Genomic DNA, 115343 nt, shown 5'->3' with positions numbered 1-115343 from the left:
GCGTATTGCTGTTAGCTTGCAAAAACTCCCAAGCGTTAGGTTTAGGTAATGCAGTGCCATCTACAATGTGCAATGCACCATTTTTCAAAGATAGTTCGGTTTTTACCAAGTTAGCGTCTTCAAAACTGGTAGCCGTGAAAATGACATTTTTACCGCTCAGCGCGCGCAGGGTCAAGGGCTTATTAGCCTGTTGCGTAAAGTAAGCTTGGTTAGCGATGTGGTTGCTAACAAAAGCTTTTAGCTTTTCCTCATCATTCACAACGCTTGCATCTAAGTTAGCTAAGGCAGTATTGGTTGGCGCCCATACGGTGTATGTTTTGCTACCGGCCAATATTTTGTCATAGCCTGTTTTTACCAAGTAACTGTTAAAAACACTCAAATCTGCATCCTCGCTTATTTGTGTCGCAATGGTTTTATCTAAGGTTTGTAGTTTAAGTTCATTATGGTCTTGCCAAGCATCTTTACAGGAACTAAACATTCCGGCAAGTATCAAAGTCGCGATGGCGAAGTTTCTTTTTATACAATTCATTCGCTTAAGTATATGGTTTTTAGCTCAACCGGGGATTATACCGGTTGAGCAATGCTATTTTATGGTCTTGGAATTAAAGTGCCGTCTGTTTTGAATTTCGGATACTGTTGATCATCATCAACCGGGATAAACTGGATTAAATCAATGTTGTTGGTAGTTTGCGAGCCGTTAATAGCCGTTAAACGCAACCAATATCTTCCGGTTTGGTCAATGGTAGCAATGCCCATTTGGCGTGAAACTACTGAACCCGAAGTGTTTTCCATATAAGTTTTATAACCAATGGCTTCCTCAACATCTGACGGTTGGCCCGGCCTTTTAGTAATAAAGCTTAGTACACGGGCATTTGCCAGCACTGTTCTTTCGGCTTCAGCACCTTCCTCTCTGCCAATGGAAGCTTGAACCTCTGTGGTTGTACCGCCGTTGCTTGATGATTGTTTTTGGGTGTAGTAGCCAATCCACACCTTGTATTTTCCTTTAATCAAAAGCGGCGTTTTAAATTCTACCCATGCAGCTCTTGATGATGTGCCACCTGTTGCAAGAGGGACGGTTAGACAATCTTGATTGTAACCGTATTTTGATACAGATTTCCCACTTCCGTAGTAGTAGATTAGTTGTTTTTCAGTTCCAGAAAACTTGATTTCGGTAAATTCGGCAGCTTCTTCAGGAGTAAACTCATAGTTCTTCTGGCCGTAATATTCTTTGTTTTTTACCAACTCCGGGAAAGTACAAACATCAAAATCAACACGGTATGGCGAGCGTTTTTTGATGTTGAAATTTTGCGCCGCATTATGTATCACGCCATTGGTAGCAGAAACGTCGCTGGTGTTGCGCACAAGTTCAATTCCAGGCTCATACACGCCGTTGAACATATCGTCGTTTATCAACACCGTTTCGCCTTTAAGCTTAGAAGTTACAACTTCTAAAGGTGCCAGGGTGTTGTGTGCGGTACTGGTAACAATATCTGCCAGATATTTAGCATCGTTTAAAATATGATATTCTAAATATAGATGAAGACTGTCTGTGGCTAAAGTTGGATCATTGGTGTTAGAGTATTTTGCCAATAGATCTGCATAGCTGTTAATTCCGGCTGCCGCCAAAACATCATTAGTCTGCGCAATAACGGTTAAAAATTGCTCGTTGTCATTGGTATTATCTGCCGGTGCTTTGTTTAACCTTTCAAAAAGGTTAGCCTCTTTGAGCGCTTCGGTAAAAATACTGTAAGCAGGGTTTGCTTCTAAGGTTTGCGCTAAGGTTAAACTTGCCGGAATTAGCACATGGTCTATACTGTGGATTAAACCGTTACCTACCGAAATATTTGCCGTAATAATGTTGGCTTGCCTGTTTACGCTAATTTTAGTTGTACCGTTATTGGTTTCGGAACCAGTGATAAGGTATTGGCCGTACATGGTGAGCTTAGGGAGTTTGCCATCGGTAAACTGCTCGGTAGAAACAGAATCTTCCAATAGATGAAAACGGATAAACTGTTTCCAATCATCGCCAGAAATATCTTCTACTGCAGCCTTGTTTTGGCTTGTTAGATAATCTTTAATGGCCGCATTGTTTGGCGCAAAAAAGGTATAACTGCCGTAGGCATTCAAGAAAGAAGCCGTACCCGAGAGTTGCAAAACCTTAGACAGCTCTGAAAACTGGTCCGGGTGTTCTTCCAAATATTTGGTAATGTTGGGCCGGTTTACTACGGTGGTTACCAAGGTTGATTTCCGGCAGGCGGAAATGATGGCCAATATACCCAGGACGAGTATGAAGCCGGTCGGAATTTTTGATAAATATCTCATAACTTTGCTATTAATTAACTGTTATTGATAAAAAGGATTTTGAACAAGCGCTTTGTTTGTTTGCAATTCATTAAAATAAATTGGTAAATAATGGCTTCGGTGGTCTTTGTATTTATTGATCACGGTTTGCTGTTTACTTGGGATTGCCTTGGCTGCCACAATGTTTAATAGCAGTTGCTCGTTTTCATAATTGTTGCGTTTAGCGTTGCGCAATATATCGTACCATCTTTTGCCTTCAAAAGCAAACTCTCTGGCGCGCTCGTTAAACACAAACCTTGAAATTTCTGAAGTGCTTGCCGTTGGCAGTGGGATTTCGACAGTTCCGCTGTTTAAAGCAGGCAACGCATTCCGTACCATACGCAGGTTATTAACAATATCAATAGCGGTTGCGTTATTGGTTTCATCGCCGGGGTTTAACCACACCAATGCTTCGGCTTTCATCAAAAGTACATCGCTGTATCTGTAAACAAACCAGTGCGAAAAAGAGGTGCTACTGGTACGGTCTCCGGTATACTTCACAATGGCGCTGGTAGCTTCAGACATAGAAGTGTTATTTCCGCGAATGTCCCGATTATTCGGGTCAAGAACATCAACCCCAAACAAATCGCCTTCTGCTATTGCATCTACAGCTTTAAATTCTTTGGATGCAGAGCCAAACATATCCCAAAAAGGATTAGATACTTGTTTATCAAACTGGAATTCAAAAATTCCTTCTACCGAGTTACCGTTATAAAAAACCGAATTGTACCAATCTTCTTGCTGTGTGCCTATCGGGAATAGCTGGTAACGCTTAGAAGCAATTACCTTGTCACAAGCGTCGATGCAGTTTTGGTAGTCTTCCATCCATAAATAAGCATCGGCTAGAATGGTATAGGCTGTATATTTAGTGATACGGCCCCGGTCGCTGGCCATGGTTCCGTAGGTTTCTAAAGCATTATCTGCAGCATATTTTACATCGGCTATAATTTGCTTGTAAATGTCTTCCTCTTTACTTTTCGGTAACTGTTCAATATCCGTATCGCTCTCTGTAACGTTCAGTTTTAAAGGTACTTCTTTAAAGTTTCTGAGCAGGTAGAAATACATTAAACCGCGTAAAGCATAAGCTTCGGACAGATAAGCTTTAAACTGCGTTTCGGTAAGCGTTTTATCGCTTTCTAAAACTTTGGGGCCGTTTTGTATAACATCGTTACAGTAGTTGATGGTTTTATACACGGCCTCCCAGTTTACCAATTGGTTGGTAGATGAAAGCTCGGTACGTAACATGTAAAGCTCATCACGTTTTAAGTTGTTCAAGCTAGATATGTCTTCATCTCCGCCAGTATCGCTACCTGTTGTTACTTGGTCGCCGCGTAACTCGCCCCAAATAAATAAATATTTGGCTAAAGGCATTGATGAGCCTTTGAGTAAAGAAGCATAGCAGCCCATTACCGCGGCTTTTAGCTGTTCTTTAGTTTGCCAATATTCTTGGTCTATCAAGCCGTCTTCGGGCTTTAATTCCAGCCATTTTTTACAAGAACTGGCCGTTGTGCAAAGCAGCACCAAGCAAAGCAAAAGTATTTTGGTGTTTAATAAATATATTTTTTTCATGTTGCTGTTTCTTTAAAATCCTACCGTTAAACCAAGGGTGTATGTTCGTGATGGTGGCGTTAACGCATTGTCTACCGGATAGGCAAACGGCGTATTTTTTCCTCTGATATCCACATCGGGGTTTTGGCCGGTGTATTTGGTCCAGGTGTACAGGTTTTGTCCGGTTAAATAAACCCTTGCACTTTTTAAGTTGAGCGTTTGCAAAAACTGCTTGCCTAAATTATAAGTAAAAGTTACGGTTGAAAGTCGGATGAAGGATCCGTCTTGGATGTAACGGTCAGAACCTAACCAATTGTAGCCATCGTTATACAGTGCTCTTGGCATATCAGTATCGTCGCCCGGGTTTCTCCATCTGCGCAAAACAGCGGTACTTTGGTTATTAAATCCGTAAAGATTGGTAGTGGTAATTTGAGCTCCGTTTACCACATCAAAGCCATAACGGTAGCTAAAGAAAGCAGAGAGCTTAAATTGGCCTTTGTAACCTACGGCAGCACCAAAACCTCCGTTAAATTTAGGGATACCGTTTCCGAGATACATCATGTCGGCTTCATCAATGTTGCCGTCTTTGTTCACGTCTTCGTATATAGCATCACCGGCTTGGAAAACGTAGTCAACGGTAGGGTAGTTGTAACGCATGTACTTATCTTGCCCGTTTGGACCAACTATTACATTTCCATCGGCGTCTTTTGCTTTGGTGTCTTCGGCGGTTTTGTAAACGCCCAAATATTTAAAGCCGTAGAACGAGCCAAAAGGATTACCTTCTACTAAATAAGATTTGTATTTGCCCAACCCCGGTAAACCAACTACGCTTTCGCGAGGGTAAAACTCGGAGATAGATTGGATGCTGTTGGCGTTTCTGGAGATATTGAAATCTAAATCTACCTGCCAGGTTTTGTTTTTAAGCGGCGTAGTGTTTAAGCCAATTTCCCAGCCGTCGTTGTTCATGGTGCCAATGTTCATATCCACACTGGTGTATCCGGTGATGTTTGGTATGCTTAAATCATTAAAATAAAGATCTTTTGTGGTGTTTTGATAAATCTCGGCATCTAACCTTACACGGTTGTTAAACATCCATAAGTTAAAACCTAAGTTTTTACCCACAATAGTTTCCCATTTTAGTTGGGTTAAGGCCATGTTGTTACGGCCAACCGCGCTATTGTCTAGGTAAGTATAAGAGAAGGGCGAATAACGGCTATAATAGGCATAATTGCTACCCGGAGCGTTTGGTGTTGAACCGTAGCTGGCTCTGATACTGAAATCGTCTAAGAAATGCTCAAATTTTTTCATGAATGGTTCGCCAGAAACGCGCCATCTGGCAGAAATTCCGGGGAAAATTCCGAAACGGTTATCGGGGCCATATTTCGAGTTTCCATCAATACGGGCGTTTAAGCTAAGGATATACCGATCTAACCACTGGTATTGTGATTGAAACACCAAACCCATTGAACGTGATTGCGACTGACCGGAATTTAAGCTTAAGCCTGATCCGTTAGTTACCGACGGGATGGATGGATCTTGCAAATAGGAAGAAGCCGTATTGGATGTAGTTGCGCTGTACGACGATGAACGCGAATCGCTGGTTTGGAACGATATCAAGTTTTGCCAAGAGTTTTTCTCTGTAGAGAAAGGGGTGTACACCAGGTTCAGTTTTGTTTGGATGCTATACGAATCTCCGTCAGAATCGGAAGCTCTATTTACTGAGGTTTCATTGCTTGGGCGTCCGGTTGCAATTTGAGGCAAAAATGTTTTCGACTTATTGTTGTTAATGTCAAAAACAACGTCGCCGGTAAAATAAAGCTTGTTTTGTGGTAAAATATTATAGCTTAAATTGAAGCGCGGTGTAATACGCTCCCCGTAAAGCTTGCTAGAACCTTCATTGGCCATTGCCAAGGGATTGTAAGTGCCGCTGTATTTTCCTTGGATGTTTTCTTCGGGTGAAAAATAAACACCTGTGATATTGCCGTACTCGTCATACTCGAAAGGCGACATATTGGGCATTTTATTATAGGCTACATTTCTTAAGCTACTGGTATAGTTTAGATTATTATTTACATGCGTATAAGTTAAATCGGTACGGAATTTCATCTTATCTGACACCTCGTAATCCAAATTGATTTTGGTAGTTATACGCGTTAAATCTGTACCTACGGTTGTGCCTGTTTGGTTTAAATAACCCACAGAACCGTAATAACGGGTTTTATCACCACCGCCACTAATAGATATGTTATGGTCTTGTGTTACGCCGGTACGGGTAATTAAATCAATCCAATTGGTGTTGTTGCTGTAATTGTAGTAGTAATAAGCATCCAGCGGATCGTATTGGAAAGCTTTGTTTTGTCCGTTCTGTCCTAAAAAATCTAGAGGAACACCGGTAGCGTTCATCACTTCTTCGGGTATTAAGGTAGCGTATTGATTTCCGGTTAAAAACGGCAAGGCGTCTGGCTGGTTCGAGAGCGCACCTTTAAAATTGTAATTTACAGATGGTTTGCCCATTTTCCCGCGTTTGGTGTTAATGAGCAAAACCCCGTTTGCCGCACGGCCACCCCATAAAGCTGTTGATGCCGCATCTTTTAAAACGGTAATATCTAAAATATCCGAAGGCGCGATGTTTAACAGTTGGGCGTAGCCTTGGTCATCGGCAGTGCCAAAATTAAAATCATCTGGTATTTCTGTTTCATAGGGCATACCGTCTAATACGATTAAAGGTTGCGATGAACCGTTGATAGATGATGTACCACGGATACGGATAGACATCCCTGCGCCGGGATCACCAGAGGTGGTTCCAAAATCTACCCCGGTTAATCTGCCTTGTAGGGCTTGGTCAATAGAACCTACAGACATCTGATCTATTTTCTCTGCATTGATGGTTGACGTAGCTCTGGTAGAGTTACGTGCAGAGATAGGCAAATCACTAACCGTTGCTTCGTGCCGGCCAACAACGCTAACCTCTTGCAACTGGTTTGATGCGATATCTAAAGCAACATTTATTTCTTTACGATCTTTAACTGCGCCCGATAAGAAGGTTTTGTATCCCAAAAATGAAATAGATATTTGGTTGTTAGGATTTGATAGCCTTAAAGAATAGTTGCCGTTAATGTCTGTTGTGGTTGCGGTTACGGTACGTTTGTCTTTATCCAGCTCGGCCACGTTTGCACCCGGCACCGGTTGTTTGTCAAGTTTATCGGTTACTTTTCCTTTGACAACTGTTGCAGGTGTTTGTGCAAATAAGTTTGAGGTACTTAATGCGCAAAAAACAAAAGTTAAAAGTAAAAGCTTGTTTATAAGAATTCTTTTCATACTTAAAATTCGGCTTAGGCTTAATTTTTATTATAGTCTAGGTAATTGTTGATAGAGTGGATTACCGATCTATTTCCGAGCTGGTTACTGGCGGCCTCAATTACCTTTGCGTTGGAGTTGTGGTAACCAATAACAGTTAAATCGCCGGGATCATTAGATACGCTTAATAGGGTAGGGCTGCCGTCATCAGCTTGTAGCAAGGTAAGGTAGCTGTCGGTTTTTTTACCGTCTGATGCGATAGATTCTCCATTTACAATATGGTATAAAACAAATTTTCTTATCAGTTCGAAATCTGGTGCTCTTAAATCTTTGGTTTTTTTAAGTACGCCGGTGCTTGTATTGCCAGATAATACCCCGTCTTTTACAGCTTGCGTAATTGCTGCGTTGCTAGGGATAAAAAAGGTGTACTTATAATCTGTTCCGGTTTTTACTCCGGTAACAGCTTTTGTCGTTTCGTTATACACATCGGTTCCTCCGTCTTTAAGCAACTGTAAGAATAAGCTATAATTAGCAGGGTACAAAGTGGCCAATTTTTCAATCTGATCTCCCACGTTTTTTTCAGTGAAGGAAAGCAAGCCATCTACATAGTAAACAGAACCATTGATAGAGCTGTTGTCAGAACTGGTGATGTTTAAGTCTACGCCAGTGTCTAAAGTTCCAGAAGTCTGGATTTTACCGTTTTTATATTTGATGTAAGCACCATTTTTGGTTTCCACAATTCCTTCGCCGGCAAAACTTGTTAATTCTGCGGTTGGTGTTAACAAAACCCCGGTAGATATCATGGCCATGATATTTTCTTTATGGATTGGGCTATGCGAGTAGCTAGAGGAACTTGCTGATTTATAACCCCAAGCGGTGTTAGATCCGCTCGCGCTCGATTCATTATACCTCCAGCCTGCTGCGGCTAAAACATTATCAGGCATTACTAAAATGGTTTGCCTAACTCCCGGCTGTAAAGTATAAGCTTTTATTCCGGTACCTAAATCTTTAAACGCATTATATGTCATGCTAGCTTTAGGATCCAAATACGGCACGCCATAAACCGTGCGGAAAACGTTTGCTTTATTGGCCTCATTAACACCATAAAAAATGCCGTTGCTTAATACCTTTTTATCAACAACGTTGTTGATGCTTATTGAAGCGTTCTCTTCCAAATAATTAGGATTAGTGGAGAACTGGCTTGGCCAAAGTGCGTCTGGCCACATATGAGAATTTAAAAAGTCTATTAAAATGCTTGCCGGTGTGCTGCCAAAAAAGGTGTTGTTGTATTTTCCTAATATTTTAGCACGGTAAGCCGCTAAAGCTGCGTTGGTTGGCGCCATCATGCTCCAGCTTTCCTTTTGTGCCAGCGTATTAATAAATGAGCTAACGCCAGGCGTTTGATAGTTTTCGTTGTTTGCAGAAAAAGCTAAACGTCCGTCATAGCCTTTTACGTAAACAGAATCAGAACTTCCTGTTGCTACCTGGTTTTGGTGCGTAACGTAAGCATTTACACTATAATAGCGTAAGGAATCTAAGAGTTTTGCAAAATCGCTGTACTGGCTATTTCTGTTAATGTATTGGTCTAAACTATTTAAAGGAGTGATTACACGGTCAACCGCATGGATAATTCCGTTTTCGGCTTCCACGTTCTTGTAAGTGGGATCCACCTGTGCATTTGCAACACTAAAGCCGTTAAAGGCAGAGGCGTTTGGATAAAAAGAAGTGTAATCTGCTGCGGTCAGATTTTTTGTTGCCAAAAATTTATCTGTAAAGTATGGGATATACTTATTGTTATTGTCGCCTTCTTTATAGTTAGAATTGTTGGTGAAAACATTTCCGCTTGCGCGCGATAAAACATTTCTGTTAGTGGCTATTGTTTTGCTGTGCACATCGTCGCCTTGCTGGTTTACGCCATCATAATACGCTGTTTTGCGCTTAAAAGCCATGCCCTCGGCAATAACAGTATTATCGGTTGTCTGGTAATTGCTAAGCTGATCTTCGCGGTAAGCGTTATAAACAAGCGCATATTTTACAATGGCTGTTGCCAGAGAATCGGAAAGCGCATCGTCGCCGTTAATGTTGTTTTCTTGGTAAAAGCGTTCAAAAGCAGCGTCTGTTGGGGCAAATAAGGTCCACCAGCCTGTTTCAGATAAAATAGGTTTATAACCCGCCTTATCTACCGCAGATAATAAATGCTTGAAGTTTCCTTTTTGCTCTAATTGTTGGTAAATGGGCGGGCCCAAACTTTCGGGTCTTTCATAAAATTTACTGAACTCTTTTTTGCAACCCATCAATACACTGGTAGCAAATAAGAGCAAGTAGTAGCTTCGCGAAAATCTAATCATCGTTTTTGAGTAGTTTATTTAATAATCGGTTTTTTGCTGGTTTAAAGATTGGATGTTATACAATCTAAATCATGGCAAAACTTTAGGATAATTAAGCGCACGTGCGCCCCATTGGTGTTTAGTTAATAAGTTTATACTTGGTTTATTCTCTTACAAACTTCGCTTTATGTTGAGCTTTTTTGTTTAAATTTTTGACAAATTATCTTTAAAAATTGACACTTTGCCGTCTTTAGATACCCTGAAAGCACGATTTGAGACTTTTGTTTTAAGGTTGCCAAAGTTAGAGGCTAAGTTTTTAATAAAACAAAAACACCGCTCCTTTAGAGCGGTGTTTTATAGGGAAAATAGCTTTTTACAGCTTAATGAATTTTTGTATGGTATCACCGTTGGTGGATGATACTTTAAGAACATAAGTTGCTGGTATGAGTTTGTTAATGTTGTGCCAAGCATTGTCAGCGCAAAAAATCCAATTTTACTAGTTTCATATTTGTTTTTATTGATTTTTTAACTGATAAAAGGCATATCTTCCTAAATAGTGAGGATATGCCGTATTCATTATTACCTCACCACCACCTTCACTGTTCTATTAAAATCCGTTCCGCTTAGGCTCAATACATATACACCTGGCGCAGGTTTATTTTCTAATTCCACCTTCAACAATCCGTTTTCCGAAAGCACTTGTTTGGAAAACACTGCTTGGCCATAACTGTCAAATAGGCTCACCTTCGCTTGTTGCAATTTTGCCGGAACCTTAATGTGCAAGCTGTTTACAATGGGGTTAGGGAATACCAAGAATTCGCCAGCAGTGAAACCGAATTTTATGGCTTGTGTACCTAAAATTTTGCCGTTACCGTCAAAATCTACTTGGCTTAAGCGGTAGTAATTGATGCCGGCAACCGGACTGCCATCTTCCATCATATAGTTGGAAACAGCTTGCGTTGTACCGTGGCCGGTAATGGTTTTAAGCTGCTCAAAATTTTGTCCGTCTGTAGATCTTTCGATGATGAAGTAGCTGTTGTTTTGTTCTGATTGTGTAGTCCATTTTAGTAACACGCCCCTCTCTTGGGCTTTTGCAGTGAAAGAAGTTAAGTTTACAGGCAGTGATTGGGCGGCCGCCAACTTGGTTATTTCTTCTTGCGATAGCGCGTAGTTGAAGATTTTGATTTCATCAAAAAAACCAGTGTAAGGAGCGCTTAAACCATACGCATTTCCGAAGTAAAGCGGATCATTGTTCCCAATACCGTTAGCAAGGCTAGTGGCATTTTCGGTGCCAGATACAGCTAAAATTCCGTTTTGATAAATTGAAAGCTTTTTGTCGCCCACGTTTCTAACAACTACAACATGTACCCAGTCATTGGTAAAGAAACTCGCATTATCAATACTGATGCTCGTTTTGTTTTTATCATCGTCTACCGAAAAATAAAGCAAATCGTTTTTGGCTTCTATGCCGTACCATCTGCCGTTTGTACCAATCGCATCATTTTTTGAAAAAGAACCTTTGTTCATTAAATAAACTGAAACTGTTCTTACCGGCCGAGTTGCTTTCATCCAGAAAGAAACGCTAAACGATGTTTTATCAAACTTGATTTTTGCGTTATCAGCTAGGGTAATTGCGCCACTGGTACTGGTTTTAATATTTAATCCATTGTTTAAACGTCCGGCTTCCCAAGTGTAGCTGCTTACGTTATCAAGGCTTCCGTTTAGCGCATTCGGGCTACTGTCTGTAATTGTAGTCCCGCTGCTTGCATCTAAATGCCAATCGGCAACTATCTCGTTGTCAAATGCGCCGGTGGTAAAGTTCCATTCTACACCGGTAGTGGTGCCTTTTTGTCCAAGGGCGTCTATCCTCCAAAAATATTTGGTATTAAAGCTTAAGCCCGTAAATTGGTAAGAGGCGGTGCCCACCGGCAGGTCGGCCACTAAATTTAGCGCGCCGCTGCTGGTTCCAAAATAAACCTTGTAAGTGTCGGTGTTTATACCGCCCACCCAGCTGGCTTTTACCTTAGTGCCGCCATTGGCTATGCCGTTATTTGCCGGTGTAGGAGCCAGGGCTTGCAAAGGCATCGGCCCTGCTGCTAATTGTTCTAATACCTGTTGCCCGCTTAAAGGGTAATTGAAAATTTTCAATTCGTCTAACAAACCTTTATATGGCGCTGGTGCATTTGTGTTGCTCAAAAATTCCAGTTCTCCAATATTTCCGATAATCAGCGAACTTACTTCACCTATGCCCCCTGTAGCGCCTGTGCTTTGGCTTTTAATATACCTGCCGTTAATAAATAATCTCAAACTATCCACAGATACATCGCGCATGACCACTACGTGCGCCCAATTGTTATCAAACAAAGAAGTCGCGTCTGCAGCTAGTTCAGATTTTGTAACATCGTCATCAATCGCAAAGCGGATTTGCTTATTTTTAAATTCAATGTCAAAACGTTTTCCGGTAGCGCCGGTGGTGGTATTTTTAGTGATAGAACCTTTGCAAAGCAGATAGGCGCTGCTGTTATTATCTGGCGGCAGCAAAGAGGCATCGGCTTTCATCCAAAAAGAAATGGAAAAAGAGCTTTTGTTCAAAAACAGCTGGTCCTGGTTGGGCACGCTTACCACAAACATATCCGTGCGCGCGGTGGCAAAGTTTAAAGCATTTTTTGCTTTTCCGCTTGCGCGGATGCTGGCATCGTCATCATCCAAACCTAAAACACCGTGGTTTTGGTAGGTGGTAGAGTCGGTGATTTGCGTACCGTCTGATAGGGTTTCGTCAAAAGCGTAATAGCCTACTATACCTTGCGGGATGTTGTTGATGGTTTTAAAACTCCAAACATCGCCCGTAGCCGTTCCTTTGTTATTGGTAGCATCTACGCGCCAAAAATAAGTGGTCCCGGCGCTAATACTGCTGGCGATAAAGCTTGGGTTGGCGTTGTAAGCTACATCGCCCAGTTTGTTTAAAGCACCGGCATCTGTACCAAAATAAATGCTATAAGTTGTGGTGTTTGTGCTTCCGCTCCATTTTAGTTCAAGGTTGTTTGCGCCGTTTAGCTCTGCAAATTGGTAGCCGTCGCTAGGGCTCAAGGCCGAAGTTTTAGTTGGTGCAGCCGGGATAGGATTGGTTTTAACGGTTAAAACGGCGCTGTACACAGAAGATTCTGTGGCATTCAGCGCTTTTATGCGGTAATAATAAGTGCTGTTGGGCGTTAATCCGCCATCGGTATAAGTTTTTATGTCTGTGGCTACTTGTGCAATTTCAGTGAAATTTATATTGTCTGAGGATCTTTCTATCGAGAATCCCGTTTCGTTGTTCGAGTTATCTTTCCAGGTTAATACAACCTCGCTGGCCGGTGGCACTTCGGTAGAGCTGGTGCTATAGCCTAAGTTGCTGGGCGGGATGGTGAATGCCGGAGGTGCAGTATTCATCAGGCCGTTTATATACACCTCAATGTTTAAATATTCGGGGTCCAAAGTTTTTGTCACCGCGTCAGAAGCATCATTTTTATTTAAACTATGCGCGTCTTCCCAATCGTCGGGCATACCGTCTTGGTCGGTATCTAAAGGTGCCGGCGCGTTAAACACATTGCCCACGCCGCCGTTGCTAAAAGGCAAATCGGTTTCGCGGTATAAATAAATACCTTCCACGCCTTTACTGTTTAGCTGTGCCACAATTAAGCTGTCCACTTGGTCGCGTTTTGGGTACGATGCGCCCACACTTGCTACCACCTTGTCAAATGCTTGTTGTGCCGTTAACGCGGGGTTCTTCATCGGATAATCATACGGGGCAGATAAAATGGTGCTGGCATCGCCGGTAGGGTAGCCGGTTAAGTTTTCTGGCACTAAATTCCCGTTTAACGCACCGTCGCGGTTGTTATCGTAATAGTTTCCAGATCCGTACAAATAAAAGTTAGCGTTTCCGCGATTAAATGGCGTACTGGTGGAAGTGCTGGTTAAAGGTCCGCCGATGAAGTAGTTGTTGATGATGTTTACGTCAGAACGGCCTTCAGAATCGCCACCCATAATGTAAGCTTCGCCAGATTGCGTGTGCCCATAGGTGTTGCCGAAGTTTCCCCAGTTGTAAACCACGTTGTTTACAAACTCGTTAATACCTTTTACTTTAGGGTTGCGGGTTTTATTGCTGGAGTATAAGTTTCCGATTAGGCTAATTTTACCTCCCGAAGGTTGCATTAAACCGCCTGCCGAGTGATTGTTGCGGTGCAAACCTTGCGCAATAATGGAGTTTTGTATGGTGATGTTATCCGGGCTGGTGCCTTTGTTATCCCAGTTGATAGAGAAAACTTCATCCATACCCCAGGTAAATGTCATGTGGTCAAAAATCATGTTTGCGCCGTTAGAAATTCCCGAAGCATCTTTCCCCGCATTATCAGTAGCACCTAAGCGGATGCGGATGTAACGGGCAATGGTATTGCTGGACGAAGAGAAAGTCACACGTTTCCCAAAAAGCACAAAACCTTCTCCGGGCGCAGTTTGCCCAGCGATAGTGGTGTTTGGAGAAACCACAATGTCTGATTTCAAGTTTACGATACCGCTAATAGCAAAAACAACCACCCGCCCCGGCTGGCTTACGGCATCGCGGAAAGAACCCGCACCACTATCGTTAAGGTTTTTAACAATATAGACCTGCGGACTGGCTGCCGCCCTTGCGCCCTTAGCAAAGCGGCCAAAACCCTGCGCTTCGGGGAAAGCCAATGTTTGCGCCTGGCTTTGGGCACAGGTAACCGAGAATAAAAAGAATGCAAAATGCCCTAGGGCAGTACGTAAAAATTTCTGCTTCATATAAGTTTATAATATTGGTTTTCGTTCAGACAATCCTTTTCGGCGGTGTGGCTTTTAGGAATTTCAAAGCCTGAAGTTTTTGGGTAAACCCAGACTTTGAAAATTTCCAGAACCAATTAATAACCGAAATACTAAAGATTATCTGAAGCAAATGTAGAGGAGCAGAACCTAAAGGATGTTCAATAATTGGTGAAAAGATTCTAAATTTTGGTAATAAAGCTTTTTTAAAATAATGAAGTCATACTGCGCACGAAAATTTGCGTGCTACCATGACGGGGCATGACGCGTAAGCCAATCGCCTTTCCTATCTTCATAGCTCCAAAAATCCAATAGCCAATTTAACGTCACATGCGATTTTGCGCCTTTAAAATTCTTTTTATTTGCTTGTGCTTTGCAAATCAGCTTTTTGCGCAAAGACAAATGGAGTTTTTGGACCGGGGTTTAATTGCCATACCAGCACAAAATTCGGGCGTATATCTAAGCTGGCGTTTATTAGCCACAGATGCCAATGACATCTCTTTTAATATTTACCGTGTAAATTTGAAGGGTGCCGCAACAAAATTAAATAAGCTACCCATCAAGCTTACCACAGATTTTGTTGACAGCGAAGGAACCGCGGAAAGCGATTATAAACTCACTGCCTTTATCGATAAAAAAGAAGTAGAACTTGCCACCGCGCACGCGCAAAAAGAAGCGTATCTTAAAATACCGCTTCAAGTACCAGCCGGTGGCACAATTGAAGGCTCCACTTATTCTTACAGCCCCAATGATGCTTCCGTTGGCGATTTAGATGGCGATGGCAAATACGAAATTATCTTAAAATGGGAACCTTCAAACGCTAAAAACCCGCCTCAGAAAGGTTTTACCGCTAACCAGCTTTTAGATGCTTATACCTTAGACGGGCAATTTTTATGGCGGATAGATTTGGGCAAAAACATCCGTTCGGGCGCGGCCTATACCCAGTTTTTGGTGTACGATTTTGATGGCGATGGCAAAGCGGAGCTGATCTGCAAAACCGCAGACGGCACAAAAGACGGCCTTGGAAACGTCATAGGGGACGCCAAAAAAGACTGGCGCAATTACGATAAAAGCAGTCCGTTCTACGGGAAAATTAGCGAGGGCCCAGAGTATATCAGCGTGTTCAGCGGCTTAACAGGTGAGGTTTTGGCAACCGAAACTTATACACCTTCGCGTTATCCTTTAAACGGTTGGGGCGGTATAGGCGGCAATGGCGGTAATGATAGCAATGCGAGCCGGGCAGATCGTTTTACCGCTTGCGTAGCTTATTTAGACGGCCTAAAGCCCAGCGCAGTAATGGTGCGTGGCTGGTACGGGCGGTCGGTGCTTTCTGCTTGGGATTTTGACGGTAAAAATTTGAAACAGCGCTGGATTTTCGACTCCGAAAATGCAGAAAATTCCTACTCGGGAATGGGGAACCACAGCCTTTCTGTAGCAGATGTTGACGGCGACGGCAAAGATGAAATTTGTATAGGCGCCATGACGGTGGATGATAACGGAAAAGGCTTATACACCACCGGATTGCGCCACGGCGACGCCATGCACTTGACAGATTTAGACCCGAGCAGACCCGGTTTAGAGGTCTACGGCATCCACGAAAGTGAAGGGAAAACTTTAGCATTAAATACGCCTGGCGTAGCTATGTTTGATGCCAAAAGCGGTGAAATTATATGGTCCAAATTCCCTGCAACAGATGTTGGGCGTGGCGTGGCCGCGGATATTGATCCGCGTTATACGGGATTTGAGAATTGGGGCGGTCCGGGTGGTTTGCGCGACGTTAAAGGAAACAGCATCAGCGAAAAAGCACCCCGGTCTACCAATTTTTTAGTTTGGTGGGATGCCGATTTAACTCGCGAACTGCTCGATAAAAATTACATCGAAAAATGGGATTGGCAGAAAGAGGAAACAAAGCGTTTGCTAACCGCCGAAGGCTGTTTAGCTAACAATGGCACAAAAGCTACACCTTGCTTAAGCGCCGATATTTTTGGCGATTGGCGCGAGGAAGTCATCTGGCGCAGCGCCGATAATAAAGAGCTGCGCATTTACAGCAGCAACATTCCGGCAAATAACCGCATCACCACGCTCATGCACAATCCGCAATACCGCCTGGCCATCGCTTGGCAAAACGTTGCTTATAACCAACCGCCACATACGGGCTTCTACCTAGGTGCCGAAACCAAAACATATCCAAAACCACAAATTAAACTTGTTAAAAGATGAAAAGAGTAACTATTGTTTTCATTTTAGTGGCTTTTAGCACGCTTGCATTTGCGCAAAGGCAAATGGAGAACTTAGATAGAGGTATTGTTGCTGTGCGGCAGGCGGCAGATTCGGTGTTTGTCAGCTGGCGCATTTTGGGCACAGAAGATCCAAACATTGCTTTTAACATCTACCGCAACACAGGTGCTATCAAAAATAAACTTAACGCAAAGCCCTTAACGGGACCAACCTTTTTTGTTGATACCCAAGCCGATAGTACAAAAGACCATGTTTATGAAGTTAAGGCAATCGTATCCGGAAAAGAAGTAGCTAGTAAAGGCAGTTTTTTGCTGAAGGCCAACACGCCGGTACAGCAATATTTAAATATTCCTTTAAAAACACCGCAAGGTTACCGCCCCGGTGATGCTTCTGTTGGCGATTTGGACGGAGATGGGCAATATGATATTGTGCTGCACCAAACCGGTCGCGGTCGCGATAACAGTTTTACGGGCTTAACCGATCCGCCAATTTTTCAGGCTTATAAAATGGATGGCACCATGCTTTGGGAAATTAACCTGGGCAAAAACATCCGCGAAGGCGCACACTATACACAGTTTATGGTGTATGATTTGGATGGCGATGGCATTGCCGAGTTTGCTTGTAAAACTGCCGATGGAACCGTGGATGGCAAAGGTAAAGTGATTGGCGACCCCAATGCGGATTGGCGCGATACCGTCCCAACATCCAGAACTTTCGGGAAAATTATGACCGGTCCAGAGTACTTCACCATTTTTAACGGAAAAACCGGCGAAGCAATGGCAACTGCAGATTATATCCCTTCGCGCGGGAATACGGCCGGCTGGGGTGGCCATGGCGGAAACGGCGGTACCGATAATTCTGGCAACCGCGTTGATCGCTTTTTGGCTTGTATTGCTTATTTAGACGGCGAACGGCCGAGCGTGGTGATGTGCCGTGGCTATTACGGACGTACGGTTTTGGCCGCGTGGGATTGGCGCGGTGGCAAGCTTAGCTCCCGCTGGGTTTTTGACACCAAAGATGGCGAAAATCCATTCTCGGGCATGGGCAACCACAACTTAAGCGTGGCCGATGTAGACGGCGACGGTAAGGATGAAATTATTTACGGTTCTATGTGTGTGGACGATGATGGTACGGGCTTGTACAGCACAGGCTTTCGTCACGGTGACGCTTTGCATGTTGGCGATTTAGATCCGGATAGGCCAGGTTTGGAGGTTTTCGGCATCCATGAAATTGAAGACAATACAAAAGGCCCTGGCGTGGTAGTTTATGATGCTAAAACCGGAAAAACTTTGGTACGCATGGAAGAAGACAATGATATTGGCAGAGGCGTAGCAGAAAATATCGACCCTAATTATAAAGGCGCTTATATGTGGTGGGGGCGCAATTTATACAATATGAAAGGCGAATTGGTGGGGCCAGCACCACGCTCGGGCAATTTTTTAATTTGGTGGGACGGTGATTTAAGTCGCGAATTGCTGAACGCAAACTACATTGAGAAATACCAGAAAGGGCGCATATTTACCGCAACAGGCGCTTCATTTGCAGTAGGTTCAAAGGCAACGCCAGTGGTTAGTGCAGATTTATTTGGCGATTGGCGCGAGGAATTGGTGTTGCGCTCCGAGGATAACCAAAGCCTGCGCATTTACACCACCACTATACCAACAGAACATCGCAACTATACCTTAATGCACGATCCGCAATATCGCTTAAGTATTGCATGGCAAAACGTAGGCTATAACATGCCACCGCATACCGGGTTTTATTTTGGTACGGGTATGCAGAAAGCACCTAAACCGAATATTAAATTAATTTCAGCTCCTTAAATATGCTTGGTAAAATTTGGTTATTATGTTTGTTTTCAGCGTTTTATTGTTGTATACAAGCGCAAGTTTTATTAGCTCCGCAAAATTTGCTAGCTCCAGAGGCCGGCATTAGTGCCACATCCGTTGCCCTGTTGTGGGATAAACCCGAACAGTATGACGGTGTAAATGGTTACGAAATATATTTAAATGGTAAATGGCTGGCTTCTTCAACTAAAACTAATTTTACAGCCAAAGGCTTAAAGCCGAACAAGCGCTACGCTTTTTCTGTAAAAGCTAAAGGGGCGGCGCAACAAGTATCGGCCTTTAGCAATACTGTCCGCTGTAAAACAAAACCTCTTGGCAAAATATATAACGTTGTTGATTTTGGCGCCATAGGCGACGGCAAAACACTAAACACCAAAGCCATACAAAAAGCTATTGACGCTTGCGGTAAAAATGGAGTTGTACTTATACCTAAAGGCAAATTTTTGAGTGCTGCGCTTTACCTAAAGAGTAATATGACACTACGTGTTGAAAAAGGCGGCGTTTTAAAAGGAACTAACGATGCTGTAGATTATTTACCATTTTACCTAAACCGTTTTGAAGGTTGGGAGTTAGAAACTTACGCAAGTCTTATTAACGCTGGAAAATTGGACCGGCGAGAGGTGTATCATGTAGAAAATTTGACGATTGATGGCGAAGGAATCATATCCGGTGGCGGAAGTGAGCTAGGGAAAGCGATGATAGCGGCACACGGTATGCGTAGCCGTGGCCGTTTAATTTGTATCATGAACGGGAAGAACATCAACATCAGCGGTTTACGGATTGAAAACTCCCCTTGCTGGACGATACATTATATCTACAGTAAAAATGTGGTTTTAAATGGTTTGGATATCAATAGTACTGCGCGTAATGGTGATGGCATTGATCCCGACTCATCAATAGATTCCTATATCCTAAATTCAAAATTTTCTACGGGTGATGACTGCATTGCCATTAAATCGGGTAAAAATCCGGAAGGGAACGTGGTGAACAGGCCAACTCAGAATATTAGGATAACGGATTGCGAATTTAATAAAGGACATTCTTTAGCCATAGGCAGTGAAATGTCTGGCGGCGTAAGCGGCGTATTTATTCAGGATTGTAACATTGGGAATTTGCTGCACGGCTTACAAATTAAAGCAACAAAAGATAGAGGTGCTTATGTGAAAGATGTTGTTGTACGTGATTGCAACCTGCAACAGCTTACTTTGTACACGCAACTGAATTACAACAACGATGGCGACCCTGCGCCAACTTTACCTCAGTTTTCTGATATGGAGTTCACAAACTTGGATTTTACCCAAGCAAAAAACAATAGCGTTGTAATAGATATAAATGGCTTTGCAGATCCTAAACATTACACCAGAAATATTTTATTAGAAAATTTTAAGCTTCCCGAAAACAGCGTCGTGAAAGTCAAAAACGCAGAAAATGTTTTTTTCAAGAATGTTATGTGCACAGACGGGAACGCGCCAAAATATGAAATTGTCGAATCTTCAAATATCAATTACTAGCAATTAATTATGGACAAGAAAAACTATCTCTTTATCCTCACCTTCCTCATCGCAGCTTGCGTTGCGCTAAAGCCTGCGGATAAACCTAGCATTTACATTATCGGCGACTCTACCGTGCGCAATTCTAACAAAGAAATGTGGGGCTGGGGAACGTTGCTTCCCGAGTTTTTTGATACCACAAAAGTGAACATCAACAACCAGGCAATGGCCGGCCGCAGCACGCGAACTTTTGTGAAAGAACAGCGCTGGGCCAAGGTTTTAGAAATGCTAAAGCCGGGCGATTACGTGCTGATGCAGTTTGGCCATAACGAAGGTAGCAAGCCAGATACCACCAAAAAAGGTTACCGCGGCGTATTGCGTGGCATAGGTCAAGATTCTGTTAACCTGGTTTGGCCAGATGGTAAACCCGAAACGGTTTATACCTATGGCCATTACCTCCGCAAATTTATTGATGAAGCAAGAGCCAAAGGCGCTACGCCAATTGTGCTTTCTATGATTCCGCGTAACGATTGGAAAGACGGAAAAGTTATTTTGGCCGACAAAGATTTTGGCCTTTGGGCACAGCAGGTGGCGGCAGAAAAAAATGTGACCTTCATTAACCTTAATAAGCGAACGGCAGATAAATACAATGCCATGGGGCCCGATGCCGTAGCAAAACTATTTCCGTTTGAACATACCCATACCAGCAAAGAAGGCGCAAGAATTAACGCCGAATCGGTAGTGCAAGGAATCAAAGCCTCCAATGAAAAAAGACTAAAGACATTTTTGTCCAAATAATAAATCCATCACAACAAATTAAAATCGGCCACCGGCAAGTTCTTCTTTTTCTGTAAAGAAGCTCTTTTAGAAGGAAAACTTACTGGAGGCTCAATAAAAATCCAATGAAATATTTACTTAAAACCAGCGCATTCGTTTTAATTGCAGCATTAGTGGCCTGCGCCGCTAAAAAGCCACTTCAAAAACCCACTTTATTTTTAATTGGCGATTCTACCGTGAAAAACGGACGGGATAACGGCGCCAACGGCCAATGGGGCTGGGGGCATTTTTTACCAGAGTTTTTCGACCTGGGCAAAATCAACGTAGAAAACCACGCTTTAGGCGGCACCAGCACACGCACTTTCCGAAGCAAAGGATTGTGGGATAGTGTTTTAGTAAAACTGAAAGCCGGAGATTATGTGATGATGCAGTTTGGCCATAATGATAGCAGCCCTTTGGATGATACCGCCCGTGCCCGCGGAACCATCAAAGGCAATGCGGATGATAGCAAAGAAATTTACAACCCCATCTTAAAAAAGCAAGAGCGGGTTTATAGCTACGGCTGGTACATCCGCCAGTTTATTCGCGAGGCTAAAGCCAAGGGCGCAACGGTAATTGTTTGTTCTTTAATTCCGCGCAGCTCCTGGAATTATGCCAACAAAGTAAACCGCTCCGAGTATGTAGAGTGGGCACGCGCGGCCGCCATCCAAGAGAATGCTTTTTACATTAACCTTAACAAGCTAATTGCCGATGAATACGATAAGCTAGGTCAACAAAAAGTGGATGCGCTTTATTTGGTAAAAGACCACACCCATACTACCGAAGCCGGTGCTAAGTTTAATGCACAAAAAGTAGCAGAAGGTATCAAATCCACAAAAGGCTTATCTTTAGCTAAATACCTTAAATAAGTATGAAGTTCTTTTGTCTCTTTTTGTTTTGCATAGCTAGCATCGCAAGTTTTGCGCAACAGAAAATTGCCGTCTTTATTTTGGCAGGCCAATCAAATGCAACGGGCCAAGGCTATATGGCCAATTTAAATGCAGGGCAAAAAGTGGAAGATAGCGTGCTGATTTACCACAGCGGCAAACCACATTTAGAAGGCAAAGGTCCGGCTAATCAGTGGCATCCCTTAGCGCAGGCTTCAGAGTCGCCGGACCGTTTTGGTCCCGAGCTGGGTTTGGCTCACAGACTTCAGCAGCTCATCGGCAAAAGCCAAAAAATTGCCTTTATCAAACACGCGCACAGCGGAACAGATTTGGCCAGGCAGTGGAACGCCGGCACAAAAGGAGATACCGCAAGCCACGGTGAGCAATACCAAGTGTTTTTACAAACTGTTTTGCCGGCTTTGGCCGATTTAAAGCGCCAAGGATACCAGCCGGACATTAAAGCTATGTTTTGGCAACAGGGCGAAAACGATGCGAACAACATAGCCGATGCCGAAGCTTATGAACAAAATTTAAAACATTTTATTTTGCGAGTGCGCGACGATTTGAACGCCCGCGATATGCCTTTTGTGCTGGGTTTGGTGATGCCACCTCCTTTAAGCGGTGCAGGCAGAGATTTGGTGCGCAAAGCCCAAATACAGGCAGGCACTTGGCCAAATGTAGGCTTGGTGCAAACAGACGATTTAAGTCGGCGTGCCGATGATAAAAACAGCCCGCACCCCACAGATCATTTACATTTTGGCACCGCTGGCACTTGGGATTTAGGCGTACGGATGGCTAACACTTGGTTTTACCTTAACTGCAAATAATGGCATAACATCATTTATGTGTGTTACCATCTTTTTTTTAAACTAACCTAATTGGAGTAATTAGCCTTAAAACGCAATATCAAATCAACCTTAAAATTAAATAGCCATGTCCAAACCAGCTTTACTAGCCTTTATCATCTGTTTTTTTGTTTCCAACAATTTTGCTCAGGCGCAAAAGAAGCAACCCAATATCGTAATCATTTTGGCAGATGATATGGGCTATTCAGATATTGGAGCTTTTGGGTCCGATGTGCAAACGCCAAACTTAGACGAGATGGCAAAAAACGGCCTTACCTTAACCAATTTTTACAATGCTTCTAGGTGTTGTCCATCGCGCGCAGCTTTGTTAACAGGTCTTTACCCACACCAAGCAGGCGTTGGCGATATGATGAATACACGTCCGCAACCGGCCTATCAAGGTTATTTGAACAGCAACTGCGTTACCATTGCCGAGGCGCTAAAAGAAAACGGTTATCAAACTTTTATGGGAGGCAAGTGGCATGTAGGGCAAGCGAAAGAACATTGGCCTTTGCAGCGTGGTTTTGATAGGTATTTTGGCTTAATTGATGGTGCCAACAGCTATTTCGAAAACAGGCCTTACCGCCCCAACCAAAAACTGACCATTGCTTTAGGAAACGAAGCTTACACACCCGGCGAGAACTATTACTCTACCGATGCTTATACCGATTTTGCCATTGATTTCATCAAACAAAAAGATAAAAGCAAACCATTTTTCTTGTATTTGGCGTATCAAGCGCCGCATTGGCCTTTACATGCGCTACCACAAGATATTGCGAAATACAAAGGTAAGTTTATGAAAGGTTGGGAAGCGATGCGCCAACAGCGTTACCAAAAACAGCTAGCAAGGGGAATTATCGATAAAAGCACTAAGCTTTCTCCTTTAGATGAGGCTTGCCGTAAATGGGAATCGCTTTCTGAAGATGAAAAACAAAAATGGGACGAGAAAATGGCGGTTTATTATGCGATGATTGACAGGCTCGACCAAAACATCGGGAAGTTGCGCAGCACCCTAAAAAGCATGGGCGAAGAACAAAACACCGTGATTATGTTTTTGTCTGATAACGGCGGAAGCAATGAAACCATTACCAACACAGGCTTTACGCCAGAAATTTTGGAAGCTAATTTTATGTCGCCCAGCAACCCAAAATCTTTTACGGCCATCGGCATAGAAGGGGCAAATGTGAGCAATACGCCTTTCCGTTTATTTAAACACTGGGAGTATGAGGGTGGCACGGCTACTCCTTTTATCGCCTACGGTCCCGGTGTGGTTAAAGCGGGGAATAAATCGGCGGAACCGGCACATATTATTGATTTAATGCAAACCTGTTTAGATTTAGCCGGTGCAAAATATCCCGCTCAATATCGCGGAAATGCCATTACGAAAACTGAGGGTTTAAGTTTGGTGCCGCTGTTTAAAGCTCAAAAATGGACCGGCCACCAAGTGTTAGGTTTTGAGCATGAAGGCAATCGGGCTTTAATTAAAGGCGATTGGAAACTGGTTTCCGAATATCCGCAAAATAAATGGGAACTGTATAACCTAAAAACCGACCGCTCTGAGCTGAACAACGTGGCCAGCAAATATCCCGATAAGGTGAAAGAATTAGCAAAAGACTACCGGCATTGGGCAGATGGTGCAGGGGTAATCCCTTTTGAACAGTTAGATAAAAAAAGACAACAAGATAAATACTAAACAATTGCGTCTTTTATGAAAATGAAAAACTACCTAAGCGCAATGGCGCTTTCCGTGCTAGCAACGGGTTTGTTTGCACAAGATTTAAAAGTTGACACCACTTTTAAAAATACCGGAAACCCCTTAATTAAATACAAGTTTACGGCAGATCCGGGCGCACTGGTTTATAAGGGCCGTGTGTACATTTATGCCGGGCACGACCAGGCTAAGCCCGGCGAAAACCGTTACGTGATGAACGAATGGCTGTGTTTTTCATCTGCCGATATGCAAACCTGGTACGAGCATCCGGTACCTTTGACCTACAAAGATTTTGCGTGGTCAAAAGGTGATTGTTGGGCATCGCAAGTGGTAGAGCGCGACGGTAAATTTTACTGGTACGTTTCTACATCGCACAAAGATATTCATGGGAAAGCCATTGGTGTAGCGGTTTCCGACAGCCCCGTTGGCCCTTTTAAAGATGCTAGAGGAACAGCTTTAGTGACTAACGATATGACCACCGTTACCAAGCACTCTTGGGAGGATATTGACCCAACCGTTTTTGTAGATGACGACGGCCAAGCTTATATGTTTTGGGGCAATACCACCTGTTATTATGTAAAGCTAAAAGCGAATATGGTTGAGCTTGACGGGCCAATTAAACAAGTACACATCCCAAGCTTTACAGAAGCGCCTTGGGTACATAAACGTAAAGGCTGGTATTACCTTTCCTATGCTTCGGAGTTTCCAGAGAAGATTGTGTATGCCATGAGCAAAAACATTAATGGACCTTGGGAATATAAGGGTATTATTAACGAAATTGCAGGTAATTCCAATACTAACCATCAAGCTATTATCAATTTTAAGGGTAAAGATTATTTTATTTACCATAACGGTGCGCTGGTGCCAGATGCGGGCAGTTTCCACCGTTCCGTTTGTGTAGATTATTTGTATTACAACAAAGACGGCAGTATAAAAAGGGTAATGATGACGAGTGAGGGCGTAAGCAACGAGGGGAGGAAGTAGAGACCAAAAGCTTTAAATGTTACAGCAATGAAGAAAGTCTGTTTTATTTTGATAGTGTTGCTTGCGCAATTTAGATTGTTCGCTCAAGACAGTTTAGATTATCAGGTTGTCCATTATTTTGATTTAAAATGCGGACCTGATACTAAAAAAATATTGTTTAAGGTTTTGGTCCCTGCCGATATGCCACACCGGCAACGGGTTTTAGAAATGACTTGCTCTGCACAGCCTTTGCGCATATTTAATGATGGCGCTAACAGTTACGCAGAATTTGAGCTGCTAAACCCGGCAGAAAAAACAAGTCTGACCATATCTTATAAAACCCGTATCTGGAAAAATGATTACGCAAGCGTCGCCAAAAAAGGAACGCGGTTTACACAAATGTATGCGCCCGAAGATTTGCTTCCCGAGAAATACATCGAAGCAGATAATCCGGCTATAATGCAAAAGGCAAAAAGCTTAGCCAGCAGAGATACCACAAAAATGTTGAAGAATATTTATGAATATGTTGCAAAATGGATAAGCTACAAAGAAACACCATTTACTTACGGTGCGTTAAAAGCATTTGAAAACCGCTGGGGCGACTGTACCGAGTTCGCGAGCCTATTTGTGGCTTTGTGCAGGGCTAACGGGATACCGGCGCGGGTAATATCCGGACTGACAACAGACTTCGGGAATACGCCTTTCCACAATTGGGCCGAAGTTTATATGCACAAATACGGCTGGGTAGCCTTTGATCCTACCGTTGGAAACGAGGCTACTTTTAAAGAAATGAAGAACAAATATATTTACCTCTCTAACCAACAGAATGATAAAAACTTAAATCACCATTACTTTTATGCGTATAAAACTTGGGGAGACCATGTGCAGGCTAAAAGCTCGGTTAAAATGTATTTGATTAAATATCCTTATAAACTAAGTGCAAAACAACCCTAAACCTAACACCTCAAACCTAACACCCTACACCTCATACCTCAAATCATGAAATCAACCAACCTGCTAACCACTGTTACACTTTCTGTCATCATTATTATTTTAATTGCTTTCCGTCCCGAAGAAAAACCGCAAATTGTTTGCTTTGGCGATTCTATCACTTACGGAGCGCGTGCCGAAGGAAAAAGCTGGGTTTATTTCCTTAACAAAAACCATCCGGACGTAGAATTTATTAATGCCGGAAGAAGCGGACGCAGGACCGCCGATAAAAAAGAACTGTTACCCGTTTTAGAAAAATACCCCAATGCCGATCAATACCTGATTTTTTTAGGTGTTAATGACCTTAAAAACGGGAACGATAGTTTGGTACAAGGTAATGTCGAGAACATGCGCTGGATGATTGCCGAGATCAGAAAAATCAATACTTCTGCTAAAATTGTTTTGCTTGCGCCAACGGACATCAACCTAAAAACGATGGACAGTGTTAACATAAAAAAGCAATACAACCAAAACACCAAAACGTCTTTGTACCACCTCAAAAAAGCTTATCGTAAATTGGCTAAAGCAGAAAATGTGCAATTTATTTCTTTATTGCACGCGGTAGGCGAAGCCAATTTTGCCGATGGTTTGCACCCAAACGTGGCCGGCCAGCAACAAATTGCCCATGCCGTTTGGAAGGGTTTACGTTTTTGAAACAAGATTTTGACGTTCTAAAACGCGTTTAAAGCACGCTTGCAGGATGCCACAGGTTGCCCATTAAAATATAAAGCGCTATCATAGTAGCCGTAAACCAAATACGTCTATAACTCCAGATTATGCGCCTAAAGAAGCACCTTGTATTTTTATGCCTTTTCAGCATCTTTAATTGTGTTTTTAAAGCTTTCGCCGATGAACCTCAGCGTATTCCATTGGCAGGCACGTGGCGTTTTAAAATGGATGCGGCCGACCGTGGCATTAACGAAAAGTGGTTTGCTAAAACTTTAGATGAGCAGGTAAAATTGCCGGGCTCTATGGCAGAAAACAACAAAGGAGAAAACATTACCCTTAAAACCCAGTGGACGGGCAGTATTTACGATAGCTCATTTTTCTTTAACCCGCGTTTAGAAAAGTATCGCAAAGAAGGAAACATCAAAATTCCGTTTTGGCTAACGCCAAACAAGCATTATGTGGGCGCGGCTTGGTACCAAAAAGATGTGGAAATACCAGCAGGATGGGCAAAAAAGCATCTTATTTTATTTTTAGAGCAACCGCATACCGAAACCATCGTGTGGATTGATGATCAGCAGGTAGGTATGCAAAATAGCATGGTGGCGCCCCACCAATATAACATCAGTAAATTGCTGTCGCCGGGCAAGCATACCATTACCATCCGGGTAGATAACCGGATAAAAGAAATTAACGTAGGACCCGATTCGCATAGCTTAACAGACCATACACAGGGCAACTGGAACGGCATCAACGGCCGCATGGAAATTATTGCCGATAACCCGCTTTATGTTGAGGATCTGCAGGTTTACCCTAACCTTAAAGAGGCAACTGCTCAACTGAAAATAGTGCTGAACAATGAAATTGGGAAAGCCCAAAAAGGCGAAATACACATCAGCGCGCAAAGTTTCAACAGCAGCAAAAAACACCAGGTAAGACCAATCATTATTAAGTTCAACAGCAAAGGCGCCAGTGATTCTTTGGTTGCAGATTTGCCCATGGGCGATTTTTTAACTTGGGATGAATTTTCGCCTGCGCTATACCGCCTAACTGCAGCATTAATGGTGAAAGGCAAAAAAGTAAGCGAAAAACAAGTGACCTTCGGTATGCGCAGTTTTAAAGCCGATGGCCACTATTTTACCATCAATGGGCGTAAAACTTTTTTACGGGGCACGGTAGATAATGCGGTTTTTCCGCTTACGGGCTACCCCGCAACAGATTTAGACTCGTGGTTGCGCATTATGCGTAAATGCAAGGCTTACGGTTTAAACCATGTGCGCTACCACTCTTGGTGTCCGCCAGAAGCGGCTTTTGAAGCGGCAGATTTAGTAGGCATTTATTTACAGCCCGAAGGGCCAAGTTGGGCAAACCACGGCTCGTCTTTAGGCTACGGCGCACCTATAGATCAGTTTATTTACGATGAAACCACCCGAATGGCCAAGCAATACGGCAACTATGCCTCTTTTTGCATGATGGCTTACGGCAACGAACCTCGCGGCAGGCAAGTGGAATATTTAACCGAATTTAATAATTATTGGAAAGCTAAGGACAGTCGCCGTTTATACACCGGCGCTTCTGTTGGTGGCAGTTGGCCGGTAATCCCAAATAACGAGTTTATGGTGCGTGCCGGCGCGCGCGGTTTAGATTGGAACCGCCAGCCCGAAAGCTACTCGACCTACGCCGATAAAATCAGGCAATTTGCAGTTCCTTTTGTGGCGCACGAGATGGGGCAATATTGCGTATTCCCTAATTTTGATGAGATAAAAAAATATACCGGCGTTTATCGGGCAAAAAACTTCGAGCTTTTTCAAGAAGATTTGGCAGACCACCACATGGCAGATCAGGCACATCTTTTTATGATGGCCTCTGGCAAATTGCAGGCCCTGTGTTATAAGTACGAAATTGAAAAAGCGTTGCGCACGCCAAACTATTCGGGCTTTCAATTGCTTTCACTTAACGATTATCCTGGGCAAGGCACCGCTTTAGTAGGAGTTTTGGATGCATTTTGGGACGATAAAGGTTACATTGATTCCACAGCCTTTACCCGCTTTTGCGATGATGTAGTGCCTTTAGCCAGCCTAAAAAAGTTTACCTTCAATAATTCGGAAACCTTTGAGGCCGAGATACAGGTAGCCAATTACAGCCAAAACCCTTTTGATAAGGCAACAGTGATTTGCTACCTCAAAGATGAGCTGGGTAAAACTTTATTCACTTACACCTACAAATCTAAACTGGCCATCGGGCTAAATACTTTAGGGAACATAAGCTATAGCCTATCAGCGATAAGCAAAGCCGCCAAACTTAATTTAGAAGTGGAAATTGCCGGCACAAAATACAGCAACAACTGGAATGTTTGGGTTTATCCGGCCAAACTGCCACAGCTACAAACCGATGTTTACTATACCACCGCCTTAGATGCTAAGGCAAAAGCGGTTTTAGCCAAAGGCGGAAAAGTGTTTTTAAACGCCGCCGGCCAAGTGGTTAAAGGAAAAGAAGTGGTGCAAACCTTTTTGCCTGTTTTCTGGAATACCTCGTGGTTTAAAATGCGGCCGCCGCACACGCTGGGTTTTCTGGTAAATCCTAAGCATCCGGCTTTCGCCGATTTCCCGACCGCATACCACAGCGAATTGCAATGGTGGGAGATTGTGAACAAGCAACAAGTGATGGTGCTGGAAGATTTTCCGGCAGATTTTCGTCCCATCATCCAACCTATTGACACCTGGTTTATGAACCGCCGTTTAGCTTCTGTTTTTGAGGCTAAGGTAGGCGGAGGCAAATTGGTGGTTTCCAGTTCAGATTTATCGCCACAGAAAGCCGACGGAACACCCGCCAAACAACTTTATTACAGCATTGTAAAGTATATGGCTTCCGCCGATTTTAATCCGAAAAATGATATTAAAATAGAGTTGGTAGAAGATATCTTTAAAACTCCTACCAAACAACAGTTTGATACTTTTACCAAAAGCAGTCCGGACGAGCTACGTCCGAAATCCAGTTTACAAAACAAAAATTAAATATATCTAACAATGAACTTTATCAGACCAGCATCCGTGCTTCTTTTGTCAGCAAGCTTGTTAGCAAGTTGCGCATCCAAAAAAGAAATTAAAAAAGACAAGGTTTTAGATGCCATGCGCAAAACCAACCAGTATTTTATGGACAAATGGCCTGATACAGGGAAGCCCATTTTCACCAATATTGAGCGCCCCAGCAACATTTGGACGCGCGGCGTTTACTACGAAGGGCTGATGGCTTTATATACGGTAGATAAAAACCCAAATTACTACAATTACGCGGTTGATTGGGGCCGTAGCCATAACTGGGGCTTGCGCGGGGGCATAAAAACCCGCAATGCCGATAACCAGGATTGCGGCCAAACCTATTTGGACTTGTACGAGATAGACCCGCAACCCGAGCGTAAAAAAGATATCAAAGCTTCTATTGATTTGATGAAAGCATCGGGCAAGGTGGACGATTGGACTTGGATAGACGCTATACAAATGGCGATGCCTGTTTTTGCCAAATTGGGTGTAATGGAAAAAGACACCTCGTATTTTGAGTATATGTACAAAATGTACCACCACAGTAAATTTGTTGAAGGTGGCGGTTTGTACAACAAAGCCGACGGTTTGTGGTGGAGAGATAAAGATTTTGTGCCACCATACAAAGAGCCGAACGGTGAAGATTGCTACTGGAGCCGTGGCAACGGTTGGGTGGTAGCCGCTTTAGTACGCGTAATGGATTTAATACCTACAAACGAACCGCACTATGCCGAATACTTGCAAGATTATAAAGAAATGATGACCGCATTAGTGCCTTTACAACGTCCGGATGGTTTTTGGAATGTGAGCTTGCACGATCCTAACCACTACGGCGGTAAAGAAACTACCGGAACAGCTCTGTTTGTTTACGGAATGGCTTGGGGGGTTAACAAAGGCATTTTGGACGCTGCAACCTATAAACCGGTAATTGCCAAAGCTTGGAACGCCATGCAAAAAGACGCGGTACACCCTAATGGGTTTTTAGGCTATGTACAAGGCACCGGTAAAGAGCCAAAAGACGGTCAGCCGGTAAGCTATACCAGCATGCCCGATTTTGAAGATTACGGCTTAGGCTGTTTCTTACTAGCCGGAACCGAAGTATATAAAATGAAATAGATTTGAAAGTTTTAATCCCCATAGTTGCCATTTTTTTTGCTTTTGCGCAACCCGTAAGGGCGCAAGATGTTTTGCGCGTGGCCCAAAAGTATAACCGCAAACATTTTCCGTTGTTGCATCAGCAAAAAATGGCAACTATTTGTTATGATCAAAATGATGCAGCCGTGGTGGCCATTGCTGCCAAAGCTTTTGCCGGAGATTTAAACCTGCTAAGCGGTTTAACGCCCTTGATAGATAGTACGCGGTCCAGCAAAGCAAAATACCAGATCATCATTGGTACGGCCGGTAAATCTAAACAGATAGACCAGCTATTGGCAAAGAAAGCAATTGTGGCATTCCCGAATGGGGCTTGGGAAAATTTCCAGATTGCGCTGGTTGACGAGCCTTTTGCCGGGGTAAAACAAGCTTTGGTTATTGCCGGTAGCGATAGGCGCGGTACCGCATTTGGCGTATTTACGCTTTCGCGGATGTTGGGCGTTTCGCCTTGGGTTTGGTGGGCTGATGTTACGCCACAGCGCCAAAAACAACTTTACATCGCCAAAGGCAAAGCCATCCAAGAGGCGCCTTCGGTACAGTACCGTGGCATCTTCTTAAATGATGAAGATTGGGGCTTACAACCTTGGGCAGCTAAACATTTGGATACCGATGTAAAAGACATAGGCCCAAAAACTTACACTAAAATATTCGAGCTGTTGCTGCGCCTAAAAGCAAATTACATTTGGCCGGCCATGCACCCATCAACAAAAGCATTTTATTACTACCCCATGGACCCAGTAATGGCCGATAAATATGCGATTGTAGTAGGATCTAGCCATTGCGAACCCATGCTGCGCAATAATGTTTTTGAGTGGAGCGAGAACTTTGAAGCTGAATACGGTAAAAAGCCCGGCGAGTGGCGCTACGATTTAAATAAAAATGAGATAGACCAATACTGGACCGATCGTTTAAAACAAAGCAAAAACTACGAATCTGTTTATACCGTTGGTATGCGCGGTATTCATGATGGTAGTATGCCAGGGCCAAAAGATCCTAAAGAGAAACTTAAACTGCTGGACGAGGTAATCCAAAACCAACGGCAGCTGTTTAAAAACAATTTTGCCACACAGGTAGATCGCATTCCGCAGATATTTTGTCCTTATAAAGAAGTGCTCACGCTGTACCGCATGGGGCTAAACCTGCCCGATGATGTCACCATTGTTTGGGCAGATGACAACCACGGTTATGTACGTCAGCTTTCCAATCCGCAAGAGCAAAAAAGAGTTGGTGGCGCAGGCGTGTACTATCACTTATCTTATTGGGGCAAGCCAGAAGATTATCTTTGGCTTTCTAGCACTTCACCCAGCTTAATTTCTTACGAGCTGTCCAAAGCATACGCTTATCAGGCGCGTAGGCTTTGGGTAATCAATGTGGGCGATATCAAACCCGCCGAGCTGGAAACTACTTTTGCTATGGATTTAGCTTGGAACGTTGAGCGCTGGAAGCCAGAAAACGCGCACAATTATACTTTGGCTTGGGCTAAAGAAACTTTTGGCGAGGCTTACGCCCAACAAATCGCAAATATAAAAAATGAATATTACCACTTAGCCGCATCGGGCAAACCCGAACATATCAACCGCATTAACTTTAGCGACGCCGAGAAAGAGGCGCGTTTACAAGCCTACCAAAAATTAGCACAGCAGGCAGATAAGTTAAAAAGAGAGATTCCAGCCCGTTTGCAAGATGCTTATTACCAGTTGGTTTATTATCCGGTAATGGGCGCCAATTACATGAACCAAAAGATTTTTTATGCGCAAAAAAGCATTAAGCTGGCACGGGCGGGCAAAGAGGAAGCCTTAACCTATGCCGATTATGCCACCCAAGCTTTTGAGCATATTAAAGAAATCACAAAAACTTATAACCAAGAAATTGCTGGAGGCAAATGGGACGGTATCATGGATTATCGCCCTCGTAAACGCCCAATTTTTGATATGCCAGAGATAGCCACAGAAGCTATGGTAAGCGCAGGAAAAGAGAATCCGGTTTTAGAAAAGCCAGCTCCGCAACCGCGTGTAATACCGGCAGGGAGTTTTACGCGTTCGCAAAACGCTTCGGCCACAAAAGTGAATAAAGTAAGCGGTTTGGGCGTTTCTGATAGCACTGTTACCTTATTGCCTTTTTATTTTGAGGCTTTTAGCACAGATAATTTAAATGAAGCGCCTTTTGTAGAATATGAGCTGGAAGGCCTTACAAGTAAACACTTAATTGAAGTAAAATGTTTGCCTACACAAGGCGTTTATGATGGGCGCGGGGTGCGTTATGCCATCTCTGTTAACAATACGCCGGCAGAAGTTGTAAACATTACGCCAAAATCCGAAAACGCAGTCTGGGCGCAAAACGTATTACAAGGCTACGCATCGGGTAAAACTCAAGCCCAGTTTAAAACGGGCAAAAACACCATCCGGATTTATCTTTTGGACCCGGGAATAGCCATCAACCAATTAGAAATTTATTAAGTTTATTAAAATGAAAATCGCGTTTAAAATGAAACTGAAACCGGGTTTCAAAGAAGAGTATCAAAAAAGACATGCTGCGCTTTGGCCCGAATTGCGCGACTTGCTGAAGGCAAATGGAATTAGCGATTATTCTATTTTTTTGGATGAAGAAACCCATATCCTTTTCGCCGTGCAACAACAAAGCGGCGCTTCTTCGCAAGATTTAGGCAATACCGAGATTGTACAAAAATGGTGGGCCTACATGGCAGATATTATGGAAACCAACGCAGATTTATCGCCGGTTAGCATTCCCTTGCCCCAGGTTTTTCATATGGATTAGCTTTAAAAACATAAACTATGCTAAAAAAAACAACAATTTTTGCTTTCGCTATCGCCTTTGGTTTAAACGCAATTTACGCGCAAACAAACCCTTGGCCACAACCAGAAAAGCAAATGCACCCTTGGACGCGCTGGTGGTGGCCAGGCAGCGCGGTAGATAATAAAGACATTGATATTTTGCTAAAGAAATATCAGGAAGCCGGTTTTGGCGGCGTAGAAATTACGCCGATTTACGGCGCTAAAGGTTTTGAAAACCGCTATATCGACTTTCTTTCGCCAAAATGGATGGATGTTTTAAATAACACCGTACAAACCGGTAACAAATTAGGCTTGGGTGTGGATATGAACACGGGAACCGGTTGGCCATTTGGTGGCCCGCAGATTACACCAGCAGATGCCGCATCGAAGCTGATTGTACAGGTGTATCCGCTAAAAGCGGAGAAATTGCTCGGCGAAAAAATTACGGTTAAAGAACCCAAACAAGAGGCGGCGGTTTTACAGCGCGTAATTGCCGTAGGGCCAAAAGAGCAAAAAATAGATGTTACAGCACATGTGGACGCCAATGGAAATTTAGGTTGGCGCCCGCAAAGTGGCGATTGGCAAGTTTACGCCATATTTAACGGCAAAACCCGCCAGCTGGTTAAACGCGCGGCGCCAGGCGGCGAGGGTTTTACTTTGGACCATCTGAACAAAACTGCGGTTGATGATTATCTAAAACGCTTTGACAATTCTTTTAAAGGCAAATCGCCAGGTGTACGTGCTTTTTTTAACGATAGTTACGAGGTTTATGGCGCAACTTGGTCGGCTGGTTTTTTAGATGAATTTAAGCGCATAAAAGGTTATGATTTGGCCGCGCAGGTGGATAAACTGATAGCTAAAGACGGTGGAGATGACGTAGCGCGCGTTAAGTCGGACTATCGCGAGGTGATGAGCGAAATGTTGCTGAACAATTTTACCAAAGAGTGGACAAATTGGGCGCACCAGTACCAGGCAGTTTCTAAAAATCAATCGCACGGCTCGCCGGGTAATTTGTTGGATTTGTACGGCGCCGTGGATATTCCAGAATGTGAAACTTTCGGTTCCAGTTATTTCCCAATCCCGGGTTTACGTCGCGATAGCGGGGATATACGTAACGTAGATCCGGATCCAATGATGTTTAAATTTGCCACTTCGGCAGCGCATGTAAACGGTAAAAAGTATGTTTCATCAGAAACTTTTACTTGGCTTACCGAGCATTTTAAAACCTCGCTTTCGCAGATGAAGCCCGAGGCCGAGCAGTTGTTGCTTACCGGTGTAAACCATTTGTTTTACCATGGCACTACCTACTCTCCGCAAGATGTTCCTTTTCCGGGATGGCTGTTTTATGCTTCAACAAACGTAGTTCCTGCAAACCCTTTCTGGAACCATTTAAGAGGATTAAACGATTACATCACCCGCGTACAATCTGTTACCCAAAGTGCCAAAGCAGATAATGAAATTTTACTGTACTGGCCGGTTTATGATGTTTGGAATGATGCAAACGGTTTGATGATGCCTTTGGGCGTGCATGATGTTGACCGATGGTTGCATCCTACCGATTTTTATAAAGATGCCGTTAGTCTTAACAAAAAAGGCTACAGTTTTGATTTTGTATCTGATAAGGTAATAGGACAAACCGTAGTAAACGGCAATAAATTGGTAACGCATGTTAATGCGCGCCCTTATCAAACATTGGTAGTGCCAAGTTTAAAATTGATGAGCAATGTAACGTTGCAAAAACTGATTGATTTGGCTGGCCAGGGCGCTAATATTATCTTCCAAGCTTTGCCAACAGACGTACCCGGTTATCACAATCTAGAGCAAGAACGCAAAACTTTGCAAACAACTTTGGCTAGCTTAAAATTTGCTGATAATGGCAAGCTGAAAGTGATGAATACCGGTGCCGGTAAAGTTATTTTGGCAACGCAGATTGATGATGCTTTAAACTTTCTAAACATCCACCGCGAGCAACTTACGGACTGCGGCCTGCAATTTTTACGCAGAGCGGATGGCGACAAAACTTATTACTATTTGGTGAACCACACCGCCAATACGATATCAGAAAATGTTTTGCTTAATAAAGCGAGCGATACAGTTTTATGGATGGATCCGCAAAACGGCGCTTACGGCTTAGCCGATGCACATACACAAAACGGGCACACCAGTGTGAAGGTTTCTTTAAAACCTGGCGAGGCATGTATTTTACAGATGGGTGGCAACTTTGCAGCTAACACGGCCAAATGGGTTTATCAAGATACTTTACAACGTAACATCCCTATAGAAACAAAATGGGATTTAAGCTTTGGCGAGGGCGGGCCAGAGAAGCCAGAAAACCGCAGCAAAATTGATTTGCAGCCGTGGACAAGCCTCGACGATAGCAAAGCAGAGGCGTTTGCGGGCTTAGCAACTTATAGCACAACCTTCAAATTTAAACCGAAAGCTAATGAAACTTACGTGTTAGATTTGGGTAAGGTAGCTGAAAGTGCCAGGGTTTGGTTAAACGGAAAAGACCTTGGTTTGGTGTGGAGCTTTCCTTTTGAAATCCGCTTGAATGAGACGCTTAAAAAAGGCAAGAATGAGCTGAAGATAGAAGTAGCCAACCTAATGGCCAACCGTATCCGTTATATGGACCAAAAAGGAATCCAGTGGAGAAACTATCACGAAATCAACTTTGTTAATATCAATTACAAACCTTTCGATGCTTCTAGCTGGCCAGTTATGTCCTCCGGTTTAAGCGGGCCAATCAGTATTAAAGCTTACAAAAAATAAGATAAATTATAGAGAGTTTCAAAAGCGCCGGACATAATTTCCGGCGTTTTTTGTTTTATGGGCTTTGGTATAATATTGGATGCGTTTAAAGCGATTAACAAATCGATTTTAAATATATTTTTATGGAATACATAGATTACTACAAAGTACTAGGTGTTGATAAAAATGCAAGCGAAGCCGATATTAAAAAGGCGTACCGTAAGCTAGCCCGTAAATACCATCCGGATATAAACCCAAATAATAAAGAAGCTGAGAAAAAATTTAAAGAGGTAAATGAAGCTAATGAGGTGCTGAGCAAGCCCGAAAACCGTAAAAAATACGATAAGTACGGTAAAGATTGGAAACATGCCGAGCAGTTTGAGCAAGCCGAGAAGCAACAACGAGCATACGGCGGCGGCAGGCAACAGCAAGGGGGCTATCAACAAAGTTACCAAGGCGGTTTTAACGAATCTGATTTTTCGGATTTCTTCGGCTCTATGTTTGGCGGTGGTGCAGGTGGCGGCTTTGGCGGCGCAAGGCAAAGCAGGTTTAGAGGGCAAGACTTTAATGCCGAGTTGCAATTGAGCTTACGCGATGTTTACGAAACGCACAAGCGCACTTTAACGGTAAACGGAAAAAACATACGGCTTACTATACCGGCCGGTGTTGCAGATGGGCAGGTGATAAAAATAAAAGGTTACGGAGGTGCCGGTGCAAATGGTGGCGCCAATGGCGATTTGCATATCAAATTCAATATTGTTAACGACACGTCTTTTAAGCGGGATGGCGACAACTTACTGGCAGATGTAGATTTGGATATTTACACCGCAATTTTGGGCGGAGAACTATTGGTAGATACCTTCACCGGAAAAGTGAAGCTTAAAGTAGCGCCAGAAACAGAAAATGGAACCAAGGTAAAACTCAAAGGAAAAGGCTTTCCGATATATAAAAAAGAAGGTTCTTTCGGCGATCTTATTATTACCTATCGATTAAGCTTGCCAAAAAATTTGAGCACCGAAGAGAAAGAACTTTTTGAGAAACTAGCAAAACTCAGAAGCCATGACAAATAACGAATACATCACCTTAGCATCGCTTTGCGATCATTATCAAATTGAGATGACCTTCATTGAAGATTTGAAGAATAACGACTTACTGGAGATCACTTATCTAGAGAATGCGCCTTGCATACACCAGGAAGCCTTGCGCCATTTAGAGAAAATGTTTCGCTTGCACCAAGATTTGCAAATTAACGTAGCAGGGATTGATGCCGTTTTCCATCTGCTAAATCAGGTGGAGGACTTGCAACACCAAATCCAAAACCTGCAACACCGGTTGCAGATTTATGAGTGACGGGTTTTAGAAAGGTTCTAAAAAAAGAATAATTCACAAAAGAAAAAATTAAGGACTTTACTTTGTGTTATCTTTTAAACCAAATTTTTAAGAACCATGAAAAAAATACAAGTTTTAAGCGTTGCCATTGCAATGCTAGCAGGAAGTGCTTTTTTTTCGTCTTGTGGCGGAAACAGCAACAACACTGACTCATCAAACACAGAAGCCAACAGCAGTGCTACAACAGACGAGGCAGATGCAAATGACGATGCCGTTTTAGATCCAGACGCAAAGAGCGACAGTAAGGGTGTAGGCCGTTTTACCTCGGTAGATGTTGGTGCAACCATAGATGAAGCGATGGCTACAAAAGGTCAGGCTATCTTTGATACTAAATGCACGGCCTGTCATAAAACTACCGACGAAAAACTGGTAGGCCCAGGACTAAAAAACATCACCAATTTACGTACGCCAGAGTGGATCATGAACATGATTACCAACCCGGAAGAAATGACAAAAAAAGATCCGGTTGCCAAAGCTTTATTTGAAAAGCACCTGGTGCAAATGACGTTCCAGAACGTATCTGACGATGAGGCCCGCCAGATTTTGGAATTTTTAAGGAAAAACGATAAAGGCTAGTTCCAATGGTCTCCAAAAAAAAACCTGACTTTCAACCAGTCAGGTTTTTCTGTTTTATGCAATTCTGTTAAATTACTCACTACTCAACCACCACTCCGCCTACGCCCCAAACCAGGCCATCACCTCTTCTTTTTGAGGCATGGCTACATCAAGCTTCATTTTTTTGCGCATACCGCCCAAATCGTTAAAAACTTTGTTTGGGTTTGCTGCCTTCAAATCTTCCGGACTGTTGATGTTCATTTTACGCAACACCGGAACCCAAACCGCCGGAATACCTAAAGCCACAAAATCGTCATCGCTAAATACTTTCGCTTTTTTCTCTGGGCGCATCTGCGGGAAAAACAGCACTTCTTGGATGCTCTGTTGGTTGGTCATCATCATCACCAAACGGTCAATGCCGATACCTAAACCCGCGGTAGGAGGCATGCCGTACTCTAAAGCACGCACAAAATCATCATCCATAGCCATAGCCTCGTCATCGCCACGCGCCGCCAATTTTAGCTGATCTTCAAAGCGCTCTTTTTGGTCAATCGCATCATTAAGTTCAGAGTAAGCGTTGGCTATTTCTTTTCCGTTTACAAAAAGCTCAAAGCGTTCTACCAAACCTTCTTTACTGCGGTGTTTTTTCGCCAAAGGCGTCATTTCAATAGGATAGTCGGTAATAAATGTAGGCTGAATCAGGTGATGCTCTACCTTTTCGCCAAAAATGGCATCTACCAATTTACCGCGACCCATACTGGCATCAACGGCAATGTTAAGGCTGGCGCAAGTGGCGCGTAAGGCATCTTCATCCATCGCGGAAACATCAATTCCTGTGTATTTTTCAATAGAATCATACATGGATAGTTTGGTGTAAGGCCCTGCAAATTCAATCAGGTTTTCACCAACTTGGGCGGTAGATTTTCCGTTTACCGCAACAGCCACTTTTTCTAAACACTCTTCTACCATGGCCATCATCCAGATATAATCTTTGTAGGCCACATAAATTTCCATTGCGGTAAATTCAGGATTGTGCGTACGATCCATCCCCTCGTTCCTAAACATTTTTCCAAACTCGTACACCCCTTCAAACCCTGCAACAATTAACCTTTTTAGATAAAGCTCATTAGCTATGCGCAAAAACAAAGGCATATCTAAAGTGTTGTGGTGCGTGTTAAACGGGCGCGCTGCCGCACCGCCGTGTACCGCCTGTAAAATTGGAGTTTCTACCTCCATCCATCCATGCTCATCAAAATAATTACGCATGGTGCTAATTACTTTTGAGCGGGTTTTAAAAATTTCTTTATACTCTGGGTTTACGGTTAAATCCACATAACGCATACGGTAGCGTAGCTCTGGGTCGGTAAAACCATCGTAAACATTGCCTTCCTCATCGCGTTTCACAATAGGCAAAGGTTTTAACGATTTTGATAGCAAAGTCATTTCTGTGGCGTGCAAAGAAATTTCGCCGGTTTGGGTGGTAAAAACGTAACCCTTAACACCAATAAAATCGCCAATATCCAACAGTTTTTTAAACACGGTATTGTAAAGCGTTTTATCTTCATCGGGGCAAATATCATCACGGCGGATGTACACCTGTAAACGGCCCGTGGCATCTTGTATCTCAACAAAAGAAGCATTTCCCATGATACGGCGCGTCATGATACGGCCGGCAATGCTAATGTTCTTATAAGCGGTCTTTTCTCTTTCGTAGTTAGCCAAAATATCCTTCGCATTGGCGTTAACTGGGTATGCCTCTGCGGGGTAGGGGTTTATCCCTAACCTCCTTAATTCGTTTAAAGACTCGCGTCTTTGGATCTCTTGTTCTGAAAGTGCGCTCATAAATTAAAATTTGCGCAAATTTAAAATTTAATCTTGATTTAAGCAGGTAAGCGCTTTATCTTTAAGTCAATTAGCGCTATTTGGGCGTTTAAACACGCTATCCGCTCATACTGCACAGGCCTTAGCCACAAGGCCGGTACCGCTACTATCGTTAACGCAGCAGCCTACACAGTTTCATCAGAAAATTTTAGATCCGCCTAGGTTAACAATCAAGCCGATGGTGAACACAGAGCTTCCGGCGGTTAAAAAATCCCGGTTTTTTAAGCCTATATTGCTTCCTGTGGTATATTGTAGCTGAAAATTTTTGTTCAGCTTCATCCGCGTAAAAAAAACAGGTTCAATAAAAATATTGTCTTCTAATGGTTGATTGATACCGTTTCGGTCAAACTTTGTCATGCTAACATGGCTCAGCCTGAAAATAGTGCCGTAGTTAAGCGGGAATTTTTTGGAGAATAGCGTGACCGAGTTTCTTTCTTTGGTACTGTAATTTACCTGCAAGAAGCTTTTGTTAAAGCGTACATTTTGCAAGTCAGTACTTATGATATCGTCTTTTTCAAAGCTGCGGTAAAGTCTTTTGGTAGTGCCGGCGCCTAAGCCACCGTAAATTTCTAAAATCCGTTGGTTGTCTTTGCCAAAGGTGGTAAAATAGCCCACGCCCCCCTCTACCAAGTCCTGACTAAAATCTTTTTTCCGCCGGTTTTGATCAATAAAAGCACCGTTGAACAATACCCCTATGTGGTCTGATACCGCGTATGCCGTATTAAAACTCAGATTCCCTTTTAGGGAAACATGTCCCGAAGCATGGATCTCATTTTTTGCGCTCAGCATGGGGCTATTGGGTACATTGGGCATGTAAACGGAAGAGCAGGAAACAAACAACGCGCTGGCTATAAAAATAAAACATGCAAGATACAAGGGCTTAAAAGGCATAGAAGCTAAACGTAATAAAAGGATTTTATTGCCACAATTGAAAGTTAATTGCCGAAGCTGGGAGCAATTTGAGTGCCTAAATACCGGTCTTAGCATCCCTTTAGGCTCAGTGTGATACACGAAGACCTTTCTGTAACCTTCTCTTATTTGGCTAAAAGATTTTTTAAGGCTATGTGCACCGAAGCCGCATCATTGCGATACCGCCTAAATACGTAGAAGCAGGATACTGGTTACAATCAATTTAGATTGAGAAAAGTACTTTTCGAACTATCAAACGCGTTTAAGCTTCGGTGTAGATAGTTAACAACCATACCGAGCAACTGAAAAATCCGCACAAGCTTATTTTAAGAGGTTCTTTATAATATTTTAATATAATTGTGCAATTATATAATTTGTTAAATATGTTGTGTTTTAAAATGATGCCGTATATGGCTTTGGCGGCTTTTTCTGTTGTAACGGTAGCTTGCAGTCAAAATAAAAAGCCACAAAGTGCAACGGAAAACGCTAGCGCGGATAAAGCCCTTGTTGGTATCAACGATATAAAATTTAGTGGGGATACCTCAACCGCTGGGATGGTTAAAATCCCCGGCGGAGAGTTTATGATGGGCGGAGACAATGCACAGGCAGACCCTGATGAATACCCCAAACATTTGGTGATTTTGGATGGCTTTTATATGGATGAACACGAGGTAACTAATGCTCAGTTTGCAGAATTTGTTAATGCAACCGGTTATGTTACCACGGCAGAGCGCAAGCCAGATTGGGAAGAGCTGAAGAAACAATTACCGCCCAACACCCCCAAACCAGACGAGAGTCAGCTGGTTGCTGCGTCCTTAGTTTTTACGCCGCCTAACCACCCCGTAGATTTAAATGATTACAGGCAGTGGTGGAGCTGGATTCCCGGTGCAGATTGGAAACATCCGGAAGGGCCGAAGTCTGATTTAACAGGTAAAGAAAATTATCCTGTGGTACATATAAGCTGGGACGATGCCATGGCCTATTGCAAATGGGCCGGTAAGCGCTTACCAACCGAGGCAGAATGGGAATATGCCGCCCGCGGAGGACAAACTAATAAGGTTTATCCCTGGGGAAATGAAGGCATAGGCCTTGGTGCTAGCAAAGCAAACTCTTGGGACGGAAATTTCCCCTACGAAAACACCGGGAAAGACGGCTTTGAAGGTTTGGCGCCCGTGAAGCAGTATAAACCCAACGGATACGGGCTATACGATATGGGCGGCAACGTTTGGGAGTGGTGTTCCGATTGGTACAGAAATGATTATTATGCGAAAGTGGCCAATCCCATGGGCGTCAAAAATCCGAAAGGCCCAGCTGATAGTTATGACCCCGACGAGCCATATACCCCAAAGAAAGTTACAAGAGGCGGTTCTTATCTGTGTAACGATAGCTACTGTTCGGGTTACCGCGTAGCAAGACGGATGAAAAGTTCAAGTGATTCTGGACTTAGCAACACCGGATTTAGATGTGTAAGGTAGATTTGTGAATTCTGCCAAAATATTGTGGCTTCAAATTGGTCCTTATTTCAAAAATAGAAACTACATAAAAAGACCGAATACATTTTATTATTGACGGACTATACTGGTTGTGGCGTCCCGCTACGACCTTCTTATAATCTTATGTGAGTCGCGTCATGTTGAACGATAGTGAAACATCTCACAAATAGGTTTTTCACGCCATATACATCCCATTGATACTAGTCGTAGCGTTTAGTTTGGTTGTAGCGTCCCCGCTACGACCAGCTGGGCTTCTTCGCTAATAAAGTTCATGAGATAAGAGGATAAATAGATGCTTTTGGGCAATTATTAATTCCATTTTGTACCTACTTAAAATTCCTCCCCTTATGAAAAACCTCCCTCTGTCTGGAAGTACCATCCAAACTACTTTTCCCTTTTAGCTGACGCAGAAGTCCCGAAAGATCAAAACAGCGTTTGGCCACGATATGTACCACTTCGCCCTCTCTCTGCAACTTGCCCTCCACCATCAGCAGGCGGGCACTAAGTATTTCCTTCCGGTATCTATCGAACAGGTTCTCCCAGACTACTATGTTGGAATATCCCGTTTCGTCCTCTATGGTAATGAAGCAGACTCCTTTAGCCGTACCCGGTCGCTGCCGGACAAGTACTATACCGGCAACCTTGACCCATGAACCATCGGAAACCGCATCCAAACCTTTGGTACTAGTGACATGCAACAGGTCCAGTTGCCCGCGAATAAAACTGAGGGGATGCGCCTTTAAGGACAGTGAAGTAAAGGCATAGTCTTGCACCACATGTTCGCCATCCGATAGGAGAGGTAGAGCAATCTGCGGTTCCACCACACTTTCCGAAGGCTGTCCTTCAAATAGGGCATGGGGGCTATCTGCCAAAGCTGCAACCTCCCACAGTGCCTGCCTCCGGTCAAGCCCGATAGAACGGAAGGCGTCCGCATCCGCCAATTTCTCCAAACAGGATATAGAAAGGCCAATATCCAACAGTTCAGTAATATTTCTGTAAGGCCTGCTGCGCCGAGCAACCAGCAAATCCATATCCTCTCGTTTCATCCCGTTCACCTGTCTGAAACCTAAACGCAAAGCCTTGTATTTTCCAGCTTGTTGCTCCAGTATATAGTCCCAAAAAGAATGGTTAATATCAACCGCCCGTACTTCCACACCATGCTTGCGGGCATCAATCACCAATTGTGCAGGCTGATAAAAACCCATAGGCAGGCTATTGAGGATAGCGGCCGCAAAAACATCAGGATAATGACACTTGATCCAGGAAGATACATAAACCAGTAGTGCAAAACTGGCCGCATGGCTCTCGGGGAAGCCATAGCTCCCAAAGCCCTCAATCTGCTTGAACACCTTTTCCGCAAATTCCTTTTCGTAACCCTTGCCTACCATACCGTCCACCAGTTTCTGCCTAAAGAGAGTCACCTTGCCATGCGATTTGAAAGTAGCCATGCTGCGCCTCAGCTCATCCGCCTCGGCAGGCGTAAACCCCGCGGCAACAATGGCAATCTCCATGGCCTGCTCCTGGAAGAGTGGGACACCCATTGTCCTTTCCAGTATTTTCTCCAGTTCCTTTGAAGGATAATCTACCGGATCTTCCCCGTTGCGCCTGCGCAGATACGGATGCACCATATCCCCCTGTATAGGCCCCGGGCGGACAATAGCAACCTCCACTACCAAATCATAAAACTTTTTGGGCTTTAAGCGGGGCAGCATAGACATCTGTGCCCGGCTTTCAATCTGGAATACCCCAATGGTATCGGCATGGCTGATCATTTCATAAACCTTCGGATCGTCTGGAGGGATATTGGCCAGCGTAAGATCCACACCATAATGCTCTTTAGCCAGATCAAAAGCTTTGCGGATACAGGTGAGCATGCCCAAAGCCAGTACATCTACCTTGATGAACCCCAGAGCCTCGATATCGTCTTTGTTCCATTCAATGCAGGTACGTCCTTCCATACGGGCGTTCATAATAGGGCACAAATCAGAAAGTTTGCCCTGTGTAATCACAAAGCCGCCCGTATGCTGCCCCAGCTGACGCGGGAAACCCATCAGTTGCCGAGTAAGCTCCAGCGTTTTGCGCAGATGGGGATCCTTGCTGTTCAAACCCTGTTCAATCAGGTCTACATTTTCCAGCCATTCCGAGGAATAACGCCACACCCGCGAAGACAGGTTGCTGATGGTATCCGCCGAAAGCCCCATAGCCTTGCCCACATCGCGGACAGCTCCTTTATAACGCTCCTGTGTAACGGTTGCCACTACGGCAGCCCGGTGGCGCCCATACTTTTCATAGATATACTGGATAACCTCCTCTCTGCGCTCATGCTCAAAATCCACATCAATATCTGGCGGTTCATCCCGGGCATCCGACATGAAGCGGGCAAATAGCAGCTTGATACGGGTAGGGTCAACAGAAGTAATCCCCAGACAATAGCAGACTACCGAATTGGCCGCCGAACCACGGCCCTGGCACAGGATATTCCTGCTGCGGGCATAACACACCAGATCATGTACTGTCAAAAAATAACTGGCCAGGTTCTTTTTCTCCATAAAGGACAGCTCTTCACCAATCTGTTGGACAACATCTTCAGGAACAGTCTCGCCAAAGCGTTCCCGGGCTCCAGCCCAGGTAAGGTAAACAAGCTCCTCCTGTGGCGTACGTCCATCACTGGTCAGCTCATCAGGGTAGATATATTTCAGCTCATCCAATGAAAAGTTACAGGTATCGGCAATTTTTTGGGCATTGGCAAGGGCATCGGGATACTGTCTGAATAGGCGCTCCATCTCCTCCACTGGTTTCAGGTAACGCTCGGCATTGGCATGTAGTTTAAAGCCAGCCTGATAGATAGTGCACTTCTCGCGGATACAGGTCAGGATATCCTGTAATTCCCTGCGTTCAGGAATATGATAATGCACATCATTGGTAGCAGCCAAAGGAATACCCAGCTTATCGGACAGCTGGCGCAGGCGGTACAGCCTCTTTTGGTCGTTTCCCTGATAGCTGCGCACAGTAGCCAGAAAGAGGTGAGGGGAGAGATGCTTTTGGTAATCCTTTAGATCATCCACAAAAGCAGCAGAAAAATTAAAGCTGGTATCCAGCTCCGCGGGAGGAACGGCAATGAAAAGGATGCCCTTGGCATATTCGAAAACATCCCGACGGTACAAAAAACATTTCCCCTTTTCTGCCCGGAGATTGCCTACGGACAATAAAGAAGATAGCGTGCTGTAAGCAGGTAGGTTAGTAGGATAGGCCAGCAAGCTGGGGCCATCCAATAAATCCAGCCGACAGGCCGGGACAAACTGGATATCATGCTTGCGGGCGGCCACATGCCCACGTACAATACCTGCCAGTGTGTTGCGGTCGGTAATGGCAATCTTGCGGTAGCCCAGCATCGCGGCGGTCTCTACCAACTCCTCAGGATGCGAAGCCCCCCTTAAAAAACTGAAATTGCTGGTTACCTGTAATTCCGAATAGTCCATATCCACCTCCCTCAAGCAAAAAATCCATGCAAAAACCATTGGTCCTGCTGCCCCTGATAATGCCCTAACCGGAACAGCCAATAACGTCTGCCGGCATCATCCTCAACCGTATAATAATCCCTATGCTCTCCGGTATCCAGCCACCATTCTCTTTCAATACGTTCGGGGCCATCCGCTTTTTTAATCGCATGTTTCTGTCCCTTATGGATAAACAGAATAGGCGGATAATCGGGAACAGGGGCAGTCACACGGATAGGCTCCGGACAGGCAAGTAGGTGCGTAGGTCGTGGCCTGTCCGCAGACCATGGAATAGAGGCTTGTTCATCTAGATTGCTGACAGCCTTCACCGAACGTTCGGGCCAGTAATGCTCCTGTGGAAGATAGCGCTGTATGGCATTCTTTCCAACTCGCAAGGCAATCCGGTCCATCAGCTCAGTAACCATTACTTCATCCTTTTCGGAGCTGTTTGCCCAAATAGCCTGTTGCGATACTTCCACCGCTTCAATTCCAGAAGCTTCCAATACAAAAAGCTCAATTCCCAAAGCAGGCTCTATACGGGCAATGCGCATTTCTAGTAGTTTGCGCAAGTGTCCTGTATGATGAGAAGGTTTGTGAGTACCAATACTCACCTTTACCACTTGTCCGTCTACCCGGTAACATTTCAATACGGCCTGTCGCAAGCCCATTCCTTCGCCGTATAGGCGGATACATAAGCTTTCCAGCAATTGGCTAATGGCAAGTTCAATCCCTTTTGCAGTGCGTATCGGCTCCAGGCAGGGCAGGCGTTCGGTATAAGGTTCGGGAGCAGAAATAGGCTCAATGAATTCATTGGCATTGCCCAGTGCCTGAGCAATGCGCAACAGCAGAGCCTCTCCGAAACGGCGGCGCAGTACCGAGCAGGGAAGGTCTATGAAATTTTCAATACGGTGCATGCCCAGTTTGTGCAGGCGCTGTACTATAAGAATGTCCAAACGGAGTGCAGCAGGAGGCAGGGATAGCAGGAAACGGTACTGTTCTCGTATTGGAATGATGGCTTTTTCTTTGCCAAAACGGGCAATAGCCCAGGCAGAGCCTATCGTATCGGTAATAGCTCCACGAACCTGATAGCCTTTAGCTTTTAGCCTGTCTAGCAGGTCACGCAGATAGGGAATTTCTCCCTTCCACAGATGGCTGCAGCCCGTCAGATCGATGAGGAGGCCATCAGTGCCATCAACGGCCACAATAGGCGAAAAGCGGATGCACCATTCCCCCAGTTCCTTCAAAACCAGCTGTTCACTGCCTTCCCGGTAACCTTCCAATATAATAGCAGGGATTAAAGCTTTGGCATCTGCAACCGTCATGCCGAGCCTGATACCCTGCAGTAGGGCAGGTGCATTGCAGTACTTCACCAGTTGCCTTCCCCTTTCCTGTACCGTTATGACCAAAGGGGATTCCTTTAGCTCCGGCCTAGAAACAGCCAGATGGTTGGGCAGCAGGAATTTGAACCATACGGATAGATAACGTTTCTGCATCAGCTTCCGGTTTGTATACTTTCCCTGTTTTTCCAGGGGAATTCCCCTGTTTTCTCCTGTCTGTCAAATACAAATCCTTCCGGTGTCCATGCCATGTTCCAGCTGTCGGGCTGTCCGTTCTTGACTTTCAGCAAATCTACCTGCCACTGCGGAAAGCCCACACCCGGCAGACCGTCTTCCAGCAGACTGGGCTGCGGGCTGATACGCCAGCGGGCCACGCAGGCAGTAGTATTGATTTTTTTGACATCACGGCGCAGTACAAAGCCGGTTACCCTGCTATGCTCCACAGCCAGCTGCAGACGCCTGGACTGGGAAAAACTGAGCTCACGGAGCTCGGCGACCACAGCAGCAAGGCCGTTACACTTCAGGGCTTCCTCCATAGCCCACAGAATATCACGGTCGCGGTGCAGCCGGACAAAGATGATACGGTCCGGACGGATTCCGAAAATTTTAAGGGCAGGAGGGAAGACCATTGGAAAAGAACTTATCCAGATACAGGGTTTCTGGTTCTGCATCAAAAGGCCTAACAAAATGGAAAGAAAACCACTGCATGCGGCAGCGTCTTCATCCTGTTCGCACAGAAACTCATGTAAGGCGGCCGTAGGGAATACCCCATACGGAAAAGCATCTTCCAGAACACCCAGACCAAGGCGAAGGGACTTGCTTTCACTTTCGGGCCTGAACCCTTCCAGATGGAAGATGTCTCTGCGAAGCTGCGAAATGATTTTCTTTTGCTTTTCTCTTACGCACATGCTGTCTTTTTTATAATAGTCTTGATTACATCACAAAGTTAATACTAAAAATTTTAGCAAAATAATTTTATTTAAGAGCAGCTGTTCCGTGGCCGTCCGGATTAATTTGCGAGGTAACTTAACCCTGAATGGCAACCACGATTACGTTAGAGAATTTTATTAGAAAGCATAAGAAGAAGGTCAAATATCTGATTGTTTTGGTCCACAAGAGATTTAGCAGAAATCTGCCGAAAGTTCTACAGAAGATAAAATCTCTGGAAAAGAAGCATGTTTAAAAGTAATAGAGGCTAGTGAATACCGGAACCCATTTGTATTTCTTTAAATACTTAATATCTATTAACGGGCTTGCTGTTTTGAAGAAGTTTTATTGAACCAGCGATACGCTATTTAGATGAGGTGTTCAAAACATGAAGAACCCATTTTCAGAGATGGGATGTTTAGAATACATCGTGTAAATCCTAATTTTAGTCATAACCTATTGAGGTTCAAAAGAAAAGGGTTGTTTTATGTAGAACAACCCTTTGAGGAAATTTACTCAATTCCATCTTGCGGAGAGAGTGGGATTCGAACGCTACATTTAACAGCTTGTGTTTCAAATCAGTGCGATTTAAAAAAAATCGGACTCTCGTGTTACTCTACATTATCTTGATTTTAATTGACTGCGTTTATATTATCCAAAGATAAAAATTGCAAAGGTAATAACAAATCCTAAAGATAAAGTGGTAATAATCGCCATTTCAAATTCTGAGCTAACTGTGCTCATATGAAAAACTTGACGCTTGTTCTTCAAACTCGCTCAAAACTGATAGTTTTACGGTGATAATTGATTAGTCCATCTAAAGGGTTGCGTACGATGTTACCAATTTTCATCCCATATTGTGCAGCAACCTCTTTTAATTGGGGCAAAAAGCTGTGTGCTATAGATCCAACACAATTGAATTCATAATCCCTATAGTTTGCATAATTACTAACTATTCCTTCAAAAAAATCTGCAAAAGCCGATCTAACTAAATTTGATATAAATGGATGCGAAATGTTGTCCCCTACAAATATGCAAAAATTTGCACAATAGGTGTTTGGGAGTTCGCAATTATAAACTCTATCCACAACATTTTCGGGTGCTAGTCTGTAAGTTTCATAAAACTTCTCTTTTAGATCGTCGGGTAAAAAGCCACGAGCATACCCAACTAACAATTGTTTCCCTATATATGCACCGCTACCTTCATCGCCCAACATGAATCCTAAAGAGTCTACAACGTGTTCAATATCCTTCCCATCGTACATGCAACTATTAGTTCCTGTTCCTAAAATGCCTACAAAGCCTGCTTTGTTCCCCAATACAGATTTAGCTGCTGCCAATAAATCGATTTTTACTGAGATTGTGGCATTAGGAAAAACACTAGTGAGCGCTTTTTCCACGATAAAGGCTTTTTCTTGAGAGCACCCTGCCCCATAAAAATGTACAACTCGAATCCGTTCGGTGAACACTTCTAAAGGTAAAGATTGCATTATAGATGCTATGATGGTGCCCGCATCCATATAATAAGGATTATAGCCTTGAGTGCTAAAGTGAAAATCCTTTCCTGGCGGATTTAGCAAACACCAACTGGTTTTAGTTGAGCCACTATCGGCTATTAAGATCATAAAGTTAGATTTTTAATTGGATGAATCTGATTAAATATACCTCACAAAGTTATTAAAAAAAATTATTAATTGAGCTGTGTTTTTAAAATAAAAAGTATAAGTTTGAAGTTTAACATAAACCTTATTCATGTCTCGTTTAAATCTATTAGAAGAAACACGTTTTGAGAGACTTTCAGTTAAAGTGTATGACAACCAGCAGCTGGCCTCAAAAAAAATCGCGCAAAGAATCGCAGCTTTAATCAAAAAAAATGATGAATCTGGCAAAAAAACAGTACTAGGATTGGCAACCGGTGCTAGTCCCATAAAAGTTTACGCCGAGTTGATAAGGATGCATAAAGAAGAAGCTTTGAGCTTTAAAAATGTAGTCACATTTAATCTGGATGAATATTTTCCGATGAAGCCAGACGCAGAGCAAAGCTATGTAACGTTTATGAACCGGCAGCTATTTGACCACATCGACATCGTGCGTGAGAATGTACATATTCCAGATGGTACCTTAGAAGAAAAGTCTGTTGCAGAATATTGCCTCAACTACGAGAAAAAAATCACTTTTTATGGCGGGCTTGATTTTCAGCTCCTTGGGATTGGCCGAACCGGTCATATCGGCTTTAACGAACCTGGTTCGGCTCCAAATTCTGGTACTCGTTTGGTTACCTTAGACGACCTTACCCGTAGAGATGCGTCAAGAGATTTTGGTGGAAAAGAAAATGTGCCCACCAAAGCAATAACGATGGGGGTAGGTACAATTTTTAAAGCTCGCGAGATTATATTGATGGCTTGGGGCAAGAAAAAAGCCAGTATAATTAAGAAGGCTGTTGAGGGCGAGATATCCTCAGATGTGCCGGCAACCTATCTGCAACTTTCTCCTAACGTAGAGTTTGTGTTAGATAAAGAAGCGGCTTCTGACTTAACAAGATTTGATACACCGTGGCTGGTAAGAGATTGCATGTGGGATAGCAATACCATAAAGAAAGCAGTAATTTGGCTGGCAGACATCACACAAAAGCCGGTATTAAAACTTACCGAAGACGATTATAACAACAACGGAATGGCACAGCTGGCAACGGAAATGGGGCCGGTGTACAATCTAAACATAGACATTTTTAATCAGCTACAACATACCATTACAGGTTGGCCGGGTGGCAAACCAAACGCGGACGATAGTCAGCGCCCAGAGCGTGCAAAACCAGCGCGCAAAACCGCTATCATCTTTTCTCCCCATCCGGATGATGATGTGATATCTATGGGCGGTACATTTATTAGACTTGCGGACCAGGGCCATAATGTACATGTAGCTTACCAAACTTCTGGAAATACGGCGGTATGGGACGAAGATGCCCTGCGCTTTGTTGAGTTTAACATAGATTTTGCGAAAGCACGTCAGGAAAGCTGCACTGATTTAGAAGCCACCTATCAGCGTATGAAGGATTTTTTGGCGTCAAAAACCCCAAACCAGCCAGATATTCCCGAACTTTTGATGGTTAAAGGGCTTATCAGAAAAGGCGAAGCTATTGCCGGAGCCCGGTTTGCCGGTTTGCCCGATGAAAATATCCATTTTATGGATTTACCTTTTTACGACCGTGGCAAAACCGCTAAAGATCTAGTTTTTGAAGACGACATAAAGCAAACCATGGATTTATTGCAAAAAGTAAAGCCACATCAGGTTTTTGCAGCCGGTGATTTTGCCGACCCACATGGCACCCACAAAGTTTGTTTCAATATTATTTTAGAAGCGCTAAAGCGTTTAAAGCAAACAGAAGAATGGGTGAAAGATTGCTGGTTGTGGCTTTACAGAGGTGCATGGCACGAGTTTGAGATTCATGAAATTCAGATGGCCGTACCGCTATCGCCACAGGAGGTGCTTAAAAAAAGACAGGCGATTTTCAAGCACCAATCACAGAAAGATATGCCGGTTTTTCCGGGAGAGGATGCACGCGAATTTTGGGTACGTGCCGAAGAGCGCACCAGTGAAACAGCTAAAGCGTATGACCGGTTAGGTTTGGCCGAGTATGAAGCTATGGAAGCATTCGTGAAGTGGGAATTTTAAATATTAAAACATTTTTATGAACAGTTCTACATCATCTGCTGCTAAAGGACTTGGGCCGGTAGCCATTATTGGAATACTTTTTTTCGTGTTTGGCTTTGTTACATGGCTAAACGGTACGCTTATACCTTTTTTACAGCTCGCCTGTGAACTAAGCACCGCACAAGCATTGTTAGTCACTTTTGCTTTCTACATGGCCTATTTTTTTCTGGCTATTCCGTCTTCTTACATTTTGAAAATGACCGGTTTTAAGAAAGGAATGGCAGTCGGTCTAATGGTTATGGCGGTTGGTGCGCTCGTTTTTGTGCCAGCCGCATACATGCGCAGCTTCCCCTTGTTTTTAAGCGGCCTTTTTGTGCAAGGAATGGGACTTGCGTTGCTACAGACCGCATCTAATCCTTATATTACCATCGTGGGCCCAATAGAAAGTGCTGCGAAAAGAATCAGCATAATGGGAATCTGCAATAAAGCGGCAGGAGCACTTAGTCCCATCGTTTTAGGTGCTTTGGTATTGAATGGCGCTCAAGAAATTGAAGATAAAGCCAAAACAATTACAGATCCTTTGCGACATAGTTTATTATTGTCTGAGCTGGCTCAGCGTGTGATACTGCCCTATGTCGTTATTGCAGCGGTGTTGCTTATTCTGGCGTTGCTCATCATCTTCTCTACACTGCCCGAAATAGACACGGATAGTGATGAGATTGGCGACGATGGCGTAACCGTAGCGCCGAAAAAGAATGTTTTTAGCTACAGAAATCTTAATTTAGGAATCCTCTGCTTATTTTTATACGTAGGTGTTGAGGTTATGGCCGGCGACGTAATTGGACCTTATGGGCAGTCGTTGGGCTTAAGCTTAAATCAGACTAAAATTTTCACCTCCTACACCCTTATTGCTATGGTAGTAGGCTATATTATAGGTATTGTTTGTATCCCAAAATATATCAGTCAGCAGCGAGCATTAATGGTTTCTGCAGTTACAGGCGTTGTTTTTACTTTAGGAGCTTATCTAAGCGTAGGTTTTACCAGCATTTTTTTTATTGCCTTGTTGGGTTTGTCTAACTCATTGATGTGGCCAGCCATATTTCCGCTGGCCATTAAAGGACTTGGACGTTTTACCAAAATTGGTTCTGCACTCTTGGTTATGGGAATTTCCGGAGGGGCCATTATTCCCCAAATTTATGCCGCCTTTGAGCGTTCCGCGGGGCCACACTCAGCCTTTCTGTGGTGTATGCTTCCGTGTTATTTATATATTCTTTATTACGGTGCGCAAGGGCACATAACAAAAATTACAAAATAAGAATTCCAAGCGCTTTTTACTCAGTAAAATTGTAATTTATGACAATAGCATATCGGAAACAGCTTTTTGTAACCAGTTGTTTCGCCTTATTGGTGACCTCCTTATCCTTTGGAATACGGGCAGGCATCTTGAATCATTTAGGTGCAGATTTTTTATTAAACACGTCTCAGCTTGGGTTGATTACCGCAACAGCTTTTTGGGGCTTCCCATTGGCAGTAATTTTTGCGGGCATGTTGGTAGATGTGATAGGGATTAAGCGCCTACTCATCTTAGCCTTCGTTTTTCATCTTGTAGGTGTTTTGGCAACTATTTTTGCCCAAGGTTACCTCACCTTATTCTTTTCAACGCTACTTATCGGCATTGCCAACGGAACAGTTGAGGCTGCTTGTAATCCACTTGTAGCAACCATTTATCCTGACAAGAAAACAACGAAACTCAACCATTTCCATCTTTGGTTCCCCGGCGGAATCTTTTTGGGTACTGTGCTAGTTTTTGTAGCAAACCATTTTAATATACATTGGCAGTTTCAGATAGCAGTCATGTTAATCCCTACGTTAGTTTACGGAATATTGGTGTTAAAATATCGTTTTCCGGTAACCGAACGTGTCTCTGCAGGAATTTCAACAGCAACCATGTACAAATCTGTTACATCTCCTCTATTTATCTTTATGTTTATATGCATGTTTGGGACATCTATCACAGAGCTTTTTACAAGCCAGTGGATAGATGTATTATTGGCAAATGTTACGGACAACGCAATTCTGATATTAACTTTAACTACCGGAGTAATGGTGGTTGGACGTGCACTTGCGGGACCAATATTAAATAAATTCTCTGCAGAAGGAGTGTTGATTGCTTCAGCGGCGCTTTCTGCAACCGGGTTATATTTATTAAGTGTTTTAAAAGGTGAACCCATTTTTTTTGCGGCACTGGTTTTCGGTTTGGGCGTATGTTATTTTTGGCCAACTATGATTGGGTTTGTAGCAGAGCGCATACCCAAATCGGGCGCACTTGGTTTAAACTTAATGGGGGGGCGGGTATGTTTGCAGTATCTATTTATACCATATTTATAGGCGGGTTTTATAATGAGCTTATTATGAGCAAACTTCCGCCCCAAGCAGATTTACAAAGTTATTTGGAAGCGCCTAACGGTTCTGATATGGCAAATGTTTTGGCCAGCGCAAAAAATTTAGCCGGCCCCGAGGTGTTAAGGTCCACGCTTATTATTCCGATAGTGTTGTTCGTAGCTTTTTTGGGGCTGTATATTTTTATACGGAGGTCCAATCTCTTACAACTAAGAATAGTACTTTGCAGGTTTAATTGCTTTTTGCGATGAAGAAAATTAAAATAGGAATGGTAGGAGGTGGACAAGGTGCATTTATAGGTGCAGTTCACCGAAATGCTTTGCTAATGGACGGTCTTTATGATTTTTGTTGCGGTGCGTTCAGTAGTGATGCCACTAAATCAAAAGAAAGCGGAAAAAGTTTTGGATTAAATGAATCTAGAATTTATAGCAATTATCAGGAGTTGTTTGAAAAGGAAAGTTTGCTACCCGCTCAAGAACGCATGGAGGCAGTTGCACTTGTGACACCCAATCATTTGCATTATCATCCCGCGAAATTAGCTTTAGAGTATGGATTCCACGTGGTTTTAGATAAACCTATTACCTTATCGTTAAAGGAAGCTAAACAGTTGCAAAAAGTGTATGAACGTAGCGGAAAAAAGTTAATGCTTACGCATACATATACCGGTTATCCAATGGTAAAGGAAGCTAAGCAACAGGTAAAAAAGGGAGCCATTGGTACCGTCAGAAAAATTTATGTCGAGTATCCGCAAGGTTGGCTTAGCACCCAATTAGAGAAAAAAGGAAGTAAGCAGGCGCAGTGGCGCACTAATCCGGAAACCAGTGGCCTAGCCGGGGCAATGGGCGATATTGGAACACACGCCTTTAATTTGGCAGAATATATTAGCGGTTTGCAGCTAACCCAGGTTTGTGCAGATATTAACAAAGTAGTGGAAGGCAGGGTTTTAGATGATGACGGAGCTGTTTTGTTAAAGTTTAATAATGGAGCAAGTGGGGCGCTTATAGCCACGCAAGTAGCTGCAGGCGAAGAGAATAATTTGAACATAAGAATTTATGGGGATAAAGGTGGCCTAGTATGGGAGCACAATAATCCAAATACATTGCGCATAAAACTGCTTGACAAAGCCGAACAAATTTACCGCACCGGAGGCGCAATGCTTCATCCACAAACAAATTTTAACACACGTACGCCTGCGGGCCACCCAGAAGGTTACATCGAAGCTTTTGCAAATCTGTACAGGAATTTTGCATTCAGTATAAACCAACAGCACGATTTGGTAGAATATCCGGGCATGGAAGAGGGTATCCGTGGTATGGCATTTATAGAAAGTGTAATACAATCAGGAGAATCTAATTTGAAATGGACAGATTTTAAAGTTTACGATGGCAACAACAATTAAAGGCCCGGGAATTTTTATTGCGCAGTTTATAAGCAACGAGCCTCCTTTTAACAGTTTAGATCAAATTTGTAGTTGGGCAGCTGCACTAGGTTATAAAGCATTGCAACTACCTACAAATGACTCGCGATTTTTAGATTTAGAAAAACTTGCAACGAGTAAAGACTATGCTGATGAAATAAAAGGTGTAATTTGTGGATATGGCTTAGAGATTTCTGAGCTCTCAACCCATTTACAAGGCCAATTGGTGGCGGTTAACCCTGTTTATGATGACTTTTTTAAAAATTTTGCACCAGAAAAATATTCGCACAGCAAAGATGCCCGCACTCAATGGGCCAAAGAACAACTATTGTTAGCTGCTAAAGCTTCTGCAAATTTAGGTTTAAAAAACGTTGCTACATTTAGCGGATCGCTACTATGGCATACAGTCTACCCTTGGCCACAACGCCCGGCAGGTCTGGTAGAAGAAGGGTTTAAAGAATTGGCGGACCGTTGGGAGCCTATATTAAATGTTTACGAAGATTTTGGGGTAAATTTATGCTACGAGCTTCATCCAGGGGAAGATTTATACGATGGCGCAACTTACGATCTGTTCCTCGACAACCTAAACCATCATCCTCGTGCCTGCTTGTTATACGATCCCTCACATTTTTTATTGCAGTGCCTAAATTATCTGGACTTTATCGATATCTACCATGAACGCATTAAAATGTTCCATGTTAAAGATGCAGAATTTAGGCCAACCGGCAAGCAAGGCGTTTATGGAGGCTATCAGTCTTGGGTCAGTAGGGCAGGCCGGTTTCGATCCTTAGGTGATGGCCAGATTGATTTTAAGGGCATATTTAGCAAATTGGCGCAATATGATTTTAAAGGATGGGCAGTATTGGAGTGGGAATGCGCACTTAAAAACGCTTGGGATGGTGCAAGAGAGGGAGCCCATTTTATCAATAGCCACATCATCCGTGTAACGGATAAAGCTTTCGATGATTTTGCGAGTACCAAAACTAACGTTGGCCTGAACGAGAAGATTCTCGGTATTTAAGCGTTATTTTAGACAAAATCAAATCGCTAAAAATTCTATTTTAAATATCTTGTACAATTTTGGCAACATCCGTTAAAATATCTAGCTTATATATATTCTTGTTAACCCTTTTTTCTGGGTGCTTTATAAAATCAGATTTGAGTTCTAAAAATATGCAGGCTACTAATCCGGTGATTGCGCACCGCGGGGCGTGGAAAGGCAAGGCGCTTCCGCAAAATTCCATAGCTTCCTTACAAGAAGCCATCCGTTTAAACTGCGCAGGTTCAGAGTTTGACATACATCTTACAGCAGATGATGTGCTGGTTGTAAACCATGATGACAAATTTTACGGAATGGAGATCGAAAAATCAAGCTATGCACAGTTGCTAACTAAAAAACATAACAACGGAGAGTCTATCCCAACTGTGGAAGAATATTTTAAAGCAGGTTTAAACCAAAAACAGACTAAATTAATTTGCGAAATTAAACCGTCTGTTATCAGCAAAGAAAGAACCCTTAGAGCAACAAGGATGGTAGTTGATTTGGCCAAGAAGATGGGTGGGCCGGATAGGATTGAATTTATATCTTTCGACTACGATGCCTTAAAGTACATCCAGAAAGTTGCACCAAAATTTAAAACAGCTTACTTAAACGGCAATACCATGCCCCAGCAAATAAAATCGGACGGGTTGACCGGATTAGATTTTCATATGTCCTTTTACAAAAAGTTTACAACCTGGATTGCTGATGCGCATAAGATGGGTTTAACAGTAAACGTTTGGACAGTGAATAAAGAGGAAGATATGTCGTTTTTTTTAAACCGAGGTGCAGATTATATTACCACAGATTATCCCGAGCTTTTACTTAAAGTCTGGAGCCGGCACGCCCGAGTTCAGAGGCCTCATTAAATGCCCTTGTCAAAGAGCAACCGTATCAATCTTTATTTTTCTTGAACAATAAATAACGCATTAGCTACAGCGCGCTCGCTACCATCCGAAACTTTATTTTTAATTCGGTACTTATCCGTATTTTTGTCTTTGCTAACTAAAACGCTAGATCCGCCCCCATCTAAATTTACCGCATCTTTTACACCAACTGCTCTCAATATATTAGCGCATTCTTCAAGCGTCAGCCCCACAGAGTGGTCGTTTTGTCGACCATCGGCCACCATAATTACCGCTTTTTTAAAATCTCTAAGGCCTATAGTTGTCCGGGGAGCAACACTCACATCTGTTTGTGTAATCACGTTTCCTTTAGTAAGCAAATGATGCCGACCGCCAATCACTTCTAGCAACCGGTCTTTGTAGGTGATATAGTCGTCATAACCTCCAATCATATAATTGCCGTTATCTAAAAGGCCGAAATATTTATAGCCACTGCTTATGCTTGTGCGCAACTGAACCCCGTTTTTATGTACCGGTCCCAAAGGAATACCTGTAGAGAAGTCGAAATAGTCGCCATTTATTCCAGCAAGAACGGTGTTGCTTGCTTCATCGGCGTTTCTTGCGGTTATCATAGACGATACGCGCTGTGTGCTTCCCAAGCTGTTTACATTGTTGGGCGTGCCAACTGCTATAGATAGTTTCGGGTTATTTAAATCTACCGTTAACAAATATAATGCAATTGGTTTGTCAGCCTTGTTAAGATAGTCAATGTAATGTTCTTTAAATCCCGAAAAGTTTTCTACTGAACTATCTTTTAATATTTTTTTAACAGCTCCGGTATTTTTGGCAATTAAAACAGAAAGAGAATCGCTCTGTGATGGAAGCGTGGTAATCGGAATAGAACTGTCATTTCTTTTCGAGCAAGCTATAAATGTAAGTACCAACACTAAATGTGTAAAAAAAATTATTGACCTCATTGGAAAATTATAATTATTGGAGTACCGTAAACGTATAAAAATTTTTAATAAGTTTTAAGTTACTAAAAAAAATTAATATCTTTAGCTATGTTTCTTGGAAAAAGAAGAAACGACTAACCAATTTTTTTATTTAAATCTTATTTTATGAAAAGATCTCTCCTCTCTGTAGCACTGTTCGCGCTAAGTAGCGTATTTGTTTATGCGCAACCTGCCCCATCCGTGGGCGAAGTTCCGTTTACGCCTGGAAATTTGGCTATTTACCGTTTTACAAAAAGTGCTGTAAACAATGGCATTGCGCCAGGTTTTATTGATGAAATTACACCTGAAGGGGTTTTGGTTCGTTCTATCCCTTTGCCAACAGCGACCGATGGAGCAAACCGAAGAATGATGGCCGGCTTGTTTGGCCAAGCGCGTGAAGGTTTAATGGATTTATCGGCTGACGGACGTTTTTTAACCGTTTTCGGACTTGATGGGCCTGCAGATGGTCTCGATTATGCAAACTATCCAAAAGTGATAGGTACCGTCTCTGGAAACGGAAAGGTAAACACCACAACGGCAATTAAGACCGACGATGTAGGAAACGTTGGGCGCCAAGTTACTTCTGCAGATGGCAGCGGATTTTACACTGTTGGCACCCAAGGCGGGGTAAGATACGTGCCTCTAGGCTTTAATAGCGGTGTGAGCGCGATCGCAGATTTTGAATCATCACCAGGTTTGGGTGGAAACGGAGCCAACTTTGCCCTCAAAATTTTCAATAGTAAATTGTACATCTCTGCTGGTACCGGTAGCTCTTCAAGTTTAGCTGGTGTAATAGGTAAAAAATCTGATAATTTGCCTACGCCAACTACTGACGCTTCTACGGGCTATACTGATTTTCAGCTGCCAGATTTGGTACAACCCAATGACTTTGTTCTATTTGACACTAACAGCGACGGTACGCCAGATTTAATATACGTGCTAGACGTAGCTACTGGTGCTAACACCATTATTAGAAAGTATTCATACGGAGAAATAGTTCCTGGTGTAGGCAACTGGAGCGCATTAGGTAATTACACCCATGCAAAACTTAAAGACGCTAAAGCCATTACGGGCAGGATATCAGGCACGGATGCACAGCTGTTTATAACAACAGCTCCATCAGGTGGCGCGCCAACTGTTGCACGCTTGAATGATCCTGTATCGGCTAACATGAGCGGTACCACGTATACCTCAGCCCAGCCGGCGACTGACTTTAATGCATCAAAACAGATAACAACTATTCTATATGCAAGTACAAGTTACACCCCTGTTTCTGCTTCTGTAAACTTTAGAGGCATCGCTTTTGCGCCAAAGCCTTTCACAGTTACACCTGTTAAAATGACTTCTTTTAGTGGTAAAGCTAACAACAACTCGGTAGAACTTAGCTGGGTTACCGCTTCGGAAAACAACAACTCGCATTTTGATATTCTGCGTTCTGTTAATGGCAAAGAGTTTTCCAAGTTGGGGACAGTTTCGGGCAACGGAAACTCGGCTCAGGTGCGCAACTACAATTACGTGGATAAATTCCCTGCCGACGGTGTAAATTACTACCAGTTAAATCAGGTAGATTTTGATGGTAGCTCAGAAAAATCTGCGCCAATTGCCGTAAACTTTGGTTTAAATGGCAAAAGCATTAACGCTTATTTTGTTTCTGATAGTGAGATACAGCTGGGGGTATTTTCTGAGGTAAACACCCTTGGCCAAGTAAAACTTGTTGGTTTAAACGGCCAAATTGTTTGGAGCGACGAAGTAACGCTGCACGATAGCAACAATAGCATTACGCTACGCCCAGGAAATATAGCGCCTGGTATGTATGTGCTTACGTTAACAGCAGATAATGAGGTTAAAACAGTTAAAATAGTGAAATAGGTTTTTGCAATAATGTGTGGATCCTCCGGCAAACGCCGGAGGATTTTTTGTTTAGTTGTATCTCTTTATTTATAATCTCATTTTATGATGATTAAGCAATTGTATCAATCCTTAACTAGGACTATTGTCCTTTCTTTGCTCTTGTTTTCTGCTGTTGCCGTTACGGGCAAAACGTTGGGAGTTAAGCATTCATTACAACATCAAGCTGATAGTGTAGTGCGTATTTTGGCAATTGGCAACAGTTTCTCTGAAGATGCCATAGAGCATTTTTTGTCCGGTTTGGCTATAGCGGGGGGGCATAAAATAATCGTCGGAAATTTGTTTATTGGCGCCGCAGACCTTGATTTGCACTGTAAAAATGCGTTGGATGATAAGCCTGCATATAATTATCGGAAAATAGATGTGCTGGGGAATAAAAAGAAAAGAGCAAAAACTTCCATCTCGTATGCATTGGCCGATGAAAAGTGGGATTACATCAGCTTACAACAGGTCAGCAACAAATCCGGACTGGCAAAAACATATGAAGAGCCTCTTCCCCAGGTGTTGCGATATTTGAAGAGCTATGTTTCTAATCCGCATACGCAATACATTCTGCACCAAACTTGGGCATATAAACAATCTGCAACAATTCCGGTGTTTGCTGTTTACGATTTTAGTCAGATTAAAATGTATAAATCTATTACAAAGACATCTAAAAAAATTTACTATAAATATCATTTTGATCTGCTTATACCTTCGGGCACGGCGATACAAAATGCCAGAAATTGGTTTTCTGACGATGAAATAAACAGGGATGATATTCACTTGAGTTATTTAGTGGGGCGATATATAGCTTCGTGTACATGGTATCAAAAGATATTTAAGGAGCCTGCGTTGGGCAACGGTTTTTATCCGCAGGGGCTAACCTTAAAAGAAACAGAGCTAGCTCAGAAAGCCGCAGATAGCGCATGTAAGAAACCTTTCAGAATTAGCTCGGTTAAATAATTCCTGCCCTAACAGAAACAAAATCTCTATAGTTGTCCTGCTCGAGATAGCCTTACTGATATTAAAAAATATTTAAATTGAGGTCTTATAAACCGATTTCTTAAAATATCTTTTAATGTGTTAACTACAGATGGCAGGGCATGTTGAACATTCTGATGCTGAGCTTTTTCTTTTATTGAAAGAAGGCGACCAGGCCGCTTATGCTGAAATCTATACCAGGATAAAGGGCCTTTATATATTTTTGCATATAAAAGGCTAAAAAATAGGGAAGAATGTAGAGACGTAGTGCACGAATTATTTGCAAAACTATGGGCCGACAGGGAATCCTTAGTACCAAATTATATTCTAGCTGCATATCTTTATTCGGCTCTTCGCAACCGGATTCTCAACTCGCCTTTTTCCCAGTTGGTTGTAAAAGACTGTGCGTTTGCGTTTAGATACGTAAACGCCAAGAATAAAATTAGTAAAGATTTCAGCTTCATAATTAAGTTTTTAGTAATACAATAATTGATTTAAAATTGGCAAAGTGATTTTCCAGCACAGTTTTGCGTATGTCAGCGTTTTGGAAAGCCGGATAAATCATTTAATCACTACAACAACTAGGGAGCTTTAAAGGGTGACTGCAATTGAAAAAAAATCTCCTGAAGGCCAGGCATTTCTAATGGTCATCTTTTAAGATTTATTTAAAATATGGCTGGTTATTGGGGATTAATATATAATTTACTGCATTGCAATAAAAGGTTTTTTCTTTTGCAATCCTCAAAAATCATTATCATTAAGTGTTCAGGAACCAACGCTTTCAATCGACGGAGCACACTAAGCCAATATTCGCTATAATATGTATCTCTTAGTTTAGCCTCTATTTGGTCCAGCGTTGGAGTGGATTTAATACGTATTAAGCCAAAATAATTATAGACCGACAAGTGGGCGTCAACTCTAACTAAACAAAAAAGCAAGAAAGATTAATCTTCCTGCTTTTTCGTTATAAATCTATTTCTTTACCTACGCGGAAATGCTAGTCTGTTTTCCGCATCAAAAATAAAGCGTTGGAGACCTTTCGCGGACTTCCATCAGACGGAGCGTTCTTTATAACAGAATTTCCATTGCTTTCCCTAATCACAAAGGTGCTAGAACCGCCCCCGTCAAGATTAACGGCATCTTTTGCGCCCAACGCCTTCATTGCCTCTGCCAATTGTGGCAAACTGTAACCTACAGAATGTGCCTGACGTCCGTCGGCTACCATCATGATAGCTCTTTTTTCGTTAATAAGGCCAATAGCGGTACGCGGAGCTATTGCACCGTCCGTAGAATTGATTATGGTGCCGTTTAATATCAAAGGATATCTGCCTCCAATTAGCTCTTGAAATTTATGCTTCAGTTTAATGTATTCCGGCTGTTCGCCAATTTTATAGGTTTTATTATCCAGTTGCCCAAAAAACTTATAGCCCGCGCTCATGTAATCTCTTACGATGGTTCCATCTTTAATAATAGATGCATTTGCAATGCCAGTAGAAAAATCAAAATAATCGCCGTTTATACCTGCTATTACGTGTTTTTCAAAAACATTTGCATTTTTTGCCGACACCATATCCAATACGGTTTGTGTGCCGTTAGCTACAAACTTGTCATTTTGTGTTCCCACTTCTATACTTAATTTAGGGTCGGTTAAGTCTATATCCAAAATGTAAAGCGTCATATTTGCGTCTGACGCAGTTTTATAAGTGATATAAACCTCTTTCACTCCTGGGTAATTGTATCTTATATTTTCATTAATTATAGTTTTAACCAATGTGGAATTATTTTTAAGCTTTTGCGCCAAAGACTCGTTGTTGTTAGCTGGCGGGGTATAGATTGGTGGCTTAGGATTGGCGCTGGTGCCGGCAATTGTAGCATAGTCAGTTATGTTTTTGTTTGCCAATTTTGCATAAGCATAGCCGCCCGCAACTGGGCCCGAAGTGTGGTGCAATTTTGGGGATGCAATGCCGGCAAAGTGAGCAGAAGATGACAGGTCTCCGTAAGCAAAAGCATGAACAGCATTGGCAGAGCCCATTCCCTCACCAAATCCGTCATCCCAACGTAGAAGCACTAGTTCCGTGCCACCCAGGATTAAATCTTTGTGCGAATAAGTAGGCGGGTTTGCAACGTTAGGGCTGGCCAGTGGCCTAAGCAAGGTCTTATTGTGTGCGCTAATATCAATTGTAAAATCAGAAGCATTCGTGTCTTCTTGATATAAGGGGTCTGGTGACGGGTTCTGCCCGTTTGCGTCGCCTTTTCTGATAACAATTGTAGTTCCAGATCTAAGATTTTTCCAAAGTGCTTTATCTTTAAACCTTAATTTTGCTCCCCAGTCTCCATCTACTCCGGTACGTGCATTGTTTGCGTAATCTTTTAAAATCCAGTTGCGCATATCAATATGATCTTCTACAACCAGCAGTTCTATCGCGTCATATTGTCCGTCGCTTCCCGCTCCTTTAAACACTCTGTTTATAACTACGCTCTGCGCAAATGCCGAAAAAGAGATAGATGATAGAATAAAGAAGGTAAGTGCGTTGTTCATAAGCGATATTAATTTATATAAAAATTTGTAATAGCACCAAGTTATTAAAAAAATTTATAAATTGGCTTTGTAATTAATGAACCTCTATTTAAAATCCTTTATGAAGCTAATTGTATGTTTTATGGCGGCCGCGTTTTTAGCCGCCCCTTCGGATGACAAGGTTGGGTTAAGTGGTATAATTAGTAATGAATCTGAACGGAACTTTGGTTACGGGCACGCCGGAAGCAATGCGGATTATATTTTGAAGCTAAGAAATGCTACTCTTCCGGTAACCCTGCTTGATTTTTCTTTGAAAACCTTGTCGCAATCCGTAAAGTTATACTGGGCCACTGCGGCAGAAAAAAACACTTCGCATTTTGTTTTATGGCGCTCTGCAGATGGGAAAAGCTTTGAACAAATTGCACAAATCGCCGCCAAAGGCAATACATCTGCTGTAACAAACTATCAATACACAGATAATGTTCCGTTTGGTGGCCGTAATTATTATGCTTTAGAACTGTTGGATGTGGACGGCACAAAAAGCAGGTTGAAGGTAATAACCGCCAATTTCAGTTTAGCGCAAGAAAAATTATATGCTTCTTTCTCTTCAGGAAAAAGTCTTGGAGTGGCCATTGTTGCGTCTTGTGCTCAAGCTAATGCAAGCGTAAGAGTTTATAATGCGAATGGTAGCTTGGTTAGAAAAGCTAATATTCCTATAATTATTGGGCGTAATAATCTGGAATTTGATACTTTTGATTTTTCTCCGGGGGTGTACGTGGTTTGTGTTCGTCTGTCTGATGAGGTGCTCACTCAAAAAATCAGTTTTTATTAATCTAAACAGCTGCGTAATAATCTTTATGCTTTTTTAAGTTACGGGTTAAACAGTTTGCAGGTAAAAGTTCGCGTTAATAAGCACATAGGCTAACTCCATAAAATTATTATTATTTGACAAGTTCATCTTTATTTTCCTCAAGAATCTCATCTTTTCCTTTTAACTATAATCCTAAATAATGATTAAAAAAGCACTTCTCGCATTTTACATATGTTTAATTGTAAATACAGTTTGCGCACAAACAACTACGAGCCAAGTTATTATTTGTTCAGACGGTAAAAACGATATTGTGAATATTTTGCGTTCCAATAACTACAGCTTTCAAAATATAGAACGGCAGATAGATGCCGTAAATGCAGCTAAAATTGGTGGAGCAGTTATCTTTGTTGCTAACCAATACCCTCAAAAGCGTTTTTCTTATACTCCGGGAGTAGCAAAAATTATAAAAGAAAAGCAACTAAAGGTATTTGTAGAATATCCGGATGTGCAAACAGGTTTAGCGGTAAGTAAAGATACTGTGCAAACGCAATTAGAACGTGGCGTTGTGATTACAAATATCATCCCAGGCGTAGATTCGCTTGATTTGTTTGCAGTTCATAATGCCTATTTTGTAAAATCCAAAGCAAAGAACCCTCTAATTATTGTTGCTAAGGTTGCCGGGTTTGATGACGCGCAGTACGGAGTCAGCGACGTTAGACACGATCCACTGTTATTTAAAGAAGGAAATGCGTTGGTAGCAACTACACGCTTATCTAACCTGCTAACGTCCCGATTTGGGCCGGTGGATCATCTTAAGCCAGTTTGGGAATACATATTCAGTTATTTACATCCAAAAACGCAATGGAGTTTTAAGGTTTGGCCTTTGCCGGTTTCGCCTGTATTTGCTAAAAACTATACTGTTACCGCTAAAGACCACCAAGAAGCCATTAAACGTGGCAATGAATGGTTTTATAAAGGGAGATTTTTTGTTCACCCATCTTGGGAAGCGCAGTTTTTGAAAAGGCAGGGGGATGGCCTTAACCCGGCGGGGCCGCCTTTGAGCCAATCTGTTCCTGTTGGAGATGGGTCTTTAGGTGTACTTGAAGGGCATTTGTCCCGTATCCAGATAGACGGCTCACAGATATATAGATATTGGATGCGTGCGGATTGTAATGCTGAAGTAGCTTATTCGCTTACATCTGCAAAAAATGCATCCGAAAGAGATAAAACCGTGGCAAAAAACCTACTCAACTACGTCTTTAAAACTTCTATTTTGAGAGGCGACAATCGGAACAACCCACAATCGCCGGCTTATGGTTTGGTAGGTTGGAGTATGACGCACCCCTACATTTACTACGGAGACGATAATGCGCGAGTGATCTTGGGTGCGCTTGGTGCATCTGCCAGACTTAATGATAGCCAATGGGATAAATATATTGCTGAAGCCATTATTGCCAACTTTAGAACTACAGGCAAAAACGGTTTCCGGGGAGAGCGGTTAGAAGATGTTGATATAGTGAAGAAGGGGCTTAAAGCGCTTCAAAATAGAGATTTAATTTATCCGCACCCTCATTTTGAGTCTTGGATGTGGGCCTGTTATCTGTGGTTATATGACAAGACTGGCTACAAACCATTTCTAGAGCAGGCCAAAAAGGCTATAGCTATAACCATGGGAAAGTACCCGGACTGGAAATGGACAAACGGTATACAGCAGGAACGCGCCAGAATGATATTGCCGTTGGCTTGGCTAGTACGGGTAGAAGATACGCCAAAGCATAGAGAATGGCTAAGTTTAATAGCCGATAAGGTTTTAGAAAACATGGATGAGTCGGGCGCTATTAGAGAAGAGCTCGGATCTTCATCGGAAGGTATGTTTGGTGCAACCAAAACCAACGCCGATTATGGAAAGACAGAGGCTCCTTTAATTGCCGTAAACGGAGATCCCGTTGCAGATATGTTGTACACCACCAATTTCGGTTTTTTTGCGCTTAATGAGGCTGCAAGGGCAACCGGCGAAGATAAATATAAAGTTGCGGTAGATAAAATAGCCGATTTTTTAGTGAAAATTCAGGTGAAAAGTAAAACGCATAAAGATTTAGACGGAGCGTGGTTCCGCGCATTTGATTATAACAGATGGGAGTATTGGGCCTCAAATGCCGATGCAGGTTGGGGCGCCTGGGGCACACTTACCGGCTGGACTCAAAGTTGGATAGTAAGCACTTTAGCTTTGCATCAGGAAAATAGTAGTTTGTGGGATATTAGCAAAACCTCGAATATTAAAAATGAGGCACAGCAGGTTATTGCATTGATGATTGCAGATTAATTGGTGCCTTAAGTATTAATGACTGCATATTTTAAATAAAATTAAAAAGTATTTTAGTTTTTTAAAAAAATTACTAATTTTAGCATTGGAATCTAAACGTATTGCTTAACTCCTTAGCGCGGAGGTTTAGCATCCAATTATTATTTTTATTTAACTAATCATCATCAATGTCAAAAACTCTCGCTGCATATAGGGATATGTATCGCACAAATCTTCTAGACGATGTTGTGCCTTTTTGGGCCGATCATTCAATTGACCGTGAATTTGGAGGTTATTTTACTTGCTTAGACCGCACGGGTAAAGTGTATGATACCGATAAATTTATTTGGCTACAGTGCAGGCAGGTTTGGTGTTTTGCAATGCTTTATAACCAAGTAGAGCAAAAACAAGAATGGTTGGATATTGCACTGAACGGCGCCGATTTTTTAATGAAGAACGGACGCGATGAAGCCGGCAATTGGTATTTTTCTTTAAACCGCGAGGGTAAAGCTTTGGTACAGCCCTACAATATTTTTTCTGACTGTTTTGCAACTATGGCTTTTGGGCAACTGTACAAAGCTACAGGACGTAAAGATTTTGGCGATATAGCCACCCAAACATTCTTCAATATCTTAAAACGGAAAGATAACCCTAAAGGCATTTATAACAAGGGAGTAGATGGCACGCGTCCCATCCAAGGCTTCTCATTACCAATGATACTGTCTAACCTGGTATTAGAGGTAGAGCATCTTTTAGATGAAAAACTAGTTGATGACACCATTAAAGACGCTATAGGTTCTGTAATGGATGTCTTTTATCATCCAGACCTAGGTTTAATTCTAGAAAACGTAGCTCCAAATGGAGCTTTCGTCAACTCTTTTGAAGGCCGTTTAATAAATCCGGGCCACGGTTTAGAAGCGATGTGGTTTATTATGGATTTGGCAGAGAAAACTTCCGATACAGCATTAACAAAAAAAGCAGTAGATATTTCCCTAAATATTCTGGAGTACGGGTGGGACAAAGAACACGGTGGCATATTATATTTTAAAGATGTGAAAGGTGCGCCGCCACAACAGCTAGAGTGGGACCAAAAGTTGTGGTGGGTTCATATAGAAGCAACGGTTTGCATGCTTAAAGGATATCTGTACACTGGCGATGAGAGATGCTGGCAGTGGTTTGAAAAAATACATGAATATACTTGGAGCCACTTCCCTGATCCAGAATATGGCGAGTGGTTTGGCTATTTAAACCGAGAAGGCAAAGTTTTGCTACCTTTAAAAGGAGGCAAGTGGAAAGGGTGCTTTCACGTACCGCGCGGCCTTTATCAATGCTATCAAACACTAGAATTCATCGCGTCAAAAAAAGCGGCCACAACTTTACAAGATTAAAATGGCAAATATCCCATCAACAGCAACACAAGCGCAAGTTTCTTCAGAGCCGATAAAAGTTAATTATACACCGGCTTTAATATCGCTTGCTGTACTTTATTTTATGATGGGCTTTATTACCTGTTTAAATGATACGTTGGTGCCTTTCTTTAAAAAAGGTTTTAACCTAAACTATTCGCAATCATCCTTAGTTCAATTTTACTTCTTTTTAACCTACGGCATTATGTCTATCCCGGCCGGAAAATTAGTAGGACGAATCGGCTACAAAAAAGGAATGGTTACCGGTTTTGGTATAGCGGCAATTGGGGCGGCACTGTTTTATCCGGCTGCGGTGGTACACCAATATTATCTGTTTTTGGCGGCGCTTTTTGTTTTGGCTATAGGTATTGTGCTTTTACAAGTTGCGGCAAATCCATACATTACAGTACTGGGGCCGGCGCGTACTGCTTCTTCTAGGTTAACGCTTATACAGGGCATTGGTTCTGTGGGTACAACAGTAGCGCCAATTTTTGGTGCTTACTTTATATTGGGGCAAATACAAGAATCAGCTTCGTCGGATGCGGTAAAATCTCCCTATTTAGGTATATCGCTGTTGCTGATATTGATTGCTCTTGCGGTGCTGATGCTAAAGCTGCCTGTTGTATCTACTTCATCAGATGAACAGGAGAAACCGGCAGATGAGCCAGGAAGCCAGCAATCGGCACTTAGTTTTAGGAATTTGCGGTTTGGCATTGCCGGTATTTTTTTCTATGTAGGCGCAGAAGTTTCTATTGGTACTTTTTTAACTAATTACATCGCAGATTTACTCAAGATTTCCGAAGAGGCAGCAAACGCATACGTAGCATTTTATTGGGGCGGTATGATTGTTGGGCGGTTTATGGGCTCATTGTTATTGAATTATATCAAGGCGTCAAAAGTTTTGGTGTTCTGTGCGTTATCAGCCATAGCCGTTATTGTACTTTCCCTATTAACAAATGGTTTGGTAGCTTCTTGGGCAATGATTAGTGTGGGTTTGTTTAACTCCATCATGTTCGCGGTAATATTTTCGCTGTCCGTAAACGGTCTCGGGAAACACACCACGCAAGCATCCGGTTTGCTATCTACCGCCATTGCCGGCGGAGCCGTTATTTCTTATTCGCAAGGTTTATTGATTGATCATTTTAGCTGGAAGGTGGCTTTTGCTTTGCCGATCATGTGTTATTTATATATAATGTTTTACGGTCTAAGCGGCTATAAAATAGACAAATAAAAAAAACAGGGGCTTGCTTTAAGGTTTTATTTGGAGTAGGTTCCCTGTTTATTAGATGTGCAATCTGATATGAAACGCAGAAATTTTATTGAATTACTTGCTGTGGGCGGTGGCGGTGTAGCTACAGCATCGTTTATAGGTTTACCCGCAAATGCCACCGAGAAAGCGCATAACCAAGTGTTTTGGGGTCCAAACCAAGCATTGCATGCTGATGTTGTGATTATCGGTGCTGGTTTAGGTGGTTTCGCGGCCGCTATGGCCTCACTAAGAAATCATAAAACCGTTGTCTTAACAGAAGAAACAGATTGGATTGGCGGTCAATTAACTCAGCAGGGAGTACCGCCAGATGAGCATCAATGGATAGAAACCCACGGCTCTACAAAATTATATCGAGATTTTAGAACGAAGGTACGTCAATATTATCAAGACAATTATCCGGTAACAGAAACCGCAAAGGCCAATCCTATATTTAATCCGGGCAACGGCGTAGTTTCCAGACTTTGTCATGAACCTCGGGTTGCTTTAGAAGCAATGCGAAGTCTAATTGCTCCTTATATTTCTAACGGTAAACTGATATTGCTGCTACAACACAAAGCTGTTGGTGCAGATACAGTTAATGACGAGGTTAAATCTGTGACGGTAAAGAGCTTAAAATCTGGAGAAAAGATGGTGTTAAGCGCGCCATATTATGTAGATGCCACCGAAATGGGCGATTTGCTGCCTATGACCGGGACTGAGTTTGTTACAGGTACAGAGTCAAGAAAAGATACCGGAGAACTGCATGCGCCTAAGCAAGCCAACCCGAAAAGCAATCAGGCTTTTACGGCTTGTTTTGCCATAGATTACGTCCCTGGCGAAGACCATACTATTCCTAAGCCGGCTGACTATGATTTTTGGGCTAATCATGTGCCTGATTTAGAGCCCGCTTGGGCTGGAAAATTGCTCGATCTCCATTACTCTGATCCACGAACCCTGAAGCCCAAAAAATTGGGATTTCATCCCGAAGGATTGCCGACAGGGGATATGTTGAACTTATGGAACTACCGTAAAATCATTGACAAAACAAACTTTAACGATGGATTTTACAAAGGCGATGTTACCATTGTGAACTGGCCACAGAATGACTATATGCTGGGTAACCTAATTGGCGCATCTGAAGAAGAGTTTAGCAAACATTTTAACAGTGCCAAACAGCTTAGCCTTTCTTTACTTTATTGGCTGCAAACCGAAGCACCACGACCAGATGGTGGAAAAGGCTGGAGAGGCTTAAGATTACGAAAGGACATTATGGGCACCGAGGATGGGCTGGCAAAATATCCATATATCCGCGAGGCAAGAAGAATCAAGCCTGTGTTTAGGGTACAAGAGCAACACGTAGGAAGAGAGAACAGACGCAAAACGGCTGAAGCTTGGGAAGATAAAAACAAAGCCTCTGTTTTTTACGACAGTGTGGGCGTCGGATATTACCATATTGATTTACATCCCACATCTGATAGAGTAAATTATGTTGACTTTGATTCTCTCCGTTTTCAAATCCCTTTAGGTGCATTATTGCCACAACGCATGAAAAATATCTTACCAGCAAATAAAAACATAGGCACAACGCATATTTCTAACGGGTGTTTCCGGCTTCATCCGGTAGAGTGGAGTATTGGCGAAGCAGTGGGTATGTTGGTTACGTTTGCTGAAGAAAAAAATGTTATCCCACGCCAAGTGCGTAGTGATAAAGCTTTGCTAAAAGAGTTTCAGGCGTTTATACGCAGCCAGGGTTTGGAAACAGAGTGGCCAAACGATGAAGTTATTTATGAAGATTAAAACCTTACTGGGCTTTTGCCTTTTATTTTTTATTTCCTGCGGCAGCTTTCAACAGAAGGCTGATTTTCCTGTTGTAGCAAATGTACAACTAAACAAAACCTTACTTGCGGTAAGTATAGTTGCAGATAGCTTGAACGTGCCTTGGGATATACAGCTGATAGACGATCATCAGATCATGTTTACAGAAATAGCTGGCAATATTAGTAAGTTAGATTTAAATACCGGCAGTGTAAAACATTTGTACAGCGTGGCCGATGTTTACCATAAGCGCACTTTAGGGCTTTTGGGAATGTGCCTTTCGCCAGATTTTAAAGAAAATCCGTACGTGTATATCAGCTACACTACAAAAAACAGCGCGGGTATTTTCTCAAAGCTGGTAAGACTAACTTACAACGGCGACACGCTAGGTAATCCGGTTACACTGCATACCATCCCGGGCAGTACCGGCCACAATGGTTCGAGGGTAACATTTTCTAAGGACGGGAAATTGCTGTGGGCCACAGGCGACGCAGCCAGCGATACTTTTGCGCAAGATAGTACATCCTTGAACGGTAAAATACTGAGGATGAATCCAGATGGCTCTGTGCCGAACGATAATCCTATACGGGGTAGCTTGGTGTATGCTTGGGGTTTCCGTAATATGCAAGGCCTTACCGTATCAAACAAAGGGAAAATTTATACATCAGAGCATGGCGATGCCATAGAGGATGAAGTAAATTTAATAAAGCCTCTCCATAACTACGGTTGGCCACAGATTGAGGGCATACACGATTTGCCAAGTGAAATAGCAATAGCTGAAAAATCTCCTCGTACAGAACCTATTAGATCTTGGACTCCAGTGATTGCGCCGGCTGGCTTGCAGTATTATAATTCATCCGCTATACCTGAATGGCAAAACTCTTTGTTACTGGTAACTTTAAAAAGCCAAAGCTTTAGAGTTTTAAAGCTAAATGCATATGAAGAAAAAATTGAACAAGAACAGGTTTTTTTCTCAAAGCATTTCGGCAGGCTAAGAGCTGTTGCTGTAGCTGCCAATGGCGACGTCTTTTTAGCTACCAGCAATCAAGATTGGAATCCGCAACCGGGTTTTCCTAAAAATGATGACGATAAAATCTTAAAGTTGAGTCCAGCAAAAAATGCTGTTCACAAACCTTTGCGTGCAGAAGACCAAGAAACCATAGGCGCAAATACAAGCGGCGCAGCGTTATACAAAGCTTATTGCGAATCGTGCCATAAAGAAAACGGCCAAGGTGTATCCAATACATTTCCCCCACTATCAGGCGCAGAACAAACCTTAGGTTCTCCAGAACAACTTTTGCGTATAGTTTTAGATGGTTTATCAGGACAAATTACAGTCAAAGGCAAAACGTATGACCAGCACATGCCCGCTTTCAATTTTTTAAAGGATGAAGAAATCGCTAAAATTTTGACTTATATAAGAAGCAGTTTTGGCAACAAAGCCGGCGCAATTTCAGTCACTGATGTGACAAAAGCACGTAGATAAATGACAAAAAAACACTTTTCTGATGTACTTAATCGCTTTCAGGTATGGCTATTTTCACTGGGGCCTGGTATTATTACTGCAGCACTGGTCTTTGGCCCTAGTAAAATGACCATTACCTCTAAAATGGGTGCAGATTATAGGTACTCGTTACTTTGGGTGGTGGTTCTTGCCATTTTCTTCATGATTGTCTTTACCCGCATGAGCACCAGGATAGGGATGGTAAGCCCAATCTCTCTGTTGAGTTTGATTCGGAAAAAATTTGGAAACAAGATAGCTGTGTCCATAGGATTAGGTATATTTCTGGTTACGGCGTCGTTTCAAGCGGGTAATTCTATCGGTGTAGGTATCGCAATCGGCGAGGCCACAGAAACTAATCCTTTAAATTGGGTTGTGATATTTAACCTGCTAGGCATCGTTCTGCTTTTCTTCCGCTCTTTTTATAAGCTGATGGAAAAACTTATGATCGCATTAGTGGCAATCATGCTTTTTTCTTTTCTGGCAACTTTTTTCTTAATAGAGCCTAATGTCGTAGATGTTGCAGAAGGTTTTGTGCCTTCTGTCCCGAGCGAATCAATGGGTTTAATTATAGCATTTATTGCATCGTGTTTTTCGTTAGTTGGCGCTTTTTATCAATCTTATTTAGTTCAAGAACGAAAAAAATCCAGAAAATCGGACGCTCCGGAAGAGAACCCACAATCCAGCAGCACCACTGGTATCGTGATTTTAGGACTCATGGCTACAGTTGTCCTTATCTGTGCAGGAAGTGTGTTAAATCCGCAAGGATTAAAGGTTAATAGTGCCTCAGAAATGGCATTAGCTTTAGAGCCTCTTTTTGGTAGCAGTGCTGCTGCATTGTTTTTTGTCGGGTTGTTTGGAGCTTCATTTTCGTCACTTGTTGGCAACGCAACGGTAGGAGGCACTCTTTTAGGGGATGCTTTAGGCTACGGAAGCAATTTAAATATTAAGGCTGTAAAAGGTTTTATTGCTTTAGTAATGATAGTTGGAGCAGGCGTAGCGCTAAAATTCGGAAAGTTGCCACTAGAACTTATTGTTCTGGCTCAAAGTGTCACCATATTTTTGGTGCCTTTTATTGGAGTAGCGCTTTATCTTATTGCTAACGATCCGAAGATTATGGGTAACAAAAGCAACAATACCTTTGCGAAAATTACGGGTGCAATTGGTTTACTAATTGTGGCTGGCCTGGCCATTAGCAGCCTCATCAATATTTTAATTTAAAATAAAACAGACTAAAAGCTGATATGACAGATTTAACATTATTAGAGAACGAGTTTACGAAGCCTTCGGCTGCCTTAATTGCAGACTTAGCAAAGATTGAAGGAGATATTATTATTTTAGGTATTGGCGGAAAGATGGGACCAGGCATTGGAAAACTGGCCGTAGAGGCTACCAAAGCCGCTGGAGTCGATAAGAAAATCATTGGGGTGTCTCGGTTTTCCGACAGTAGGTCAAGAGCTGAGCTTGATGCTTTGGGCGTAAAAACGATTGCTTGTGATTTGCTTGACGAAAACACTTTGCAAGCATTGCCGTTGGTTAGAAATGTAGTCTATTTAGCCGGGCATAAATTTGGAACTACTGGTAATGAGGGTTTTACATGGGCTATGAATGCGTATTTGCCTGGGCGTGTAGCCGAGAAATACAAATCGTCTAATATTGTTGCGTTTTCTTCCGGTAATGTTTTACCGTTTGTAAAAGTCACTTCTGGAGGCGTATCAGAAGAGACAGCGCCAGAGCCAATAGGTGAGTATGCTCAATCTTGTTTGGGTAGAGAGCGTATATTCGAATATTTTTCGCGAAAAAACCAAACACCTACACTTATTTATCGTTTAAATTATGCCGTAGACTTTAGGTACGGTGTGCTTATGGAAATTGCAAAGTCTGTATTAAGCGGTAAAGAAATAGATTTACGGACAGAAAATGTAAATGTCATATGGCAGGGCGACGCGAATGAGATTGCGATCCGTTCGTTGCTTCACTGTCAATCACCTGCAAAAATATTAAACGTAACGGGGCCGGAGACGCTTTCGGTGCGGTGGGTTGCAGAACAATTTGGAAAAAAATTCGCAAAGGAACCAAAGTTTATTTACGAAGCCGAAGGATCGGCGTTATTGAACAATGCTTCCGAATGCCATCGCATGTTCGGTTATCCACGTGTTACCATTAGAGAGATTATTGACATTACCGCCAATTGGGTAAAACAAGGCGGTGAAGAATTAGGTAAAGCCACTCATTTTCAAGAGAGAGGAGGAAAATTCTAATGAAAAAGTTATCAAAAGAACTGGTTGGCCACTTACATAATGGGACGGTAATTCCGGCGCACCCCTTAGCGTTAGACGCCAACCGTATATTAGACGAATTTAAGCAAAGACAATTAACTAGGTATTATATGGCCAGCGGTGCAGGCGGTATTGCGGTGGCTGTCCATTCTACCCAGTTTGAAATAAGAGATCCAAAAATAAACCTTTATGAAAAGGTTTTGGCTTTGGCAGCTGAAGAGGTTGATAAAGCCAATTTACAACGCCCTTTTATTAAGGTTGCTGGAATTTGCGGGCCCACAGCCCAAGCGGTAAAAGAGGCCGAAATTGCTTTAGCGCACGGATACAATATAGGGTTATTAAGCATGGGGGGCCTCAATGATTGGTTAGAAGAAGAAATACTGGATCGGGTAAAAGCGGTTGCTTCTGTAATTCCAGTATTCGGTTTTTACCTGCAGCCCTCTGTCGGCGGCAGGATATTCAGTTATGATTTTTGGTTGAGGTTTGCCGAGATTGAAAACGTTGAAGCAATTAAATGCGCTTCGTTTAATCGTTATCAAACCCTAGATGTAATGCGCGCCGTTGTTAACTCAAGCCGTAATAATAAAATCGCAATGTATACCGGCAATGATGATAACATTGTGGGCGATCTACTTACGACTTATAGGTTTGATGTAAATACCCATACCGTTGAAAAGAAATTTGTTGGTGGACTGTTAGGGCATTGGGCAGTATGGACTAAAAAAGCCGTTGAGCTATTAGAAGAGTTAAAACTTTACCGTTTAAGCCCTAATGCTAGTAGTGCAAATGCCTTATTAAGTTTGGGCGTTGAGATTACTGATGTAAATGCGGCTATGTTTGATCCCTCGCACCAGTTCCACGGATGCATTCCCGGAATACATGAGGTATTGCATAGGCAGGGCTTGTTAAACGGCCTTTGGTGTTTAAATCCCAACGAGAAATTATCACAAGGGCAGTTTGAAGAGATAGACAGAGTTTATAAAGCATATCCTCATTTAAATGATGACGATTTCGTAAAAGATTTTTTGGAGAATGATAATGGATAATCTGTTTGGACTAAAACGTTGGATGTGGTTTCTAGCGTTTTTACCCTTCATCACTTTCGGGCAAGAAAAGCAATCCAAGTTTAAAAACTTAGGACCCCAAATTTTTACCTCGCTTATCCAAGGAAGTGTCTTTGCTGATGATCAAAATGGGAAAAGCTATGTTTATACTGTAGTAAGAGGCAGACCGGCCCACCTGGTAGGTTTTGAAATAGCATCGTACAAAAAAATTGTGGACGTGGAATTGGAAGGTACAGATGGTTCTTGGGACTTAATTACCGGAAATGACGGTATTGTTTATATTGCAGGAGCTAACGGTCATCTATTTAAACATACTCCCGGCACTTTTACTGTGGAGGATCTGGGTATCGCATTACCAGGAGAAAAAGTAATTTGGGATTTAACGGCGGGCGCGGGCAATACCATTTATGGAGGTACATATCCTGGATGTCGGGTTTTTAGCTACAATCCCGACAAAGGGTTTTCTGACGTTGCCAACAAACCACTAGTAGATACTGAAAATTATACCCGTAGTTTAGTATATGATAAACGCGAAAAAAAACTGTATGCCGGCATTGCCACCAAAGCCGCTTTAATAAAGTTAGACCCGGTTACGGGTCAAACTCAACAGCTTTTACCCGATACAAGTCGGCAACAAGAAGCTATTTACCACATTAATATTATTAATAATTTACCGGGTGGCGATAGGGTTTTTGGATGGTTAACCGGCGCCAAACAGCGCGTGACGGTTGTTTACAATACAAACACGCAACGATTTGAAGATGTTTTGCCGTCTTTAGATGTCAAATCACTTATAAAATCTCCTCACCAGGCTACAGTTTATTATTCTTCGGCAGGGAGACTTTTTGCGCTAGATTATACAAAGCGGGTTCGTAAACCGAAGGAATTATGCGCTATTAGTGGCGAAGTTAAGGCCTCAAGCTGGTCAAAGGACGGCTTACTGTATTTAATAACCGCTTCAGAAAAGGTGCATGTTTACAACCCAAAAACCAATGCGCTGGCCACGCACAGCTTAGCAATTCCAAAACAAGCAATTGATATACAATCAATAGGATTTGGACCGGATGGAAATGTTTGGAGCGCCGGATATTTGGCAGGGGGCCACGCAACCTATAATCCAACGACAGGCGAGGTAACGCAAAAACCCGGTCTCGATCAAACCGAGGGAATGGGCAATTTGGGGCCGTTTATTTATTTTGGTATTTATGCCAAATCTCGCTTGTATAAGTATGATACCCGCAAGGCTTGGGATGTTAAAAATGGCAATCCCGAATTCATTGCACAGATAAGCGGGCAGGATCGTCCTTTTGCGGTTTTGGGTTTGGAAAAATCAAATCAGGTTATTTTTGGAACAGTACCTACTTATGGCCACGTGGGCGGAGCTTTGGTGCAGTATGATGTTGAGTCAAAAAAGGTAGCCACTTTCGAGAACCTAATCCAAGACCAGTCTATAATAAGTCTGGTAAAAAGCGGTGATTTGGTAATTGGCGGAACTTCCATTTTTGGCGGATTAGGTGGCGTGCCTACACAAGAAGAGGCGGTTATTTTTGCTTGGGACCCGATTAGAAAAGTAAAAGTTTTTGAAATATCTCCTGGAAAAAATATAATGTCTGTTACCGGCCTAATCAACGGGCCCGATGGTAATATATGGGGTTTTGCCGATGGCGATTTCTTCATTTTAGATGTTAATGCCAGAAAAATAATAGTCCGTAAGCGATTGTTTGCGATCAACAGTAGGCCAAGCCATATCTGGAGAAGCGCCTTCATGCAGGTACATCCAAACGGAAAAGTATATGTAGCAGTCAATGGAAAATTATACTCTATAAATCCCGAAACTATTGAATTTGAGCTTGTAGAAGAGAAAGTGAGCTTGTTAACTATGGATAACAATGGCACGCTCTACTTCCGCAGAAACGCCAATTTGTGGTCTTTTAATCCTTAAAAAATGAATATTTCTAAGCCAGCCAGTTTTACTTTTTGGATACTGCTTATAGCGATGGCAACTTCGTGCAGTTTGAAATCTAGAACAGACTCTTCAACAAAAAAAGTTCCCGAAGGTAGCTTCAGAAATTTGGGCGTACAATTAAGGGCTGCAAACTTACAGGCAACAGCTTTTATTCAGGACCAAAAAGGTGAAGAATATGCCTACACCGTTGTGCGTGGCCGTCCCGGGCATTTGATTGGCTATAAATTAAGTGCGCAAAAAGTTATTGCAGATCTGGAGATAATTACCGCTGAAGGAGCCATTGATATGGTGGCCTCCACAGACCATTGGTTATACATTGGTGCGTCAAACGGGCATCTATACCGCACAAGGCCAGGCAGCAACCGGCTAGAAAACTTAGGCAAAGCGCTAGAAGGCACTGCAGAAATTATGGATATGGAGGCCGGTGCAGATGGAGAAGTATTTGGTGGCACTTTCCCAACGGGCAAAATATTTAGATACCACCCAAAAGATGGGTTTTCTGACGTGGCGGGACAAATAGTGGAAGGCGAGAATTACGTAAAGAGTTTGATTTACCAAAATAGCACCGGAAATATTTATGCAGGAGTAGGGTCGCACGCCCGGTTGGTAAAAATAGATATGCACCTTAAAACGAAGAAAGAACTACTGCCGCGAGAATACCAAGACCGGGAGTTTGTTTATGATATGGGCATTGTCGAAGGCGCTACCGGTGGTGATAGATTGCTGGCTTGGGTAACGGGTTCGCAGGGGAGAGACATTTTGGTTTACAACCTACAAACACATAAGCTGGAGCAAACTTTGGAAACACTTGATGCGCAAACCGTACTTAAAGCTAAAGATGCTAACCATATTTATTATACCGCCAATGGGAAGCTTTATCGTAGTGATATTGTAAAAACGCCGCAAAAAAGAGAGGTGCTATTAAACACAGGTCCGGCAAAAGATATGCGCTGGGGAAAAGATGGCCTATTGCATTTCTTAACTAAATATGGTGAAATTAAAAAGTATAATCCGGCTACCAAACAGCTTATTACCTCTAAAATAGAAACTTCACCCCAGCCTTACGGTATACAAACCTTGGTGACTGGGCCCGATGGAAAAATATGGTCTAGTGGTTATCTGCTTGGCGGAAATGCAGTTTATGACCCCCAAACTGGCGAATCGAAACGTTTAGCAGGATTAGGCCAGGCAGAAGGGATGGTTGCACATAAAAACAGCATTTACTTCGGAATCTATCCAAAAGCGCGCGTTTATCGTTACGATGTAAATCAAGAATGGAATCCTAAACAGCAAAATCCCGCGTTGTTAGGCTACATTAAAAATCAAGATCGACCTTTCGCCACTGCCAGCTTGCCAGATCAAAATAAGGTGTTTTTCGGAACTGTTTCCGGCTACGGTAAACTTGGTGGCGCACTGGCAGAATATGACGTTGAAAGCGATAGCCTGTTTACGTACAGCAACATTATCCCAGACCAATCTATTGCATCTTTGCTTTATAAAGACGGCATTCTTTGGTGTGGCACCACCATATTTGGAGGATTAGGCGCCAAACCTACACAAGCAGAGGGTAAAATATTTGTTTGGGATGTCCACTCAAAAAAAATAGTACGCGAAATAGTGCCAGCCAAGGGCGGTATGGCAGTCACCTGCTTAGCTGATGGTCCAAACAACACAATTTGGGGCTTTGTAGATGGAAGTATCTTTGTGATAAACCCGAGAACCGGAAAAGTGCTCAAAAAGAAAACACTGTTTAAGATAGACACTAATCCTAGCCATATTTGGCGCGTTGGCTTTTTGCAGCTGCATAAAAATGGTCTAATGTACGGTGCAGCCGGAGGCAACTTTTTTAAAGTTGATCCACGCACTATGGATATTACGATTCTTAAAACAGGTGTGGGCTTACTAAGTATGGATCCAAATGGTACTTTGTATACGCGTGATACAGAAAATTTGTGGAGCTATACACCAAAAGGTTACGACAAATAGCGTGCTTTAAGCAAAAAATTGGGTTAATGTTAAAGACTTATTAATTTTTTTTACTATCTTTACTTTACCAATTTAGCTTAATAATGAAACGCTTTCTTCCAAGTTGTGCTCTTCTATTTATACTGGTGATTTTTTCTTGTAAGAAAGAAGCTACCAAATCTTTAAAGGTGCCAGAGCCCTCTGCTGGTATTTTTACCAACGTAGGGCCACAACTTACAGCAACTACTTTACAGGAGAGCGCTTTTGCCCAAGACGTTTCTGGTAAAGAGTATGCCTACTCGGTGATTTCTGGTAAACCCGGTCATTTGGTAGGTTATAATATGGAAAGTGGCAAAATTGAAGTAGATCTGGAGCTGGGCGATGCGGATGGTTCTATTGCCATGGTGTTTACAGATAACTGGCTATATATTGCTGCAAATAACGCGCACCTTTACCGCACTCGTCCCGGTACCAATACTCTAGAAGATTTAGGCCTTGTTTTGCCCGGTCAGTCTACAATTATGGACTTAGTTGCCGGCAAAGATGGCGAAGTTTACGGAGGCACGTATCCCGGTGCACGTGTGTTTAGGTACCATCCGCAGAGCGGATTTTCTGATGTGGGCGGCGGTGCTGTGGTTGCTGGTGAAAGCTATGTAAGAAGCTTAGCTTATCAAGAATCGACCAATAAGCTGTATTGTGGAATAGGTTCTCACGCCGCTTTAGTGGTGATAGATCTTGCTACAAAGGCTAAGAAAAACATTTTACCTTCAACTTATAATAGGCAAGAATTTGTTTATTACATGGGTTTGGCCGAGGGATATGCAACCGGCGACCGTTTATTTGCCTGGGTTACAAGTCCGGAAAAGCGAGTGACTTTAATTTATAATCTTAATACTGAAACGGTTGAAGAAACACTTGGAACTACGGATGCGCATTCCTTAATCAAAGCTCCAAATTCTAACTTAGCCTATTACACTGCAGAAAACAAGCTGTATTCAAAAGACTTGAACACTCCTGCGCAACCAGCCACAGCAATAACGGATTGTTACGAAGCAAAAGATATGAGGTGGGGCAAAGACGGTACACTACATATTTTGACCAAATATTCGCAGGTTAGGCGCTATAACCCGGCAACAGGTCAAATTGTTACTGTGAAATACGAGGTTCCTCCGCAGCCTTACGATATTCAGACCCTCATTACCGGGCCGGACGGTCGTATCTGGTCTAGTGGATATTTGGCAGGCGGAAACGCAGCTTATGATCCAGTTGCAGATAAAGTAGTTCAGTATGCGGGTCTTGGACAGGCCGAAGGAATGACAGTTCAAGGGGATAACATTTATTTTGGTATTTACCCTGCTGCCAATTTTTATGTTTATGATACAAAGCGTCCATGGAACGTGTCACAAGGCAACCCACGAAATTTGGGAAAGATAGAAGGGCAAGACCGGCCTTTTGCAGGTGCAAGCGTGGCTGATAAAGGCAAGCTGTTTTTTGGCACTGTACCGGGTTATGGAAAACTAGGCGGTGCATTGGTGGAATACACAGTTTCTAGCGGAAAGTTAGAGAGCTATACAGGTGTGGTAGAAAATCAGTCCGTTGTAAGCCTACTTAACTATAAAGGTATAATAATCGGCGGGACATCTATATCGGGCGGTTTGGGTGTATCACCGTCGGCTCCGGAGGCAAAGCTTTTCGCTTGGAGCGTTGACGGAAAAGCCAAGCTGTATGAGATAACTCCGGTAACAAAGGCCTGGGCGATAACTAGTTTAATGCTTGGGCCGGATGAGAAAATTTGGGGAATGGCCGACGGTACTCTGTTTGTTTTTAATCCTGAGACCAAAGAAGTTGAGCGAACAAAAAAATACTACGATCTTACCGGAACGCCTAGCCATATTTGGAGAAACGCATTTATGCTTATGCATCCCAATGGAAATATTTATGCAACTTTTAACAGTAAATTTTACAAGATAAATGCTAATACATTGGAGGCAAGCGTGCTAAAAGAAGGCGTGGGTCTGCTAGCTATGGATAAGCAAGGTAGGTTGTATATGCGCGCGGCGCAGAATCTTTGGCGCTATAAACCTTAATTAAGAAGATATATGAAAACTCCATTTTTTATTGCAACTTTAATGTTTGGCAATTTTTTATTGCAGGCACAAAGCAAACAAGTAGCAAAGCCTAGCGCTTCCGTTATTGAGTCAGGAAAAGTTCTAATCTCAAAATCTGATTGTTTGGCTTGCCATAAAGTAGATACGAAATTGCTAGGGCCATCTTATTTAGACGTTGCAAAAAAATATCCCGCAACAGAAGCAAACTATCAAAAGCTTACTAAGAAAGTACTTGAAGGTGGTAGCGGCGTATGGGGAAATATACCTATGGCGCCACACATTAACTTATCGTCCGCCGATGCCAGAAAGATGGTACAATACATTTTATCGCTTAAACCTGTTACCAAGTAGTGTTAAAACCGTCTTTCACTTTATTGTTTCTGATATGGGGCTTTTCTTTGTGCGCCCAAACAAGTGTTAATTTTCAGGGGCAAGTTTTACATGGTAGCCTGCCAGTCGAAAATTCAAGGGTTACCTTATTAAATTTGGGCGTGGTTGCTACCACTGACAAAGCTGGGAATTTTGAAATCAGATCTTTGTCACCGGGAACTTACTCGTTACAAATTAGTGCCTTAAATTATGCTAGTCTTGTCATAGAAATCGCAATAGGGCGGAGCACCGGCAAATCTCAATTTCAATTGCAACCCGTTTCGCGACAACTAAACGAGGTTGTGGTTACGGCTCAAAAAACACAAACAAATTTACAGAACACGCCTACAAGCGTTAGTGTATTAGATGCACAAGATCTACAAAATTCAAAAATTTGGTATACCGATAATTTATCGGCAATAACCCCAAACATGTATGCCGGGCATTCCGGCGATTATAGAACGGTCAACAGTATACGTGGCGTAGTTACCACTTCTTATGATCCAGCAGTAGCCACTTATATAGACGGGGTAAATCAATTTGGGCTAGACACCTATATTGCACAACTCGGCGATTTGGAAAAAGTCGAAATTTTAAGAGGTCCACAAAGTACGTTGTTTGGCCGTAACGCTACAGGTGGAGTAATTAATATTACCACTACAGAGTCCGACAACAAGTCGGGAGGATATATAGACTTAAGTTATGGCAACTACAATGCACAACGTTATGTAGCGAGTATTAAGACGGCGATATTGCCAAATAAATTACTTCTTAGCGCTTCTGGAATGTTCTTAAAGCAGGACGGTTTTTACAAAAATAATTTTACAAATTCATCTTATGATGATCAAACTACTGTTCAAGGAAATTATCATCTTAAGTATAATGTCAACAATCGCCTTTCTTTTGGGATAAATTTCAAGCATCAGCAGCAGAACAATGAAGGTGCTTTTCCCCTTAGCGACGATGCATCAGGTGCGTTTTCGCAACCCTTCGTTCTTGACCAAAATGCTATTACCCAGATGCGCGATCGCACTTTTAACGCATCTGTTAGTGCAAAATATTACCATCCGCAGTTTACGTTGACTACTCAAACCGCTTATCAAGAAAACTATCGTTATTATACAAAACCTATTGATGGTGATTTTTCTCCTTTTGACATTATTACCGTAATAAACAATTACGGCAAGAGTTATAACAAGGTAGGAGCGTTTACGCAAGAGTTTAGATTTGCTTCGCCAGCCACCGATTCTGATTTTAGCTGGCAAATAGGTGCTTACGGCTTTTTACAAGATGACCCGGTAAAACAAGGCACCCATTTTGGCGAAGATGCTAGGATGTACGGTTCGCCAATGACCAATTTTACTAGTATCAATACCAATTTAGGGAAAAGTTACGGTTTGGCCACTTTTGCCCATTTAACTTATAAAATGTCTTCCAAATTGGATGTAACTGCCGGTATGCGATACGATTATGAACATCAGAAACAAAATGTTAAAGGAGAATTTGTGCCAGACGGAGGCGCTATAATGGTAACGCGTACAGATACGTCTTCTGTAGCATCTTTTAATGCTTTGAGCCCAAAACTGGCTTTAAGTTTTAAAGCAACCACAAAGAATTTTTTATACCTGTCTTATAGCAGAGGCTTTAGGGCTGGAGGTATAAGTCAGCTTTCTGCCGAGCCTAGTGAACCGCCATTAGTAGCATACAAGCCAGAATACAGCAATAACTTCGAATTAGGCAGCAAAAACACATTCTTAAACAAAAAATTAAGGCTAAACCTCGCTTTGTTTTACATGCGTTTAAGCGATGTGCAAGTGCCTACCTTAATTTTGCCCGATGCTATTACGGTAACACAGAACACAGGCGAACTTAACAGCAAAGGGGCAGAATTAGAACTTTCAGCGGTGTTGTTGAAAGGCTTAAGGTTAGATTACAATTTTGGATATACCAGCGCCAAATACAAAAATTTGATTTTGGAAAATCAAGGAAACAATGTAAACTATAAGAACAATGCGCAAATTTTTACGCCAAGAACTACTTCTTTCTTAGGTATGCAATACCAATTTGGTCTGTCCAAACAATACAAACTATTGGCCCGCGGCGAGTGGAAAAGTATAGGTAAGCAGTATTTTGATCTAAAGAACACGATTTCACAAAGTAGCTACAATATCCTCAACGCCAGACTTAGCCTCAAAAGCGGGCAGAAAGAACTCGCATTGTGGGGTTCCAACATTACTAATACACGCTACATTAGTTATGCTTATAATTTTGGGGCTGCGCATCTGGGCAATCCCAAGACTTACGGATTAAGTCTAATCTCTAAATTTTAGTAAATGAAATTATTTTTTAAAAGTACCATCTGCTATTCATTGTTCTTATTTATTGCAACAACGTTGTGCGCCATGTCTAAACCGCCCCGGATACTTGTGTTTAGTAAAACGGAAAAATTTCGCCATCAATCTATTGCAATAGGCAACGTGGCGATTCAGGAAATGGGGAAGGCCAATGATTTTTTAGTGGACACCACTACCAGTGCAGGGCAGTTTACCTATAATAACTTAAAACGCTATGCGGCGGTGGTGTTTTTAAGTACCACGGGCGACGTTTTAAACCCAGTTCAGGAGAAAGAGTTTAAAAAATATATCAATAAAGGTGGAGGATTTGTGGGCGTACATGCTGCGACGGATACAGAATATGATTGGGAATGGTACGGAGACTTAGTAGGTGCTTATTTTGGCGGACATCCGGCGGGGCAGGTAGCTACTTTAAACGTAGTTGACCAATCACATATTTCTACAATGCATTTACCGAAGGAATGGATTCGAAAAGACGAGTGGTACAACTGGAAATTTATTCGTAAAGATTTAAACGTGTTAATTACCATTGATGAAAACACTTACAAAGGAGGCACAAACGGTGACTTTCACCCCATGGCCTGGTATCATGAATTTGACGGTGGCAGGTCATTTTATACCGAGTTGGGCCATACAGATGCATCCTACAAAGACCCGCTTTTCTTAAACCACCTTTTAGGGGGAATTAAATACGCAGCAAAATTTAAATAAGGTGTTAATGAGAAAGAATTTAAAACTCGGCTCAATATTAATGGTGGCGGCCCTTGCTTACACATGCAGTACCCCAAAAAAAAGACTTAAAAGAGACCAATCTGGTAAAATTATAGTTAAACAAGATGCGCAGTTTGGGTATCTAAATAAGAAGGAAAGCCTTAATTCTATTTATTTACCTCCCGGCTATCGTGCAGAACTGGTAGCCAGCGAGCCAATGGTTGTAGAGCCGGTAGCAATTGCTTGGGACGCCAGCGGAGCAATGTATGTGGCAGAACTGAGAACTTATATGCAAGATATCTACGGCAATGATCAGGATATCCCTATTTCTACCATCAAACGCTTAGAAGATACCAATGGCGACGGTGTGATGGATAAATACACGATTTTCGTGGATAGCTTGGTATTGCCGCGAATGATTATGCCTTTGGACGACCGTATTTTGGTGAGCGAAACTTATACGCACCATATTTACAGCTATAAAGACACAAACGGTGATGGCGTTGCAGACCAGAAAGAAATAGTTTTTAGGGATGATTCTGTAAGTAAAGCCAATCTTGAGCATCAACGAAGTGGCTTGGTTTGGAATTTAGATAATAAGATATATGTAAGCGTTGAGAGCAGAAGGTACAATTACCAAAATGGAAAGCTAATTCCAGAATTATACAAAGAACGTCCAGGAGGGCAGTGGGGCTTGGCGACAGATGATTACGGGCGTATCTTTCTTTCTTCGGCAGGCGCCGAAACTCCGGCGCTAAATTTTCAGCAAAACCCATTTTATGGCCGGGTTGATTTAAAAGATCAATACAATGCAGATTTTAAAGCGGTTTGGCCTATTGTTGCTACCCCAGATGTACAAGGTGGAAAAATGCGCTTAAGGCCTGACAGCACCCTAAATCATTTTACCGGCGGAGGCGGACAAAGTATTTATCGTGGGGATAAAATGCCGGAGTTACAAGGAGACTTGTTTATTGTGGAACCGGTTGGACGTCTGGTACGTCGCGCTAAAGTCCATCATCATGAAAACGGAAAAGTCACTTTGACAAACGCTTATAACCAGGAAGAGTTTTTGGCTTCTACAGATATGAATTTTAGGCCAGTAAACAGCGCCACTGGCCCAGATGGTTATCTATATATTGTTGATATGCACCGAGGAATTATACAAGAAGCACATTGGACTAAACCCGACAGCTATCTAGGTCAGCAGATTCTGCGTCATAACCTTGACCAAAACATCGGCAAGGGGCGCATATATAGAATTGTTCCGGACCGTAAAAAAACAGACAACACCAAACCCGGCCTATTGGATAAGAAACCGGCAGAGTTGGTAAATTATTTAAACTCTCCAAACGGTTGGTACCGTACCGAAGCACAAAAGTTAATGGTGCTTAAACAAGACAAATCTATCCAGCCCCAGCTAAAACAGCTAACGAGCAGTAGCAATCATTTAAGTAGAATACATTCTTTGTGGACACTAAACGGCATTAAAGCCCTAGATAAAGCTACTTTAGTTACAGCTTTGCATGATGAAGACGCTCGCGTAAGAAAAACTGCTGTTTGGATATCCGATGAATTTTTAGATAGAGATGCCTCTATAATGGAAGAACTGGAGAAACTAAAAAATGATCCAAGTGCAGATGTGCGTTATCAGTTGGGCCTGACTTTAAGATTTAAAGAAATGCCGATGGCTAAAGATATCATTGCTTATTTATTAAAAACTTATCCGCAAGATGAAGCTTTGATAGCATCTGTTCAAAAATATGAAGCAGTGCGGGTGGCCAAAGAAGAGAGCGAAAGAAAAGCTAAAGAACTTAATGAGCAGGCGCGGCAGCTGGTATCGGAGGGTGCCAATATTTTTAACAGTATTTGTGCAACATGCCACGGACCTGATGGCAAAGGTGTTGCAATAGGTGGTAAAGATTTGCCTGCTCCGGCTTTATCGGGTGCAAAACTGGTTAACGGAAATCCTGATAAACTGATTGCAATTTTACTAAACGGACTTCAGGGTCCGATTGATGGGCATGTTTATCCGGATATTATGCCGCCGTTTGGCTATAACAATGATCAATATATTGCATCAATTATCAGCTTTATCCGTACAGATATCGGGAATAAAGCATCTATAGTTATGCCGGCCCGAGTGTCAGAAGTTAGGAAAAAAACAGAAGGGAGAAGTGCTTTTTGGACCGAGGTGGAGCTAAATCAAACATTTAAATAAACATCGGTCTGAGATTTCAGAAAAGGAGACAAACGTATTTTTAAGTTTTTAATAAATTTTAAAAATTTATTTATTTATCTATACTTTTATTAAAAAGAATTGATATCTTTAATTGTTCAATTAAGAGAGTTCATTAGAACACACCAATTAAAACCATATTTTTATGATTGATGTTTACTTGCGAAAAAAGTGCTTTATGGCCTTACTGCTCTTATTCGCCTCGTCTCACTTCGTTACGGCACAATCTATTAAGCTAAGTGGAGTTGTAAAATCTGAAGCCTTTGATATGCCCATTTATCAGGCTAAGATTTATGCAAACGGAAAACTAGCAAGCAGCACAGACCGCGCAGGCAATTTCACGCTGAGTTTAGCAAAAGGACAGCAACTAAAAGTAATTGCGCAGGGCTATCTGGCATTCGCAAAAACAATTGAGCGTGCAGATAGCTTAATAGTTTATCTAAAAGATAATCCTTTAGGAGCAGACACTACCTACCAGACGCTTTACACGGGCGCCTTGAAGCGTAAGCTTTCTACCGCAGCTATAAGCGAGATATATACTTCGCAATTAGAGTTAACCAACTCCAGAAGTACCGGAGGTTTGTTAGTAGGGAGAATGCCGGGATTGTTTACGAATCAGTCTAGCGGAGAGCCAGGCGCTGATGCCGTATCGCTAAGTTTAAGAGGAGCAACGCCGCTCATTATGGTTGATGGTACGCCACAAAGCTTTGGTGCGATTAACCCCGAACAAATTGAATCTATCACCTTGTTAAAAGATGCCGTTTCTACGGCAATGTTGGGCATGCGCGCCTCAAATGGCATACTTTACATCACTACCAGGCGCGGTAGAGAGGAAGCGCAAAAAATATCTTTTAAGGTTCAAAGTGGTATACAAACGCCGCTTGTGCTCCCTAAATCGTTAAATGCTTTTTCATATGCTACTCTGTACAATGAGGCTCTTGCCAACGATAATAAATCGCCATTATACTCATTAGAAGCTTTGGCAGCTTATAGAGACGGCTCTGATCCTTTTACTTACCCGGACGTTAATTGGTACGATCAGGTGTTGAAGAATAATGCCGCTTTCAGCCGTTTCGACTTAGCCGTAAGTGGTGGTGCAAAAACTTCAAATTACTTTGTTAATCTGGATTATCTAGATCAAGGTGGTTTGTTTCGCACCGATCCAAAGAACAGCTACAATACCAATGCAGATTTTAAAAGATACAGCTTTAGGTCAAATGCAAGTATTGATTTAAGTAAGATGTTTACCTCAAGCGTTCGTTTAGGAGCGCAAATTCAAAACGGGAACGAACCAGGGGCAACGGTGCCAACGATATTTTCTAATTTGTTGAGCACGCCGGCAAATGCCATTCCTGTTTTTAACCCTAATGGTTCTTTGGCCGGCACAGATAATTATCTAAGTAATATTTACGGGCAAACTTTTAGATCGGGTTACCGTTTATATAACCAAGTTGAGTTTAAGGTCGACGTAGATTTAAAAGCAAAATTAGATGTTCTAACCAAAGGTTTGTACGCAAAGGCGCTGGTTGCTTATAATTCCTATTTATTTGAGAACATTAACAGGGCAAAGCGTGAAGAAGTATTTGAGATGCAGGTGAACGCAGCAGGCGATACTACCTACACAAGAAGAGGTGCAGTTGGGGTTCCTATGAGTAACATTGGTACAGTGACCGGTAGAAACTCATCTTTATACGGCGAGTTTGCGTTGGGATACCAAAGAAGAATTGGCGTGCACGGCTTTGATGCTTATTTACAAGCAAGTAACGACAAGATGTCTTACAGTTCGTTACTGCCAGAAAACTACCGTGGTATTGCAGCAAAAGCATCTTATAATTATAAAGAAAAATATTTGTTAGATGTAGCTTTCGGTTATAATGGGGTGGAGCGTTTCGCAGAAGGACGGCGCTATGGCTTTTTCCCAGCCATTGGTTTGGGTTGGAATATAACTGAGGAGCGTTTTATGCAGTTCGTGCCTTTTATTGACTATCTAAAACTTAGAGGCTCATATGGTTTAACCGGTAATGTTAGCGCCGGAAGATTTACCTATCTGCAAAATTACGCTAGGGGCGCAGGATATAACGTTGGCACTACTCCTACAGGCGCAAATGGAATTATACAGGCAAGCCTTGCCAATCCAAATATTACTTGGGAGAAAGCTAAAAAACTGAATCTAGGCGTCGATGCCAGATTTTTTAACAATAAGCTTGGGACAACAGTTGAATATTTTGTTAACCATTTCTACGATTTATTGCAAAGACCCAATACTGGTTCGGCAATTTTAGGTGCTGCATACCCATTGGTAAATATTGGCAAGTTGGAAAGAAATGGAATGGAATTTCAGCTGACTTATCAAGACCACATCGGAAAATTCAATTACTTTATACAACCAAACATCAGCTATTTCCGCAGCATCAACACATTTATCGATGAGGCACCTAGAGAATATCCTTGGCAGGTAAGAACTGGTTTGCCTGGCGGGCAGCCTTTTGGTTATATCGCAGAAGGACTGTTTCAAACCAATGCAGAAGCCGCCTCAAGCCCGGTTATTGCAGGTTACACTGCGCGCGCCGGAGATATAAAATATCGCGATTTAAACAAAGACGGAACAATAGACTCGCGTGATGTAGCGCCTATCGGTCACCGCCGTCCGTTAACATTTTACGGCATAAATCTAGGGTTTGATATTAAAGGTTTTGATTTTAGTGCGCTCATACAAGGGGTAGAAAACAGACAGTTTTTTTTTACAGGTGCCAACGTATTTGAGTTCACTAACAATGGGAAAGGACAAGCTTTCGAACATCATTTAGGGCGTTGGACTCCCGAAAATGCGACAACTGCATCGTATCCAAGATTGTCAGTAGGTGCAAATCCGAACAACGAAGTTAATTCAAGCTACTGGCTAAAATCGGGTGACTATATGCGTTTAAGGAACTTAGAAGTAGGTTACACTTTACCGGCAAAAGTTACCAGAAAAGCCGGAATTGCAACTGCGCGGATTTTCTTCAATGGCGCAAATCTATTAACCTGGTCAGAATTTAAAGAAGTAGATCCCGAAAGCAACTCTGGGGGTTATCCAATTCCACGCACACTTTCCGGAGGCATAAATATTAAGTTTTAAGCTGATTATAAGATGAAGAAGTTATTATATATATTTTTGCTGGCTGGGGTAGTTGCCGTATATACAAGTTGTAACAAAGACCCCGAGACCAAACCCTTAGACGAGTTTACTGAAGATTATGTATTTGATCCGAATGATGAAACAGGTGTTTTAGCGGAACAATTTTTAAATAATATTTACACGCATCTTCCTTCTGGATTTAACCGAATAGGCGGAGATGTTTTAGCATCTGCAACAGACGATGCCATCTCGTCCAGAAATATTAACGGTTCTATTGAAGTATTACGGGGTAAAGGAAGGCTCAATAGTTCGGCATCAAATCCGGATGAATTTTGGTCCAGTGGCTATGAGGGTATTCGCAAAGTGAATATTTTTCTTTCCAAAATTGATGTTGTGCCAACAGGCGCTCAAAAAAAGGCTTACTGGAAAACTGATGCTAGGTTTTTACGCGCTATGTTTTACTTTGAGATGTTGAAGCGTTATGGTGGCGTACCAATTGTTGGAGATACTGTTTTTAAGCCGACAGATAAAATCAATCTCAAAAGAAACACATTTGAAGAGTGCGTAAACTACATAGTTTCTGAATGTGATGCCATAAAAGACATTACCCGAAAAGACCCTATTGATAATGGCGATTGGGGCCGTATCTCACAAGGGATTGTATTAACGCTTAAAGCCAAAGTGTTGAATTACGCAGCAAGCCCCTTATATAATGGCGGTAACATAGCTATTTCAACACCAAGTGCTCCTTATCAAGGTTATGCCAGCTATGATGTTTCGCGTTGGCAAAAAGCTGCCGATGCTGCCAAAGATGTTATGGATTTGAACTATTATGAATTGGCTCCTATCCAAAACATTTTTATCCAGCGCAGAAATACCGAAATGATTTTTGCATATCTACGCCCAACCACCAGAGATTTGATGTTAGACAATGGGTTGATTGGTTTTAATGAAGCAAACACGAAAGGTAAAGGTTTAACTAGCCCTACGCAAAACTTGGTAGATGCCTTCCCTATGATTAACGGCAATCCCATTACAGACCCTTCCTATAATCCGGCAAAGCCTTATGATAATAGAGACCCTCGCTTAGAACGTGCGGTATTTTTAAATGGGAAGCAATGGTTAAGGCGCGATGTACAAACATACGAAGGCGGGTTAGATAAGCCTAATATTGCTGGACAGTACCAGACAAGAACTGGTTATTATAGCAAAAAGTATATGAACTTTAACTTTCAGACGTCATTTGAGTATAGTTTGCAACACGTAAATTTCCAAATTTTCAGGTATGCCGATATATTGCTGATGTATGCGGAGGCACTTAATGAAGCCAATACCACCCCTCCGGCTGCCGTGTTTAACGTGTTGCGCGACATTCGTAAACGCGCCGGCTTATCTGTATCAAACGATTTCGGCATCCCTGCAACTATGACTAAAGAACAGGCACGCGACTTTATACAGAAAGAGCGCAGGCTAGAGTTTTTTATGGAAGAGCAACGCTATTGGGATGTTAGAAGATGGAAACTTGCAGAAACCCTTTTTAATCAGGATTTGATGGGTATGAAGATTATAAAAACAGGTAGCACTCTAACTTATGAGCGTTTTAAAGCCGATTCGATTGCTTTTGATTCCCCAAAGATGTACAGCTATCCAATTCCAAATGTCGAAATCCTTCGCAACCCAAATTTGGTTCAAAATGAAGGCTGGTAAAATTAGTTTTGAAATGAGAAGATTTATATTATTTGTATTCTGCTTACTGGCTACGAGCCTGTTAAACGTTCAAGCACAACAAAAAACTGTCGCTGGCACAGTAACAGATAGCTCTGGTCCTTTACCCGGCGCAATTGTATATGAAAAAGGAATCGAATCAAATGCGACTGTCACCGCAGTGGACGGCGGATTTAGACTTGCACTAAAAGGCAATAGTAGTACTATAATAGTTAAATTACTTGGTTATTTACAACAAGAAGTTGATATAGCGGGTAAAACTACGATAAGCATTAACCTAAAAAATGATACCAAAGGTTTAGAAGAGGTGGTAGTCGTAGGCTACGGAACTAAGAAAAAGATTACGCAAACTGGCGCAACCAGCCAAATTACCGGCGCAGAAATTCGCCAAAATCCTTCAGCAAGTTTACAAAATACTTTAATGGGGCGTTTGCCGGGTTTTGCAAGTCAACAAATTTCCGGGCAACCAGGTTCAGACGGAGCGCGTTTCAATATTAGAGGAGCCAACAGCTATACAGGCCAGGTAAACGTGCTGGTAATTGTAGATGATATTGAGTTTGGCCAACCACTGAGTGATATTGACCCTGACCAAGTAGAGAGTATCACCATTTTAAAGGATGCGGCCACTACCGCCATTTATGGTGCAAAAGGCGCAAACGGGGTGGTACTCATCACTACTAGAAGGGGAATTGCCGGTAAGCCACAAATTAGTTTTCGGTCAGAAACAGGTTTACAAGCACCTACGTTTAAATTCAAATATTTAAACTCTTATGAGGTAGCTACTTTGGCAAACCAGGCCGCAGCTAACGCCGGAACCCCGAACGTTTGGACACAAGAAGATTTAGACCATTTTAAAAACGGAACAGATCCGTATGGACATCCGGATGTAGATTGGTCTGACGTTATTTTGCGCAAAAATTCAAATCAGGTACGCAATAACCTAAACATTTCTGGCGGTACGGATAAAGCTAAATATTTTGTAACGCTCGGACAGTTATACCAAAACGGAATCATGAAAGATTTTTCTTCCGATGAAACTGGTTTTAATTCTAATTATTATTATAAACGGTATAACTTTAGAACAAATGTAGATATTAAGGCTACAAAAACGTTTGATCTATCAGTTGATATGTCGGGTTATATGGGCGAGCAAAACCAGCCTTGGTTGCGTGGAACCTCAAACAATCCTTTCTTTGAATTGAATGATTATAAGCGTTTGCCTCCTTTTGCTTACCCTATTTATAATCCAGACGGCTCGTATGGAGGCAATAATTCAAGCCAGCTGGCGCGTTTAGCCTACAATATTGTCGGACGGATGACCTATTTGGGTTACGAACGAGCGAATGAAAACGGCATTGTTACAAACGTTACTGCCCGCCAAAAGCTAGATTTCATAACCAAAGGCTTAAGTGCCAGAGCTGTATTTGGCTATAGTAACGCAAATTCGTATACCAGAGAGCTGAAACGGGGTTCTTTCCCTTCGTTTGTGTACGATTCAAAAACAGAAACGTATAGCCCTTTTGATCCGGCAACCCTGCGTCTTCCCGTAATGACAGTATCTAGCGACCCCGGCAGAATGAACAGAAGGATAAACCTTCAAGGTAATCTAAGCTACGACCGCACCTTTGACAAAAAACACCATGTTAACGGACTCGTTTTGTACAACCAATATACTAGAACACCGGGCGCAACTATTCCAGAAAGTTTTAGAGGCTTTTCTTTTAGAACAGGTTATGATTATCAATTGAAATACATCGTTGAGCTTTCTATGGGTTACAATGGTAGTGATAAATTTCCGAAACAGAATCGATATGGATTTTTCCCCGCGGCTTCTGTAGGGTGGAATATTGCGGAAGAGAATTTTTTTAAAGATAACATTAAGTTTATCGACTTATTCAAGATCAGAGCTTCTTACGGATTGGTAGGCGATGACGAACGCGCGGGTGCGGCGGGATCCTATGAATCACAAAAATACACGGAAGCTACTGGAGCCTACAATTTTGGCGAAACATATAATAGCACTGCTGATAATCAGAGTCGCTTATCCGAGGGGGCGTTGGCTAATACAAATCTGAGATGGGAAAAAGAAGAGTCTAAAAACTTAGGTTTAGATCTAAATGCTTTTAAAGGGAAGTTGCGTTTAACAACCGATGTATTTAGCAGGCTAAGAACCGATATCCTTAGAGCCAGACAAAGTGTGCCAGAATATGCAGGAGTAGGATTTGGAGTGGCAAATTATGCGAAATTAAAAACGGAAGGTTTTGAAATTGATGCTACGTACCGAGATAAAGTGAAAGAGGTATATTTCTCTATCAACGGTAACGTGTCGGTAGCCAAAAGTACCATCATCGAGGCTGATGAGGCAGTACCTGAGTTTCCTTACCAGGCACAAACAGGCGGGCCTTTAGGCCGCACTTTGGGTTATGTGTTTGATGGCTTTTATACTCCAGAGAACATAGCTACAAGTGTAAAGCCCGGAATACCAGTTGGACCTGGTGATTTGCGGTACAAGGATTTAAACAACGACGGAATAATCGATGCGACTGACAGGATGATTTTACCTTATTCTAATATCCCCAATACTATATACGGGGCAAACTTTGCAGTTTCGTACAAAGGAATAAGTTTGGCATTAACCTTACAGGCCGCCGCAAATTTTACTATGCGCGCAATATCAACCCAAATAGTGCCGTTTAACAGCAATTTGAGGCCGATACATTTAGATACCTGGACTCCGGAAAATCCAAATGCTACTTTGCCGCGTATTTTGCCGAATTGGGTGGGTACCGTAAACGACCCTAACACCTATGTTTCTAACTTTTGGGATAAGCGGGCGGACTATCTACGTATCAAAAGCGCCGAAGTTTCATATGCATTGCCTCACAAGCTTGTTCAACATATTTATTTAAAAGGTTTAAGAGTGTATGCAAACGGTAATAATTTGCACACTTGGATGCTTAAAGAGAAAAACGTTTATAATCTTGATCCAGAAAGTGTGTCAGGCACATACGTACAAAGCTATCCGCAACAGCGAATTTGGAATTTTGGCTTACAGGTTACTTTTTAAAATAGTTATGAAGAGGATATATTTAATAATTATAACATTAGGTCTCGTAGCAACGTCTTGTAAGAAAGCCGGTGATTTACTGGATCCTACAGAGACTTCCGAGATTACGCCCGAGAAAACCTTTGCAGACAGTACCTTAACAATGAAGTTTCTTAATGGTTCTTATGCGGATATAGCTTTTAATTGGGAATACAAAAAATATGGCTCTACCCGAAGTGGTAACACGGATGCTTCTGATGACGGCATTAGCGCTGTGGAAAATAACGGACCCATACACACTATTGTAGACGGTACGTTGTCGCCTGCTTTAAGTAGCGCATACAAGTCATCTTGGGCTACACCATACGCCAACATCCGTAGGCTAAATGTTTTCTTAGCAAACGTACAGGAAGGCCGCACCCCAATGCAGCCACAAACGCTTGCCCGCATTAAAGCTGAAGCGCGTTTTTTAAGAGCTTGGTATTATTCTATATTGGTGAAATATTTTGGAGGAGTACCACTTTTGGGCGACCAAGTGATTGACTCTGAACATATGTTTACCGAAAAACGAGCAAGTTATGATGAAACAGTTTCTTATATCGTAAATGAACTGGATGCCGTAGCGCCCATACTACCTTTAAATTATGACACTCGCCCTAATGATTTTGGAAGAGTAACGAGGGGAGCTGCCTTGGCGCTAAAAGCCAGAGTATTGCTTTTTGCAGCAAGTCCATTGTTCAATGGTGGCAACATAGGACAAGAACTGGGCGCGTCACCAGAACAAATAGCTGTTGCTGGTTATACCAATTTTGATGAGAACAGGTGGCGAAGGGCGCAATCAGCAGCTTTTGAGGTAATGAAGCTAAATCAATATGAATTGTATGAAGACCCTGAAGCGGCAAGCAACCCGCCGGGCTATAGTTTCAGTAGGGTGTTTTTACACAGAAAAAACTCTGAATATATTTTCCAGTATAACTTACCTCAAAACCGCGAGTTAGAAGCAGATTTTTTTGCGCCAAGCAGAAACTCATCTCTACGTTCTATGCCAACAAATAATTTGGCAGAAGCTTTTGGGATGATCAATGGCAAGCGCCGGTCAGAGGCCGGTTCTGGCTATAATCCAGAGAAGCCTTTTGAAAACAGAGACCCAAGATTTAACTATACCATCGCTTACAACGGTACTCCATGGTATTATGGGCCTGTGAATGCTAAAATCCCTGTTTATACCTACGTTGGCGCGTATTTAGATGGTTTCCAGAATAGGAAGTATCACACCGGTTATTTCTGGCGAAAAATGCAGGAAGAAAACACCATGTGGAACGGTGGGCCTAATACCGAGCGTTGTTTGCCAATGATTAGATACGCGGAAACACTGATGTCTTACGCAGAAGCAAGTAATGAACTTGGCGAAACAGATAAGGCTTATGATATGATTAAACTGTTAAGAAAACGCGCCGGTATTATTGAAGGTTCTGATGGTTTATATGGACTAAAAGCAAATATGACCAAAGAAGAAATGCGCGAAGCCATTATGCACGAACGCCGTATGGAGTTTGTATTTGAAGAGCAACGCTTTTGGGACGTAAGGCGGTGGAAAGTGGCAGAACAGTTATACAACGGTTTGCAACTTACAGCAATGAAGGTTACACAAAAAACGGCCGGAAACTTAACAGATTTCAATTACGAAGTAGTACCTATTAATCACGCTAACAGTAAACTGAAATTTTTGAAGCCTAATTATCTGTTTCCTATAGATCAGAAAGAAAGGGATAAAAACCGCAACATGGTGCAAAACCCGGGCTATTAATATTTAAGAGAGCGGTTTGCTCATTGATAAACGTTAGTAATAAAAGAAGGCAACAGTGAGAGGCTTAAAACGAAGAACATTTTTAAAACAGGCAGGTATAGCGGGGCTATCATTTAGTTTAACCCCGTCCTTTGCTTTAGAAATTCCTCGGCAGTCCTCTTCAAAAAAAATAGGTATTATAGGTTTAGATACCTCTCACAGCGTAGCTTTTACCAAAGCTATAAACGGAAATCCAGAGCGTTATCAGCATTATAAGGTTGTGGTTGCTTATCCGTATGGTACGCAGACCATAACTAGTGCAGCAGAGCGAATCCCGAAATACGTTGATGAAGTACGTCAGATGGGTGTAGGCATTACCGGTTCTATCACAGAGTTATTGCGACAGGTTGATGTAGTGCTTTTAGAAACAAACGACGGTAGGATGCACTTGCCCCAAGCCTCGCAGGTTATTCATGCCCGCAAACCGTTATTCATTGATAAACCTATAGCGGCTTCTCTTTTAGATGCCGAGAAAATTTTCGACCTAGCTTTAAAAAAAAATGTGCCCGTATTTTCATCGTCCTCTTTGCGTTATATGCCAAATGTACAGGCGGTAGCTAAGGGCGAGTACGGAAAAATTACTGCAGCTACTAGTTACAGCCCGGCCATAAAAGAGACTACCCATCCAGATTTATATTGGTACGGCATTCATGGGGTAGAAACTTTGTTTGCGGTAATGGGCACCGGTTGCAAAACCGTAACCAGTGTGTCCACGTCCCAGGCAGATGTAGTTACAGGGATATGGGATGATGGGAGAGTAGCAACATTTACCGGTATGCCAGCAGGCCCTGCTGTATTCGGTGGTACATGTATATGTGAAAAAGGAGTGGTACAACTAGGCCCATATACCGGCTACGAGCCACTTTTATTGGAAATCATCAAGTTCTTTGACACAGGTGTTTCGCCTGTGTCTAGTGCAGAAACACTGGAGATACTTGCATTTATGGATGCCGCATCAGAAAGTAAGAGGCGAGGTTCTTTACCTATTGCGCTAAAGGATATGTTCAATAAATAAAATCTTAAAGCCTTCTGATTATGAAAAAACCTATTGTATTGGCGCTTGCTGCGTTGTTGCTGTTAAACTTCGCCTGCCAGAAAAAGAAGGAGGACGGCAACCTGCCTAAGCAGCCAATCCCCTCTGCTTCCCGAAGTTCTGATATGGTTTTAATTTACCACGGTGGTGAGCAAAGGCCTCTTTGGAATACGGCGGAAATAAAGCACTACGTCTTTCGCCCCAATGCGACCGGTTTGGATTGGCTATTTGATACCTTTCTTTTTTTAGAAATCCAGGCAAAAATCAATAAAAAAGCTTACGATTTTGGCTCGGCAACATCTTATACCTTAAAACCAACAAAAGCTGAGTGGGAATGGTTAATCCACAAAAATTTTTCAGCGATTTATGGGCCTGCAGCTATTGAGAAAGTATTGGACAGCTTGCACAATGCAGGACATAGTGTGCCGTCAAAAAGAAAAATATTTTTTGGAATACCAAACCCTATTGTTGGTACAAAGTGGGGCGCTTTAAATAAGCAAGAACTGGATTTTGACAACGAAGCAGATCGCCTAAGAGCCGTACAGTGGTATGTAGATCAAACTATCGAGCAATTTAAAAATAAAAACTTTAAATATTTAGAACTGGCCGGCTTTTATTGGATTCCAGAGTCCGCAAAATATGATCTTTCTATTATTTCTTCTGTCACTGCTTATGTGCATCAGACTAAGCACAAAATTTGTTGGATACCGTACAACTATGCTCCTAATGCAGAGCAATGGAAGGAAGTAGGCTTTGACATTGCTTACCAACAACCTAATTACTTCTTTGATCTGGATAAGTCAATTTATATCATGAGCAGAGCACTTACTTTCGCCCGAGATCACGGAATGTCAATGGAAATGGAGTTTGACGCAAAAATATTTAAGCCTGGTTTTATAGATCGGTTCTATGATTACATCAATTTATTTGATAAATATGGTGTTTGGGATTCCCCTTCCGTATCTTATTATGAAGGTGGGGGGGCTTGGATGCAGATGGCTACCGCAAATGATCCATTGGTGTTTAAGGCTTATACAGACCTTGCCGACATAATCGCTCGGCGACAACAAAAATTAAATTTAGAACTTGGTAATAATACTGAATAGCACCTTTCAGCTTGTTTGTGTTGTTATAAATTATCTCAAAATGCTTAGAATATTATTTTTACTGCTATTAACAAGCGCTACATGTTTTGCGCAGGATATTGACGTTTCAAAATTGAAAGTTTCTTGGCAGGTTACAGGGGTAGAGGAAGATGAGGCTAAGATCCATGCCTTGTTAACCATTATTAACCAATCAACCCAGACATTGCCTGCCTCCGGTTGGAAACTTTACCTTAATTACGGCCGCACAGTGTATCACACTCCAAAAACCGTTGTTTGGGAAAGCATTAACGGAGATTTAAATCGGATTATTCCGCAACAACGATTTGTGCCACTGGCGCCAGGCGAAAAAGTGGAAATTCCTTACACCGCAAGCGGTAGAGCCATCAATTTTAGGGATGCGCCGGGCGGATTCTATCTGGTTTGGGATAATAACCCAACTATGGGCTTTCCGCTAGAAGAAATAACCGTGTTGCCACTTAATGAGGCATTTTACACCAAACATCTTTTACCGGAAGATATATATAGAAGAAATTTAGGGATTACCAAACTGCCTGCAGACAGTATTTCCAAAATATTTCCTACACCGCGACATATTGCTATGGGAAAGGGGATTTTTAAGTTGAATTACAAAACCTCTATCGTTGCCGATGTGGCATTTAATGCAGAACGCGATTTGTTGCAGCAAGAACTTCAAAATATTTTTGGACTAAAACCTTCATTTACAAACAAAAACGCTAAAAACAGCATCAGATTGGTAAAGCAAGACACGCTCAAACCAGAAGCTTACCTACTTAATATTACCCGCGACGGAATCAGTATTTCGGCATCTTCAAACGTCGGCGTTTTTTACGGTATCCAATCGTTAAAAAGTTTAATTCCTGCCCAAGCCTTTGTTGGCAAACAGCAAGTAGTAAAGCTGCCGTTTTTAAAAGTTTCGGACAGTCCACGCTTTGGCTACCGTGCCTTTATGCTTGATGTCGCACGAAACTTCCATCCGAAAGAAGAGGTGAAAAAGCTATTGGATGTAATGGCGCTTTATAAACTAAACGTATTCCATTTCCATTTAAATGATGATGAGGGCTGGCGACTTGAAATTCCGGGTTTACCCGAACTTACTCAGGTTGGCGCGCAGCGCGGACATACCGCCGATAATCTTAATAGCCTTCCCCCATCTTACGCTTCTGGGCCAAGCATAAACAAGTTGCCGGGCAGTGGTTTTTACAGCAAAGCCGATTTTATGGATATATTAAAATATGCCACACAAAGGCACATTCAGGTTATTCCAGAAATAGAGACTCCTGGGCATGCAAGGGCGGCTATTAAATCTATGGAAAGCCGGTATAAGCGTCTGATGTTAAGTGATGCTAAAGAGGAAGCGGAAAAATACCTGTTAACAGATTTGCAAGACAGTTCCGTTTACCGCTCCGTACAAAAATGGACCGATAATGTAATTAACGTTGCCTTACCATCGACTTATAATTTCATCGAAAAAGTGATTGATGAAGTTGTAGAGATATATAAAGAAGCCGAAGCACCGCTAAAAACTATACACATGGGTGGTGATGAAGTTCCGGCTGGGGTGTGGGAAAAATCTCCGGCGGTTGTAACGCTTTTAGAATCAGATGCAACGATGCAGTCTGTTGATGATTTGTGGTATTATTTTTACGGCAAAGTGAACGCCATTCTACAAAAGCGTGATTTATACTTGTCTGGCTGGGAGGAAGTTGCCTTAAGGAAAACGAAACTTGATGGTAGGCTGAGGTACATACCTAATCCGCAATTTGTAGATGAGAATTTCCACGCATATGTGTGGAACAATTTAGGCGGGGCAGATTTAGCTTACCGATTGGCGAATGCCGGCTATAAAACAGTGCTAGCGCCCGCTACCAACTTTTATTTAGACATGGCCGCATATCCAGATTTTGATGAACTAGGTACTTATTGGGCTGCATTTTCTGATTTAGATGGTCCTTTTAAATTTGTTCCATTTGATTATTACAAAACAAGCTTTGGAACCACAAATAATTTCAACACTGATCTTGGAAGCAATCACCGGCTAACAGATTTTGGCAAAAGCAATATTGTGGGTTTGCAAGCATTAATATGGTCAGAGAATGTAAGAAGCAATGAACAAGTGGAGTATTTGTTTGCACCTAGAATTTTAAGCTTTGCAGAAAGAGCTTGGGCTGCAGACCCAAATTGGGCAGCGGAACCAGACAGTGTTAAGGCTAACCGCGCCTACTTAAACGATTGGAACAAATTTGTTAATCGTATAGGGCAAAAAGAGTTGCCTTTCTTAGATCAATATACCGGCGGTTTTTTATATCGAATACCAAAGCCCGGAGCTATAGTGAAAGATGGGAAGGTACACGCAAATGTTCAAATACCATCTATGAAAATAGTTTATACGGTGAACGGTGATATACCTACATATTCAGATCAAGAATATCATGAGCCGATAAAAGAACGGGGCATTATAAAATTAAGAGTATTTAACGCGCAAGGGCGCGGAAGTCAAACCGTTACCATAAGTAATTAAGATGTTGTGCCAAAAGAAGGTATGGGTTACCTGCTGTTTGCTTATAACATTCTTTGTAGCACAGGCACAGCGCGTTGTGGTGAACAAGGGTATTGGAGGTAACAACTCTGCTGATTTATTAAAAAGGATTGATAAGGACGTGATTGCCCAGTCGTCGGATATGGTTATTTTAATGGTAGGTACAAATGATATGGTTAATTCTAAAAAGTTTATATCTTATGAAGTTTATCGTAAAAACTATGATACCCTAGTTTCAAAAATGCGGTCGTGTGGAATAATCCCCATCTTGTTATCTTCGCCTCCTATAGATACCGGCTACCTTTTTCAGCGCCATGTGCGTACGCTTTTTACAGAAAATCCAAACCACAAGATTCTTAAAATTAATGCTTTTCAGAAAAACTATGCAGATTCTCTGGGTCTTCATTTTATTGATATTTATCAAGCTTTTACAAATGTAGGGTCGCCTAACGGCTCATGTAAATCTTTGATTATAAATGAGTGCAACAAAGGTATTGCAGATGGCATACATCCTACAGAAAAAGGGTATAAGTTTATCGCGGATAAAATTTATCGCTACTTAAAACATAATAAGTTGTTAAAGCCAGATATGGAAATAATCTGCTTTGGAGATAGCATCACCTATGGTGCTTACATGAACGGTGAAGGTACGGCAACCGGTGATACTTATCCGGCTGCATTACACCGAAAACTAAATTAGGCCATACATAAGTTTTACATTACTAAATGATACAATCTCGCGTTTCTGTTTTTGATATTCTTAAGGTGGGTGTTGGCCCATCAAGCTCTCATACATTAGGGCCATGGAGAGCAGCGCAGGCTTTTCTTAAACTTATAAAACAAAAGTGCGGGGCTTTTTCAGGGGTATCTTCTATCACCGTGATTTTGTACGGTTCTTTGTCTAAAACCGGTGTTGGTCACGGAACAGACAAAGCTATTACCCTAGGTTTAGCGGGCTTCGATCCGGTAGAGATGGATTTAAATACGCTCAATGCTGAAATCGAAAATATCACACAAAGCCAAACAATATTGTTGGCTGGCAAACATACTGTTCCTTTTTCTGTAAAAAACGATATTGTTTTTTTGAAAGACGAAACATTGGACTTTCATCCCAACGGACTAACTTTTAAAGCTAGCATTGGCGGGCATATTTTACAAGAAACTTATTTCTCTATGGGCGGAGGTATGATTCAGAAAGAATCTGAAGAAAAAATTGAAGACCACGAAAATACAGTACCATATCCGATTAATAATGCGACACAGCTTCTAGAGTGGTGTAATAAAAGCGGGCTATCTATTAGTGCCGTAGTTTTAGAGAACGAGAAAGTTAAAAAAGACAAAAATGTCATTTATGCCGAATTAGACCATATTTGGCAGATGATGTTAGCAAGTGTGTATAAAGGCTGTAATACTGAAGGCGTTTTACCCGGAGGTTTAAACGTTCGGCGACGGGCGGCCATACATAACCATCAGCTTTTAGCCGGTAAGCTTTACTTGGATGTTTCTAGCTGGTTAACAGCCATCCGCAATAGTGGCAATGGTTTCCAATACACCTTGGCATGGGTAAGTTGTTTTGCACTTGCTGTAAATGAGGAAAACGCAAACTTTGGTCGTATAGTAACCGCGCCGACAAATGGCTCGGCTGGCGTAGTCCCAGCAGTTTTGTTGTACTATATTATTTTTTGCAAAGGCTCTTCGGAGCGGAAGATTAAAGATTTTTTGCTTAATGCCGCTGAAATAGGCGCTATATTCAAAAACGGTGCAACAATATCTGCCGCCATGGGCGGTTGCCAGGCCGAAATAGGCGTGAGTTCTGCTATGGCTGCTTCTGCCTTAACAGAGGTTTTGGGCGGTAGCCCCGGCCAATGTTTAATGGCTGCCGAAATAGCTATGGAACACCACCTTGGGCTTACCTGTGATCCGGTAGCTGGACTGGTGCAAATACCTTGCATAGAACGGAATACAATGGGCGCAATGAAAGCAATTACAGCAGCTCAGCTTGCGCTTAATGGTAGTCCGGATCTTGCTAAAGTTTCTTTAGACGATGTGGTGAAAACCATGTGGGAAACCGCACTGGATATGAATGCAAAATATAAAGAGACCGCCGAAGGAGGCTTAGCAATAAATATTCCAGTCAGTTTGTGCGATTGCTAGTGCAATGCCAACAAACGGTTGCGAACCAAAAGGCATGCACCAATAACGCCCGCTCTCTCTCCAAGTTTAGACGTTTTTAGTTGCGTGTCGGCATGTACAAGGCTTAAGGAGTATTTATTGATGGCACTTTTAATAGGTAAGCGAAGATACTCGCCGGTTGACGACAGTATACCGCCCATGAGTATAAGTTCGGGGTTAAACACGTTAATTAGTAGAGCAATTCCTCTTCCTAAATTGCTGCCCACTTCAGCTATCAATTCTATTGCTAAGGTGTCATCATTATTTGCGGCATCAATAATTGCATTTAGGTCTATATCATCTATTTCTGTCCTAATCAGCGAAGAGGAACCATTGCGCAGTCTTTCTTTAAACATCCTTACCAATGCCCAGCCCGAGGCTTCGGTTTCTAAGCATCCTTTTTTGCCACATCTGCATATAATTTCATTTTCAAAGATAGGGATATGGCCAAATTCGCCCGCAAACCCGGATTTGCCATAATATAATTGGCTATTAATCATAATTCCCATCCCTAAACCGTAATCCAAGTTGAGGTATAGCACGTTTTTCTCGTCTTTCACAATTCCCGAATTAAACTCTCCAAAAGCCATTGCACGCGAGTCGTTTTCCAAGAACGTTTTATAGCCAATTTCACGTTCCATAATCTTGCTCAAAGGTTCTTCATCAAAATGAAAAAAGCTATAACTATAGCCAGTTGCATAATTAATGCGCCCGCTTAAATTTACTCCGATTCCCAAAATTTTATCTTTAGGAACGTTTAGCTCTTTGATAAAAGATTTGATAAGTTTACATAGCTTTTGTAGCGATTCTTTTTCGTTGGTGAGTAAAAATGGTTGGTTATCCAGCAGCTTAATAATATTTTTCTGTAAGTCGGAAGCGCCAATGTTAATATGGTCTTGTTTAATATCGACACCAATAAAAAAAGCTGACTCTGGCACTAAACCATAAATTTTTGGGCGTCTGCCGCCGGTTGAGTCAACTTTGCCATAAGCTTTAACCAACCCATCTTCAATCAAGTCAGTAAATATATTGTTGATTTTTGGAGCGCTGAGTCCCAATTCCTTGCATAATTCTGCGATCGTTGAATTCCCTGTATTAGCAAAATAAGATAACACAGACTTTTTAATATTAATATTTTTATATGCTACGCCAGTGATGTTCTCATTCACTAGCTCATCAAAAAAAGTCATAACTTTTTCAGTTAAAGGTTATTTATAAGCCCATTATCTTAAGCAAACACAGATATTCGGTAAATTTTTTTGAGCTTAGTGATTTTTTCAAATATAGTGATTTACAGTTCACTAAAAATTTTATGCTAAAAGATTTTTATAAGGCTAAATATTTTCGAGAACTTATAAATAAAATTTAATAAGTTAGCGTTCAGATAACCTAGAGCCGTTATGATTTCTTTCCTTATTTCAATTTTTGTCCTAATTGTGGGCTATTTTTTAATATCCAAATTTTGCGAAGGTATTTTTGGTGTAAATCCAAACCGTGCAACTCCGGCAATAGCGCAACAGGACGGAGTAGATTTTGTCCCTTTACCGGTTTGGAAGATATTTTTAATTCAATTTTTAAACATCGCAGGCTTAGGGCCCATATTTGGTGCTGTAGCGGGAGCCATGTGGGGGCCGGTAGCTTTTTTGTGGATTGTGTTGGGAACGCTTTTGGCAGGGGGCGTCCATGATTATTTTTCAGGAATGCTCTCTATTAGGCATAAGGGAGAGAGTATAACCGAAATTTGTGGGTATTATTTAGGAGACAACGTGAAGCACTTTATGCGTTTATTTTCGGTGGTCTTACTAATTATGGTAGGTACAGTTTTTATTATGGGACCTGCAAAGATTTTGGTAGACATTGCGGATGGGTTTGGCGGTACTATGTTTTGGGTGGCGATAATTTTTATTTACTATGTCCTATCTACAATATTACCAATAGATAAACTGATTGGCAAAATCTATCCGGTATTTGGGGTAGCACTACTATTTATGGCATTTGGGATTTTAGCGATGATGTTCGTCAATAAAATACAGGTTCCTGAAGTGAATTTCAATACCCTTCGTAACTTCCACAACCAGCCCGATTCATTTCCAATTTTTCCGTTTGTGTTTGTGACAATAGCATGTGGCGCAATTTCGGGCTTTCACGCCACGCAATCACCGCTCATGGCGCGTTGCATGACCAATGAAAAACAGGGACGCCCTGTTTTTTTCGGTGCGATGGTTACAGAAGGTATAGTCGCGTTAATATGGGCGGCAATAGGAATGTCTTTTTATGGAGGACCTAGTGATCTGAATGCGGTGATGACGGCCCAAAAGGGGAATGCGGCTTTTGTAGTTAATGAGATATCCCACTCTCTTTTAGGTAGCTTAGGAGGTATATTGGCTTTATTAGGAGTAGTAGCGGCACCTATAACTTCTGGTGACACAGCCTTTAGGAGCGCTAGAATCATTATTGCGGATATTTTCAAACAACGCCAGGACCTTCTAAAAAATAGGTTTTTAATAAGTATACCACTATTTGCTATTGCTATTCTATTGATGCAACTGGATTTTGGGATAGTGTGGCGTTATTTTGCATGGACTAATCAAACTTTGGCTACAATAGTTCTGTGGACGATTACTATATATCTTTACAAAAACAAAAAAAAATATATCATCGCCTTAGTTCCCGCCTCTTTCATGACTGCGGTCATAACCAGCTATTTATTGATTGCGCCAGAAGGTTTTAGCCTCTCGCCAGCAATTGGGTGTTTAGCGGGGGTTGCCGTGGCGGTCTTGGGTTTGATTTGGTTCTATTTAAGTGCACGTAAGCAAAAATCTTCTAATTCCTCGTACGTTTAAACTTTTGGACGTTCCGCGATTGAATTATCAAAAAAAGATACTTCTTACTAATAAGAGCCCAACTAGGTCTTTATATCATATAGTTTTTTTAATAATAAAATCTCAAAATCATGGCAACAAATGGAGGGCGGTTTTTAACTTTAGACGTTTTTCGTGGGCTAACGATAGCATTTATGATATTAGTTAACAATGCAGGAAACCATAACGCAGTTTACCGACAACTTCGTCATGCAAAATGGAATGGCTTCACAGGTACAGATCTTGTTTTTCCGGCCTTTCTTGTAATCGTAGGTATTGCTATAAGTTTTACCATAGACAAGTTAAAGAACATGGAAGCAACAGTTTTCTTTAATAAGGTGCTTATTCGATCTTTTTTAATTTATGCAATCGGATTCATAATCAGCAATTTCCCTTTTTATAGTTACATTGGTGATGACATTGTTTTTGCTAAGCCTTCTGACTATCGAATTTTTGGTGTTCTTCAGCGCATAGCTCTTACCTATCTTGTCACGACTCTTCTAGCGTACTACTTTAGTTGGCGCTTAATCGCTTGGATTGGCTTAATCATCTTATTGGGCTATTGGCCACTGTTGCAATTTTTTGGAGATTTTCCATCACCGCTAAGTCTTGAAAGTAATTTGGTAAGAAAGGTTGATGTTTATATATTCGGGGAGCGTCATCTTTACCAGCATTATGGCGTTCCCTTCGATCCGGAAGGGTTAGTGAGTACTCTCCCCTCGATAGTAACAGTTATAATCGGCTATTTAACGGGAATTGTAATTAAGGAGGTAAAACAGCCTAAAAAAATTGTTCCGTTGTTATTTATAGCAAGTCTATTGATGATTGGTTTAGGCTATCTGTGGGACACTGCGTTTCCTATAAACAAACCTTTATGGAGCAGTTCATATGTTCTATTTAGCGGTGGCTGGTCACTGTTGGTTTTAACGTTTTTATTTGTAGTGATCGATTTTCTAAACTTTACAAAATGGAGTTATTTTTTTGAGGTCTTTGGTAAAAATCCTCTTTTTATTTATGCTTTATCGGGCATTGCTATGTCTATTCTGCACCTTGTAAATTTTAATGATATTTCGCTTAAGAATCTAATATATGGCCAATTGTTCTCGCCTTACTTCAATGAAAAGAATGCGTCGTTAATGTTTGCAATTGTTTACATGATCGTAATGTGGATTGTTGCCTATGTAATGGATAGGAAAAAAATATACATTAAGCTGTAACAATGGTTTGCCATGCTAGTGACAAATTTGCCGCTTTTCACAGATGTGAGAAACTTGAATTTTAATTTTACGGTACTTAAATAATCTAACTTATGTTCAGTATACCTAAAGTTTTAAGAAATAGATTTTAAGCCAAAAATACACTTGATATGCTTAGAGATAAGTCCGAAAAATATTTGTCAAAGTAGACGGTTTATGCAAAGAAATTCTTCCAATCTTGAAGGACATGCGTATCAAGGCAGGAACTTGGACAGACACAACCGAAAGGCAGGCATACACGGACACGAGATGATCAGTTTGATGTTGCTGTTCCGCAGTGACCGGTTAGGAAGATTTAATCCTTTTACGCGGACTGTATAAAGTCACAGCTACGGGGCTCGTTTAAGGGGACGACTTTCTACGACCATTTTCTGAAATTGCTGTTGCGGTCCGCTTCTGCCGAACTGCTTTTCGGTTTGCGACTAAGCTGAGAAAGATGAAAAGGGCAAAGCTGAATTAAACGGAGAAAATCATGCTGAAAAGGAACTACAATTGAACTTGTGAACGACGACTTAGAGACATTTGAAAGCCGCATCACGCAAGGCGTTGCTCGGCGACAAGACATCTTCCTGTTTAATTCGTTTGACGCTCTTCTCTTAGCATTCAATTCGAGCAACAGGATCAAAAAACTAATGGTTGGTTCTTAACCTAACTTATGTTAATTTAAACCATTAACCACAAACCCTCACCCTCGTCTTCCCGCTTGGCTCAAAAGATGGCGTGTAAACAATTGATTCCATCTTTACCAAATCGTGAATGCACTTATGGTAAGTTGAAAAAGATTTGATTTTGCTCAACCTCATTAACACCCTCCGACATACGATGCAGGATTCACAGCCAGCTTTTTTCAGCGAGAGTATCGCTGAAAAAAGACTGATATGTGTAGCCCCGATTTGGGGTTCGCTTTTTGCCTTTTCTAAAAAAGCATTTAATATACTATCCATGGTTAGCCTCCAGCATTTTCTCAATTTCGCGCTTGTTGTAAAATAAGGTTCCGCCAATTTTGGACGGGTTCAGCGTTCCATTTATCCTTAAATTCTGTAAGGTTCCGGCGGAAATATTCAACAGCTTCCTTACGTCAATTCCTTTCAGCCATTTTTGGTTATCGGAGTTTTTGTTGGTGAAAAGTTGTTTGATGTCGTTCAGTAGCTCGGTTTTGAAGGTCTGTAAATCTGCTTTTGTCAATATTTCAATATTCATGGTTCTTGTGTTAAAAGTGAAACGGTACTCACATTTGTTTTTTGCCGGGTAGGGCAGTACTTCAGGTAACCGTATTCGTCAAGTTCAGCTATCGCTTGGTGCCAGGTTGCTTTGCTGGATATTTTTGCTTTTTGCATTACAACAGCTCTGGGCACGGGAAAGAAAGCGGCAGCGTTGTTCTCTAGCCATAATCCGTACAAAGTCAGATACAAAGCGGTGTGCGTGGTCCTAATGCGCGGGTCTTTTTTAATGCCTTCGAGGAAGTTCCTCAAAGGCATCAAAAAGAAATCATCCTTTATTTCACACGCTCTGTTTTTTCTGCTTTTTGCCATCTTTTTTGACCGTGGTTTCTGAAGGAATTTTAGCTGCTTTCTCCAGCTCTTGCTTTGGTTTCGGTTCATAAACATTTAAAGTGCGTTCCTTCGGATTCGCTTCTATAAATATCTTTACAGAGTTATCTCCGTCCATCATCACCATTGCCTGCCTGTTTCCTTTTTTCAAAGACTCTATCAATTGTTCTTTTGATAGGGCATTCTGGCCGGACGAAAAACCGAGATCGTCGATTGATTTCTCAATGTCATAATGGTAATTTTCGTGGTAGCGCTGTGCTTTATAATTTCCGTGTTCATCCGGGGTAGCGAGGTCAAGCTGCAACCATGCGTCATATTTTTCCTCCGTCGGCTGATATTTTACTTCGGTACCTTCGCCAACCTTTTCCAGTTTTGTCCAGGTTTTATAGATGGCGCGCCCTGATAGTAAATTGTAGGCTTCTTTTTGGGTAATGTTGTTTTCTTTGCCGATAAAGAAGCGTTGGTTCAAGCTCTTTCCGTTCGATTTATGCAGAGCCAGATCGTAACTGTTAAAGAAATACAGTTCGCTGGTAGCAGATTTCGAGAAGTTAAGCACAGCCGATATTTTGTCCGTTCCGTACTCGCCGTTGTAGGCCAGGCTAAACGATTTGTCTCCCAGTTCCAGTTTGTCTTTTAATTCCTGTTCCAGTCCTCGGCCAAAGCCGGAATAAAACACTTGGTTGCTCAAATACTCTAAATTTTTCATGTTCATGGGTATTATGTTTAAGAGTTAAAAAATAGATTTCACGGTATTGTCTTTCAACAGCAATTGGTAGCCGTCTTTGAGTTTAATGCGGATTTTTCTTTGCCTTTTGGTGAACAGGCCTTTTGCGGCAGATATCCCTGCTCCGGCTAGTTGCGCCTGTACCGACTCATCGAAAGGTAATAACGGCAGGCTTTCCACAGCACTGATAGATCCGGTTCTTGTAGCTTCCGATAAGATAGCATCAGGCACATTTATCCCCTCCATACCGTCAGCACGGTCGTATACCGAAATATCTACCGGGATGATCAAGTTGCCTAGCCTGATGTTCGTAAGTTTGGTTTTAAGCCTTTGATTGGTAATCTGGCATGTTCCATAAATAAAATGATTCTTGGGGATAAAAGTATGGTTGATCTCTACAGCTTCTAATAGTTTAAGCTTTACGACCGCGCCCTGCGAAACTTTTTGTTTGCCTTCAATTACTGCAGGTACCGCTTCAAAGCTTTTTCGCATCATCATTTTTGGAGCATTGTCTTTCTCCAAGCCTGGATGCTGGATCTCCCATATTTTATTCAGCATACCGTCCAGCTGTTCCATTTCTGGGTCAGGTTCTAATCGCTTAAGGTGCGTTGTCTCGTCCGCAAATGGTTCTCTGTCCGTAGTGTTTGCTTGGGGCGCCGGTGCATTTAAAATTTTTTCGAGCTTTTCCAGTTTTGTGTTCAGATGTTCTTCTTGCTGGTTTAAACTGCCAACGCCGCTTTCCGAATAATCGGAATTTCCACTTGTTGGACCGAAGTATTTGCCAAACCAAAAGTCGTTTCCGATTTCGTTCTGCTGTTCGGCGGAATCTTTCTCCGCCTCTTCATAAGAACCGATTTTGCTAAGGTTACGGTTGCCCTTAAGGTCTGGTGCAGGTAAATCTGTGAGCAGTTTTCTGTTTTCAGGTAGCGTTGCCTTTGCGGCTTGTCCACCATCGGCTAACCAAAATAAGAGGGTCAAAAAAGGAATCAGAAAAAGAGGAAAAACGTACAAAAGTTTTTTTGTGGCCGCTGTGGGGTTTAAACTGAAAGTTTTCATGGTTTGTTTTTAATGAGGTTTTTGTATACAAATTCAATTTTATTAAGACTATCTACGCTGACTTTAGCGTCATTTGGCGTAGGCAACACTATTTTTGAAACTTTTAAGGGGCTGTTTCCCAACAAAAGGATTACACAATTAACAGACGAACAGACTGCTAAAACCGCAAACAGAACTTTCGTTTTTTTGGGAGGTGCATCGTTAACGTATCTGTTCAAAAAGACGGCACTTCGGCGTTTAACCGCTTCCATTTTTTGAAAGAGGTACTTAGAGATAGGAATAGGTGTGGGCCTCAGGTTAATAGTTGCTGATTTCATTGGCTGGTGCATTAATGGGGTTGATGTTTTTGTTCAATAATATTCTCCAGTTTTCAATGAGGATACCGTGGGGATTGTTGTCGGTCCGCGCAACTTCAGGGGAGTAGGTTTCAAGAACGACTTAGGGGGATATGAGATACGGAGCGCGTTCTACAAATACAGCAGCGCGCCCAAAAGCTCGAGCACTTTCTGCAGAAACTCCAATACTGTAAAAGTTTTTGAAGGCTTCATGGATTTCCTCAGCTATGTAACCGTTGAAGACAAGTTCCCGGTCCTCCATGACATCATGGTCCTCAACGGCACCGGCCAGTTCGAAAAGTCGAAACCTTTCCTGGAGCGTTACAAAACAGTTGAGCTATACCTTGACAATGACCCCACCGGCAATAAGATTACGCATAACGCTTTAAAATCGTCCCCGAAATTTGTCGACTGTAGCAAGCTTTACCGGCCATACAACGACCTTAATGAATGGCTGATTATGAAAGGCTTTTCCAGAAAATCAAAACAGGCACTGAAACTCTAACCCCCAGCCCCAAAAAATGGCAGTTTGCCACGTTCCTGCAAACGGCAAGATGTCCGTTTGTGTCACAACCGGTTTTTTTGGCGCCCTAACTCCGGAGTCGTGGGCGCTGGAAGCTATTAGATAAAGACAATGGAAAAAGAGAGAAAACAGAACAGAAACCAATGGCTGCACCTGAGGCTGTCCGAGAGCGAAAAGATACAGATCCATAAAGCTTTCCTGAAGACCACGCAGAGGAAGCTGAGCGGTTACGCCCGCAAAATACTGCTGGAGAAACCGGTAGTCGCAACCTACCGCAACGCCTCTCTGGACGGGCTGATGGAAGAGCTGATCAAGCTACGGAAAGACCTGAACGGGCTGGCAAACAACCTCAACCGGACTGTCCTGAGGACGTTCGGATGACGGTAAACCGAGCGTAAACGCGGGAGAATTTGTGTAACGAAACCTTGACGTGCCAGCTGAAAAAGACACGCAGGAAAAGGCGCAAAAGAAAGCAGGATGTCTAGAAAAATCACATAGTTTAGGTGAAATATATTAGGTGTAATGAGTTTTCTAATGCAGATAATATTGGCTGTATTTAACACCCATAAAGAGTCCCAGTCAAACCTCTAACTGGGACTTTGCAAACTCAATTTTAAGAAAATTTCTCCCTTAGATGCGCCATGTCCCGGCCGATTTTAACATCTAAAATCTTAGCGTAATGCTGGGTCATTTTAATACTGCTGTGGCCGAGCATTTTAGAGACGGTCTCTATCGGCACATCGTTCAAAAGCGTTACGGTGGTGGCAAAAGTATGCCTTGCGATATGGTAGGTGAGCTCTTTTTCAATACCGCAGGTATCTGCAATTTCTTTTAAATAAGCGTTCATCTTTTGGTTGCTCAGCACCGGCAGAACAGTTCCTTCTGCAATGGATTTAGGGTGGTCTTCATACTTTTGCAGTATCTTTTTGGCGGGCGGCAGCAATGGGATCCGCGAGGCCACGTCGGTTTTCTGGCGGTGCGTATAAATCCACTCGTGCCCGTCCACACCTTTGATAATTTCCTCCTTTTTCAGCTTTTTTACGTCAGCATAAGCAAGGCCGGTATAGCATGAAAATACAAAAACGTCGCGCACCTGCGCAACGCGCTCAATCCTGAATTCTTTGTTGCTGAGCGCATCCAGTTCTTCCGCCGTCAGGAAAACGCGGTCCACTTTTTTGACTTTCGGTTTGTAGTTCAGCATCGGGTTCACAGTGATCCATCCGTTCGCCAGGCATATCCGGATGATTTTCCCAAAGTTTTTGATGTATTTGACCGCCGTGTTATTTGCGCAGCTGCGCACGGTCCTCAGATAAAAATCGTACTCGGTGATAAACTGGTGGTCTATCTTTCTGATATCCATATCTTTTACGCGGTATTTCCATTGGATAAAGTCAGCGGTATGCTTAAACGATGTTCTGTACCGCTCCAGCGTGCCGGCTGCAAACTCTTTCCCTGTCAGCGCTTCTACCTTTGAATTGTGCTCTTCAAAAACGCCCAATATCGTCCGGACTTTTTCTGTTGTGCCCAATATTTTATCACGCAGGGACATTGTGCTGATTGTCTCGTTATTTTTCGACAAGAACTCCTGGGCGTCATAGATCTTGACCTGCAATTGGTCGATACATCTGTTCAGCATCCTTTCGGGTTCACGGTTTCCGGTGGCGCGGCAGGTTTTTTTTGACCATTTGGAGGGTTCACATTTCCTGTTGAGCGAGATTTCGGTTCTTTTTCCTCCCGCTGTGATCCGGCAATAAACCGGCATAGGGCCACCGGTGTAAGCTTTGGGAGTTTTAAGATAAAAGTGAAGCTGGACTAAAGTACTCATAATTTTGGGATTAAAAGTTAAACAAAAGTATTTCTGCAACTAACCAAAATCAAGATGTTCGATGACTGAACGGCTTCTTTATCAGTGTGTTATCCGTCCAAGTCGAGAGTGCTGCCGGTACTATCTAAATACTCTCGATATACTCTCGTTTAAATAGAGAGTATTTACATATTTTAGCGTTTACCTTAAAATAAAAAAGCCTGAAATCATCTGATTTGCAGGCTTTTATCAATTTTT

Annotated in this window: 77 protein-coding genes and 2 pseudogenes (1 of these 79 running past the window's edge); 58 read left to right on the top strand and 21 right to left on the bottom strand. The window is 42.3% G+C overall.

Annotation, left to right across the window (positions count from 1 at the left end):
* The 6 genes from BCY91_RS16015 to BCY91_RS15990 all read right to left on the bottom strand — a co-directional run.
* Positions 1-529, bottom strand: the 5' portion of a protein-coding gene (locus tag BCY91_RS16015) for a fasciclin domain-containing protein (RefSeq protein WP_120183059.1). The gene continues 944 nt to the left of window position 1, outside the view; only the first 529 of its 1473 coding nucleotides appear in the window; it begins with the start codon at positions 527-529; its stop codon lies beyond the left edge, outside the window.
* 59 nt (positions 530-588) lie between these two features.
* Complete coding sequence (locus BCY91_RS16010) at positions 589-2322, bottom strand: fasciclin domain-containing protein (protein WP_120183058.1); 1734 nt, start codon at positions 2320-2322, stop codon at positions 589-591.
* A gap of 21 nt (positions 2323-2343) precedes the next feature.
* The gene (locus BCY91_RS16005) at positions 2344-3909 is read right to left on the bottom strand and encodes a RagB/SusD family nutrient uptake outer membrane protein (RefSeq protein ID WP_120183057.1); all 1566 of its coding nucleotides are present in this window, start codon (positions 3907-3909) and stop codon (positions 2344-2346) included.
* A 12-nt stretch (positions 3910-3921) separates the two neighbouring features.
* On the bottom strand, positions 3922-7206 hold the full coding sequence (locus tag BCY91_RS16000) for a SusC/RagA family TonB-linked outer membrane protein (RefSeq protein WP_120183056.1): 3285 nt from the start codon (positions 7204-7206) through the stop codon (positions 3922-3924).
* Between the two features lie 20 nt (positions 7207-7226).
* A complete protein-coding gene (locus BCY91_RS15995; protein ID WP_120183055.1) occupies positions 7227-9533 on the bottom strand; it encodes a fasciclin domain-containing protein in 2307 nt (768 codons plus the stop codon).
* Positions 9534-10091: 558 nt separating this feature from the next.
* A complete protein-coding gene (locus tag BCY91_RS15990; protein ID WP_120183054.1) occupies positions 10092-14312 on the bottom strand; it encodes a LamG-like jellyroll fold domain-containing protein in 4221 nt (1406 codons plus the stop codon).
* 384 nt (positions 14313-14696) lie between these two features.
* Between BCY91_RS15990 and BCY91_RS15985 the strand changes: the two genes are divergently transcribed.
* The 18 genes from BCY91_RS15985 to BCY91_RS15900 all read left to right on the top strand — a co-directional run bounded on the left by BCY91_RS15985 (position 14697) and on the right by BCY91_RS15900 (position 38478).
* Entirely contained in the window at positions 14697-16550 is a 1854-nt protein-coding gene (locus tag BCY91_RS15985) for a rhamnogalacturonan lyase (RefSeq protein WP_245989211.1), read from the top strand.
* Positions 16547-18391 carry a rhamnogalacturonan lyase gene (locus tag BCY91_RS15980; RefSeq protein ID WP_120183052.1) on the top strand — a complete coding sequence of 615 codons (1845 nt, stop codon included), beginning with the start codon at positions 16547-16549 and terminating at the stop codon, positions 18389-18391. The genes BCY91_RS15985 and BCY91_RS15980 overlap by 4 nt, the downstream gene beginning before the upstream one ends.
* An 86-nt stretch (positions 18392-18477) precedes the next feature.
* Entirely contained in the window at positions 18478-19926 is a 1449-nt protein-coding gene (locus tag BCY91_RS15975; protein ID WP_182995417.1) for a glycosyl hydrolase family 28 protein, read from the top strand.
* A gap of 9 nt (positions 19927-19935) precedes the next feature.
* Positions 19936-20703 (top strand): rhamnogalacturonan acetylesterase, encoded by a 768-nt coding sequence (locus tag BCY91_RS15970; protein WP_120183050.1) that lies wholly within the window; start codon positions 19936-19938, stop codon positions 20701-20703.
* A 104-nt stretch (positions 20704-20807) separates the two neighbouring features.
* Positions 20808-21590: a rhamnogalacturonan acetylesterase gene (locus BCY91_RS15965; protein WP_120183049.1), complete on the top strand. Its 783-nt coding sequence runs from the start codon at positions 20808-20810 to the stop codon at positions 21588-21590.
* 2 nt (positions 21591-21592) lie between these two features.
* Positions 21593-22435 carry a sialate O-acetylesterase gene (locus BCY91_RS15960; protein WP_120183048.1) on the top strand — a complete coding sequence of 281 codons (843 nt, stop codon included), beginning with the start codon at positions 21593-21595 and terminating at the stop codon, positions 22433-22435.
* 106 nt (positions 22436-22541) lie between these two features.
* Entirely contained in the window at positions 22542-24146 is a 1605-nt protein-coding gene (locus BCY91_RS15955) for an arylsulfatase (RefSeq protein ID WP_120183047.1), read from the top strand.
* A gap of 21 nt (positions 24147-24167) precedes the next feature.
* The gene (locus tag BCY91_RS15950) at positions 24168-25148 is read left to right on the top strand and encodes a glycoside hydrolase family 43 protein (protein ID WP_120183046.1); all 981 of its coding nucleotides are present in this window, start codon (positions 24168-24170) and stop codon (positions 25146-25148) included.
* A 27-nt stretch (positions 25149-25175) separates the two neighbouring features.
* Positions 25176-26081, top strand: a complete 906-nt coding sequence (locus BCY91_RS15945; RefSeq protein WP_120183045.1) for a transglutaminase-like domain-containing protein — start codon at positions 25176-25178, stop codon at positions 26079-26081.
* A gap of 45 nt (positions 26082-26126) precedes the next feature.
* Positions 26127-26771 (top strand): SGNH/GDSL hydrolase family protein, encoded by a 645-nt coding sequence (locus tag BCY91_RS15940; protein ID WP_120183044.1) that lies wholly within the window; start codon positions 26127-26129, stop codon positions 26769-26771.
* 122 nt (positions 26772-26893) lie between these two features.
* Positions 26894-29797 (top strand): exo-beta-1,4-galactosidase, encoded by a 2904-nt coding sequence (locus BCY91_RS15935; RefSeq protein ID WP_120183043.1) that lies wholly within the window; start codon positions 26894-26896, stop codon positions 29795-29797.
* A 12-nt stretch (positions 29798-29809) separates the two neighbouring features.
* Positions 29810-30937, top strand: coding sequence for a glycoside hydrolase family 88/105 protein (locus BCY91_RS15930; RefSeq protein ID WP_120183042.1), 1128 nt, complete (start codon positions 29810-29812; stop codon positions 30935-30937).
* A gap of 2 nt (positions 30938-30939) precedes the next feature.
* Positions 30940-33429, top strand: a complete 2490-nt coding sequence (locus BCY91_RS15925; protein WP_245989208.1) for a glycosyl hydrolase 115 family protein — start codon at positions 30940-30942, stop codon at positions 33427-33429.
* A gap of 10 nt (positions 33430-33439) precedes the next feature.
* A complete protein-coding gene (gene rhaM / locus BCY91_RS15920) occupies positions 33440-33748 on the top strand; it encodes an L-rhamnose mutarotase (RefSeq protein WP_120183040.1) in 309 nt (102 codons plus the stop codon).
* A 17-nt stretch (positions 33749-33765) separates the two neighbouring features.
* Positions 33766-36534, top strand: a complete 2769-nt coding sequence (locus BCY91_RS15915) for a glycosyl hydrolase (protein ID WP_120183039.1) — start codon at positions 33766-33768, stop codon at positions 36532-36534.
* Positions 36535-36656: 122 nt separating this feature from the next.
* Positions 36657-37583 (top strand): J domain-containing protein, encoded by a 927-nt coding sequence (locus BCY91_RS15910; protein ID WP_120183038.1) that lies wholly within the window; start codon positions 36657-36659, stop codon positions 37581-37583.
* Entirely contained in the window at positions 37573-37863 is a 291-nt protein-coding gene (locus tag BCY91_RS15905) for a chaperone modulator CbpM (protein ID WP_120183037.1), read from the top strand. Before BCY91_RS15910 ends, BCY91_RS15905 begins: the two co-directional genes overlap by 11 nt.
* 96 nt (positions 37864-37959) lie before the next feature.
* Positions 37960-38478, top strand: coding sequence for a c-type cytochrome (locus BCY91_RS15900; RefSeq protein ID WP_120183036.1), 519 nt, complete (start codon positions 37960-37962; stop codon positions 38476-38478).
* Between the two features lie 99 nt (positions 38479-38577).
* Here BCY91_RS15900 and lysS read toward each other — a convergent pair whose 3' ends face one another.
* A complete protein-coding gene (gene lysS, locus BCY91_RS15895; protein ID WP_120183035.1) occupies positions 38578-40299 on the bottom strand; it encodes a lysine--tRNA ligase in 1722 nt (573 codons plus the stop codon).
* A gap of 177 nt (positions 40300-40476) precedes the next feature.
* The gene (locus BCY91_RS15890; protein ID WP_245989202.1) at positions 40477-41127 is read right to left on the bottom strand and encodes a hypothetical protein; all 651 of its coding nucleotides are present in this window, start codon (positions 41125-41127) and stop codon (positions 40477-40479) included.
* A gap of 503 nt (positions 41128-41630) precedes the next feature.
* On the opposite strand from BCY91_RS15890, the gene BCY91_RS15885 reads away from it, so the two are divergent.
* Positions 41631-42722 (top strand): formylglycine-generating enzyme family protein, encoded by a 1092-nt coding sequence (locus BCY91_RS15885; RefSeq protein WP_120183034.1) that lies wholly within the window; start codon positions 41631-41633, stop codon positions 42720-42722.
* A 344-nt stretch (positions 42723-43066) separates the two neighbouring features.
* On the opposite strand, the gene BCY91_RS15880 is transcribed toward BCY91_RS15885, so the two are convergent.
* The 4 genes from BCY91_RS15880 to BCY91_RS15865 form a co-directional block, all read right to left on the bottom strand.
* Positions 43067-46219 (bottom strand): error-prone DNA polymerase, encoded by a 3153-nt coding sequence (locus BCY91_RS15880; protein WP_120183133.1) that lies wholly within the window; start codon positions 46217-46219, stop codon positions 43067-43069.
* An 11-nt stretch (positions 46220-46230) separates the two neighbouring features.
* Positions 46231-47730: a Y-family DNA polymerase gene (locus BCY91_RS15875; protein ID WP_120183033.1), complete on the bottom strand. Its 1500-nt coding sequence runs from the start codon at positions 47728-47730 to the stop codon at positions 46231-46233.
* Positions 47730-48482, bottom strand: a complete 753-nt coding sequence (locus tag BCY91_RS15870) for an ImuA family protein (RefSeq protein ID WP_120183032.1) — start codon at positions 48480-48482, stop codon at positions 47730-47732. Before BCY91_RS15870 ends, BCY91_RS15875 begins: the two co-directional genes overlap by 1 nt.
* A gap of 786 nt (positions 48483-49268) precedes the next feature.
* The gene (locus BCY91_RS15865; RefSeq protein ID WP_120183031.1) at positions 49269-50126 is read right to left on the bottom strand and encodes an N-acetylglucosamine kinase; all 858 of its coding nucleotides are present in this window, start codon (positions 50124-50126) and stop codon (positions 49269-49271) included.
* A 127-nt stretch (positions 50127-50253) separates the two neighbouring features.
* On the opposite strand from BCY91_RS15865, the gene nagB reads away from it, so the two are divergent.
* The 6 genes from nagB to BCY91_RS15835 all read left to right on the top strand — a co-directional run bounded on the left by nagB (position 50254) and on the right by BCY91_RS15835 (position 57877).
* Positions 50254-52173, top strand: coding sequence for a glucosamine-6-phosphate deaminase (nagB, locus tag BCY91_RS15860; RefSeq protein WP_120183030.1), 1920 nt, complete (start codon positions 50254-50256; stop codon positions 52171-52173).
* A gap of 16 nt (positions 52174-52189) precedes the next feature.
* Positions 52190-53467 carry a sugar MFS transporter gene (locus BCY91_RS15855; RefSeq protein ID WP_120183029.1) on the top strand — a complete coding sequence of 426 codons (1278 nt, stop codon included), beginning with the start codon at positions 52190-52192 and terminating at the stop codon, positions 53465-53467.
* A 128-nt stretch (positions 53468-53595) separates the two neighbouring features.
* Positions 53596-54540 (top strand): MFS transporter, encoded by a 945-nt coding sequence (locus BCY91_RS15850; protein ID WP_245989200.1) that lies wholly within the window; start codon positions 53596-53598, stop codon positions 54538-54540.
* Positions 54541-54799: 259 nt separating this feature from the next.
* Positions 54800-55951 (top strand): Gfo/Idh/MocA family protein, encoded by a 1152-nt coding sequence (locus tag BCY91_RS15845; RefSeq protein ID WP_120183028.1) that lies wholly within the window; start codon positions 54800-54802, stop codon positions 55949-55951.
* Positions 55935-56990, top strand: coding sequence for a sugar phosphate isomerase/epimerase family protein (locus BCY91_RS15840; RefSeq protein ID WP_120183027.1), 1056 nt, complete (start codon positions 55935-55937; stop codon positions 56988-56990). The genes BCY91_RS15845 and BCY91_RS15840 overlap by 17 nt, the downstream gene beginning before the upstream one ends.
* Before the next feature lie 137 nt (positions 56991-57127).
* Positions 57128-57877, top strand: a complete 750-nt coding sequence (locus BCY91_RS15835; RefSeq protein WP_245989198.1) for a glycerophosphodiester phosphodiesterase — start codon at positions 57128-57130, stop codon at positions 57875-57877.
* Between the two features lie 32 nt (positions 57878-57909).
* Here BCY91_RS15835 and BCY91_RS15830 read toward each other — a convergent pair whose 3' ends face one another.
* On the bottom strand, positions 57910-58830 hold the full coding sequence (locus BCY91_RS15830; RefSeq protein ID WP_120183025.1) for a phosphodiester glycosidase family protein: 921 nt from the start codon (positions 58828-58830) through the stop codon (positions 57910-57912).
* A gap of 144 nt (positions 58831-58974) precedes the next feature.
* Here BCY91_RS15830 and BCY91_RS15825 point away from each other — a divergent pair, with 144 nt between their 5' ends.
* From BCY91_RS15825 to BCY91_RS18105, 3 genes and pseudogenes are all read left to right on the top strand, one after another.
* Entirely contained in the window at positions 58975-60717 is a 1743-nt protein-coding gene (locus BCY91_RS15825; RefSeq protein WP_120183024.1) for a T9SS type A sorting domain-containing protein, read from the top strand.
* An 84-nt stretch (positions 60718-60801) separates the two neighbouring features.
* Entirely contained in the window at positions 60802-61701 is a 900-nt protein-coding gene (locus BCY91_RS15820; protein ID WP_245989196.1) for a DUF4886 domain-containing protein, read from the top strand.
* A 285-nt stretch (positions 61702-61986) separates the two neighbouring features.
* A pseudogene (locus BCY91_RS18105) lies at positions 61987-62031 on the top strand (hypothetical protein); the annotation flags it as partial.
* A gap of 29 nt (positions 62032-62060) precedes the next feature.
* On the opposite strand, the gene BCY91_RS17985 reads toward BCY91_RS18105, so the two are convergent.
* Both BCY91_RS17985 and BCY91_RS15810 read right to left on the bottom strand, forming a co-directional pair.
* Positions 62061-62183, bottom strand: a complete 123-nt coding sequence (locus BCY91_RS17985; protein WP_262696867.1) for a hypothetical protein — start codon at positions 62181-62183, stop codon at positions 62061-62063.
* 533 nt (positions 62184-62716) lie between these two features.
* Positions 62717-64258, bottom strand: coding sequence for a phosphodiester glycosidase family protein (locus BCY91_RS15810; protein WP_120183022.1), 1542 nt, complete (start codon positions 64256-64258; stop codon positions 62717-62719).
* 100 nt (positions 64259-64358) lie between these two features.
* Between BCY91_RS15810 and BCY91_RS15805 the strand changes: the two genes are divergently transcribed.
* The 26 genes and pseudogenes from BCY91_RS15805 to BCY91_RS15685 all read left to right on the top strand — a co-directional run bounded on the left by BCY91_RS15805 (position 64359) and on the right by BCY91_RS15685 (position 104958).
* Positions 64359-65069 (top strand): T9SS type A sorting domain-containing protein, encoded by a 711-nt coding sequence (locus tag BCY91_RS15805; protein ID WP_182995416.1) that lies wholly within the window; start codon positions 64359-64361, stop codon positions 65067-65069.
* A gap of 178 nt (positions 65070-65247) precedes the next feature.
* Entirely contained in the window at positions 65248-67371 is a 2124-nt protein-coding gene (locus BCY91_RS15800; RefSeq protein ID WP_120183020.1) for a hypothetical protein, read from the top strand.
* Between the two features lie 167 nt (positions 67372-67538).
* A complete protein-coding gene (locus tag BCY91_RS15795) occupies positions 67539-68738 on the top strand; it encodes an AGE family epimerase/isomerase (RefSeq protein ID WP_120183019.1) in 1200 nt (399 codons plus the stop codon).
* Between the two features lies 1 nt (position 68739).
* Positions 68740-69987 carry a sugar MFS transporter gene (locus BCY91_RS15790; RefSeq protein ID WP_120183018.1) on the top strand — a complete coding sequence of 416 codons (1248 nt, stop codon included), beginning with the start codon at positions 68740-68742 and terminating at the stop codon, positions 69985-69987.
* Positions 69988-70056: 69 nt separating this feature from the next.
* The gene (locus BCY91_RS15785) at positions 70057-71802 is read left to right on the top strand and encodes an FAD-dependent oxidoreductase (protein WP_120183017.1); all 1746 of its coding nucleotides are present in this window, start codon (positions 70057-70059) and stop codon (positions 71800-71802) included.
* Positions 71792-73306 carry a PQQ-dependent sugar dehydrogenase gene (locus BCY91_RS15780; protein WP_120183131.1) on the top strand — a complete coding sequence of 505 codons (1515 nt, stop codon included), beginning with the start codon at positions 71792-71794 and terminating at the stop codon, positions 73304-73306. Before BCY91_RS15785 ends, BCY91_RS15780 begins: the two co-directional genes overlap by 11 nt.
* Complete coding sequence (locus BCY91_RS15775; protein WP_120183016.1) at positions 73307-74542, top strand: Nramp family divalent metal transporter; 1236 nt, start codon at positions 73307-73309, stop codon at positions 74540-74542.
* 23 nt (positions 74543-74565) lie between these two features.
* Positions 74566-75582, top strand: a complete 1017-nt coding sequence (locus BCY91_RS15770) for an NAD-dependent epimerase/dehydratase family protein (RefSeq protein WP_120183015.1) — start codon at positions 74566-74568, stop codon at positions 75580-75582.
* Positions 75582-76646: a dihydrodipicolinate synthase family protein gene (locus BCY91_RS15765; RefSeq protein WP_120183014.1), complete on the top strand. Its 1065-nt coding sequence runs from the start codon at positions 75582-75584 to the stop codon at positions 76644-76646. Before BCY91_RS15770 ends, BCY91_RS15765 begins: the two co-directional genes overlap by 1 nt.
* Positions 76639-78606 (top strand): ligand-binding sensor domain-containing protein, encoded by a 1968-nt coding sequence (locus BCY91_RS15760; protein ID WP_147387953.1) that lies wholly within the window; start codon positions 76639-76641, stop codon positions 78604-78606. The genes BCY91_RS15765 and BCY91_RS15760 overlap by 8 nt, the downstream gene beginning before the upstream one ends.
* 3 nt (positions 78607-78609) lie before the next feature.
* On the top strand, positions 78610-80616 hold the full coding sequence (locus tag BCY91_RS15755) for a hypothetical protein (RefSeq protein WP_120183012.1): 2007 nt from the start codon (positions 78610-78612) through the stop codon (positions 80614-80616).
* A gap of 83 nt (positions 80617-80699) precedes the next feature.
* Positions 80700-82682 (top strand): ligand-binding sensor domain-containing protein, encoded by a 1983-nt coding sequence (locus BCY91_RS15750; RefSeq protein ID WP_147387952.1) that lies wholly within the window; start codon positions 80700-80702, stop codon positions 82680-82682.
* Between the two features lie 12 nt (positions 82683-82694).
* On the top strand, positions 82695-83054 hold the full coding sequence (locus tag BCY91_RS15745) for a c-type cytochrome (RefSeq protein WP_120183010.1): 360 nt from the start codon (positions 82695-82697) through the stop codon (positions 83052-83054).
* A pseudogene (locus BCY91_RS18100) lies at positions 83054-83368 on the top strand (carboxypeptidase-like regulatory domain-containing protein); the annotation flags it as partial. The gene BCY91_RS15745 and the pseudogene BCY91_RS18100, both read left to right, overlap by 1 nt.
* Before the next feature lie 6 nt (positions 83369-83374).
* Entirely contained in the window at positions 83375-85402 is a 2028-nt protein-coding gene (locus BCY91_RS15740; RefSeq protein ID WP_245989194.1) for a TonB-dependent receptor, read from the top strand.
* 3 nt (positions 85403-85405) lie between these two features.
* Complete coding sequence (locus BCY91_RS15735) at positions 85406-86137, top strand: ThuA domain-containing protein (protein ID WP_120183008.1); 732 nt, start codon at positions 85406-85408, stop codon at positions 86135-86137.
* Positions 86138-86144: 7 nt separating this feature from the next.
* Entirely contained in the window at positions 86145-88355 is a 2211-nt protein-coding gene (locus BCY91_RS15730; RefSeq protein WP_120183007.1) for a DUF7133 domain-containing protein, read from the top strand.
* Between the two features lie 196 nt (positions 88356-88551).
* Complete coding sequence (locus BCY91_RS15725) at positions 88552-91491, top strand: SusC/RagA family TonB-linked outer membrane protein (protein ID WP_182995415.1); 2940 nt, start codon at positions 88552-88554, stop codon at positions 91489-91491.
* A 12-nt stretch (positions 91492-91503) separates the two neighbouring features.
* Entirely contained in the window at positions 91504-93198 is a 1695-nt protein-coding gene (locus BCY91_RS15720; protein ID WP_120183005.1) for a RagB/SusD family nutrient uptake outer membrane protein, read from the top strand.
* Positions 93199-93211: 13 nt separating this feature from the next.
* The gene (locus tag BCY91_RS15715) at positions 93212-96283 is read left to right on the top strand and encodes a SusC/RagA family TonB-linked outer membrane protein (RefSeq protein ID WP_182995414.1); all 3072 of its coding nucleotides are present in this window, start codon (positions 93212-93214) and stop codon (positions 96281-96283) included.
* Positions 96284-96290: 7 nt separating this feature from the next.
* Entirely contained in the window at positions 96291-98069 is a 1779-nt protein-coding gene (locus BCY91_RS15710; protein ID WP_120183003.1) for a RagB/SusD family nutrient uptake outer membrane protein, read from the top strand.
* A 55-nt stretch (positions 98070-98124) separates the two neighbouring features.
* Positions 98125-99123, top strand: a complete 999-nt coding sequence (locus tag BCY91_RS15705) for a Gfo/Idh/MocA family protein (protein ID WP_120183002.1) — start codon at positions 98125-98127, stop codon at positions 99121-99123.
* 20 nt (positions 99124-99143) lie between these two features.
* On the top strand, positions 99144-100247 hold the full coding sequence (locus tag BCY91_RS15700; RefSeq protein ID WP_120183001.1) for a DUF4855 domain-containing protein: 1104 nt from the start codon (positions 99144-99146) through the stop codon (positions 100245-100247).
* Positions 100248-100287: 40 nt separating this feature from the next.
* Complete coding sequence (locus BCY91_RS15695; RefSeq protein WP_120183000.1) at positions 100288-102786, top strand: family 20 glycosylhydrolase; 2499 nt, start codon at positions 100288-100290, stop codon at positions 102784-102786.
* A gap of 1 nt (position 102787) precedes the next feature.
* On the top strand, positions 102788-103504 hold the full coding sequence (locus BCY91_RS15690) for an SGNH/GDSL hydrolase family protein (RefSeq protein ID WP_120182999.1): 717 nt from the start codon (positions 102788-102790) through the stop codon (positions 103502-103504).
* Between the two features lie 26 nt (positions 103505-103530).
* Positions 103531-104958: an L-serine ammonia-lyase gene (locus BCY91_RS15685; protein WP_120182998.1), complete on the top strand. Its 1428-nt coding sequence runs from the start codon at positions 103531-103533 to the stop codon at positions 104956-104958.
* Here the strand turns inward: BCY91_RS15685 and BCY91_RS15680 are convergent.
* Entirely contained in the window at positions 104955-106166 is a 1212-nt protein-coding gene (locus tag BCY91_RS15680) for an ROK family transcriptional regulator (protein ID WP_120182997.1), read from the bottom strand. The genes BCY91_RS15685 and BCY91_RS15680 overlap by 4 nt on opposite strands.
* 210 nt (positions 106167-106376) lie before the next feature.
* On the opposite strand from BCY91_RS15680, the gene BCY91_RS15675 reads away from it, so the two are divergent.
* Together BCY91_RS15675 and BCY91_RS15670 are read left to right on the top strand one after the other, a co-directional pair.
* Complete coding sequence (locus BCY91_RS15675; protein ID WP_120182996.1) at positions 106377-107819, top strand: carbon starvation CstA family protein; 1443 nt, start codon at positions 106377-106379, stop codon at positions 107817-107819.
* A gap of 110 nt (positions 107820-107929) precedes the next feature.
* The gene (locus BCY91_RS15670; protein ID WP_120182995.1) at positions 107930-109054 is read left to right on the top strand and encodes an acyltransferase family protein; all 1125 of its coding nucleotides are present in this window, start codon (positions 107930-107932) and stop codon (positions 109052-109054) included.
* Between the two features lie 975 nt (positions 109055-110029).
* Here the strand turns inward: BCY91_RS15670 and BCY91_RS15665 are convergent.
* From BCY91_RS15665 to traM, 4 genes are read right to left on the bottom strand one after another with little or no spacing between them, the layout of a single operon-like run.
* Complete coding sequence (locus BCY91_RS15665; protein WP_120182994.1) at positions 110030-110293, bottom strand: helix-turn-helix domain-containing protein; 264 nt, start codon at positions 110291-110293, stop codon at positions 110030-110032.
* Complete coding sequence (locus BCY91_RS15660) at positions 110290-110625, bottom strand: hypothetical protein (RefSeq protein WP_147387951.1); 336 nt, start codon at positions 110623-110625, stop codon at positions 110290-110292. The genes BCY91_RS15665 and BCY91_RS15660 overlap by 4 nt, the downstream gene beginning before the upstream one ends.
* Complete coding sequence (locus BCY91_RS15655; RefSeq protein WP_120182992.1) at positions 110594-111349, bottom strand: hypothetical protein; 756 nt, start codon at positions 111347-111349, stop codon at positions 110594-110596. Before BCY91_RS15655 ends, BCY91_RS15660 begins: the two co-directional genes overlap by 32 nt.
* Positions 111350-111373: 24 nt before the next feature.
* Positions 111374-112423 carry a conjugative transposon protein TraM gene (gene traM, locus BCY91_RS15650; protein ID WP_120182991.1) on the bottom strand — a complete coding sequence of 350 codons (1050 nt, stop codon included), beginning with the start codon at positions 112421-112423 and terminating at the stop codon, positions 111374-111376.
* 384 nt (positions 112424-112807) lie between these two features.
* Here traM and BCY91_RS15640 point away from each other — a divergent pair, with 384 nt between their 5' ends.
* Entirely contained in the window at positions 112808-113263 is a 456-nt protein-coding gene (locus BCY91_RS15640) for a toprim domain-containing protein (RefSeq protein WP_120182989.1), read from the top strand.
* 129 nt (positions 113264-113392) lie between these two features.
* Positions 113393-113662, top strand: coding sequence for a plasmid mobilization protein (locus BCY91_RS15635; RefSeq protein ID WP_182995291.1), 270 nt, complete (start codon positions 113393-113395; stop codon positions 113660-113662).
* A gap of 232 nt (positions 113663-113894) precedes the next feature.
* Here BCY91_RS15635 and BCY91_RS15630 read toward each other — a convergent pair whose 3' ends face one another.
* Positions 113895-115106, bottom strand: coding sequence for a site-specific integrase (locus BCY91_RS15630; protein ID WP_120180570.1), 1212 nt, complete (start codon positions 115104-115106; stop codon positions 113895-113897).
* Between the last annotated feature and the right edge of the window lie 237 nt (positions 115107-115343).

This window comes from Pelobium manganitolerans, assembly GCF_003609575.1.
GTDB classification, from domain to species: Bacteria; Bacteroidota; Bacteroidia; order Sphingobacteriales; family Sphingobacteriaceae; genus Pseudopedobacter; species Pseudopedobacter manganitolerans.
Note: the sequence above shows the minus strand (reverse complement) of the source record. Positions and strands in the feature narration are given on the sequence as shown.

Coding starts and splice junctions, on each gene's coding strand:
- BCY91_RS16010 (WP_120183058.1), bottom strand. CDS start 2,322: ATGAGATATTTATCAAAAATTCCGACCGGCTTCATACTCGTCCTGGGT.
- BCY91_RS16005 (WP_120183057.1), bottom strand. CDS start 3,909: ATGAAAAAAATATATTTATTAAACACCAAAATACTTTTGCTTTGCTTG.
- BCY91_RS16000 (WP_120183056.1), bottom strand. CDS start 7,206: ATGAAAAGAATTCTTATAAACAAGCTTTTACTTTTAACTTTTGTTTTT.
- BCY91_RS15995 (WP_120183055.1), bottom strand. CDS start 9,533: ATGATTAGATTTTCGCGAAGCTACTACTTGCTCTTATTTGCTACCAGT.
- BCY91_RS15990 (WP_120183054.1), bottom strand. CDS start 14,312: ATGAAGCAGAAATTTTTACGTACTGCCCTAGGGCATTTTGCATTCTTT.
- BCY91_RS15980 (WP_120183052.1), top strand. CDS start 16,547: ATGAAAAGAGTAACTATTGTTTTCATTTTAGTGGCTTTTAGCACGCTT.
- BCY91_RS15970 (WP_120183050.1), top strand. CDS start 19,936: ATGGACAAGAAAAACTATCTCTTTATCCTCACCTTCCTCATCGCAGCT.
- BCY91_RS15965 (WP_120183049.1), top strand. CDS start 20,808: ATGAAATATTTACTTAAAACCAGCGCATTCGTTTTAATTGCAGCATTA.
- BCY91_RS15960 (WP_120183048.1), top strand. CDS start 21,593: ATGAAGTTCTTTTGTCTCTTTTTGTTTTGCATAGCTAGCATCGCAAGT.
- BCY91_RS15955 (WP_120183047.1), top strand. CDS start 22,542: ATGTCCAAACCAGCTTTACTAGCCTTTATCATCTGTTTTTTTGTTTCC.
- BCY91_RS15950 (WP_120183046.1), top strand. CDS start 24,168: ATGAAAAACTACCTAAGCGCAATGGCGCTTTCCGTGCTAGCAACGGGT.
- BCY91_RS15945 (WP_120183045.1), top strand. CDS start 25,176: ATGAAGAAAGTCTGTTTTATTTTGATAGTGTTGCTTGCGCAATTTAGA.
- BCY91_RS15940 (WP_120183044.1), top strand. CDS start 26,127: ATGAAATCAACCAACCTGCTAACCACTGTTACACTTTCTGTCATCATT.
- BCY91_RS15935 (WP_120183043.1), top strand. CDS start 26,894: ATGCGCCTAAAGAAGCACCTTGTATTTTTATGCCTTTTCAGCATCTTT.
- BCY91_RS15930 (WP_120183042.1), top strand. CDS start 29,810: ATGAACTTTATCAGACCAGCATCCGTGCTTCTTTTGTCAGCAAGCTTG.
- rhaM (WP_120183040.1), top strand. CDS start 33,440: ATGAAAATCGCGTTTAAAATGAAACTGAAACCGGGTTTCAAAGAAGAG.
- BCY91_RS15915 (WP_120183039.1), top strand. CDS start 33,766: ATGCTAAAAAAAACAACAATTTTTGCTTTCGCTATCGCCTTTGGTTTA.
- BCY91_RS15910 (WP_120183038.1), top strand. CDS start 36,657: ATGGAATACATAGATTACTACAAAGTACTAGGTGTTGATAAAAATGCA.
- BCY91_RS15905 (WP_120183037.1), top strand. CDS start 37,573: ATGACAAATAACGAATACATCACCTTAGCATCGCTTTGCGATCATTAT.
- BCY91_RS15900 (WP_120183036.1), top strand. CDS start 37,960: ATGAAAAAAATACAAGTTTTAAGCGTTGCCATTGCAATGCTAGCAGGA.
- lysS (WP_120183035.1), bottom strand. CDS start 40,299: ATGAGCGCACTTTCAGAACAAGAGATCCAAAGACGCGAGTCTTTAAAC.
- BCY91_RS15890 (WP_245989202.1), bottom strand. CDS start 41,127: ATGCTGAGCGCAAAAAATGAGATCCATGCTTCGGGACATGTTTCCCTA.
- BCY91_RS15885 (WP_120183034.1), top strand. CDS start 41,631: ATGTTGTGTTTTAAAATGATGCCGTATATGGCTTTGGCGGCTTTTTCT.
- BCY91_RS15880 (WP_120183133.1), bottom strand. CDS start 46,219: ATGGACTATTCGGAATTACAGGTAACCAGCAATTTCAGTTTTTTAAGG.
- BCY91_RS15875 (WP_120183033.1), bottom strand. CDS start 47,730: ATGCAGAAACGTTATCTATCCGTATGGTTCAAATTCCTGCTGCCCAAC.
- BCY91_RS15870 (WP_120183032.1), bottom strand. CDS start 48,482: ATGTGCGTAAGAGAAAAGCAAAAGAAAATCATTTCGCAGCTTCGCAGA.
- BCY91_RS15865 (WP_120183031.1), bottom strand. CDS start 50,126: ATGATCTTAATAGCCGATAGTGGCTCAACTAAAACCAGTTGGTGTTTG.
- nagB (WP_120183030.1), top strand. CDS start 50,254: ATGTCTCGTTTAAATCTATTAGAAGAAACACGTTTTGAGAGACTTTCA.
- BCY91_RS15855 (WP_120183029.1), top strand. CDS start 52,190: ATGAACAGTTCTACATCATCTGCTGCTAAAGGACTTGGGCCGGTAGCC.
- BCY91_RS15845 (WP_120183028.1), top strand. CDS start 54,800: ATGAAGAAAATTAAAATAGGAATGGTAGGAGGTGGACAAGGTGCATTT.
- BCY91_RS15840 (WP_120183027.1), top strand. CDS start 55,935: ATGGCAACAACAATTAAAGGCCCGGGAATTTTTATTGCGCAGTTTATA.
- BCY91_RS15830 (WP_120183025.1), bottom strand. CDS start 58,830: ATGAGGTCAATAATTTTTTTTACACATTTAGTGTTGGTACTTACATTT.
- BCY91_RS15825 (WP_120183024.1), top strand. CDS start 58,975: ATGAAAAGATCTCTCCTCTCTGTAGCACTGTTCGCGCTAAGTAGCGTA.
- BCY91_RS15820 (WP_245989196.1), top strand. CDS start 60,802: ATGATGATTAAGCAATTGTATCAATCCTTAACTAGGACTATTGTCCTT.
- BCY91_RS17985 (WP_262696867.1), bottom strand. CDS start 62,183: ATGAAGCTGAAATCTTTACTAATTTTATTCTTGGCGTTTACGTATCTA.
- BCY91_RS15810 (WP_120183022.1), bottom strand. CDS start 64,258: ATGAACAACGCACTTACCTTCTTTATTCTATCATCTATCTCTTTTTCG.
- BCY91_RS15805 (WP_182995416.1), top strand. CDS start 64,359: ATGAAGCTAATTGTATGTTTTATGGCGGCCGCGTTTTTAGCCGCCCCT.
- BCY91_RS15800 (WP_120183020.1), top strand. CDS start 65,248: ATGATTAAAAAAGCACTTCTCGCATTTTACATATGTTTAATTGTAAAT.
- BCY91_RS15795 (WP_120183019.1), top strand. CDS start 67,539: ATGTCAAAAACTCTCGCTGCATATAGGGATATGTATCGCACAAATCTT.
- BCY91_RS15790 (WP_120183018.1), top strand. CDS start 68,740: ATGGCAAATATCCCATCAACAGCAACACAAGCGCAAGTTTCTTCAGAG.
- BCY91_RS15785 (WP_120183017.1), top strand. CDS start 70,057: ATGAAACGCAGAAATTTTATTGAATTACTTGCTGTGGGCGGTGGCGGT.
- BCY91_RS15780 (WP_120183131.1), top strand. CDS start 71,792: ATGAAGATTAAAACCTTACTGGGCTTTTGCCTTTTATTTTTTATTTCC.
- BCY91_RS15775 (WP_120183016.1), top strand. CDS start 73,307: ATGACAAAAAAACACTTTTCTGATGTACTTAATCGCTTTCAGGTATGG.
- BCY91_RS15770 (WP_120183015.1), top strand. CDS start 74,566: ATGACAGATTTAACATTATTAGAGAACGAGTTTACGAAGCCTTCGGCT.
- BCY91_RS15765 (WP_120183014.1), top strand. CDS start 75,582: ATGAAAAAGTTATCAAAAGAACTGGTTGGCCACTTACATAATGGGACG.
- BCY91_RS15760 (WP_147387953.1), top strand. CDS start 76,639: ATGGATAATCTGTTTGGACTAAAACGTTGGATGTGGTTTCTAGCGTTT.
- BCY91_RS15755 (WP_120183012.1), top strand. CDS start 78,610: ATGAATATTTCTAAGCCAGCCAGTTTTACTTTTTGGATACTGCTTATA.
- BCY91_RS15750 (WP_147387952.1), top strand. CDS start 80,700: ATGAAACGCTTTCTTCCAAGTTGTGCTCTTCTATTTATACTGGTGATT.
- BCY91_RS15745 (WP_120183010.1), top strand. CDS start 82,695: ATGAAAACTCCATTTTTTATTGCAACTTTAATGTTTGGCAATTTTTTA.
- BCY91_RS15735 (WP_120183008.1), top strand. CDS start 85,406: ATGAAATTATTTTTTAAAAGTACCATCTGCTATTCATTGTTCTTATTT.
- BCY91_RS15730 (WP_120183007.1), top strand. CDS start 86,145: ATGAGAAAGAATTTAAAACTCGGCTCAATATTAATGGTGGCGGCCCTT.
- BCY91_RS15725 (WP_182995415.1), top strand. CDS start 88,552: ATGGCCTTACTGCTCTTATTCGCCTCGTCTCACTTCGTTACGGCACAA.
- BCY91_RS15720 (WP_120183005.1), top strand. CDS start 91,504: ATGAAGAAGTTATTATATATATTTTTGCTGGCTGGGGTAGTTGCCGTA.
- BCY91_RS15715 (WP_182995414.1), top strand. CDS start 93,212: ATGAGAAGATTTATATTATTTGTATTCTGCTTACTGGCTACGAGCCTG.
- BCY91_RS15710 (WP_120183003.1), top strand. CDS start 96,291: ATGAAGAGGATATATTTAATAATTATAACATTAGGTCTCGTAGCAACG.
- BCY91_RS15700 (WP_120183001.1), top strand. CDS start 99,144: ATGAAAAAACCTATTGTATTGGCGCTTGCTGCGTTGTTGCTGTTAAAC.
- BCY91_RS15695 (WP_120183000.1), top strand. CDS start 100,288: ATGCTTAGAATATTATTTTTACTGCTATTAACAAGCGCTACATGTTTT.
- BCY91_RS15690 (WP_120182999.1), top strand. CDS start 102,788: ATGTTGTGCCAAAAGAAGGTATGGGTTACCTGCTGTTTGCTTATAACA.
- BCY91_RS15685 (WP_120182998.1), top strand. CDS start 103,531: ATGATACAATCTCGCGTTTCTGTTTTTGATATTCTTAAGGTGGGTGTT.
- BCY91_RS15680 (WP_120182997.1), bottom strand. CDS start 106,166: ATGACTTTTTTTGATGAGCTAGTGAATGAGAACATCACTGGCGTAGCA.
- BCY91_RS15675 (WP_120182996.1), top strand. CDS start 106,377: ATGATTTCTTTCCTTATTTCAATTTTTGTCCTAATTGTGGGCTATTTT.
- BCY91_RS15670 (WP_120182995.1), top strand. CDS start 107,930: ATGGCAACAAATGGAGGGCGGTTTTTAACTTTAGACGTTTTTCGTGGG.
- BCY91_RS15665 (WP_120182994.1), bottom strand. CDS start 110,293: ATGAATATTGAAATATTGACAAAAGCAGATTTACAGACCTTCAAAACC.
- BCY91_RS15660 (WP_147387951.1), bottom strand. CDS start 110,625: ATGGCAAAAAGCAGAAAAAACAGAGCGTGTGAAATAAAGGATGATTTC.
- BCY91_RS15655 (WP_120182992.1), bottom strand. CDS start 111,349: ATGAAAAATTTAGAGTATTTGAGCAACCAAGTGTTTTATTCCGGCTTT.
- traM (WP_120182991.1), bottom strand. CDS start 112,423: ATGAAAACTTTCAGTTTAAACCCCACAGCGGCCACAAAAAAACTTTTG.
- BCY91_RS15635 (WP_182995291.1), top strand. CDS start 113,393: ATGGAAAAAGAGAGAAAACAGAACAGAAACCAATGGCTGCACCTGAGG.
- BCY91_RS15630 (WP_120180570.1), bottom strand. CDS start 115,106: ATGAGTACTTTAGTCCAGCTTCACTTTTATCTTAAAACTCCCAAAGCT.